The sequence below is a fragment of the Chryseobacterium cucumeris genome, from assembly GCF_001593385.1.
Taxonomy (GTDB): domain Bacteria; phylum Bacteroidota; class Bacteroidia; order Flavobacteriales; family Weeksellaceae; genus Chryseobacterium; species Chryseobacterium cucumeris.
Window position 1 is genome coordinate 634,386 of the sequence record NZ_LUVZ01000012.1, and the last position, 115,343, is coordinate 749,728.

119 protein-coding genes and 1 riboswitch (2 of these 120 cut by a window edge) are annotated in these 115,343 nt (G+C 36.3%); of the genes, 89 read left to right on the plus strand and 30 right to left on the minus strand.

What is annotated here, in order from left to right; genetic code table 11:
• The 3 genes from A1704_RS11740 to rmuC all read right to left on the minus strand — a co-directional run.
• Positions 1–594 carry the 5' portion of a CPBP family intramembrane glutamic endopeptidase gene (locus A1704_RS11740; RefSeq protein WP_062673545.1) on the minus strand. It extends 198 nt beyond the left edge of the window, so the window shows 594 of its 792 coding nt (coding positions 1–594); its start codon is at positions 592–594; its stop codon lies off the left edge, out of view.
• 90 nt (positions 595–684) lie between these two features.
• A complete protein-coding gene (locus A1704_RS11745; protein WP_062673547.1) occupies positions 685–1,524 on the minus strand; it encodes a LytTR family DNA-binding domain-containing protein in 840 nt (279 codons plus the stop codon).
• Between the two features lie 11 nt (positions 1,525–1,535).
• On the minus strand, positions 1,536–3,041 hold the full coding sequence (gene rmuC, locus A1704_RS11750; RefSeq protein WP_062673549.1) for a DNA recombination protein RmuC: 1,506 nt from the start codon (positions 3,039–3,041) through the stop codon (positions 1,536–1,538).
• Positions 3,042–3,261: 220 nt separating this feature from the next.
• Here rmuC and A1704_RS11755 point away from each other — a divergent pair, with 220 nt between their 5' ends.
• The 5 genes from A1704_RS11755 to A1704_RS11775 all read left to right on the plus strand — a co-directional run bounded on the left by A1704_RS11755 (position 3,262) and on the right by A1704_RS11775 (position 10,942).
• Complete coding sequence (locus A1704_RS11755) at positions 3,262–3,936, plus strand: response regulator transcription factor (RefSeq protein ID WP_062673551.1); 675 nt, start codon at positions 3,262–3,264, stop codon at positions 3,934–3,936.
• Positions 3,937–3,938: 2 nt separating this feature from the next.
• Positions 3,939–5,303, plus strand: coding sequence for a sensor histidine kinase (locus A1704_RS11760; protein WP_062673553.1), 1,365 nt, complete (start codon positions 3,939–3,941; stop codon positions 5,301–5,303).
• A 147-nt stretch (positions 5,304–5,450) separates the two neighbouring features.
• Positions 5,451–6,725 (plus strand): TolC family protein, encoded by a 1,275-nt coding sequence (locus A1704_RS11765; RefSeq protein WP_062673555.1) that lies wholly within the window; start codon positions 5,451–5,453, stop codon positions 6,723–6,725.
• 3 nt (positions 6,726–6,728) lie between these two features.
• Positions 6,729–7,844, plus strand: coding sequence for an efflux RND transporter periplasmic adaptor subunit (locus A1704_RS11770; protein ID WP_062673564.1), 1,116 nt, complete (start codon positions 6,729–6,731; stop codon positions 7,842–7,844).
• Positions 7,844–10,942: an efflux RND transporter permease subunit gene (locus A1704_RS11775; RefSeq protein WP_062673566.1), complete on the plus strand. Its 3,099-nt coding sequence runs from the start codon at positions 7,844–7,846 to the stop codon at positions 10,940–10,942. Before A1704_RS11770 ends, A1704_RS11775 begins: the two co-directional genes overlap by 1 nt.
• Before the next feature lie 59 nt (positions 10,943–11,001).
• Here the strand turns inward: A1704_RS11775 and A1704_RS11780 are convergent, their stop codons facing one another.
• Complete coding sequence (locus A1704_RS11780) at positions 11,002–11,757, minus strand: DUF5995 family protein (RefSeq protein WP_062673568.1); 756 nt, start codon at positions 11,755–11,757, stop codon at positions 11,002–11,004.
• Between the two features lie 72 nt (positions 11,758–11,829).
• Positions 11,830–12,084, minus strand: a complete 255-nt coding sequence (locus A1704_RS11785; protein ID WP_062673570.1) for a hypothetical protein — start codon at positions 12,082–12,084, stop codon at positions 11,830–11,832.
• A gap of 318 nt (positions 12,085–12,402) precedes the next feature.
• Between A1704_RS11785 and A1704_RS11790 the strand changes: the two genes are divergently transcribed.
• Both A1704_RS11790 and A1704_RS24470 read left to right on the plus strand, forming a co-directional pair.
• On the plus strand, positions 12,403–13,803 hold the full coding sequence (locus tag A1704_RS11790; protein WP_062673572.1) for an MAC/perforin domain-containing protein: 1,401 nt from the start codon (positions 12,403–12,405) through the stop codon (positions 13,801–13,803).
• Positions 13,804–13,993: 190 nt separating this feature from the next.
• Complete coding sequence (locus tag A1704_RS24470; RefSeq protein ID WP_157885768.1) at positions 13,994–14,161, plus strand: bacteriocin-like protein; 168 nt, start codon at positions 13,994–13,996, stop codon at positions 14,159–14,161.
• 33 nt (positions 14,162–14,194) lie between these two features.
• On the opposite strand, the gene A1704_RS11795 is transcribed toward A1704_RS24470, so the two are convergent.
• The 3 genes from A1704_RS11795 to A1704_RS11805 all read right to left on the minus strand — a co-directional run bounded on the left by A1704_RS11795 (position 14,195) and on the right by A1704_RS11805 (position 16,544).
• Positions 14,195–14,665, minus strand: coding sequence for a YciI family protein (locus tag A1704_RS11795; protein ID WP_062673573.1), 471 nt, complete (start codon positions 14,663–14,665; stop codon positions 14,195–14,197).
• A 127-nt stretch (positions 14,666–14,792) separates the two neighbouring features.
• On the minus strand, positions 14,793–15,971 hold the full coding sequence (pncB, locus tag A1704_RS11800; protein ID WP_062673575.1) for a nicotinate phosphoribosyltransferase: 1,179 nt from the start codon (positions 15,969–15,971) through the stop codon (positions 14,793–14,795).
• Positions 15,972–16,067: 96 nt separating this feature from the next.
• Positions 16,068–16,544 (minus strand): Dps family protein, encoded by a 477-nt coding sequence (locus A1704_RS11805; RefSeq protein ID WP_062673577.1) that lies wholly within the window; start codon positions 16,542–16,544, stop codon positions 16,068–16,070.
• 233 nt (positions 16,545–16,777) lie between these two features.
• Between A1704_RS11805 and A1704_RS11810 the strand changes: the two genes are divergently transcribed.
• From A1704_RS11810 to A1704_RS11850, 9 genes are all read left to right on the plus strand, one after another.
• Positions 16,778–17,908 carry a hypothetical protein gene (locus tag A1704_RS11810; RefSeq protein ID WP_062673580.1) on the plus strand — a complete coding sequence of 377 codons (1,131 nt, stop codon included), beginning with the start codon at positions 16,778–16,780 and terminating at the stop codon, positions 17,906–17,908.
• Between the two features lie 321 nt (positions 17,909–18,229).
• Complete coding sequence (gene rpsL / locus A1704_RS11815) at positions 18,230–18,643, plus strand: 30S ribosomal protein S12 (protein ID WP_002983146.1); 414 nt, start codon at positions 18,230–18,232, stop codon at positions 18,641–18,643.
• Between the two features lie 23 nt (positions 18,644–18,666).
• Positions 18,667–19,143 carry a 30S ribosomal protein S7 gene (rpsG, locus tag A1704_RS11820; protein ID WP_062673583.1) on the plus strand — a complete coding sequence of 159 codons (477 nt, stop codon included), beginning with the start codon at positions 18,667–18,669 and terminating at the stop codon, positions 19,141–19,143.
• Between the two features lie 6 nt (positions 19,144–19,149).
• On the plus strand, positions 19,150–21,267 hold the full coding sequence (gene fusA, locus A1704_RS11825) for an elongation factor G (RefSeq protein WP_062673585.1): 2,118 nt from the start codon (positions 19,150–19,152) through the stop codon (positions 21,265–21,267).
• 16 nt (positions 21,268–21,283) lie between these two features.
• Complete coding sequence (rpsJ, locus tag A1704_RS11830; RefSeq protein ID WP_002661363.1) at positions 21,284–21,589, plus strand: 30S ribosomal protein S10; 306 nt, start codon at positions 21,284–21,286, stop codon at positions 21,587–21,589.
• A gap of 320 nt (positions 21,590–21,909) precedes the next feature.
• On the plus strand, positions 21,910–24,081 hold the full coding sequence (locus tag A1704_RS11835; RefSeq protein WP_062673588.1) for a TonB-dependent siderophore receptor: 2,172 nt from the start codon (positions 21,910–21,912) through the stop codon (positions 24,079–24,081).
• A 10-nt stretch (positions 24,082–24,091) separates the two neighbouring features.
• Complete coding sequence (locus tag A1704_RS11840) at positions 24,092–24,379, plus strand: hypothetical protein (protein ID WP_062673589.1); 288 nt, start codon at positions 24,092–24,094, stop codon at positions 24,377–24,379.
• 126 nt (positions 24,380–24,505) lie between these two features.
• Positions 24,506–25,012 (plus strand): low affinity iron permease family protein, encoded by a 507-nt coding sequence (locus tag A1704_RS11845; protein ID WP_394361131.1) that lies wholly within the window; start codon positions 24,506–24,508, stop codon positions 25,010–25,012.
• 142 nt (positions 25,013–25,154) lie between these two features.
• Entirely contained in the window at positions 25,155–27,362 is a 2,208-nt protein-coding gene (locus A1704_RS11850) for a zinc-dependent metalloprotease (protein WP_062673591.1), read from the plus strand.
• Between the two features lie 58 nt (positions 27,363–27,420).
• On the opposite strand, the gene A1704_RS25120 is transcribed toward A1704_RS11850, so the two are convergent.
• The 7 genes from A1704_RS25120 to A1704_RS11885 all read right to left on the minus strand — a co-directional run bounded on the left by A1704_RS25120 (position 27,421) and on the right by A1704_RS11885 (position 36,697).
• On the minus strand, positions 27,421–30,141 hold the full coding sequence (locus A1704_RS25120) for a hypothetical protein (protein WP_062673593.1): 2,721 nt from the start codon (positions 30,139–30,141) through the stop codon (positions 27,421–27,423).
• A 77-nt stretch (positions 30,142–30,218) separates the two neighbouring features.
• Positions 30,219–31,196 (minus strand): hypothetical protein, encoded by a 978-nt coding sequence (locus A1704_RS11860; protein WP_062673595.1) that lies wholly within the window; start codon positions 31,194–31,196, stop codon positions 30,219–30,221.
• Positions 31,197–31,433: 237 nt separating this feature from the next.
• The gene (locus A1704_RS11865; RefSeq protein ID WP_062673596.1) at positions 31,434–31,856 is read right to left on the minus strand and encodes a hypothetical protein; all 423 of its coding nucleotides are present in this window, start codon (positions 31,854–31,856) and stop codon (positions 31,434–31,436) included.
• 162 nt (positions 31,857–32,018) lie between these two features.
• The gene (locus A1704_RS11870) at positions 32,019–32,831 is read right to left on the minus strand and encodes a hypothetical protein (protein ID WP_062673598.1); all 813 of its coding nucleotides are present in this window, start codon (positions 32,829–32,831) and stop codon (positions 32,019–32,021) included.
• Positions 32,832–32,836: 5 nt separating this feature from the next.
• Positions 32,837–33,568 carry an MIP/aquaporin family protein gene (locus A1704_RS11875; protein WP_062673601.1) on the minus strand — a complete coding sequence of 244 codons (732 nt, stop codon included), beginning with the start codon at positions 33,566–33,568 and terminating at the stop codon, positions 32,837–32,839.
• Between the two features lie 23 nt (positions 33,569–33,591).
• Positions 33,592–35,088 (minus strand): glycerol kinase GlpK, encoded by a 1,497-nt coding sequence (gene glpK / locus A1704_RS11880; RefSeq protein WP_062673603.1) that lies wholly within the window; start codon positions 35,086–35,088, stop codon positions 33,592–33,594.
• A 10-nt stretch (positions 35,089–35,098) separates the two neighbouring features.
• Positions 35,099–36,697, minus strand: coding sequence for a glycerol-3-phosphate dehydrogenase/oxidase (locus tag A1704_RS11885; protein WP_062673605.1), 1,599 nt, complete (start codon positions 36,695–36,697; stop codon positions 35,099–35,101).
• 116 nt (positions 36,698–36,813) lie between these two features.
• On the opposite strand from A1704_RS11885, the gene A1704_RS11890 reads away from it, so the two are divergent.
• The 29 genes from A1704_RS11890 to rplQ all read left to right on the plus strand — a co-directional run bounded on the left by A1704_RS11890 (position 36,814) and on the right by rplQ (position 51,635).
• Complete coding sequence (locus A1704_RS11890) at positions 36,814–37,578, plus strand: DeoR/GlpR family DNA-binding transcription regulator (RefSeq protein ID WP_062673607.1); 765 nt, start codon at positions 36,814–36,816, stop codon at positions 37,576–37,578.
• 249 nt (positions 37,579–37,827) lie between these two features.
• The gene (gene rplC / locus A1704_RS11895) at positions 37,828–38,454 is read left to right on the plus strand and encodes a 50S ribosomal protein L3 (RefSeq protein ID WP_002983195.1); all 627 of its coding nucleotides are present in this window, start codon (positions 37,828–37,830) and stop codon (positions 38,452–38,454) included.
• Positions 38,445–39,074, plus strand: a complete 630-nt coding sequence (gene rplD / locus A1704_RS11900) for a 50S ribosomal protein L4 (protein WP_034694672.1) — start codon at positions 38,445–38,447, stop codon at positions 39,072–39,074. The genes rplC and rplD overlap by 10 nt, the downstream gene beginning before the upstream one ends.
• A gap of 3 nt (positions 39,075–39,077) precedes the next feature.
• Positions 39,078–39,368, plus strand: a complete 291-nt coding sequence (rplW, locus tag A1704_RS11905; RefSeq protein ID WP_002983204.1) for a 50S ribosomal protein L23 — start codon at positions 39,078–39,080, stop codon at positions 39,366–39,368.
• Positions 39,369–39,390: 22 nt separating this feature from the next.
• Positions 39,391–40,212 (plus strand): 50S ribosomal protein L2, encoded by an 822-nt coding sequence (gene rplB / locus A1704_RS11910; RefSeq protein WP_027381305.1) that lies wholly within the window; start codon positions 39,391–39,393, stop codon positions 40,210–40,212.
• 2 nt (positions 40,213–40,214) lie between these two features.
• Positions 40,215–40,493, plus strand: coding sequence for a 30S ribosomal protein S19 (gene rpsS / locus A1704_RS11915; protein WP_002983209.1), 279 nt, complete (start codon positions 40,215–40,217; stop codon positions 40,491–40,493).
• 2 nt (positions 40,494–40,495) lie between these two features.
• The gene (gene rplV, locus A1704_RS11920; protein WP_002983214.1) at positions 40,496–40,894 is read left to right on the plus strand and encodes a 50S ribosomal protein L22; all 399 of its coding nucleotides are present in this window, start codon (positions 40,496–40,498) and stop codon (positions 40,892–40,894) included.
• Between the two features lie 7 nt (positions 40,895–40,901).
• Positions 40,902–41,651 (plus strand): 30S ribosomal protein S3, encoded by a 750-nt coding sequence (rpsC, locus tag A1704_RS11925; RefSeq protein WP_034694675.1) that lies wholly within the window; start codon positions 40,902–40,904, stop codon positions 41,649–41,651.
• A gap of 98 nt (positions 41,652–41,749) precedes the next feature.
• Positions 41,750–42,175: a 50S ribosomal protein L16 gene (gene rplP / locus A1704_RS11930; protein WP_034694677.1), complete on the plus strand. Its 426-nt coding sequence runs from the start codon at positions 41,750–41,752 to the stop codon at positions 42,173–42,175.
• Positions 42,176–42,187: 12 nt separating this feature from the next.
• On the plus strand, positions 42,188–42,373 hold the full coding sequence (gene rpmC, locus A1704_RS11935; protein ID WP_034694678.1) for a 50S ribosomal protein L29: 186 nt from the start codon (positions 42,188–42,190) through the stop codon (positions 42,371–42,373).
• Positions 42,374–42,385: 12 nt separating this feature from the next.
• Entirely contained in the window at positions 42,386–42,640 is a 255-nt protein-coding gene (gene rpsQ / locus A1704_RS11940) for a 30S ribosomal protein S17 (protein ID WP_027371715.1), read from the plus strand.
• Positions 42,641–42,642: 2 nt separating this feature from the next.
• Positions 42,643–43,011, plus strand: coding sequence for a 50S ribosomal protein L14 (gene rplN, locus A1704_RS11945; protein WP_002983226.1), 369 nt, complete (start codon positions 42,643–42,645; stop codon positions 43,009–43,011).
• 21 nt (positions 43,012–43,032) lie between these two features.
• Entirely contained in the window at positions 43,033–43,359 is a 327-nt protein-coding gene (gene rplX / locus A1704_RS11950; protein WP_029297774.1) for a 50S ribosomal protein L24, read from the plus strand.
• A gap of 13 nt (positions 43,360–43,372) precedes the next feature.
• Positions 43,373–43,924, plus strand: a complete 552-nt coding sequence (rplE, locus tag A1704_RS11955; protein WP_062673609.1) for a 50S ribosomal protein L5 — start codon at positions 43,373–43,375, stop codon at positions 43,922–43,924.
• A gap of 3 nt (positions 43,925–43,927) precedes the next feature.
• Positions 43,928–44,197 (plus strand): 30S ribosomal protein S14, encoded by a 270-nt coding sequence (gene rpsN, locus A1704_RS11960; RefSeq protein ID WP_002983233.1) that lies wholly within the window; start codon positions 43,928–43,930, stop codon positions 44,195–44,197.
• Positions 44,198–44,343: 146 nt separating this feature from the next.
• Positions 44,344–44,742, plus strand: a complete 399-nt coding sequence (gene rpsH / locus A1704_RS11965; protein ID WP_002983236.1) for a 30S ribosomal protein S8 — start codon at positions 44,344–44,346, stop codon at positions 44,740–44,742.
• 17 nt (positions 44,743–44,759) lie between these two features.
• Positions 44,760–45,305, plus strand: a complete 546-nt coding sequence (rplF, locus tag A1704_RS11970) for a 50S ribosomal protein L6 (RefSeq protein WP_034694687.1) — start codon at positions 44,760–44,762, stop codon at positions 45,303–45,305.
• A 15-nt stretch (positions 45,306–45,320) separates the two neighbouring features.
• Positions 45,321–45,674 (plus strand): 50S ribosomal protein L18, encoded by a 354-nt coding sequence (gene rplR / locus A1704_RS11975; RefSeq protein WP_034694689.1) that lies wholly within the window; start codon positions 45,321–45,323, stop codon positions 45,672–45,674.
• A gap of 19 nt (positions 45,675–45,693) precedes the next feature.
• Entirely contained in the window at positions 45,694–46,215 is a 522-nt protein-coding gene (gene rpsE / locus A1704_RS11980) for a 30S ribosomal protein S5 (protein WP_002983245.1), read from the plus strand.
• 11 nt (positions 46,216–46,226) lie between these two features.
• Positions 46,227–46,403: a 50S ribosomal protein L30 gene (rpmD, locus tag A1704_RS11985; protein WP_027371710.1), complete on the plus strand. Its 177-nt coding sequence runs from the start codon at positions 46,227–46,229 to the stop codon at positions 46,401–46,403.
• Between the two features lie 21 nt (positions 46,404–46,424).
• A complete protein-coding gene (gene rplO / locus A1704_RS11990; RefSeq protein ID WP_062673611.1) occupies positions 46,425–46,874 on the plus strand; it encodes a 50S ribosomal protein L15 in 450 nt (149 codons plus the stop codon).
• Between the two features lie 9 nt (positions 46,875–46,883).
• Positions 46,884–48,263 carry a preprotein translocase subunit SecY gene (gene secY / locus A1704_RS11995; RefSeq protein ID WP_062673613.1) on the plus strand — a complete coding sequence of 460 codons (1,380 nt, stop codon included), beginning with the start codon at positions 46,884–46,886 and terminating at the stop codon, positions 48,261–48,263.
• Positions 48,264–48,266: 3 nt separating this feature from the next.
• Positions 48,267–48,482, plus strand: coding sequence for a translation initiation factor IF-1 (infA, locus tag A1704_RS12000; protein WP_027381317.1), 216 nt, complete (start codon positions 48,267–48,269; stop codon positions 48,480–48,482).
• 64 nt (positions 48,483–48,546) lie between these two features.
• Complete coding sequence (gene rpmJ, locus A1704_RS24045) at positions 48,547–48,663, plus strand: 50S ribosomal protein L36 (RefSeq protein ID WP_007839480.1); 117 nt, start codon at positions 48,547–48,549, stop codon at positions 48,661–48,663.
• Between the two features lie 7 nt (positions 48,664–48,670).
• Positions 48,671–49,048 carry a 30S ribosomal protein S13 gene (gene rpsM / locus A1704_RS12005; protein WP_034694696.1) on the plus strand — a complete coding sequence of 126 codons (378 nt, stop codon included), beginning with the start codon at positions 48,671–48,673 and terminating at the stop codon, positions 49,046–49,048.
• A gap of 12 nt (positions 49,049–49,060) precedes the next feature.
• Entirely contained in the window at positions 49,061–49,450 is a 390-nt protein-coding gene (gene rpsK / locus A1704_RS12010; protein WP_034694697.1) for a 30S ribosomal protein S11, read from the plus strand.
• Positions 49,451–49,469: 19 nt separating this feature from the next.
• Positions 49,470–50,078, plus strand: coding sequence for a 30S ribosomal protein S4 (gene rpsD, locus A1704_RS12015; protein WP_062673615.1), 609 nt, complete (start codon positions 49,470–49,472; stop codon positions 50,076–50,078).
• Between the two features lie 33 nt (positions 50,079–50,111).
• On the plus strand, positions 50,112–51,107 hold the full coding sequence (locus A1704_RS12020; protein ID WP_062673617.1) for a DNA-directed RNA polymerase subunit alpha: 996 nt from the start codon (positions 50,112–50,114) through the stop codon (positions 51,105–51,107).
• A 6-nt stretch (positions 51,108–51,113) separates the two neighbouring features.
• Positions 51,114–51,635, plus strand: a complete 522-nt coding sequence (gene rplQ, locus A1704_RS12025; protein WP_062673619.1) for a 50S ribosomal protein L17 — start codon at positions 51,114–51,116, stop codon at positions 51,633–51,635.
• Positions 51,636–51,778: 143 nt separating this feature from the next.
• Here the strand turns inward: rplQ and A1704_RS12030 are convergent, their stop codons facing one another.
• Positions 51,779–52,213 carry a hypothetical protein gene (locus A1704_RS12030; protein ID WP_062673620.1) on the minus strand — a complete coding sequence of 145 codons (435 nt, stop codon included), beginning with the start codon at positions 52,211–52,213 and terminating at the stop codon, positions 51,779–51,781.
• A 569-nt stretch (positions 52,214–52,782) separates the two neighbouring features.
• On the opposite strand from A1704_RS12030, the gene A1704_RS12035 reads away from it, so the two are divergent.
• From A1704_RS12035 to A1704_RS12075, 8 genes are all read left to right on the plus strand, one after another.
• Positions 52,783–53,415, plus strand: coding sequence for a response regulator (locus tag A1704_RS12035; protein WP_062673622.1), 633 nt, complete (start codon positions 52,783–52,785; stop codon positions 53,413–53,415).
• 5 nt (positions 53,416–53,420) lie between these two features.
• Entirely contained in the window at positions 53,421–54,242 is an 822-nt protein-coding gene (locus tag A1704_RS12040; RefSeq protein WP_062673624.1) for a hypothetical protein, read from the plus strand.
• A gap of 596 nt (positions 54,243–54,838) precedes the next feature.
• Positions 54,839–55,627 (plus strand): sensor histidine kinase, encoded by a 789-nt coding sequence (locus tag A1704_RS12050; protein ID WP_062673629.1) that lies wholly within the window; start codon positions 54,839–54,841, stop codon positions 55,625–55,627.
• Between the two features lie 71 nt (positions 55,628–55,698).
• Complete coding sequence (locus A1704_RS12055; RefSeq protein ID WP_034694709.1) at positions 55,699–56,028, plus strand: hypothetical protein; 330 nt, start codon at positions 55,699–55,701, stop codon at positions 56,026–56,028.
• A 25-nt stretch (positions 56,029–56,053) separates the two neighbouring features.
• Positions 56,054–56,368 carry a hypothetical protein gene (locus A1704_RS12060; RefSeq protein ID WP_062673631.1) on the plus strand — a complete coding sequence of 105 codons (315 nt, stop codon included), beginning with the start codon at positions 56,054–56,056 and terminating at the stop codon, positions 56,366–56,368.
• 4 nt (positions 56,369–56,372) lie between these two features.
• Positions 56,373–57,518, plus strand: coding sequence for a hypothetical protein (locus tag A1704_RS12065; protein WP_131797505.1), 1,146 nt, complete (start codon positions 56,373–56,375; stop codon positions 57,516–57,518).
• A 223-nt stretch (positions 57,519–57,741) separates the two neighbouring features.
• Positions 57,742–59,034, plus strand: a complete 1,293-nt coding sequence (gene eno / locus A1704_RS12070; RefSeq protein ID WP_034694712.1) for a phosphopyruvate hydratase — start codon at positions 57,742–57,744, stop codon at positions 59,032–59,034.
• Positions 59,035–59,122: 88 nt separating this feature from the next.
• A complete protein-coding gene (locus A1704_RS12075; RefSeq protein WP_047427632.1) occupies positions 59,123–60,409 on the plus strand; it encodes a citrate synthase in 1,287 nt (428 codons plus the stop codon).
• 60 nt (positions 60,410–60,469) lie between these two features.
• Here the strand turns inward: A1704_RS12075 and A1704_RS12080 are convergent, their stop codons facing one another.
• The gene (locus A1704_RS12080) at positions 60,470–60,793 is read right to left on the minus strand and encodes a nuclear transport factor 2-like protein (RefSeq protein ID WP_062673635.1); all 324 of its coding nucleotides are present in this window, start codon (positions 60,791–60,793) and stop codon (positions 60,470–60,472) included.
• Between the two features lie 18 nt (positions 60,794–60,811).
• Positions 60,812–61,606, minus strand: a complete 795-nt coding sequence (locus A1704_RS12085) for an SDR family oxidoreductase (RefSeq protein ID WP_062673637.1) — start codon at positions 61,604–61,606, stop codon at positions 60,812–60,814.
• A gap of 121 nt (positions 61,607–61,727) precedes the next feature.
• Between A1704_RS12085 and A1704_RS12090 the strand changes: the two genes are divergently transcribed.
• Positions 61,728–62,114 carry a winged helix-turn-helix transcriptional regulator gene (locus A1704_RS12090; protein WP_062673639.1) on the plus strand — a complete coding sequence of 129 codons (387 nt, stop codon included), beginning with the start codon at positions 61,728–61,730 and terminating at the stop codon, positions 62,112–62,114.
• A gap of 89 nt (positions 62,115–62,203) precedes the next feature.
• Here A1704_RS12090 and A1704_RS24475 read toward each other — a convergent pair whose 3' ends face one another.
• Positions 62,204–62,368 (minus strand): hypothetical protein, encoded by a 165-nt coding sequence (locus tag A1704_RS24475; RefSeq protein ID WP_156121335.1) that lies wholly within the window; start codon positions 62,366–62,368, stop codon positions 62,204–62,206.
• Positions 62,369–62,658: 290 nt separating this feature from the next.
• Between A1704_RS24475 and A1704_RS12095 the strand changes: the two genes are divergently transcribed.
• The 11 genes from A1704_RS12095 to A1704_RS12145 all read left to right on the plus strand — a co-directional run bounded on the left by A1704_RS12095 (position 62,659) and on the right by A1704_RS12145 (position 73,214).
• Complete coding sequence (locus A1704_RS12095) at positions 62,659–63,573, plus strand: dimethylarginine dimethylaminohydrolase family protein (RefSeq protein WP_062673641.1); 915 nt, start codon at positions 62,659–62,661, stop codon at positions 63,571–63,573.
• Positions 63,574–63,679: 106 nt separating this feature from the next.
• Positions 63,680–64,087 carry a four helix bundle protein gene (locus A1704_RS12100; protein WP_062673643.1) on the plus strand — a complete coding sequence of 136 codons (408 nt, stop codon included), beginning with the start codon at positions 63,680–63,682 and terminating at the stop codon, positions 64,085–64,087.
• A gap of 55 nt (positions 64,088–64,142) precedes the next feature.
• Positions 64,143–65,066 carry a citrulline utilization hydrolase CtlX gene (gene ctlX, locus A1704_RS12105; RefSeq protein WP_062673645.1) on the plus strand — a complete coding sequence of 308 codons (924 nt, stop codon included), beginning with the start codon at positions 64,143–64,145 and terminating at the stop codon, positions 65,064–65,066.
• A gap of 21 nt (positions 65,067–65,087) precedes the next feature.
• Positions 65,088–65,447: an S-adenosylmethionine decarboxylase family protein gene (locus tag A1704_RS12110; RefSeq protein WP_062673647.1), complete on the plus strand. Its 360-nt coding sequence runs from the start codon at positions 65,088–65,090 to the stop codon at positions 65,445–65,447.
• A gap of 1 nt (position 65,448) precedes the next feature.
• On the plus strand, positions 65,449–66,915 hold the full coding sequence (locus tag A1704_RS12115; RefSeq protein ID WP_062673649.1) for a DUF4178 domain-containing protein: 1,467 nt from the start codon (positions 65,449–65,451) through the stop codon (positions 66,913–66,915).
• On the plus strand, positions 66,905–67,099 hold the full coding sequence (locus A1704_RS12120) for a hypothetical protein (RefSeq protein ID WP_062673651.1): 195 nt from the start codon (positions 66,905–66,907) through the stop codon (positions 67,097–67,099). Before A1704_RS12115 ends, A1704_RS12120 begins: the two co-directional genes overlap by 11 nt.
• 13 nt (positions 67,100–67,112) lie before the next feature.
• The gene (locus A1704_RS12125) at positions 67,113–67,328 is read left to right on the plus strand and encodes a DUF350 domain-containing protein (protein ID WP_062673653.1); all 216 of its coding nucleotides are present in this window, start codon (positions 67,113–67,115) and stop codon (positions 67,326–67,328) included.
• Positions 67,321–68,835 carry a polyamine aminopropyltransferase gene (locus A1704_RS12130; protein ID WP_062673655.1) on the plus strand — a complete coding sequence of 505 codons (1,515 nt, stop codon included), beginning with the start codon at positions 67,321–67,323 and terminating at the stop codon, positions 68,833–68,835. The genes A1704_RS12125 and A1704_RS12130 overlap by 8 nt, the downstream gene beginning before the upstream one ends.
• Before the next feature lie 37 nt (positions 68,836–68,872).
• Complete coding sequence (locus tag A1704_RS12135; RefSeq protein ID WP_238590611.1) at positions 68,873–70,402, plus strand: flavin monoamine oxidase family protein; 1,530 nt, start codon at positions 68,873–68,875, stop codon at positions 70,400–70,402.
• 4 nt (positions 70,403–70,406) lie between these two features.
• Positions 70,407–71,432: a hypothetical protein gene (locus A1704_RS12140; RefSeq protein WP_062673659.1), complete on the plus strand. Its 1,026-nt coding sequence runs from the start codon at positions 70,407–70,409 to the stop codon at positions 71,430–71,432.
• A gap of 27 nt (positions 71,433–71,459) precedes the next feature.
• Positions 71,460–73,214 carry a discoidin domain-containing protein gene (locus A1704_RS12145; protein ID WP_062673661.1) on the plus strand — a complete coding sequence of 585 codons (1,755 nt, stop codon included), beginning with the start codon at positions 71,460–71,462 and terminating at the stop codon, positions 73,212–73,214.
• Positions 73,215–73,262: 48 nt separating this feature from the next.
• Here the strand turns inward: A1704_RS12145 and A1704_RS12150 are convergent, their stop codons facing one another.
• The 6 genes from A1704_RS12150 to recJ form a co-directional block, all read right to left on the minus strand.
• Entirely contained in the window at positions 73,263–74,123 is an 861-nt protein-coding gene (locus tag A1704_RS12150) for an alpha/beta hydrolase (protein ID WP_062673662.1), read from the minus strand.
• Between the two features lie 80 nt (positions 74,124–74,203).
• Positions 74,204–76,462 carry a TonB-dependent receptor domain-containing protein gene (locus A1704_RS12155; protein ID WP_062673665.1) on the minus strand — a complete coding sequence of 753 codons (2,259 nt, stop codon included), beginning with the start codon at positions 76,460–76,462 and terminating at the stop codon, positions 74,204–74,206.
• Between the two features lie 44 nt (positions 76,463–76,506).
• A complete protein-coding gene (locus A1704_RS12160) occupies positions 76,507–78,768 on the minus strand; it encodes an outer membrane beta-barrel family protein (protein WP_062673667.1) in 2,262 nt (753 codons plus the stop codon).
• Between the two features lie 364 nt (positions 78,769–79,132).
• Entirely contained in the window at positions 79,133–79,471 is a 339-nt protein-coding gene (locus A1704_RS12165; RefSeq protein WP_062673669.1) for a DUF3817 domain-containing protein, read from the minus strand.
• Between the two features lie 83 nt (positions 79,472–79,554).
• Positions 79,555–80,139: a nicotinate (nicotinamide) nucleotide adenylyltransferase gene (gene nadD, locus A1704_RS12170; protein WP_062673671.1), complete on the minus strand. Its 585-nt coding sequence runs from the start codon at positions 80,137–80,139 to the stop codon at positions 79,555–79,557.
• 32 nt (positions 80,140–80,171) lie between these two features.
• Positions 80,172–81,884 (minus strand): single-stranded-DNA-specific exonuclease RecJ, encoded by a 1,713-nt coding sequence (gene recJ / locus A1704_RS12175; RefSeq protein WP_062673673.1) that lies wholly within the window; start codon positions 81,882–81,884, stop codon positions 80,172–80,174.
• A 343-nt stretch (positions 81,885–82,227) separates the two neighbouring features.
• Between recJ and A1704_RS12180 the strand changes: the two genes are divergently transcribed.
• A complete protein-coding gene (locus tag A1704_RS12180; RefSeq protein ID WP_062673676.1) occupies positions 82,228–83,040 on the plus strand; it encodes a M48 family metallopeptidase in 813 nt (270 codons plus the stop codon).
• An 81-nt stretch (positions 83,041–83,121) separates the two neighbouring features.
• Here the strand turns inward: A1704_RS12180 and A1704_RS12185 are convergent, their stop codons facing one another.
• Positions 83,122–84,744, minus strand: a complete 1,623-nt coding sequence (locus tag A1704_RS12185; RefSeq protein ID WP_034694751.1) for an ABC-F family ATP-binding cassette domain-containing protein — start codon at positions 84,742–84,744, stop codon at positions 83,122–83,124.
• Positions 84,745–84,865: 121 nt separating this feature from the next.
• Here A1704_RS12185 and smpB point away from each other — a divergent pair, with 121 nt between their 5' ends.
• From smpB to A1704_RS12210, 5 genes are all read left to right on the plus strand, one after another.
• Positions 84,866–85,324: an SsrA-binding protein SmpB gene (gene smpB / locus A1704_RS12190; RefSeq protein ID WP_034694839.1), complete on the plus strand. Its 459-nt coding sequence runs from the start codon at positions 84,866–84,868 to the stop codon at positions 85,322–85,324.
• A gap of 77 nt (positions 85,325–85,401) precedes the next feature.
• Positions 85,402–86,907 (plus strand): OmpA family protein, encoded by a 1,506-nt coding sequence (locus A1704_RS12195; protein WP_062673678.1) that lies wholly within the window; start codon positions 85,402–85,404, stop codon positions 86,905–86,907.
• A 95-nt stretch (positions 86,908–87,002) separates the two neighbouring features.
• The gene (locus tag A1704_RS12200) at positions 87,003–87,743 is read left to right on the plus strand and encodes a YebC/PmpR family DNA-binding transcriptional regulator (protein ID WP_034694756.1); all 741 of its coding nucleotides are present in this window, start codon (positions 87,003–87,005) and stop codon (positions 87,741–87,743) included.
• Positions 87,744–87,800: 57 nt separating this feature from the next.
• Entirely contained in the window at positions 87,801–88,625 is an 825-nt protein-coding gene (locus A1704_RS12205; RefSeq protein WP_062673680.1) for a UDP-2,3-diacylglucosamine diphosphatase, read from the plus strand.
• Positions 88,626–89,597 (plus strand): glycosyltransferase family protein, encoded by a 972-nt coding sequence (locus tag A1704_RS12210; protein WP_062673682.1) that lies wholly within the window; start codon positions 88,626–88,628, stop codon positions 89,595–89,597.
• Here A1704_RS12210 and A1704_RS12215 read toward each other — a convergent pair.
• Positions 89,586–89,876, minus strand: coding sequence for a GNAT family N-acetyltransferase (locus A1704_RS12215; protein ID WP_062673684.1), 291 nt, complete (start codon positions 89,874–89,876; stop codon positions 89,586–89,588). The two genes, A1704_RS12210 and A1704_RS12215, sit on opposite strands and share 12 nt — an antisense overlap.
• 156 nt (positions 89,877–90,032) lie before the next feature.
• Positions 90,033–90,782 (minus strand): RDD family protein, encoded by a 750-nt coding sequence (locus A1704_RS12220; protein ID WP_062673686.1) that lies wholly within the window; start codon positions 90,780–90,782, stop codon positions 90,033–90,035.
• Between the two features lie 28 nt (positions 90,783–90,810).
• Between A1704_RS12220 and A1704_RS12225 the strand changes: the two genes are divergently transcribed.
• From A1704_RS12225 to A1704_RS12260, 8 genes are all read left to right on the plus strand, one after another.
• Positions 90,811–91,794, plus strand: coding sequence for a stage II sporulation protein M (locus A1704_RS12225; RefSeq protein ID WP_062673688.1), 984 nt, complete (start codon positions 90,811–90,813; stop codon positions 91,792–91,794).
• Positions 91,778–92,740, plus strand: coding sequence for a DUF4013 domain-containing protein (locus A1704_RS12230; protein ID WP_062673691.1), 963 nt, complete (start codon positions 91,778–91,780; stop codon positions 92,738–92,740). Before A1704_RS12225 ends, A1704_RS12230 begins: the two co-directional genes overlap by 17 nt.
• Positions 92,741–92,745: 5 nt before the next feature.
• Positions 92,746–93,537 (plus strand): hypothetical protein, encoded by a 792-nt coding sequence (locus A1704_RS12235; protein WP_062673692.1) that lies wholly within the window; start codon positions 92,746–92,748, stop codon positions 93,535–93,537.
• Between the two features lie 11 nt (positions 93,538–93,548).
• Positions 93,549–94,706: a hypothetical protein gene (locus A1704_RS12240; protein ID WP_062673694.1), complete on the plus strand. Its 1,158-nt coding sequence runs from the start codon at positions 93,549–93,551 to the stop codon at positions 94,704–94,706.
• Between the two features lie 113 nt (positions 94,707–94,819).
• The gene (locus tag A1704_RS12245; protein ID WP_082798773.1) at positions 94,820–95,851 is read left to right on the plus strand and encodes an AAA family ATPase; all 1,032 of its coding nucleotides are present in this window, start codon (positions 94,820–94,822) and stop codon (positions 95,849–95,851) included.
• 67 nt (positions 95,852–95,918) lie between these two features.
• Positions 95,919–97,241 (plus strand): DUF58 domain-containing protein, encoded by a 1,323-nt coding sequence (locus tag A1704_RS12250; protein ID WP_062673696.1) that lies wholly within the window; start codon positions 95,919–95,921, stop codon positions 97,239–97,241.
• A gap of 29 nt (positions 97,242–97,270) precedes the next feature.
• Positions 97,271–98,209, plus strand: a complete 939-nt coding sequence (locus A1704_RS12255) for a proline dehydrogenase family protein (protein ID WP_062673699.1) — start codon at positions 97,271–97,273, stop codon at positions 98,207–98,209.
• A gap of 75 nt (positions 98,210–98,284) precedes the next feature.
• Entirely contained in the window at positions 98,285–98,704 is a 420-nt protein-coding gene (locus A1704_RS12260) for an OsmC family protein (RefSeq protein ID WP_062673700.1), read from the plus strand.
• 77 nt (positions 98,705–98,781) lie between these two features.
• Here the strand turns inward: A1704_RS12260 and A1704_RS12265 are convergent, their stop codons facing one another.
• Positions 98,782–101,397, minus strand: coding sequence for an MGH1-like glycoside hydrolase domain-containing protein (locus A1704_RS12265; protein WP_062673702.1), 2,616 nt, complete (start codon positions 101,395–101,397; stop codon positions 98,782–98,784).
• A gap of 188 nt (positions 101,398–101,585) precedes the next feature.
• Positions 101,586–101,692: riboswitch (SAM riboswitch) on the plus strand.
• 60 nt (positions 101,693–101,752) lie between these two features.
• Here A1704_RS12265 and A1704_RS12270 point away from each other — a divergent pair.
• From A1704_RS12270 to metF, 7 genes are all read left to right on the plus strand, one after another.
• Positions 101,753–102,691 carry an alpha/beta fold hydrolase gene (locus A1704_RS12270; protein ID WP_062673704.1) on the plus strand — a complete coding sequence of 313 codons (939 nt, stop codon included), beginning with the start codon at positions 101,753–101,755 and terminating at the stop codon, positions 102,689–102,691.
• A 5-nt stretch (positions 102,692–102,696) separates the two neighbouring features.
• A complete protein-coding gene (locus A1704_RS12275; RefSeq protein ID WP_062673706.1) occupies positions 102,697–104,235 on the plus strand; it encodes an ACT domain-containing protein in 1,539 nt (512 codons plus the stop codon).
• A 124-nt stretch (positions 104,236–104,359) separates the two neighbouring features.
• Positions 104,360–105,520 carry an O-succinylhomoserine sulfhydrylase gene (locus A1704_RS12280; RefSeq protein WP_062673708.1) on the plus strand — a complete coding sequence of 387 codons (1,161 nt, stop codon included), beginning with the start codon at positions 104,360–104,362 and terminating at the stop codon, positions 105,518–105,520.
• A gap of 37 nt (positions 105,521–105,557) precedes the next feature.
• On the plus strand, positions 105,558–106,568 hold the full coding sequence (locus A1704_RS12285) for a homocysteine S-methyltransferase family protein (RefSeq protein ID WP_062673710.1): 1,011 nt from the start codon (positions 105,558–105,560) through the stop codon (positions 106,566–106,568).
• Positions 106,569–106,650: 82 nt separating this feature from the next.
• The gene (locus A1704_RS12290; RefSeq protein WP_062673713.1) at positions 106,651–107,742 is read left to right on the plus strand and encodes a fatty acid desaturase family protein; all 1,092 of its coding nucleotides are present in this window, start codon (positions 106,651–106,653) and stop codon (positions 107,740–107,742) included.
• A gap of 1 nt (position 107,743) precedes the next feature.
• Positions 107,744–110,404, plus strand: coding sequence for a methionine synthase (gene metH, locus A1704_RS12295; RefSeq protein WP_062673715.1), 2,661 nt, complete (start codon positions 107,744–107,746; stop codon positions 110,402–110,404).
• Between the two features lie 7 nt (positions 110,405–110,411).
• Positions 110,412–111,371, plus strand: a complete 960-nt coding sequence (gene metF, locus A1704_RS12300; RefSeq protein ID WP_047422460.1) for a methylenetetrahydrofolate reductase [NAD(P)H] — start codon at positions 110,412–110,414, stop codon at positions 111,369–111,371.
• A 197-nt stretch (positions 111,372–111,568) separates the two neighbouring features.
• Here the strand turns inward: metF and A1704_RS12305 are convergent, their stop codons facing one another.
• Positions 111,569–112,720: a hypothetical protein gene (locus tag A1704_RS12305; protein WP_062673718.1), complete on the minus strand. Its 1,152-nt coding sequence runs from the start codon at positions 112,718–112,720 to the stop codon at positions 111,569–111,571.
• A gap of 101 nt (positions 112,721–112,821) precedes the next feature.
• Here A1704_RS12305 and folE point away from each other — a divergent pair, with 101 nt between their 5' ends.
• From folE to cysS, 3 genes are all read left to right on the plus strand, one after another.
• The gene (folE, locus tag A1704_RS12310; RefSeq protein WP_034694807.1) at positions 112,822–113,487 is read left to right on the plus strand and encodes a GTP cyclohydrolase I FolE; all 666 of its coding nucleotides are present in this window, start codon (positions 112,822–112,824) and stop codon (positions 113,485–113,487) included.
• Between the two features lie 6 nt (positions 113,488–113,493).
• Positions 113,494–113,925, plus strand: a complete 432-nt coding sequence (locus tag A1704_RS12315) for a DinB family protein (RefSeq protein ID WP_062673720.1) — start codon at positions 113,494–113,496, stop codon at positions 113,923–113,925.
• A 125-nt stretch (positions 113,926–114,050) separates the two neighbouring features.
• Positions 114,051–115,343, plus strand: the 5' portion of a protein-coding gene (cysS, locus tag A1704_RS12320) for a cysteine--tRNA ligase (protein ID WP_062673722.1). Its footprint extends 174 nt past the window's final position; the window shows 1,293 of its 1,467 coding nt (coding positions 1–1,293); the start codon lies at positions 114,051–114,053; its stop codon lies off the right edge, out of view.

The following is a 115,343-nucleotide window of genomic DNA, read 5'->3' on the forward strand; positions in this document are numbered from 1 at the left end:
AAGGAAAATGGCGGTCCATAAGTTATACTCTGATTCAAAATATGCCCAGGCAAAGAATATTGACCCTAAAAATGTAATGGTAAATATTTCGGCAAGTTCTATTAAGTTTTGGCTTTGATACAAATGTACCTGTGCAAAAAGTAAAGATCCTGATAATGCGGATGATAAAAATCCAAGTCGTGTAAATCTGTATAGTATTCCAATAAGAAAAGCCCTGAAAATAATCTCTTCAAAAAATGCTGATGAAAGAGTATTGATAAACAAAGATTCAAAATTTATTTTTGAGATTGGTTTAAAATGAATCAGGTATCCAATGAGCATAGGAGTAGTTCCTGTAAGTGCTAACACAAATCCTTTGATAATGGGTTTGTTTAATGAGAACAGATCAAGGATATTTCTTTGAGGTAACAGAATTTTTAACGTGACTATCAATGGAATTAATGTTACCGAATAAGCAATTATATGGGCTATTGCTTTACTGTGAAACAGATATTTTGAGAAAGTCTGTATGGTTTTAAAAAAGAGAGAATCGAAGAAATAATAGGCTGTAAACCCTAGAATAAAGATGGAAAAGAAGCGGATGTTTTTACTCATGTCTGTTAATTTTGAGCAAAAATGTAGCTTTAAATCAATGCTTTCAAGTTAATGTGATCAATGACAAAGAATAGTGACGAATGACAAAAATTATGAATGCTGCTGTTGCAATTGAGGAATAACTGAAGGAATAAAACTTCTTGAAACAGGAATTTCAAAATCGATTTCGGGAAGAACTAATTTATAACCCTGAGCATTTCCTTTGAGTTTCTTTACCTTTCCAAGATTGACAATATAAGAACGGTGGCATTTTTTGACAGAACTTGTTTCGATTTGTTGTAAAACATTGGTTAAACTTATTCTGATCAATGCTTTTTTTAAGCTGTTGTTTTCTAAAAAGTAAAATGTACAATAGTTTTCCATAGACTGAACGCAAAGAAAATCTTTTTTATTCATGACAAGCTCGGTATTCTGGGCTGATATTTTTAACAGATTTTGTCGTTGTGCAGGAGGCGAAACGGGAAGGTGTTGAGAAATGTCGTGGGCTTTCTTTTCATGAATAGTCTTTAAATAGATATACCGTGATAAAATATAGATGATAGAAATAGGAATTCCGATAGCCAAAGTATACAGGAACATATAAAAGTAATTGACTATATCCAGTTTTACATGGCTCAAGAATAATGAATTGTAAAAGTAGGATAGAATAGAACCCGTACATAGAATGAAAGTTATTTTTAAGAGTTCCGAACCAATATTCCAGTTGCTGAAACGGGAAGTTATAAGATTAGCCATTAAAAATGCAGTTCCAAAGATTATGCAATAGGGAAAAAGTAATACAAATTTATAGGGATGCTGAAAGTTTTCCGTACCAAAAGGCTGAAAAATAATCAGAAACAAATAAACAGCAGCTCCTGCTCCCAGTGAAGAAACAAAAATTTCTTTGAAAGATTCGGAATTGGGGTATGGATGTGCTGTAAATGAAAACATAAAATCCAGATTTAGCTTTCTGATGTTTCAATAAAATTGCCGTTGTCAATAAGACTTTGTGGCAGCTCTTTTTTATTTTTAATGCCTAATGATTTTAATTTCTGAGTCTGGATCACCAGGTTGTCATTTCCGGTATGAAGCTGTTTGTAGGCATCATTGAATACGTTTTTCGCCTGATCCAGATTTCTGCCTACTTTTTCCAGGTTTTCTACAAAACCTACGAATTTGTCATAAAGTCTGGCTCCTCGATCAGCAATTTCAATAGAATTTCGGTTTTGATATTCGCGTTTCCAAAGATCGGCAATCAGCTTAAGAGAAGTGATCAGATTGCTTGGATTAAGCAGAAGGATTCTTCTTTCATAGGCATAGTTCCAAAGGTTCTGGTCTGCCTGCATTGCCGCAATATAAGCCGGTTCACTCGGAATAAACATCATCACAAAATCCAGTGATTTACCGTAATCATCGTATGCTTTTTGACTGAGTTGATTAATATGGTTTTTGATAGATCCAAGGTGTTGGCTCAGTTTTATGGCGTAAACATCAGCATCATTTTCGTCAACCAATTCTGTGAAAGCAGTCAGAGATACTTTAGAATCAATGATGACATTTCTTTCATCCGGGTATTTTACAACAGCATCAGGACGCATTTTCTTTCCGGAGAATTCAGAAAATAAAGCTTTATTGTCTTCATCGCGCAATTCATGTTCGAGAAAATATTCTCTTCCTTTTACCAATCCTGATTTTTCAAGAATACTTTCCAGAATCATCTCGCCCCAGTTTCCCTGAGTTTTGCTTTCTCCTTTCAGGGCACGGGTTAGTTTTTTGGCATCTTCGGAAATCTGCTGGTTCAGTTCTGCCAGTTCTTTCACCTTTTCTGCAAGGGAGAAACGTTCTTTATTTTCCTTTTCGTAAGCTTCGTTGACTCTATTTTTTAAATCCGCGATTTTCTCCTGAAAAGGTTCAAGGATATTTTTTAAGTTATTTTGATTCAAGGTAGTAAACTTTTCAGTTTTTTCTTCTAAAATTTTATTGGCAAGATTTTCAAACTGAAGTTTAGAATCTTCCTGAATTTTAACAATTTCTTCTTTCTGGGTGTCAAGAGATTGTTGAAGACCTTCATTTTTGGCAGAAAGTTCAGAGTTTTTAGCATAAAGAGTCTGTTTTTCAAGAATGTGAGTTTCTATCTGAGAAGTCTGTCTCTGATTGATTTGTTTTAACTCCTGAAACTGAAGATTTAAGGATGAATATTCGGCAGAGATTTTAGAAAATTCATTTTTAAGGTCATCCAATAGATCCTGCTGCAGCATATTGGCTTCTTTCTCTTTACTGATGATTTGATTAAGCTCCTGAATTTTCTGGTTTGAATTTTCAAGATCAGATTGGGTTTTAATGGATAAAGTGTTCAGTACATCATAAGAACTTCTTGAAACCATTGATGATTTCAGTACAAAATATAGTATAACAGCGCCCAGTACACCACCGGCAATCAATCCAATAATTAAATATATCATCTCCATCTTCCAAAATTATGAAAAAAGGTCGGAAGCTGGAAGCGGGATGTTGGAAGTTCCTTTTGGACAGATAAGAACTGACTTTTTTTACAATTAAATTCAATGTTTTTTAAAGGGAAATAAAATGGAAACAATCGCTTTATAAAATTCCATTACCTCTCGCTTCCGGCCCCCAGCTTTCTTTCTGAATTAGAATACCTATATTTATGGGAAATTTCAGAGACTTATGAATATTTTGCTGGTAGAAGATGATCAAAGAATCAGTAATTTCCTGATAAAAGGCCTTTCCGAGGCTGGCTATAATACAACCCTGGCAGATTCCGGGGAAAAGGCACGCGAACTTCTTCATACCTATGATTTTGATATTATTTTAATGGACATCATGCTTCCCGGACTGGATGGAATGCAGCTTACTCAGATCATCAGATTTAAAGGAAACTATACTCCGATTTTGGTTTTAAGTGCCCTGAACAGTCCTGATGATAAAATCAAAATGCTTGATATGGGTGCTGATGATTATTTATCCAAACCCTTCCATTTTGAAGAATTGATTTCAAGGATTAAAGCTTTAACCAGAAGAAATAAAATGAGCTACCAAAAGGAGGATCAATATTTATCATGCGGAAATATTGTGATTGATACAGATCTTCATAAAGTAACTCAGAATGATAAGGAAATAGAATTTTCCCCTACGGAATACAAACTGTTTACTTTTCTGATGGAGAATAAAAATAAAGTGTTGAGCAGAACCCAGATTTTACATAAGGTATGGGGAATTGATTTCGATAATACAACGAATGTAGTGGATGTTTATATTTCCTATGTCCGTAATAAGATTGATGAGACAGAACAGAAAATTATTCATACCGTAAAAGGAACCGGATATTTGATCAAAGACTGAAGATGACGCTAAGAAGTAGATTTACCCTTATTTCAAGCCTCTCATTTGGCATCGTTTCTATCATCACATCTGCGGTGATATTTTTTGCCTATTATGACAGTACCAAGATTTTCTATTTTGAAAAGCTCAGAAATACGGCTCTTATCTCTGCTATTTATTATCTTGAAAAGGATGAACTCCCGAAAGACCGACATGCCCAGATTAAAAAAGAATACAACCATCTGATTCAGAATAACAGGGTAGCGGTTTATAATCAGAATAATGAAGTTACCTTTGGACATAACCTGAACGATAAGAATATAAAACTTTCCCATTTGCAGGCTGTCCGAAAAAACAAAGGAATACAGTTTATGTCTGATAATCAATTCTACTACGGAATTTTTTATCCTGATAACCAAGGTGACTTTGTGGTTTTTGTGAAGTCTTCCAACGATTCTTTCCAGTCGCAGATTCTGAGGCTTGCTATTATCATGCTTTCCGTATTGTTGATCGGGCTTCTCGCAATCTATTTTCTGAGCAGATACCTTTCTAAAGTAGTTTATAAACCTATCTCCAATGTAGTAGAACGGATCAATAAAGTAGAGTATAATAACATTTCTACGGCAATTATTACTTCTACCAATACCAATGACGAGATTGAAGATTTGATAAAGTCCTATAATAAACTGTTGGGCAGAATCTCTGAAAATGTACTCTTGCAGCAGAACTTTATCAATTATGTTTCCCATGAATTCAAAACACCTTTAGCAGCGATTTCTGGAAATCTGGAGGTGTTTGCCCAAAAAGACCGTACACCGGAAGAATACAGGGAAGTGGCTAAAGAGTCATTGGAAAATGTATATGAGATTGAAAATATTCTCAACAATCTTTTACTGATGTCCGGAATGACAAAGCTTGAGTCTTCTCACAAACCGATGAGAGTGGATGAACTGGTCTGGAAGATTTATGAGAAATTAGAACCCAAAGCAAAGGAAGGCCATTCATCCATTAAAATACAGCTTAAGGTAACGAAACCTGCTTTGCTGGAATTTCCCGGAAATGAAACTCTGCTGTATTTGGCATTATATAATATTGTAGAAAACGCGATCAAATATTCCTTTGATAAACCTGTAGTGATTACCTTATCAGAAAAGGGCAATCATTTATATATCGATGTCAGAGATGAAGGAAGAGGAATTCCGGCTGATGATCTTGTGAAAATATCTGAGACTTTCTACAGAGGAAAAAATGTAGATACTGTAAAAGGCAGCGGAATTGGTTTATCGCTTTCAAAAAGTATTTTTGACCATCATCATATAGTGATGAAAATTGATTCTATGGTCAATGTGGGAACCAATGTTCTCCTGGAATTTCCTTCCCATTCGTAATCGTGTTATTTGTGAAAAGATTTGTGTTTTTCGTGTTTTAAAAAAGTTCTAATCAAACTCTAATGTTGAACTAACCGAATTTTAATTTTCTTTACAATTCCCTCTAATCTTAGACAAATAGCTTTGTGGTCTTAAAATAAGAGACCCTTGAAGAAGCTATTTTTTACCCTATTTTATATTCATTGTTTCAGTTTCTTTTCAGCACAGATTTCAGATACCCTGAAAGTTGGAAGAAAGGAAGCTGAAACTATCTTTTTGGCTAAAAACCTTGACCTTATTGCTCAGAAGCTTGAAATTTCACAAGCAGAAGCAAGAGCTGTTCAGGCTAAATACTGGCCTAACCCTACATTGAGTATCAGTGAAGTCAATCTATGGAGAACTTATGACATAGAAGAACAGCCGGCATTGATCGGAAACTGGGGAAAAAATACTCAGATTTCTGCGGAAATAGAACAGGTGATTCAGACTGCGGGTAAAAGGCGAAAAAATATTGAGCTCCAGAAAATAGAAGTGGAAGGAGAGAAGTATGAGTTACAGGAAGTTTTACGTGAACTTAAAAAAACACTCAGAAATACCATTACCGAAATTCTTTATAATCAGGAACAGCAAAAAATCTATCAAGGGCAAATTACTTCCATTGAGAAATTAACGAAATCCTACAATAATCAATTAAACCTCGGGAATATCAGTAAAGCTGAATATGTCCGCTTAAAAGCACAGGAAATTGAATTCAAGAAGAAGCTGATTTCATTAAAACAGGAAATCGAAGATCAGCAGGTAGAGCTTAAAGCCTTATTGATGCTGCCTTCTCAATCTTACCTGGTGATAACAGATTCATTTGTGATGCCTGAAAAACAACTTTCTGAGTTGGAAGTGAGCCAATGGATAGACAAGGCAAAAGAAAACCGCCCCGATATTATGATCTCGAAAAATAAAGAGAAACATGCTGCAAAAAACCTGGAACTTCAAAATGCCATGAAAACTCCTGACGTTGCCGTTTCTATAGGATACGACCGTGGAGGAAATATCATGAAAGACTTTATAGGATTAGGGGTTTCGATGGATCTTCCCATTTTCGACCGTAATAAAGGGAATATCCAGGAAGCAAGGCTTGAGATTGAGAAAAGCAAACTGGAGACCCGTAAAAATGTACTGAAATCTGAGAATGAAATTGTCTCTGTTTTCAGAAATTATATCAGAACACAGCAGGTTTCAGAAGAGATTGATGGCAATTACGAATCTACTCTGGACGGCTTGTTAGTAAGCCACGAGAAAAATTTCAGACTAAGAAATATCAGTATGCTTGAGTATATGGATTTTCTGGATACCTACATCGGAAATAAAATGATCATCCTGGATACTAAAAAAGAATTGAACCAATACTACGAAAACCTGCAGTATGTTGTAGGACAAGATTTATAAGATATGAACAAAAATATTACTAAATACACCGCTGCAGCTTACCTGTCTGCCCTCATCATTTTTACAGGCTGTGCCGGAAAACAGGAAAATAAAGAAGCTGAAAAAAGTTATTGCATCAGCAAAGAACTTAAAAAAGATATTAAACTGGCCAAAGCAGAACTGCTTCCCATAGAAGAAAGTATTACGCTTACCGGGGAAGTGGAAAGCAATTCTGATAAAACGGTTCCTTTTGTAAGTCTTGTAGACGGAGTCGTGATGGATACCTATTTCTCACTTGGTGATTATGTAAAAAAAGGACAAACGTTGGCAAGCGTAAAGAGTACAGCTGTGAATGAAATGCAGGATGATACTCAAACTTTACAGGCTCAGCTGGCCGTTGCGAAAAGAAAGTTGTCTTCTGTAGAAGCCATGTATAAAGATGACATTGCCTCTCAGAAGGATTTGCAGGAAGCACGTTCCGAAGTAGCCATCTTGCAATCCAATATTTCTAAAACACAGAAAAATATGCAGCTCTATTCGGCAGGAGGAAGCACGATTCAGATAAAAGCTCCGGCAGATGGATATGTGATTTCAAAGAATATTTCCAAAGGAATGCCTGTTACTGCGGGAGGAGATCAACTGTTTACCATTTCCAATCTGGATAAGGTATGGGTAATGGCCAATGTGTATGCTACCAACATGAGGCATGTGTATGTGGATCAGCCGGTAGTGGTGAAAACGCTTGCTTATCCTGATGACAGTTTCTCCGGAAAGATCAATACGATTTCCCAGGTTTTCAATGAAAACGAAAGGGTACTCAAAGCCAAGATCATCATGGATAATAATGGAATGAAGCTGAGACCGGGAATGTCTGCAGATGTTGTATTGCCAGTTAATTCACAAAACAAAAGCGCACTGGCTATTCCAGCAAAGGCTTTAATCTTTGATAATAACCAAAGCTATGTAGTGGTTTACAAGAAAGACTGTGAACTGGAGATCAGACCCGTAACAGAGATTGCTTCCAACAGCCAGTATATTTATGTAGAAGGAAATTTAAAACCAGGTGAAAACGTCATTGCTTCCAACGGACTATTGATTTATGAGAACCTGAAAAACCAATTAAATAATTCCACGAAGTAATGCGAAAATTTGTACAGAATATAGTTTCCTTCTCATTAAAAAACTCACTGATTGTTCTTTTGGGAACTTTTCTTTTGCTGGCCGGAGGAATCTATTCCTATATGCATACACCTATTGAAGCATTTCCGGATGTTACCAATACAAGGGTACGAGTTATTACCCAATGGCCGGGGAGAAGTGCTGAGGAAATAGAAAAATTTGTCACATTACCCATTTCAAAGGAAATGAATGCCATCCCGAACAAAACTTCGGTGCGTTCAATTTCCTTGTTTGGACTATCTGTGGTGACGGTTATTTTTGATGATCATGTGAATGATTTTTATGCCCAGCAATATGCTTCCAATAAACTGGGAAATGTAGAGCTGCCTACCGGAGCAGAATATAGTATTGAGCCTCCTTCAGGAGCTACCGGTGAAATTTACAGATATATTATCAAGAGTAAACTGCCGATCAAAGAAGTAACCGCTATTCAGGATTGGGTAGTGGAAAGAGAATTGCTTGCCGTCCCTGGTGTGGCAGATGTGGTAAGCTTTGGTGGAGAAGAAAAAACCTATGAAATAAAAATTAATCCTACGGAATTACACAATTACGACCTTTCCCCCCTGGATGTGTATGAAGCGGTTTCGAAGAGTAATATCAATGTAGGAGGAGATGTAGTGGCAAAAGGTGATCAGGCTTATGTAGTGCGGGGGATCGGTCTTTTGGAGAAAAAAGAAGATATTGAGAATATTCAGATCGAGGTCAAAGGTTCTACCCCTATTTTGGTGAAACACGTAGCGGAAGTAAAAGTTTCTGCAAAACCTAGATTAGGGCAGGTAGGATACAACAAAGACAATGATGTTGTAGAAGGAATTGTGATCATGCTTCGAGGGGAAAACCCAAGTGAAGTCATTGCAAGACTGAAAGACAGAATAGAAGAACTGAATGGGGGAGAATTGCCAGGTGATGTTCAGATTGTTCCCATCATTGACCGTACAGAACTTGTAAATACAACGGTTCATACTGTGTCCAAAAACCTCATTGAAGGAGTTATTCTCGTTTCCATTATTGTATTCATTTTCCTTTACAACTGGAGAACTACCTTTATTGTAGCATCAGTTATTCCTCTGGCTTTCCTGTTTGCTATTATTATGTTGAAAATTCAGGGTCTCCCGGCCAACCTGATTTCCATGGGAGCACTGGACTTTGGGCTGCTTTTGGAAGGAACTCTGGTTATTGTCGAACACGTCTTTGTCGCCCTTGAACTTAAAGCGAAAAAGATTGGACTGCGGAGATTTAACAAAATTTCAAAACTGGGGATCATCAAGAAAAGCGCAGGAAGTGTAGCAAGTTATATTTTCTTTGCCCTGTTGATTCTGATCGTTGCGCTGATGCCGATTTTCTCTTTCCAGAAAGTTGAAGGAAAAATGTTCTCACCATTAGCATTTACTCTTGGGTATGCATTATTAGGATCATTGATTTTAAGTTTGACCTACGTTCCGGCAATGTGTAAACTGCTATTGACAAAAAATATTGAAGAGAAAGAAAACTTTATTTCAAAATTCTTCAGAGTTAATATCTACAGAATCTACGAGTTCAGTGACCGCCACAAAAAAGGATTCATTGTTGGTTTCGTTGCTTTGCTTGCCATGTGTGGATGGAGATTTTCCAATTATGGATCTGAGTTTTTGCCCAAACTGAATGAAGGTGCAATTTATGTAAGAGCGACCCTTCCCAACAGTGTCAATCTGGATGAATCTGTAAGGTTAACTAAAGAGATGAAGGAGATTCTCATGAAGTATGATGAAGTAAAATTTGTCATGACCCAGACAGGTCGTCCTAATGATGGAACCGATCCCACCGGGTTCTTTAATATTGAATTTAATATTCAGCTGAAGCCAGAAAATGAATGGAAGAAAAAAATATCCAAAGAAGAACTTCTTGAAGAAATGAGAATTTCCCTTGAGAAATTTCCGGGTATCAATTTTGGATTCAGCCAGCCTATACAGGATAACGTGGAAGAATATGTAGCAGGAGTAAAAGCTCCGTTGGTCATTAAAATTTTTGGAAATGACTTATTTGAGCTGGAAAATTACGCCAATAAAGTAGCTAATTCGATCAGAACAGTTCCGGGAATATCGGATGTGAATGTTTTCAAAAATATCGGACTTCCGGAATTGAGAATACAGCTTCACGATTCCAAAATGGCAAAATATGGTGTCTCCACAGCAGATGCACAGGCCGTTATCGAAATGACCATCGGAGGGCAGGCCGCTACCAAGTTTTATGAACAGGAGAGAATGTTTGACGTAATGCTCAGGTTTGAAAAAGATTACAGAGATACGCCTGAAAAAATGGGAAATATTTTGATCCCGACTCAGGACAATAAAAAAGTTCCGCTGAAAGAAATTGCAACCATTGATTATCATACCGGACCATCATTTATTTACCGTGAAGGAAACAGCAGATATATCGGAGTCGGATTTAATATTGAAGGACGCGATCTGGGAAGTACCATTAAAGAAGCCAAAGCGAAAGTAGATCAAGAAGTGAAGCTTCCGAAAAAGCATAAAATGACGTGGGCCGGAGAATTTGAAAGTAAAGAAAGAGCCGCAAAACAGCTGGCTATGGTAGTACCGATTTCTTTAGTTCTTATTCTGATGCTGTTGTACTTTAATTTCGGAAATATAAAAGATACGCTGATTTCATCCATTACACTCGCATTTGCATTTATCGGAGGATTCTTATCCCTTTGGTTTACGGGAACCATCTTCGGAATTTCAGCGGGAATCGGTTTCATTATCCTTTTTGGAGTCGCTACCATAGACGGTATCGTACTCATTGGAGTGATGAAAGAAAATCTGCAAAACAGAATGTCACTCAAAGAATCCATAGCTCAGGGAGTGAAAAGCAGAATACGTCCGGTGGTGATGATTGCCCTGATGGGATCTATGGGACTTCTTCCGGCAGCTATGTCAAACGGAATGGGATCAGAAATTCAGAAGCCTTTAGCCATTATGATTGTAGGTGGATTGATCGTCTGTATGCTGCTGTCATTTACAATTCTACCTATCATTTTCCATTATGCCTACCGTAAAAAGCATAAGGAAGCAATATAGTTTCTTTTATTTTGTTCATTATGAGGCCGGGATCCGTGAGGAAGATCCCGGCCTTTTTATTAGGAATTTTTTGTAGATTCTAAAATCTCAATATTTTTTACCACATCACTGCTTTCACATTTTTTTAATTCTTTTAAAAGAGCAGGAGTGAGGATCTTCGGATTCAGAATTTGGGTGGCAACTTTAGCGGCTGCGTAATCAACAATACCGATCACAGATTCTCTTAGGAAATTTGGAGTGTTGGAAGCGATAACTGCTGTTGCCCAGGAAGTATCTCTTGCTTTGGATATGGCAAAGTCAAGGACAGCATTATCTTTTCCATTAGAAAGTTTGTCCACAAGATCCACAGGATAACATATTTTGTTTAAAGAATCCTGTACGTTCTGATTAATGGAAGCAATGACAGTATTAATGTTCTCAAAATCCTTTTTCAAGGGGTTTATTTTCCGGTAAAGCATTATGGTGGCTGCAGAAATACCCAGATCCAGATTGATGTGTGCATTCATCCCAAGAAATATATGCTGTAATATCAAAAGATTCCTGTTTTTAGCAGCTTCAAAAGCGATGTACCATGAGTTGGTGCATCTTTCATTTTTACTGTAGCTTTCCCACGCCTGAAGATATCTTTGTGCAAACGCAATATCAAGCAATGTCATTCTGGGATTATCTTCAAATTTTTTCTGCTGAATTCCTTTCAGAACCTGTGCGGTCATGATTCTGTAGGTACAGGCAAAATATCCTGCCGGACTCTTGTTTTCTTTACACCAGATAATAATTTCATCCAGTTTTTTCAGAACATCCTCAATGGTTTTCATGATAGTTTTTTGTTATTTAAAGATACTAAAAAAGTGAGCCGGAAAGCTCACTTTATATATTGTTCATTCAGATTATGGGGTGATGATAACCGGATCGGTGATGATAATCGGATCTGGAAAAGGTTCAAGAATCAGTGGCTTGCACATGGCAGCCGGTTGGCAGGTTCCTCCCATGCATATAAAATTGGTCATAGTGGTAGTGCCGTCAGGACATCTGATCATGCCTTCACCATGGCATCCGCCCGGACATTCTGCCGGATACAGGGTTCCTCCAAATACATCTTTCAGTTCTGTTCTCGAAAGTTTTGTGATGCTTAATTTTTTCATGAGTTTAATTTTTAATTATGGTATTGGTTTGTTGTAACCCGCTCAACATTAATAGAGTGAGTTGAGTTGCTGATTAGCTAAAATAATTAAATTAATTCATTGATAAAAGTAATATGTTTTGAATTTTTCATTTTATTTCATAGGTAATCATTTGAAATAAAACAGATTGTGTTTTAAATGATGTGCTTATTTCTATATCAAGAGATATAAATTATTGTTGGTTTCTATTGTTAATTGTTTATTAATTCCCTTATTCATGATTTATGTCATTCTGGTTTTGAATGCAAAGAATTAAGTTTGTGCACTTAAAATAAAAATATGAAAAAACTAAGTTTCTTTTTTACCAGTATTGTTTTGCTGTTTTTAACATCTTGCTCTACTGAAGAATTTGAAAATTCTAACCAAAATGAAAACTCAAAAAAAAGCTCAGGGAGAAATTTTGCTAAATTTGCTGGTGATGGCGCTTATGATATCTTAGGATATGGTTATAACGCAACAGGAGAATATGCAAATTCGAACTCCTCAGGATATCAGGTAATTGATCTTGAAAAGTTCAAAAACGAACAGGCCGGAAGATTGATTACTGATAATGTCTTTTCTCAGGAATATCTTGAAGAATATGGTGAAAATGCAGAAGCGTATTCAAAAATGGTATCTACGAAAGTAGGAGCAACAGCAGGATTCTCTTTATTTAAAAAGCTCATTTCGGTTACTTTTAGTTCTTCTGTGAGCAACACGACGACCAATAAATTTGATGCTAAATATATTTATGGAAGCTATAACCTTTTAATTAAACAAAGAAGATTCAGATTTAATGCTACCCCTGCTTTACTATCAGATTATTTGACTCCGGAGTTTTCCAGTGATCTACAGAACAACAGCCCTGCACAGATTGTAAACGATTATGGAACCCATGTTGCGGTAGATATTTATACCGGTGCTAAGCTAGATGTAATGTTTCAATCCGAAACAACGAATCAAAGCCGTGAAAAAGCTGCCAGAGTAGGGGTTAAAGTAGGTGTAAAAAGTATTTTTGATGCCAATGTTGATAATGACGTAGATACTTCAGAATCCAATAAAAACTTTTCAAGAAAACTATCCTTTAAAACAAGAGGAGGAGATCCGTCTAAGAGTTTGGTAGGAGAGTTAAACCTTGATCAGGCGAATCCTAAAATTAATATTTCCAGCTGGCAGAACAGTTCAACACCAACGAATGCGGTATTGGTAGAATTTGGAAGCAATGGTTTGATACCTCTTTATGAATTTATTAAAGATCCAGTAAAGAAAGCTCAATTGAAAGCTTACATCGATCAATATTTAATCGATAATCAGGTGAAATTAGATTATACCAATACGGCAAACCTTGTCAATGGTAATTTTGTTAGAAATCCTGCGACCAACCAGATCTTTTTTATGTTTGAAAACAAACTGAGATATATCCAAAGCCCTATGACACTTTATGGATTATTTAATATTACCAGTGGTGAAATCGCTACTGTGAGCCCAAGCAATTTATCTACAGTGGAACGTGGAGCAGATTTAACACCTGATAATGATCTCAAACAGGATAATTATACCAATAAGATTTATATGAGAGAAGGTAATACTTTAAGATATATTCCAAATATTGGTATTTATAATAAATATAGATTTAATAACAATGCAGTTAAAAAAATAAATGGTACTAGTGGTTATACAATAGGTAGCGATATTTTTTAATTTAAAATTATAACTGTAAAAAGAGACTGTCACACCAGACAGTCTCTTTTTATTTCTCAAATGTTTGCGGATAATTATTTAAATGTAGGATTAAAAAATAAATTGTATATTTATTTCCAGGTAAAGAGAAATAATAAAGAGGAATCCGAAAATCTTCAAGAGTAGGAAATCAAATTAAACTAAATTAATCATGAAAAATTTAAAAAGCTTAAACAGAAAAGAGTTAAAGACTGTTTTAGGAGGTGCAGCATTAGCCTGTGAAGCACCTGTAGATGGGGGATGTCCGGCAGGGTACACATTCTGCAGCAACCCTTATTGCTGTTATCCACCAAGAAAACCATTTATCTGTTTCGATTAAAAAAAATCCCTCAACTGAGGGATTTCTTATTTATTAAGGATTTTCTTTTGCAATTTCATCATGATGTTTAAGATACAAAGGCAGCGCTGCAGAACCATACCAAGGGAAAATTTCATAGCTGAATACACCAGCCTGAACTGCAGGATCTGTTTTTACCCACTGCTCGGCTTCTTCCGTAGATTTGGTGTTGAAAATAAACATACCGCGGTAGTTTTCCTTATTCTTTTCAAGAAAAGGTCCGGCAACAACAATTTTGCCTTCATTGGCCAGTTTACCGATATTAGACATATGCCCTTTCATAAGTTCACCCATTTTAGCTTTGTCTTCAATTTTAGTAGTACCTGTTGTCAGCATAACAATCGTATAAGGTTTCATCCCATATTTGTCAGCTCCTAAAGAAGTGGCCAATACCTGATTATATTTAGATTTTTCTGCTTTCTTTTCCTGAGCAAAAGAAAATGCTGAAAGAAAGAGACCTGCAAGTAGTAGTATTCTTGATTTCATCTTGTTTTTATTTTGATAAATATAATAAATCCTCACAGATTTCCGAAAACTGAATTTCAAATGTCACTATGAAACAAAAAAACCTCGATGATTTCGAGGCTTATATCTAATTGTTCTGATGAGGTTACTAATTTTTTATTCTTAAAAATTCTTTCGCCAGTTCGATCATCTTTGGATCTCCGGTATATTTACCATGCTCATCGGAAAGTTTTACTGTAGGAATCCATTCTTTATTGGGGGCCTGTACACCAATAAGTTTCATTACAATATTCATGGGCTTCAATCCCACATCATTGGTAAGGTTGGTGCCGATTCCGAATGAGATACCAATTTTTCCTCTGCAATAATTGGTAATTTCCTCTACTTTTTCAAGATTTAATGCATCTGAAAAAATAATATATTTAAACATAGGATTGATCCCATTTCTTTGATAGTGGGCAATGGTTTTATCTGCAAATTCCAGAGCATCTCCACTGTCATGACGAACGCCATCGAAAAGCTTTGCAAATTTTTTGTCGAACTGCTGGAAAAATACATCTGTGGTATAAGTATCAGATAAAGCTACTCCAAGATCTCCCCTGTAAACATCTACCCAGTGTTCCAGCGCCAATTCATTGGCCATCTTGAATCCATATTCAGCTGCGTGGAACATAAACCACTCGTGAGCATGCGTTCCGATAGGTTTTACTCCATATTTCATGGCAAAATGAACGTTGGAACTTCCGATAAATGTAGATTCTTTTTTCTGGGTTAAAGCTTCCATTACAAGATTCTGTACCTTGTAAGAGTGTCTTCTTCTCGTTCCGAATTCTGCAAACGTTACTCCAAGTCTACCCAAGGAGTCAGCCTTTTCGATTGTTTTGCTCATCACCACATCGTTGGAATCTCTTTCCATGTGGTTCATCTCGTAATGCAGTTCACTGATCAATGCCAGCAGTGGAACTTCCCAAAGAATCGTTCTGTACCAAAGCCCTTCAACAATGACAGAAAGATCACCTCCTTCCTGATGGATTTTTACTTCAGAAGGATCATAGTGATAACCTTCTAAAAAATCAAGATAGGGCAAATCTATATAAGGACATGTTCTTGCCATGAACTTTTTTTCATCTTTTGTAAGTTTAAGTTCAGCCATTTTATTGACAGCTTCTCTTAAAGCAGCGTCAAACCCTTCCGGAAAGTGGTGTTTTCCCCTGTTGATAAATTCGTATTTTACGATAGAACTCGGGAATAGCTTTACCACAGCATTCTGCATGGTTATTTTATAGAAATCATTATCAAGGATAGAGTTTAATCTGACGTCGCTCATAATATGTGTAATTTTAACGCAAATATAAAAATAAAAAATAAAATCGCCTAAATGTAAGGCGATTTTTTTGAAATATTTCCATGCTTATGGATGGAGTTATTTTCCAAGATAAGAATTGTACATCCAAACTTCTTTCTCCTGCTCGGTGATATAGTCGCTCATCTGCGAATTTGTACCTTCGTCTCCTGCTTTATCTGTGATATCTAAAAGTTCTCTCTGCAGGTCAATTACTACTTTGAATGAACTTAGAATTTGCTCAACACTTTTGGTACCATCAGTTACTTCTTTGCTTTCCTTAATGGTTGCTACCTTTAAGTAATCTGAATAGTTATGTGCAGGTGTAGCTCCTAACGTAAGGATTCTTTCTGCAATCTCATCAATCTTTAAGACCAGGCTATTGTATAATTCCTCAAACTTTGGGTGAAGGGTGAAAAACTGATCACCTTTAATATTCCAGTGAGAACCTCTTGTGTTCTGGTAGAATACTGAATAGTTAGCTAATAGTACATTTAATTTTTCTGAGATGTTTTTACAATCGGCTTCTTTAAGACCGATAATACTTGCGTTTTTCATATGTATATATTTATTTTTAAAATGTGATACAATCACCACTTCGGTTCAGTAGAGTATGAAGCTTTTTTATGATGACTGATTTGTTTATCATTTGTATATCCCAAATTTACGAAATATCGTGCCGAACTCCACTGATTATTAATAGATCATAACTATAAGAAAGTTTTTAAATATAGTTTGGAAGTATTAATATTGTGTTTATCTAAAACAGACCTCAGAAATTATAGACTATTATGCTTTTTGATACCCTTATTAATATCCCTGAAAATAAAGAAAGATCGCTGGTGAAATATTTCAGTATTGGAATTGTACTGATTTATATTGGTGTTTTTATCGCATTATATCTGAAAGCTGAAGAACCATTTTCTGCCTGGACAATTTCTGACTGGCTGATCAATTATACAGATGGCGGTTTCAAAAGAAGAGGTCTTTTGGGAGATGTATTTTTTTATATACAGGATATGACGGGATTGAAATTACAATTTCAGATCTTTATTCTTCAGATCGTGGGGTTGTCGGGAATTCTGTACGGGACGTTTTTATACCTGAAAAAATATAAGGTTGATCTTTTTTATATGAGCATCATGGCCTCACCTTATATTCTTTTATTTCCTGCATTGACTGTGAGAAATGCCGGGAGAAGAGAAATCATATTGATTCTTATAATGCTGTGGTATTCTTTTTCAAAAAAATCTAAGCTTAATGATGCGCTATTATGGATTTTTTATATCATTTTTCTTTTCATACACGAGGCCGGATTTTTTTTCTTTCCCTTTTTATTATGGATTAATTATTCTAAATGGCAGAAAATTAATATTAAATACTTCCTGTCTATAACAGCCGCAGCGTTTACCAGTATTGGTATTATATACTTTTGGGGTGGAAATGTGAACGAAGGTGAAAGTTTGTCGATCCTGAAAAGCAGAGGAGTGGTTTTTCAGGAAGAGAATATTTTTGATCTGGAATATTATTTTGATTTTAACTATGTTATTCAGTATAAATTATCGTTTCTGGTTCATGCTATTGAGCTCCTTGTTATGATATTTCAAATGGGTCTCTATATTTATCTGTTTAAAAAAGAATCATTATATAATTACCTTTTCTGTAATATGATCTGCATTATTTGGGTTGCTCCTTTATATTATCTTGGAATAGACTGGATGAGATGGAATTATATTTACTCCACATTATTATTCGTTGTTTTTACATCGCTGTTAAAAACAAATGATGCTGAAGGTATATCATTCAATACTAACCCGATAAAATCTTCATATCTTATTTTTTCCGGTGTTTTTTATTTATTGGTTCTCCTGCATCTTCAGCATGATACCATGATTGAATGGATTCAAAACTATCTTATATAGAATTAAAATTGAAGGGTTCAACCATCATAAGTGTAGGAAGATTTTTAAATACATCGGATCCGATTTCCGGAATCTATTTTAAAGAAAAAAAATATTGAAAACTAGGAAACGATAGATTTCATAATTATTTAATACTCATTTTTTATACTGTAAAATCTATTTTTTTCCTGCTTGTTTTCCGCATGTATATTGTACTTCTATAATGATACTCATGAAATGTGTTTCATTTCGGATGTAAGTATTTGATTTTAATTTTTATATAAGTATTTGTAGATTAAAAAAATATTACTATTTTTGCACCCTAAAATAAAAAGCAATTAAATGCCTACTATTCAACAATTAGTAAGAAAAGGAAGAGCCACGCTTGCCAAGAAGAGCAAATCGGCTGCCCTAGATTCTTGTCCACAAAGACGTGGTGTATGTACGAGAGTATATACAACTACACCTAAGAAACCAAACTCTGCACTTAGAAAAGTTGCAAGGGTGAGACTTTCTAACGGTAAAGAAGTTAACGCCTATATCCCGGGCGAAGGACACAATCTTCAGGAGCACTCGATAGTATTGGTTAGAGGCGGAAGGGTGAAAGACCTACCGGGAGTACGTTACCACATCGTAAGAGGTGCATTAGACACAGCTGGTGTAAATGGAAGAACACAGAGAAGATCTAAGTACGGAGCTAAGAGACCTAAACCAGGACAAGCAGCTGCTGCTCCTGCAAAAGGAAAGAAAAAATAATCATTAAATAAGGTACAAAAGCAATGAGAAAGACAAAAGCGAAAAAAAGACCGTTGTTACCAGATCCGAAATTTAATGATCAATTGGTAACGAGATTCGTAAACAACTTAATGCTTGACGGTAAGAAGTCAATCGCATTCAAAATTTTCTATGATGCATTAGATATCGTAGAAACTAAAAAAGGAGATAACGAAAAAACTGCACTTGAAATCTGGAAAGATGCACTTACAAATGTAATGCCTCACGTAGAAGTACGTTCTAGAAGAGTAGGTGGAGCTAACTTCCAGATCCCTATGCCAATCAGAGCTGATAGAAAGATTTCTATGGCAATGAAATGGTTAATCAAGTATTCTAAAGCTAGAAATGATAAGTCTATGGCTTTGAAATTAGCTAACGAAGTTGTAGCTGCTTCAAGAGAAGAAGGTGCTGCTTTCAAAAAGAAATCTGATACTCACAAAATGGCGGAAGCTAACAAGGCTTTCTCACACTTCAAATTCTAATCTGAAATGGGAAGAGATCTTAAATTTACAAGAAATATTGGTATCGCTGCTCACATTGATGCAGGTAAGACTACCACTACAGAAAGGATTCTATTCTATACAGGGGTAAACCACAAAATTGGAGAGGTTCACGATGGTGCTTCTACAATGGACTGGATGGAGCAGGAAGCAGAAAGAGGTATTACTATTACTTCTGCAGCTACCACTTGTTCTTGGAACTTTCCAACAGATCAAGGAAAAGCTTTACCAGAAACTAAACCTTACCACTTCAACATCATTGATACACCGGGACACGTTGACTTCACAGTAGAGGTAAACAGATCTTTAAGAGTATTGGATGGATTGGTATTCTTATTTTCTGCAGTAGATGGAGTAGAGCCTCAGTCTGAAACAAACTGGAGACTTGCTGACAACTACAAAGTTGCAAGAATGGGATTCGTAAACAAAATGGACAGACAAGGTGCTGACTTCCTTAACGTGGTAAACCAGGTTAAAGAAATGTTAGGATCTAACGCAGTTCCAATCGTTTTACCAATCGGTGCTGAAGAAGATTTCAAAGGGGTTGTTGACTTAATTAAAAACAGAGCGATCATCTGGGATGAAGCAGGACAAGGAGCTACTTTCGAAGTAGTGCCAATTCCTGAAGATATGAAAGATGAAGTTCTTGAATATAGAGAAAAACTAGTAGAAGCTGTTTCTGAGTATGACGAAACTTTGATGGAGAAATTCTTCGAAGATCCGGATTCAATTACAGAAGAAGAAATCAATGCTGCATTGAGAGCTGCTACTATCGATTTATCTATTATCCCAATGACTTGTGGTTCTTCATTCAAGAATAAAGGAGTACAGTTTATGTTGGATGCAGTATGTAAATACTTGCCTTCTCCATTGGATAAAGATGATATCAAAGGTACTGATCCGAGAACAGACGCTGAAATTACAAGAAAACCATCTGTAGATGAGCCTTTCGCAGCTTTAGCATTTAAGATTGCTACTGACCCATTCGTGGGAAGATTAGCATTCTTCAGAGCTTACTCTGGAAGACTGGATGCTGGTTCTTATATCTTGAACTCTCGTTCAGGAGATAAAGAAAGAATCTCAAGAATCTATCAGATGCACGCTAACAAACAAAACCCGGTAGAATATATTGAAGCTGGTGATATTGGTGCAGCGGTAGGATTCAAATCTATCAAAACTGGTGATACGATGTGTGATGAGAAAAACCCAATCGTTCTTGAATCGATGGTTTTCCCTGATCCGGTAATCGGTATCGCTGTTGAGCCTAAAACTAAAGCTGACCAGGATAAAATGGGTAACGCTCTAGCTAAATTGGCTGAAGAAGATCCAACGTTTACTGTAAGAACTGACGAAGCTTCTGGACAAACGATCATCTCTGGTATGGGTGAGCTTCACTTAGATATCATTGTAGACCGTATGAAGAGAGAGTTCAAGGTTGAAGTAAACCAGGGACAACCTCAGGTAGAGTACAAAGAAAACTTAACAAAAGTTGCCAGCCACAGAGAAGTTTACAAAAAGCAATCTGGAGGTAAAGGTAAATTTGCTGACATTGTATTTGAACTAGGACCTGCAGACGAAGGTAAAGTTGGTTTAGAATTCATCAATGAGATCAAAGGTGGTAACGTTCCTAGAGAATTCGTTCCTGCAATTGAAAAAGGATTTAAAGCTGCAATGAAGAACGGTCCATTGGCTGGTTTCGAAGTTGAAGGTATTAAAGTTACTCTTAAAGATGGATCTTTCCACGCAGTGGATTCTGACGCTCTTTCTTTCGAAATGGCTGCTAAGCTAGGATTTAAAGAAGCTGGTAAAGCTGCTAAACCAGTAATTATGGAGCCTATTATGAAACTGGAAGTTGTAACTCCGGAAGAATATATGGGTAACATCATTGGTGACCTTAACAAGAGAAGAGGTACTATCAGTGGCCAGGAAGAGAAAAACGGAGCTGTTGTAATCAAAGGTTCTGTTCCACTTTCTGAAATGTTTGGATATGTAACAACTCTAAGAACACTTTCATCAGGAAGAGCTACTTCTTCTATGGAATTAGAGAAATACGCACCAACTCCACAAAACGTTGCTGAAGAAATCATAGCTAAAGCAAAAGGTTAATTTTTAAATTAAAGAAATGTCACAAAGAATCAGAATAAAACTAAAATCTTACGATTACAACTTGGTAGACAAGTCTGCTGAGAAAATCGTAAAAACGGTAAAGGCTACTGGTGCTGTTGTAAACGGTCCTATTCCATTACCAACGAATAAGAGAATCTTCACAGTGTTGAGATCTCCGCACGTAAACAAGAAAGCAAGAGAGCAGTTCCAACTTTCAGCTCACAAGAGACTAATGGATATCTACTCTTCTTCTTCTAAGACTGTTGATGCTCTAATGAAATTAGAACTTCCTTCAGGTGTAGACGTTGAAATTAAAGTGTGATAAATGCATACTTTGCAATGATTATACAATCCGTTCCTTTTCAGGGACGGATTTTTTTATAACTATGACTTTTAAAAAATTAATAGAAAAGCCGGTTTGTATTTTATCAAATCGGCTTTTTTTGCATTGTACTTTCTATAATGATAAAAGATCTTCTTGGGTTTTGTCTTAATAATACAGATAATCCATTTGGGGATCTTAAAGAGTCTGTGAACTAGGTTAATAATCTGATATTGGCCGGGCTTTTCATGGTGACATATGTCACACTGATTTGTTTATTTAGAATTAATAAAAATAATAATTTTGCAAAAAATTATCAGATGAATAAAGTAGTATCCTTTTCTCTGCTTGTATTGGGTGGGGTTTTCGTAAATGCACAGAAAGTTAACGATTCTATCAAAAAGTCGAAAGAAATTGATGAAGTAGAATTATTCGGTGAAAGAAAAAAGCAACCGCAAGGTTTGGAAGCAATCACAAGATTGCCTTTAAAAACCAGAGACCAGATTCAGAGTATTTCCGTAATCTCGCATAAAGTAATTGAAGACCTTGGAGGGCTGACGGTTACTGATGTAGCAAAGAATGTTCCGGGAGTAACTCAGTTCGGCAGCTATGGAGGGACCAGAGAAAGTATGTCTATCAGAGGATACAGAGGAGTACCCGTTTTAAAAAATGGAGTCCAGATGGATTCTGATTTCCGTACTGCAGGAATGCTTACCGATATGCAGGGAATAGAAAGTATTCAGATAATTAAAGGTTCTGCTGCCGTTACACAAGGAATAGGGGATGGTCTAGGCTCTGCAGGTGGAGTGATAAATGTGGTAACTAAAGTACCCAAATTTATCAACCAGACTAATGTAGGTTTCAGATATGGAAGCTGGGATTTCTATAGACCAACAGTCGATTTTCAGAGAGTACTAGATTCTCAGGGGAAAGTTGCAGTGAGACTAAATGCTGCTTACCAAAATAATAACAGCTTCAGAAGATTTATTAATACAGAACGTATTTATGTAAATCCATCTATTGCCATTCGTCCGGATGATAAAACGGAGATTGTAGTGGAAATGGATTATATGCATAACAATACAACACCAGATAGAGGAACTGTAAACCTTGCTAAAGGAGATACAGAAGCAATATACAGAATGCCAGGTAGAAAATTCCTTGGTTTTTCTACAGATAAAGCAAAGACTGAAACATTCAACTTTTCAACAACTGTTACACGAAAACTGACTGAAAAATTGAAGGTAAGAGCGGCTTATATGAGCTCATCCTATCAGACCGAAATTGTAGGTGCAGCCCTGGCACCTCTAAAGAGAGATAATCCGACAGAATTCCGTAACAGAACATTAACAAGATCTGACAGGGAAGATTTAAATAAGGTATTCCAATTTGATTTTATTGGTGCTGATGTAATGACAGGGTTCATGAAACATACTTTCCAGGTAGGTTTTGACTGGAAAGAATCTAACGTTACTACAACTTCATATAAAGCAAAAGATGTTGACCAGATCAATGTTCTGAATGAAATCAACAATATCCTGCCTGCCGGAGTTAATATAGACTTATCAACAGCTAATGCAATCAATACGGTAGCTCCTACTATGGGATTAATGGCACAGGATGTTATTACGTTCAACAAATATATAAAGGCTCATCTAGGAGTTCGTTATAGCAGACTCATCGGTTCGGATAAAGAAAAAGACTACGCATGGAACCCTTCATTGGGAATTATGATTTCTCCGATTGAAAATATGAACATCTTTGGTTCCTATACAAGTACTACAGCGTTGAGAAGTTCCAATAACGTATTGTTTACCGGTGGAACTGTTGGAGCTTCCACTACAAAACAATGGGAGGCTGGAATTAAGTCCGACTGGCTGAATGAAAGATTGAGATTTAATGTAACCGTTTTTGATATCAATACGGATAATTTATCATATGAACTTCTTGATGGTGGAAACCCTACAGGGAAATATGCACTTGCAGGTAACCTAAAAAGACAAGGTGTAGAAGTGGAGTTGATAGGTAAAATTCTTCCCAACCTACAGGTAATGACCGGATGGGCCTATGTAGATGCACAGTATAAAGACAGTCCTTCATTTGTGAACGGTTCAGCACCTATTAATACTCCTAAACATTCTGCTAATGCATGGTTGAATTATAAATTCGATAAGGGGATTCTTACAGGTCTTGACGTAGGAGCCGGAATTTATTTTGTTGGAGAAAGACCGGTAGATGATTATAAACAGAAATATACCAATACAGAAAACGGTCATGTGAACGGAACCCAGCCTGGAGAAAAACCTTTTTTCATGCCGCACTATACTACGGTAGATGCCCAAATAGGATATTCCTTCAAAAATGGATTAGGATTAAGAGGATTCTTCAATAATATTTTTGATTCCGTAGGATATAACTCTTATTTCAGAGGCGGATATATTGATCAGATCCAGCCAAGAAACTTTGCTGTACAGGTAAACTATAAATTCTAACACAAAAATTATGAAAATTAGCAGAACAGTATTCTTATTATTAATTGCCGTTGCCGGTTTAAGCTCATGTTCCGAAGAACATTTATCCGAAGAAGAACTGAAAACAGCAAGAGAAAATATAGAAAGACATTACACAAATCCCAGAAGTATATATTCATGGGGTAATATTTCTCCCTGGAAGGATCATTGGAATAATACATTTTATCCAAAACCATTTTCATCTGCTCAAATCGGAAAGAGTATGATAGCGGAAGAAAAACAAAACCTTGAAAACCGTTTTTCAGGAAAAATCAAATAATATATTTCAAACATTCATATCAATTTTAATTAGAAAACATTAAGACAGTACTATTGTCTTAATGTTTTTGTTTGTATTTATGATTCCTGATTCCTGTTAATTTTATACATTTAATCAATCTATAAAATGATCACCATGGAAAAAATGAACCATAGCTTTTTTGAGAAATTTTCAAACTGGGCTGTAAAATTTACAGGAAGTCCATATGCTTTTATAGGAGCCTTTATTATTGTAGTAATATGGGCAGTAACAGGACCTTTTTTTAATTATTCTGAAACCTGGCAGCTGGTAATCAACACCGGAACTACAATCATTACTTTTCTGATGGTATTCCTCATTCAGAAAGCTCAAAACAAAGACTCCAAAGCCATACAGATTAAACTCAATGAGCTTATTGCGGCTCACGAAAAAGCAAGCAATCGCATTGTGGATATTGAAGATCTTACAGAAGCAGAGCTGGATCAGCTCCATGTCTACTATGAAAAACTGGGTGAGCTGGCCAAAAAAGATGCGGATATCCATACGTCTCATTCCATTGATGCAGCACAGAGGAATCATGATTACAAATATGAGTTCTTTAAAAGAAAACATGAAGAATGGATACAGAAACAGGGACATAAAAAACAGAATTAAAAATTTTCTAAATATTTTTGAATATTATGGTTTTTTTTAATTCTCTTATTGGTGTTATTATGGATTTCAGTGGTTGTTTTTAATTTTTAATCTTGTTTTTAGTGTTTGTTTTAATAAATATTTACTTTTATTGAAAAAACATATGAAAGTAAAATTATTTTGTTTGCCGATATTCCTGTTAGCAATATCCGCGAATGCCCAATGGAGCAGAGGATTGCCTCAGCAGAAAATAATAAAAAAAAGTGATCATTCTGTTTATTACAAGCTTGATATTGACCAGATAAGAACACAGCTGCTAAGAGCTCCTAAAATAGGTGAAGGTTCTCCCATCACTATTAATATTCCAACTCTTGAAGGCAAAATTGAGAAATTTACAGTCAGTAGTTTTCCAGTAATGGATGAAACTTTGGCTAACAAATACCAGCTGGGATCCTATGTTGGAATTGGCGTTGATGATCCTACTAAATATATTAGATTCAGTGTTGCTCCCCATGATTTTCAGTCTATGATTATTGGTGCTGATGGTCAATATGAATTTATAGAACCTGCAACGTCTGATAAGTCTTATTATTCCGTACATGGAAAGACTAATAAAAGCGGACATGCATTTGCCTGCTCTACCAAAGAAGATAAAGAAGCTGTGGCTAATCTTGAAAAGCTTAAGAATTCTGGAGCAGCAGCAAAATCAAATAATAAAACCTTCCATACCTTAAGATTGGCCATGTCTGTTACAGGTGAGTATACTGCCTATTTTGGTGGTGTTGCTGGCGCACTGACACAGATCAATGCTACTTTATCAAGAGTAAACGGTGTATTTGAAAAAGAATTTAATCTTCATGTCAATGCAATTGATGCTCCTAACCTGATATTTACTAACGCAGCTACCGATCCTTACAGTGATTCCAGTCAGATGTGTAAATGGAATTATGAGCTGATGAATACATTGCATGGAGGAGCTTATGGGGTTACAGATGCTAATTTTGATATAGGTCACTTGTTCGGAGCTTCCGGAGGAGGTGGAAATGCAGGCTGTATAGGCTGTATAGGAAATAATGATACATCTACAACTATTAATCCTGATTGTGATAATTTACCTTCTCCAAATAACTACAAAGGAAGCGGTTTTACTTCCCCTGCGAATAGCATACCACAGGGTGATAACTTTGATATAGATTATGTAGCACACGAGATGGGACATCAGCTTGGAGATAACCATACTTTCAGCAGAGATGAAGGAACGGGTTCTAATACTTATGTAGAACCAGGTACAGGAAGTTCTATTATGGGATATGCGGGGCTTTGGGGAAGTATGTCTGTTCAGTCACATTCAGATGCCTATTTTCATAGTGTAAGTATTGATCAGGTACAGGCTAATCTTGCTGCGGTAACCGTTGATGTGGAAACACCAATCACCAATAATCCGCCGGTTGTAACGGCCATGAATACGACGTATACCATTCCGAAATCTACAGCATTCGTGCTGACTGCTTCGGCAACTGATCCAGATGGTGATGCTCTGACTTATTGCTGGGAACAGGTGAATTCAAGTAGCCTTTCCGGAGGGGTAACCAAAACCAATATCGGAAATACAAGTTCAGGAGCAAACTTTAGATCCTGGGCGCCTACCACAAGTCCTACCAGATATTTCCCTAAGCTGGCAACCGTATTGGGAGGAGCTGTAAAAAATACAACAGATTTTGAAGCTGCAAGTACGGTAGCAAGAACGACTAACTTCCGCGTGACAGTAAGAGATAACAAACCAGGAGGACAGGCTCAGACTGCTTATGCTACACAAACTGTTGTAGTAGGTTCTGCAGCGGCATTTACTGTAAACACAACATCATTGACACCTAATGTGAACTCTGCAATTGCATGGACTGTTTCCGGAACAACAGCTGCTCCATATAATGTAGCTAATGTAAAAATTGATTATACAGAAGACGCGGGAGCATCCTGGAATGTCCTTGCTGCATCAGTTCCGAATAGCGGATCGGCAAACGTTTTCATCCCTGCATCTTTAGCCGGAAAAACAATTCACTTGAGAGTTTCAGCAATCGGAAATGTTTTCTATGCCGTGAAGCAGGCTACCGTGTCCAGTCTACTGGCAGTTTCTGAAGGAGAAAATGTGAAATCTGTTAAAATCTATCCAAACCCTGTAGAAGATGTATTGAATGTGATGAATGTCTCTTCCAGTGCTTCTTATGAAATTTTTAATGCTCCAGGCCAGTTGATTGCAAAAGGAACAATAGGAGAAGGCAAAATTAATGTAAGAACTCTTGTGAAAGGAATCTACTTTATTACTATTACCAATAAAGAAGAAAAGAGTACCACTAAGTTTGTAAAAAAATAATCCGGTTAACAATCAAATAAAAACCTCTGATCACTCAGAGGTTTTTTTATGGTTTATACTATCTCATAAAATAGTTGAAATAACTACAGCTTCCCATTAAGTTCTTCGTCGTTTCAGTATCAGAATACTGAGCTTTCAACTGAGCAAAATAGGTTCTGTATTTCTGGTTTTTAAGGTTGTCCATTTCCTTTTGTCTGGCATCTTCTTTTTCAGACCATTTTGGATCAGAATAATCAAAGTCTTTTGGTGCTTTCGCTTCATACTGGTAATACTTGCCCTGTTCAGCACTTGCCATCTGGAATAAGATTCTTGCTTTTTCCTCTTTATTACTGGAAAGCTTAAGTGCTTTTTGATAATAGTTTATTGACAGGTCAAAATTATCAGGTTCAATATAAGAAGTATCAAGGAAGTTTTTGTAGTAATACTTGTAAGGATTCTTTCTGTCTGTATTCCAGAAATCATATTTACCTCCGTTGCTGTTGTCGATATCCATAACAAATAATTGACGATAATATCCTAAAATAGAAGTATTGTACAATAAGTTTCCGATAAGCTGATTGGCTTTTGCCGCTTTTTCACCCGTACCGTTTCCGATCTTTTTCAATTGAATCAATGCATCTGCCAGCTCAAGTTTGTCCATGCTTGTTTTGATGAAAGGGAAATCAGTATAGTTTTCTGCTTTCATACTTTCGGTGTCAGCACTTCCGAAACTTTCCCACACATTATGTCCGAATACGAGATTTGAAATATTTTTAAATCCATTATATTCTGAAGGAGAATATTGTTTTGGAGTCATGGTTTGCCCATTCTTTTCTGTCCATTCATAATTTTGTCTTGGAATACCCGCAAAACTTTTTGCTTTTTCATAATAAGCTTTTGCTTTTTCAAAATCGGCAAGTCTCATGGCTCTGTCTCCATAAATGGTATTGAAGAAGGCATCAATATTACCTACGCTGTCCATGTTTTTGGCGATGATCTGCTGTTCAAACTGTGTTTTATTTGGTTTTCTGTAAAACTCTTCCACACTTTTTACCAGGCTGGAATTCGGATTATACTGCAGATCCGAAAGCTTATTATTCATCAGGAATGATTTTCCATCCTCACCCTGAAGGAAGTAACGGTTCGCAATAACATCCTTAAGGAAATCTGCCGTTGAAGGCACTTCACCGTAATAATCGAATTGATCTGTAGTGGATGTATCTTTTTCTACCTTTTTCTCTACAAAGTATTCTGCATAGTCTTTCATCAGATGATCTTCATACTCTGCATCAATTTTAGGCTGGGAAACAATATCGTTCAGAACTTTCATTCTTTTGATCTCTTCCAGATATTCCGGATTGGTCGTTTTGATGTCGTTCAGTATTTCAGAACTTTGTTTATAGTCTTTCTTTAAAAACTTAAGATAAGCATCTGCAATCTGCCAGTACTCATCTTTAGACTTTTCTTTTGTTTTATCTGTGAATTTTTCAAGGCTGTCCAGGAAGTCCTGTGTTTTTTCGTCGTAGTAATAACCGGTTCTGTTATAGAATGGAATTCTGTCCGGATTGCTGAACAGCTCATCATCACTTTGGTCAGCTTTAGCATTATCCCCTGTTTTATCAGATTTGGAACCTCCGAAAAGATTTTTGAAGAACCTTACAATTTTCTGCCAGAAAGAAAGTTTTTCTTCTTTCACTTCAGTTTTGGTTGAATCTGCAGATGTATCTTTTGAGGTGTTATCCGTTGAATTTTCCTTTGTCGTTGCTTTTTGAGCATCTGAAGTGTAGTAATAGGTAGGCAGATAGCTTCTTTCAAGCTCGTTAATACTTCTGGCAGCCATTACCTTCAGAATCTCGGAATCTGGATCAATTTCATACATCTTTTCCATCATCGGAATAGGATTGTTGAAGTCCTCATATCCTAAAAGGAAGTAAGCCATATTCTTTTCTTCATTCGTGTTGGCTCTTTTCATGATATTGCTGAAAGAGGCCGTGTCTGAAAGTTTCATCGAAACAAATGCAGATTCCTTACGGTCTTTACTGTTCATGAATACCTGGAAGAAGTTCCAGTTGGCATCACTGTTCATTTCCAATCCCCGCTGTGCTCCTGCCAGCTGGTCCAAGGACATAAAGTACACCGTTCCTTTTAATTTGATAGGAGCAACATACGTTTTGAATGCCTGTACGGCAGAATCGTAATTTCTTGTATAATGATTAAGACGTACCAGCTGATATCCGTAACGCTGCTTGATTTCAGGATTTCTCGCTGCGTTGTACAAAGAGGTTAAAGCAGCGATGGTTTTATGATAATCAAGAGCAGTAGCATTTTTTCTGTTGGCATCCCTGTCGTAATAGAATGAGTTTTCACTTTCTATATAATTGATGCTCATATAAGGCTCAAGATATTTGGCTTCAATCAAATAATCAATACCTTCCTTATATTTCTGGTAAAATCCGGTGCGTAGCTTTTGTAAAAGAGGGTTGGTTGGGTTTCCGTTCTTTAAAGCATTCAGGTCGTTCATACTGATCTTATACACCAGATTCTGGGTTTCAGAATAGCTCAGCTGATTGTTAAAAAACTTTTTCCATGTTTCCACATTATCATCAGGAATCAATGCAGAATTATATCCTCCATAAAATCTGCTGGAGTAATTGTGCAGGAAAGGAAGGTAAGCCTTATCCTTGATGATAGTTTGCGTAAAAAGGTTGAAGTAATCATAATCAGGATCCGACCACGCGCAGGCGTCAGATTGTGTATAGAAAAGTGATACAACCGCAAGTGAAAGAATATACTTTTTCATAGGGTGTGCAGTGTTTTTTTAGTTTTAATATTGTATGATGGTAGTGTTCTGGCAAGTATGCCTCTATCTCCAGGAGATTAAAATTTCCGGTCTGACACAAATTTACTATCTAATTGATAATAAATGATATTAAAATGCGGGATTTTTTTCTGTAAAAACCCAATAACATCATTAAGCTGTTCTTCAGAGATTTCTTCTGCCTTTATTTTGAAACCTTTATTCAAATAGCTTCCGAAGTAGAATCCGTCTTTCATGACTTCAACTTCGTGATGTGAAATTTTTTTGAAACTGGAGTTTTCCAGATCTCTTTTCGATAAGGCATTAATAAGTCTGTGTTTTCCTAAATGATTGGTAACAATTCCCCATGAATAAATGGGAAGTGCCATCTCAATCTTTTTGATAGGATAGTCTTCCATCTTTAAAAGGTAGCTTTTCAGAATATTCACATCCAGAATAGAATTCTTATCAGATTTTTCCAGAGGTGAAGAAGTGGAGTAACACATCAGGTATACTTTTTCCGCGGGAGGAATTCCGGTCTGCTTTTTATCTTTCACCTGATGAAGACGAAGCGTACAGGTTATTTCTTTTCCGGAAATCCTTTTGAGCTCTTTCAGAAGTTTAAAATAGTCATTTCGTGTTCCCGCAGTCCAGTCGCAGTCAATTTGAATTTCGTTATTGGTTTTGAGATGATATTCTTCTGTTTTCTTTTGAATTAAAAGATGAATGCTTTCTGCCAGAAATCGGATCTCATCTGCAGAGATCCCCAGCAAGGTCTGATTGGTAATGAAAACCGTAGGAACAATCTGTTTGTCTGTCTGAAAACTCTGGCCCTTGGTAATCACTGCTACTGGCTGAAATTTTCCGTTTACTTTATCTACATCAAAGAATCTGGTGTATAAGTAAGGAACCGTAGCTTTATCCAATGCTTTCTTTTCTGTATTGTCAAGCTTCAGTTTGGTTTTCCAGTAATAGAAAGTGTAAGGATGATTCTCTTTCCTGTTGCATGATACAGTAAGAAAGAGGAGAAATAGAAATAAAATTTTAAAATGTTTCATTGGTGTAAATCACCCTTCAAAATTAAAGATATTTTGGCAGAATATAAACCGTAAAATCCCGGTGATTAAAGGTAATAAGCAAAAAATATTGTATTGATGTAGTATGATTTGTTCAAATGCAGTAGGTTGTATAACGATTCCCCTCCTCCGGAGGGGTGGCAAATTTGTAATTTGACGGGGTGGTTTTACACAACAAGAAAACCACCCCAAATGGAGTGGCTTTTTCTCTATATTGTACTACTTAAAAAATTCGCTTTCGCAGGTGCAGGTTTCTTTATTAACGCTCTCAGTTGATGAGCAGCAACCTTCAAGATTCTTAACATTTCCTTTTTCATCCGTAAGGTAAATTTTTTCTTTATCAAACTTTACGAAAAACGTTTCCTCATATTTTTTAAAGACCACTTTCATGACCTTATTAGGAGCATATTTCCCTGCATTGATTTCTTCCGTGGTTTCTTCTCCGCTGGCCTGATTCACCTGAACGTATCCAAAATGTACATCACCATTATTTTTGAGATCCAGATAATAATGAGGAGTACCTGTGCCGCTATATCCTTTCATGATATCAAAAGCTCTGTATCCGATAAAAGGAAGTTCTGTCTGCTGTGCCCACGTAAAAATACTGATGCACAGACTCATTATACTGAAAAACTTTTTCATAGATATTTTTTTCAAAAGTAAAGATTTTTAAGCAAAAACATTCACCGTAAAAACACGGTTGTTTAAAAGATGTGTTGTACAAAATCTCTTTCACTGAAAGTTTTTTATAACAATAAAGCCACTTCTTTTGGGAGTGGCTTTCTATAATGAGTTAAAATCAGATTAAAAAACGGTTGCCGCAAGCTGAATCCTTGCAAACTTATTCGATGGATTCCACATCGCCATCATGGATACCGGAAGGCTGTAATGATCAGTAATCTTAACCACTTTTCCGGCCTTCAAACCTACATTTACGATGTCAAAGCTGTTTTTGCCATTGCCATATAAGAACGTTTTATCATTGAGCGCAAACCCGGCTCCTACAAATGCATCCAGATTGACTTTCTGTCCCTTAATAACAGGATAGCTCGCCTGTACATAGGTAGAATATCTGTTCTTTTTGTAACTTCCATCAGCTTCCAGAATTACTTCTCCTGCATTGGCACCCCCATACAGCATGATATCAGCCTCAATATTGATCGGGAATGATGGTCCGAAAGTATAGTTGGTCCTTAAATCAATAATATGAGCAGTTCTTCTTTGTGAATAGCTGAAGATATCATCAGCAGCCACTGCAGTATTGATGTTTCGGGAGTTGTAAAGATCCCATAGCCCGATATAAAAACGTCCGTCAGAATATTGAATATAATAATTGATCTCTTTATAATGAGTGTTGTCTTTGTCATCCGCCAGTGCAGATGCTCCCCAGATTCCTACCTTCCATTTTTTCTCTGCATCCAGGGCATACGACAGATTTCCCATTACAACAGGTTTATCAGTAATGATAAGACCTCTCCATAAATGATTATTCTGAATGTTGGCTGTAAAATCAAGTCTTCCTTCTTTGGATTCCTTGGCTTCAGCACTTTCCTGTGAAAGTAGTTTTCCTGTTCCTAAAACAAGAAAGAAGATCCCTTTTAAGATTTTTCTCATCATGTGTTTTATTTTAAAAATCCATATAATATTGCTGCGATAATCGCTCCGGTAACCGGACCTACTACAGGAATCCACGCATAGCTCCAGTCACTGCTGCCTTTTACGGGCAAAATGGTATGCATAATTCTTGGGGCAAGATCTCTTGCCGGGTTAATGGCATAGCCTGTAGTTCCTCCCAGAGATAAACCAATTGCCCACACTACAAACGTAACGGGAATGGCTCCAATAGAACCTAATCCTACTTTAGCTGTTGGGTCTGCCTGTAAAGAAATACTTGGATCTGCAAAGTAGAAGACACAGAATACCAGTACAAACGTTCCGATGATCTCACTGATAAGATTGGAAGATGTTTTTCTGATGGCCGGACCTGTACTGAAACATGCCAGTTTTGCACCTTCATCTTCTGTAATGGCAAAATGATCTTTATGAAACAGCCACACTAAAAATGCACCCAGCATTCCTCCAATCATTTGGGCTGCAATATAAGAGGGAACCAGGTCCCACGAAAACTTTCCTGCTGTCGCAAGACCAATGGTTACAGCCGGATTCAGATGGGCCCCACTTATTGGCCCTGCAACGGTTACTCCCACAAATACGGCCAGTGCCCATGCGGTAGTAATAACAATCCATCCGGAATTATTTCCTTTCGTATCTTTTAAGACAACATTGGCTACAACACCGTTGCCTAACAATATAAGAAGCATCGTTCCGATAACTTCTGCAATAAATGGGGTCATATAAGTTTTTTTTGATGGGTGAATTAATCTTCTATCCAGCTTTGAGCGCTTTTTACCGCTTTCTTCCAGAAGTGGGTCATTTTATCCACTTGTTCTCTGTTTAATTGAGGGTGGAAGTCTTTGTCTACAATCCATTGCTCCTGGATTTCGTCAATACTTTTCCAGTATCCTACTGCAAGTCCTGCAAGGTAGGCTGCTCCAAGAGCGGTAGTTTCCAATGTCTTTGGTCTTGTTATTTTAAATCCAAATAAGTCAGACTGGATCTGCATCAGAAGATCACTTGCAGAAGCACCACCGTCTACTCTTAATTCAAGACTTGCTCTTCCTGAATCTGCTTCCATTGCTTTTACGATCTCATATACCTGAAATGCAATCCCTTCCAATGTTGCTCTTGCGATGTGTGCATCGGTAGTTCCTCTGGTAATTCCTACAATGGTTCCGCGGGCATACTGATCCCAGTAAGGCGCGCCAAGACCTGTCAGTGCAGGTACGAAGTAAACACCACCATTATCTGGTACAGAAGCTGCCAGTTTGTTTACCTCTTCAGAAGAACGTATAAGCTTAAGACCATCTCTTAGCCATTGAATAGCAGCGCCTCCTACGAATACACTTCCTTCCAGTGCATAATTTACTTCTCCATTGATCTTCCACGCTACAGTAGTGAGAAGATTGTTTTTAGAAGAAACGGCTTCTGTTCCTGTGTTCATTAATAAGAAGCATCCTGTTCCGTAAGTATTTTTCACCATTCCCGGAGTGGTACACATCTGCCCGAACAGGGCAGCCTGTTGGTCACCAGCAATACCTGCGATTGGAATTTTGGTAGAGAAAAGGGTAGTTGCTGTTTCTCCATATATTTCACTGCTTTGCTTTACTTCAGGAAGAATGTTTCTTGGAATGTCAAACAATTCTAATAAATCATTGTCCCATTCTAAAGTATGAATATTCAGAAGCATTGTTCTGCTGGCATTGGAAACGTCTGTAATAAACATTTTTCCGCGAGTCAGTTTCCATACAAGCCAGGTATCAACGGTTCCGAAACATAATTTTCCCTCTTCGGCTTTCTGTCTTGCTCCTTCTACATTATCAACAATCCATTTCAGCTTGGTCGCTGAAAAGTAAGCGTCCAGAACCAATCCTGTTTTTTCTTTGATGGTTTCTGCATGTCCCTGATCTTTCAGTTCGTCGCAGTATTTTGAAGTTCTTCGGTCCTGCCATACAATAGCATTGTAGATAGGTTCGCCGGTTTCCTTATCCCAAACAATGGTAGTTTCACGTTGGTTGGTAATCCCGATAGCGGCAACTTCCAATCCGGAGATTCCGGCTTTTGCAATAACTTCGGCTGCTACAGAGATCTGTGAAGACCAGATTTCGTTTGGATCGTGTTCTACCCAACCCGGAGTAGGAAATATTTGTCTGAAATCTTTTTGAGATACATATTCTATTTCTCCACTGTGATTGAAGAGAATCGCTCTGGAGGAAGTTGTTCCCTGGTCTAGAGCGAGAATTAGTTTTTCATTCATGTATATAATGCTAATTTAGGTTGATAACTTTAGGTGAATAAGGAGTCAGTAAATATCCTCTTGCCAGTTCAATGAATTCATTTTCCTGCTGCTGCGCCCATTCTTCAGAATATCCTTTTTCTTCAGCAATGATTCTTGCTACGTTATGAGCGCTGTCTATCGCTGCTCTGGCATCCAGGAAAAGCAGACGTACTCTTCTTGCCAGGATATCTTCAATGGTTTCTGCCATTTCAGCTCTTACGGCCCATACCACTTCTGCTACAGTAAAGGGATGATCAGGATGGATTTTTTGAGCATAGCGCGGATTACTTTCCTGTAATCTTTTGATAGCCGGAATATCAGATCCGTACACATACAGATGATTGGTTCTGTCTACCTGTTCTGGTTTTACATTTCCGTGGATGGACATATGCTCTGTTTTTGATGGGCTATTTCCCAATCTGTGAACTTTCATGGCTTCGTTTACAGTATCTTCTGCCATTTTACGGTAAGTAGTCCATTTTCCTCCGATAATAGAAACTAATCCGGATTCTGAAGTAATAACTTTATGGCTACGGGAAACTTCTTTGGTGCTTTTGCTTCCATCTTTAGGAGCGGCAAGCGGACGAAGACCTGCGAAAACTGATTTCACATCTTCACGGGTTGGTTTTTTAGCTAGATATTGTCTTGCTGTATTTAAAACAAAGCTGATTTCTTCTTCCAGTGCACGAGGCTCAAAGCTTTCATCCTTTAAAAGAGTATCGGTGGTTCCCACCAAGGCTCTGTCGTGCCACGGCACAACAAATAAAACCCTGCCGTCTGATGTTTTTGGAATCATGATGGCATCATCGCTTTTCAGGAAAGATTTATCCAGTACCAGGTGAATTCCCTGGCTTGGTACAACCAATTTACCATGCTTAGGGTTGTTCATATTAAGAATGTCATTCGTAAATACACCAGTGGCATTGATGACTACTTTACCATGGATCTGATATTGCTGTTTAGAAAACTGGTCTTCAGCAACTACGCCTACTACTTTATCAGAAGCATCTTTCAAAAGGTTGATTACTTTCACATAGTTAACAGCACTTCCTCCTTTTTCAATAATCGTCTGGGTAAGATTAATGGCAAGTCTGGCGTCGTCAAACTGTCCATCCTGGTAAACAACACCACTCATTAAGTGATTTTGTTCAATAGTAGGAAGCTTTTCAACGGTTTTCGCTTTGCTGATGTATTTCGTTTTACCCAAACTTAGTTTTCCCGCAAGGAAATCATAAACAGATAAACCTATCTTATAGTAGATTCCTCCCCACCAGGTATAGTTAGGAATAATAAAAGACTGATTTTTTACAATATGTGCTGCGTTCTTTGCTAAGAGTCCTCTTTCTTTTAATGCTTCTTTTACCAATCCGACATCTCCCTGAGCGAGATATCTAACTCCGCCGTGTACCAATTTGGTACTTCTGCTGGATGTTGCTTTTGCGAAGTCATGAGATTCAAGCAATAAAGTTTTGAATCCCCTGCTTACCGCATCTAATGCTGAACCTAAACCACTGGCTCCTCCTCCTATGACAATAAAGTCCCATTCTTTTACATTGGTTAACTTACTGAGTTCTTCGTTTCGTTTCATAAATGTTTCGTTTATGTTTCGTTTTCAAATATATAAATTAAAAATGAAAGCAAAAAGAAAATAAATGAAATTTTAAAATATCGGAAAAAATCGGTAATTTTGATGAAACGAATAAAATGGAAAAGCTATTACCAAGGCAGGATGAAATACTTAAAGAGCTGGATGAGAAAGGGCATGTACTTGTTCAGGATCTGTGCGAAAAGCTCAATGTTTCTTCAGTTACGATCCGAAAGGATCTGAATTATCTCGAAAGCCTGGGGCTTCTTTTCAGAAATCATGGAGGAGCAAGTAAGCAGGTAAGATATGCTTATGAAAAAAATGTAGGGGAGAAAGAAAGCATCAATGTGGAAGCAAAACAGGCTATTGCGAAAACTGCACTGTCATTGATTCAGGAAAATGACTGTATTATACTGGCGTCCGGAACAACCATGCATTATCTTGCGAGGATGCTGGTGAACTTTGGGCCGCTTACGGTATTGACATCTTCTTTACGGGTGGCGATTGAACTTTGCAATAATCCTAATATTAATATTATACAGCTGGGAGGTGAAGTGCGAAAAAGCTCTACTTCTATTGTAGGTTCTATTTCTGAAGGAATTCTAAAACAGTTTTCATGCAATAAACTTTTTCTGGGAGTGGACGGAATTGATCCGGAGTTCGGAATCAGTACTTCCAATGCAGCAGAAGCTCATCTGAATCAGATTATGATGGAGTGTGCAGATCAGACAGTAATTCTTGCGGATTCTTCCAAATTAAATAAGAAAGGATTCGGAAAGATTGCAGCCTTAGATCAGGTGGATTATCTTATTACGGATAGTGGTATTTGTGCTGAAGACAGGGCTGGACTGGAAGAAGTGGGAGTGAAGGTGATGGCTCAATAAGATCTTCATCCTAAATTCTTTTTAAAAATCAAAATAAATCTTTGGGGAATTGGTTCTGAATTTTTTCAAAATCATCTAATTGATTAAAAATCAAAATATTTTAGTCTAAATATTTGTCAGTTACAAAATTATTCATAAATTTGCACACTCATTTTAGGGGCGTAGTATGCCTATATCAAAAGTAGAAATTACTTCAGACTTCCGAAAAATGGTGATAAATAAAGGATAAATTTTATTATAATATAAACAATGTCAGGTATTATTGGTAAAAAAATCGGTATGACGTCTTTGTTTAACGAAGAAGGAAAAAACATTCCTTGTACAGTTATTCAAGCTGGTCCATGCTCGGTTTTACAGGTCAGAACCTTAGAAAAAGACGGTTATAAAGCTGTTCAGTTAGGTTTCGATGACAAGAGTGAGAAGAACGTTGGTAAAGCGTTAGCTGGTCATTTTAAAAAGGCTGGTTCTGCTCCTAAAGCTAAATTAGTAGAATTCTACAGAGAATTCGTTGATGAAGTAAAAGTAGGAGAAGAAGTAAAAGTTGATCTATTCGCTGAAGGTGAATATGTTGACGTAACAGGAACTTCAAAAGGTAAAGGCTTCCAGGGTGTTGTTAAGAGACACGGATTTGGAGGTGTAATGCAGGCAACTCATGGTCAGCACAACAGACTTAGAGCTCCAGGTTCTATCGGTGCTGGTTCAGACCCTTCAAGAGTATTCAAAGGGATGAGAATGGCTGGAAGAATGGGAGGTAAGCAGGTAACTGTTCAAAACCTTCAAGTGTTAAAAGTTGATCAAGAACAAAATCTTTTAGTAGTAAAAGGTGCTGTTCCGGGAGCTAAAAATTCTTATGTAATTATCAGAAAATGGAACTAGTAGTATTAAATACATCAGGAAAAGAGACCGGAAGAAAAGTAACTCTAGACGAAACAGTATTCGGAATTGAGCCAAATCAGCACGCGGTTTACTTAGAAGTTAAGCAGTATCTTGCTGCTCAAAGACAAGGTACTCATAAAGCAAAAGAAAGAAGCGAAATTACTGCTTCTACTAAAAAGCTTAAGAAGCAAAAAGGATCAGGATCTGCTAGATACGGTGATATCAAATCTCCAGTATTCAGAGGTGGAGGTAGAGTATTCGGACCAAAACCAAGAGACTACAGATTCAAATTGAACAAAGCTCTTAAGAGATTAGCTAAGAAATCTGTTTTATCTCAGAAAATGAGAGACAACAGCATTAAAGTTTTAGAAGATGTGAGCTTTGACGCTCCTAAGACTAAAGATTTCATCAATGTATTAAATGCATTGGAACTTAACGGTAAAAAATCTTTATTCGTTCTTCCTGAAGCTAATAAGAATGTGTATTTATCTTCAAGAAACTTACCTAAAACTAAAGTAATGAACTTCAACGAGATCAGTTCTTACGATTTAGTAAACGCTGGTGAGATCATTTTCTTCGAAGGTGCAGTTGAAAAATTCCAGGAAAATTTAAAGAAATAAATCATGTCAGTTATTATTAAACCAGTTATTTCAGAAAAGGCTAATTACCTTACAGATTTAAGAGGTTCTTATTCTTTCTTAGTGAATCCTAAGGCGAATAAAATCGAGATCAAAAAAGCTGTTGAAGCAGCTTACGGTGTAAAAGTAGCAGACGTTAACACAATGATTTATGCTCCGAAGGTTTCTTCAAAATACACTAAAAAAGGTCTTCAAGTAGGAAAGACAAATAAATTGAAAAAAGCGGTAATCAAACTTGCTGAAGGTGAGGTTATCGATATTTTTGCTGTAAATTAATTATTAATTATAAATAATAGTAATGTCTGTTAGAAAATTAAAACCTATCACCCCGGGACAGAGATTCAGAATTGTAAACAATTTTGAGGAAATTACTACCAACAAACCAGAGAAATCTCTAACAGTTGGTATTAAAAAGTCAGGTGGACGTAACCAAACAGGTAAAATGACCATGCGTTACACCGGAGGTGGACACAAAAAGAAATACAGAATTATTGACTTCAAAAGAAACAAAGCAAACGTTGAAGCAACTGTAAAATCTGTAGAATACGATCCAAACAGAACTGCATTTATCGCTTTATTAGAGTACGCAGACGGAGAGAAGAGATATATCATCGCTCCAAACGGTATCAAAGTTGATCAGAAAGTAGTATCAGGAGAAAGCGTTGAACCAAACGTAGGTAACGCAATGAAATTGAAAAATATTCCATTGGGTACTGTAATCTCTTGTGTTGAAATGAAGCCTGGACAAGGTGCAATTTTAGCAAGAAGTGCTGGTTCTTCAGCTCAATTAACTTCCAGAGATGGTAAATATGCAATCATCAAGTTACCTTCAGGAGAATCAAGAATGATCCTTACTGAATGTATGGCAATGATTGGTTCTGTTTCCAACTCAGATCACCAATTAACTGTATCAGGTAAGGCTGGTAGAAGCAGATGGTTAGGTAGAAGACCAAGAACAAGAGCGGTTGTAATGAACCCAGTAGATCACCCAATGGGTGGTGGTGAAGGACGTTCTTCAGGAGGTCACCCAAGATCTAGAAACGGTAAACCGGCTAAAGGTTACAAAACTAGAAAGAAAAACAAAGTGTCTAACCGTTACATCGTATCTAAAAGAAAATAATTATGGCAAGATCACTTAAAAAAGGACCGTTCATTCATCATACTTTAGATAAGAAGGTTCAGGCAAATATAGAGTCTGGTAAGAAGACAGTTATCAAAACTTGGTCTAGAGCATCTATGATCTCTCCGGACTTCGTAGGACAAACTATTGCTGTACACAACGGGAAATCTTTTATCCCTGTTTACGTTACAGAAAACATGGTTGGTCACAAGTTAGGCGAATTTTCTCCAACAAGATCTTTCAGAGGTCATGGTGGTAACAAAAACAAAGGAAGCAGATAATCATGGGATCAAGAAAACAAGATAGTTCAATCGCAAGAAAAGAAGCTAACAAAGACGTTGTAAAAGCTTCATTAAATAATTGCCCGTCTTCTCCAAGAAAAATGAGATTAGTTGCTGATATCATTAGAGGAGAGCAGGTAGACAAAGCACTTTATATCCTAAAATATTCTAAGAAGGATGCTTCTAACAAGTTAGAGAAATTACTTCTTTCTGCTATGGCTAACTGGCAAGTGAAAAACGAAGGTGCTGACATCGAGGAAGCAAACCTTATCGTTAAAGAAATATTTGTGGATAGTGCAAGACAATTGAAGAGACTAAGACCAGCTCCACAAGGTAGAGGGTATAGAATCAGAAAAAGATCTAACCACGTTACATTAATCTTAGGTAACAAAGAAAATTAATCAAGGTATGGGACAGAAGACAAATCCAATTGGTAACAGATTAGGTATCATCAGAGGATGGGATTCTAACTGGTTTGGTGGAAACGATTATGGAGACAGAATCGCTGAAGACTACAAAATCAGAAGATACCTTGAAGCTAGATTATCTAAAGGTGGTATTTCAAAAATTTATATTGAAAGAACTTTAAAATTAGTTACAGTAACTATTACTACTGCTAGACCGGGACTTATTATCGGTAAAGGAGGTCAGGAAGTTGATAAATTGAAAGAAGAGTTGAAGAAATTGACTGGTAAGGATATTCAAATCAACATTTTCGAAATCAAAAGACCTGAATTAGATGCTGTACTAGTTGCTGATAGTATTTCTAAGCAAATTGAAAACAGAATTTCTTACAGAAGAGCTGTTAAAATGGCAATGGCAAGTACTATGAGAATGGGTGCTGAAGGTATCAAAGTTCAAATCTCTGGTAGATTAAACGGAGCTGAAATGGCAAGATCAGAATCTTTCAAAGAAGGAAGAATTCCATTGTCAACTTTCAGAGCTGATATCGATTACCACTGGGCAGAAGCTCACACTACTTACGGTAGACTAGGGGTTAAAGTTTGGATCATGAAAGGTGAAGTTTACGGTAAAAGAGAACTTTCTCCACTAGTGGGACAACAGAAAAAAGGAGGTCAGTCAGACAGAGGAAACAGAGGAGGAGACAGAGACAACAGAAGACCTAGAAAAAACAACAACAATAACAATAATAATTAAAATTTTAGATTAGAAATTTTGAATTTTAAATTACCGTTACTTTTTTAAAATTAAAAAAAATCTAAAATCTAAAATCTAAAATCTAAAATTTAGAAATTATGTTACAACCAAAAAGAACCAAATTCCGTAGAGTTCACAAGATGAAGATGAAGGGGAATGCCCAGAGAGGTAGTCAACTTGCTTACGGAACTTTTGGGATCAAAGCAACGGAAGGAGCTTGGATCACTGCAAGACAGATTGAAGCGGCTCGTATCGCTGCGACGAGATATATGAAGAGAGAAGGTCAACTATGGATCAAAATCTTCCCAGATAAGCCAATTACTAAGAAACCAGCGGAAGTACGTATGGGTAAAGGTAAGGGTGCTGTTGAATATTGGGTAGCTGTAGTAAAACCAGGTAAAATTATGTTCGAAGTTGGAGGAGTTCCTTACGAAATTGCGAAAGAAGCTCTTAGACTTGCTGCACAAAAATTACCAGTAGTTACTAAATTCATCGTTGCTAACGATTTTGTTAAACCTCTATAATCTTTGAATACAATGAAAAATGCTGATATTAAAAATTTAAGCGCGGGTGATATTCAAGCTCAATTAACTGAAGCAAAAGCTCAATATTCTAAATTGAAATTGGCTCATGCAATCAGCCCAATTGAAAACCCGATTCAAATCAGAGATTTGAGAAAAACAATCGCAAGACTAAACACTGAGTTAACTAACAAACAATAATTTCATTTTACAATGGATAGAAATTTAAGAAAAGAAAGAATCGGAGTGGTTTCCAGCAATAAAATGGAAAAAACTATTGTTGTTAGTGAAACTACAAGAGTAAAGCACCCGATGTACGGTAAATTCGTTTTGAAAACGAAAAAATATACTGCACACGACGAGAACAACGAATGCACAGAAGGTGATACAGTTTTGATCCAAGAAACTAGACCTTTGAGCAAGAGCAAGAGATGGAGATTAGTAAGAATCATTGAAAAAGCTAAGTAATAATGTTACAAACAGAATCAAGATTAAAAGTTGCTGATAACACAGGTGCTAAAGAAGTACTAGTGATCAGAGTTCTGGGAGGAACCAGAAGAAGATATGCTTCAGTTGGTGATAAAATCGTTGTTACGATCAAGGATTCTACACCATCCGGAAATGCTAAAAAAGGTCAGGTATCTAAAGCTGTAGTAGTAAGAACTAAAAAAGCAGTAAGAAGAAAAGATGGTTCATACATCAAATTCGACGACAATGCTTGTGTATTACTAAACGCAGCGGGAGAAATGAGAGGAACGCGTGTTTTCGGACCAGTTGCTCGTGAGTTGAGAGACAAAGAATATATGAAAATCATTTCATTAGCTCCTGAAGTACTTTAATTTTAAAAATTTTTAAAAGAAATGTCAAAGTTAAAAATAAAAAGAGGAGATAACGTAATCATTACTACTGGTAAGAAAGATATCAAGGGTAAGACTGGTGAAGTTATTGAAGTGATCAAGAAAGAAGGTAGAGACCCAAGAGTAATCGTTGCAGGACTTAACATCGTTAAAAAACACGTTAAGCCTTCAGCTTCTAATCCTCAAGGAGGAATTACTGAGAAGGAAGCTTCTATTCATATCTCAAACGTAGCTTTAGTTGGTAAAGACGGAAAAGCTATCAAAGTAGGTTACAAAATCGAAGGAGATAAGAAAGTAAGAATCAACAAAAAAACGGGTGAAACTTTATAATTTTAAATAACACATGGAATATATAGCAAGACCCAAAAAAGCATATAAAGAGACAATTGTTCCTGCAATGATGGAAGAATTCGGGTATAAGTCAGTAATGCAAGTACCTAAATTAGAGAAAATCGTTGTATCACAAGGTTTAGGTGATGCTACTGCAGACAAGAAAATCATTGATTATGCTGTAGAAGAGCTTACAAATATCACTGGTCAAAAGGCTGTTGGTACAATCTCTAAAAAAGACGAAGCTGCTTTCAAATTGAGAAAAGGAATGCCGGTAGGTGCTAAAGTAACATTGAGAGCTGACAGAATGTATGAATTCTTAGACAGACTTACTGCTTCTGCTTTGCCTCGTATCAGAGATTTCTCTGGAATCAAAGCTGATGGTTTCGATGGTAGAGGTAACTACAACTTAGGTATTACTGAGCAGATTATCTTCCCTGAAATCGTAATTGACAAAGTGAAAAAAATCCAAGGGATGGACATCACTTTCGTTACTACTGCGAAAACAGATAAAGAAGCTAAAGCATTATTAACTCACTTCGGTTTACCATTTAAAAAGAACTAAGAAATGGCTAAAGAATCAATGAAAGCGCGTGAGCGCAAAAGAGAAGCACTAGTTGCTAAATACGCTGCTAAAAGACAAGCTCTTAAAGAAGCTGGTGATTACGAAGGACTTCAAAAATTGCCTAAAAATGCTTCTCCTGTAAGATTACACAACAGATGTAAACTAACAGGTAGACCAAGAGGATACATGAGAACGTTTGGTATTTCCAGAGTAACTTTCAGAGAAATGGCTAACAACGGTCTTATCCCAGGAGTAAGAAAAGCTAGCTGGTAATAATCACTAGATAAAAAATCGGAACAATTAAGTTGTTCAGATACTAAAGATAAAAATATCAGACTGAAGATTTCTGACGTCTGATATTTTACTCTTCAAGTCTTTGCAAAACTGATTGTTCTTTAACCAATAATTATAAAAGAAAAATGGTAACAGATCCAATTTCAGATTTCCTAACTAGAGTAAGGAACGCACAAAGCGCAGGCCACAAAGTGGTGGAAATTCCTGCATCGAAAATCAAAAAGGAGATTACTAAGATCTTATTTGATCAAGGGTATATCTTAAACTACAAGTTTGAAGATAACGCTGTTCAAGGAGTGATCAAAATCGCTTTAAAGTATGATAAGCAAACTAACAAACCGGCTATCAAGTCTATCCAAAGAGCTTCTAGACCAGGTTTGAGACAGTACAAAGGTTCAGCTGAGCTTCCAAGAGTACTAAACGGTTTGGGTATTTCTATCATCTCTACTTCTAAAGGAGTAATGACTGACAAGAAAGCTAGAGAAGAGAAAGTAGGCGGTGAAGTAATCTGCTATGTTTATTAATTTTTAATCAGAGGAAAATGTCAAGAATTGGTAAAGCAATTATAACAATTCCAGCTGGAGTTACAATCACTGAAAATAACGGTGTAGTAACTGTAAAAGGAGCTAAAGGAGAACTTTCTCAGGAGCTTACGGCAGGAATTACTATAGAACAGAAAGATGGTGAACTTAACGTAAACAGACCATCTGATTCTAAACAACACAAAGCACTTCACGGTCTATACAGAGCGTTAATCAACAACATGATTGTTGGTGTAAGTGCAGGTTTCGAAAAGAAACTTGAACTAGTAGGGGTAGGATATAGAGCTTCACACGCAGGTCAAAAACTTGAGTTAGCTTTAGGATTCTCTCACGGTATCGTATTAGAACTTCCAGGTGAAGTAAAAGTTGATACATTGACTGAAAAAGGTAAAAACCCAATTATTACTTTAACGTCTCACGACAACCAACTTCTAGGAATGGTAGCTGCAAAGATCCGTTCTTTCAGAAAGCCTGAGCCATACAAAGGAAAAGGTGTAAGATTCGTAGGAGAAATTGTTAGACGTAAAGCTGGTAAATCTGCTTAATAAATTATAAGTATTATGGCATTAAGTAAATTAGAAAAAAGAATAAGAATCAAAAGAAGAGTAAGAGGGAAAATCTCTGGATCTTCTGAATTGCCAAGATTATCTGTATACAAAAGTAATAAGGAAATTTACGCTCAGTTAATCGACGATAAAAATGGTAAAACTTTAGCATCAGCTTCTTCAAGAGAGAAAGGTGTAGACGCTAAAGGTACTAAGACTGAAGTTTCTGCTGCTGTTGGTAAAGCTATCGCTGCTAAAGCTATCGCTGCAGGAATCGAAAGTATTGTATTTGACAGAAACGGATTCGTTTACCACGGTAGAGTGAAAGCTCTAGCTGATGGTGCAAGAGAAGGTGGACTTAAATTCTAATCATTAAATTTCGGAAAATATGTTAGGACTAGATAATATAGAAAGAGTAAAACCGGGAGGATTAGAATTAAAAGATCGTCTCGTAGCTGTTAACAGAGTAACAAAAGTAACAAAAGGAGGTAGAGCTTTCGGATTTTCTGCTATTGTTGTAGTAGGTAACGAAGAAGGTGTTATCGGTTTCGGTTTAGGAAAATCTAAAGAGGTTGCTTCTGCAATTGCTAAAGCAGTTGAAGACGCTAAGAAAAACCTTGTGAAAGTTCCTGTAATGAACCATACTATCCCTCACCAAACTACTGCTAGATACGGTGGTGCAGATATCTTCTTAAGACCTGCTTCTCACGGTACAGGATTGATCGCCGGAGGTGCGGTAAGAGCGGTATTGGAATCTGCTGGTATTCACGATATCCTTTCAAAATCTAAAGGATCTTCTAACCCTCACAACGTAGTGAAAGCTACTTTCAAAGCGTTATTAGACATCAGAAGACCTGAAGAAATCGCTAGAATGAGAGGAATTTCTCTAAGTAAAGTGTTTAACGGTTAATAATTAAAGCAATGGCAACAATTAAAGTAAAGCAAGTAAGAAGCGCTATTGGTAGAACAAAAACCCAAAAGAGAACGCTTGAAGCATTAGGATTAAAAAAACTTCACCAAGTTGTAGAGCATGAAGCTACTCCTTCCATCTTAGGAATGATCGCTGCTGTAGGACACTTACTTGAAGTTCAAAAATAATTTTATAAAAGAGAAATTAAAATGAATTTAAATAACATAAAACCTGCTGCAGGATCTACTTTCAACTCAAAGAGAATTGGTAGAGGTCAAGGTAGCGGAAAAGGAGGTACTTCAACAAAAGGTCACAAAGGTCAGAAAGCGAGAGCTGGTTATTCTCAAAAAATCGGTTTCGAAGGTGGACAGATGCCTTTACAAAGAAGATTACCTAAATTCGGATTCAAAAACGTAAACAGAAAAGAGTTTAGAGGAATTAACCTTGATACTATTCAAACTTTAATCGAGAACAAATCCATCACTGGAGATATCACGAAAGAAGTTTTAGTAGCAAACGGGATAGTTTCTAAAAACGAATTAGTGAAAATTATGGGTAGAGGAGAATTGAAATCTGCGGTTTCAATCTCTGCTGACAAATTCACTAAATCTGCTGAAGAGCTTATTGCTAAAGCAGGTGGAAAAGCAATTACCTTATAATACTTACTAATGAAAGAATTTATACAAACACTTAAAAATATTTGGAGTCTTAAAGAACTTAGAGATAAAATTCTCTTTACTTTAGGTATTATCCTTGTGTATAGATTCGCATCTTATATCTCGCTTCCTGCGATTAACCTTGCAGAGGTGGGAGATCTCTTAGAGCATTATAAAAATCAAGGCGGTAACAAGCAAGGAGCAGGTCTCCTTGGCTTGCTTTCGTCGTTTACGGGGGGAGCTTTCAGCCACGCTTCCGTAATGGCGTTAGGAATCATGCCTTATATTTCTGCTTCTATTATTGTTCAGTTGATGGGGATGGCTATTCCTTATCTTCAGAAGCTTCAGAAAGATGGAGAGTCAGGTAGAAATACATTGAACCAAATTACAAGATGGTTAACGATTGGAGTTTGTCTGGTACAGGCACCTTCTTACTTAACTTCTATTACTCAATTATTCTTACCATATGCTCAGTTCCAGTCTGCATACTATGTAGAGCCAAATTCAATTATGTTCTGGTTACCAAGTATTGTTATTTTGGTTGCCGGTTCAGTATTTGCAATGTGGCTAGGTGAAAAGATTACCGATAAAGGAATCGGAAATGGTATCTCTATCCTTATTATGGTGGGGATCCTTTCAAGATTACCTGAGGCATTCGTACAGGAGATGGCCGTGCAGAACGGAAAAGGAGGAATGGGATCTATCATGATCCTTATTGAAGTATTATTCTGGATGTTGGTTGTTCTTTTAGCAGTAATCTTATCAGTAGCTGTTAGAAAAATTCCAATTCAGTATGTAAGCAGAGCTCAAGCAAGAGGAGGTGTAAACAGAAATCTTATGCAGGGAGCAAGACAATGGATTCCATTGAAAGTAAATGCTGCTGGTGTAATGCCGATTATCTTTGCTCAGGCATTGATGTTCGTACCAGGATTATTAACAAAATTCGATGAGTCTAATACTTTTCTTGCAGGTTTCAAGAATGTTTTTAGCTGGCAGTACAACGTATTGTTTGCGCTATTAATTATTATCTTCTCATTTTTCTATACTGCGATTACAATTCCGGTAAACCAGATGGCTGATGATTTGAAGAGAAATGGAGGTTTAGTACCAAAAGTAAGACCAGGAAAAGAGACCGCTGATTATTTAGATGATATTTTATCAAAAATTACCTTGCCAGGTGCAATATTTTTATCTATCTTTGCAATCCTTCCGGCAATTGTGCATGGAACCTTTGTTCAGACAGATGCGTTTGCCCTATTTTTTGGGGGAACGTCCCTATTAATTATGGTGGGTGTAATTTTAGATACAGTTCAACAGATTAATACATATCTGCTGAACCATCATTATGATGGCTTAATGCAGTCTAAATTATCAAGAACGACTGGATATTAATTTATGGCAAAACAAAAACATATTGAACAAGACGGCGTTATAACGGAAGCACTTTCGAACGCTCAGTTCCGTGTAGAACTAGAAAATGGGCATATTCTTATCGCTCATATTTCTGGTAAAATGAGAATGCATTATATTAAACTTTTACCTGGTGATAAGGTAAAACTAGAAATGTCTCCTTATGATTTATCAAAAGGGAGAATCACATTTAGATATTAAACAAACGCCAAATGGAATCTTTAGATCTCCATTTGGCTCTTGTTAAAAAATAAATACTATCAAAATGAAAGTAAGAGCATCAATTAAAAAAAGAAGCGCTGATTGCAAAATCGTACGCAGAAAAGGTGTACTGTTCGTAATCAACAAGAAGAACCCAAAATTTAAACAAAGACAAGGTTAATTAAATTATGGCGAGAATTGCAGGTATTGATTTACCAAAAAACAAAAGAGGAGTTATCGGTTTAACTTACATTTATGGTGTTGGAAGAAGTACTTCTTCTGAAATCCTTAAAGCTGCCGGTATCAGCGAAGACAAAAAAGTCAACGAATGGAATGACGATGAATTGGCTGCCATCAGAACTTATATCTTAGAAAACGTAAAAGTTGAAGGAGAATTAAGATCTGAAGTGCAATTGAACATCAAGAGATTGATGGACATAGGATGCCAACGAGGAATACGTCACAGACTTGGATTACCTTTAAGAGGCCAGAGAACGAAAAACAACTCTAGAACCAGAAAAGGAAAGAGAAAAACTGTTGCTAACAAGAAAAAAGCTAGTAAATAATCGTTAGGAATTATGGCAAAACAAACTAAAGTAGTTAAGAAGAGAAAAGTAAAAGTTGAAGCTATTGGAGAAGCACATATTCAGGCTTCTTTCAATAACATCATCATTTCTTTAACAAATAAAAACGGAGAGGTTATCTCTTGGGCTTCTGCCGGTAAAATGGGTTTCAGAGGTTCTAAAAAGAATACTCCATTTGCTGCTCAGATGGCAGCTGAAAATTGCTCTGCTGTAGCTCACGAAGCTGGTTTAAGAAGAGTAAAGGTGTTTGTGAAAGGTCCAGGTGCAGGTAGAGAATCTGCTATCAGATCTATTCACAATTCAGGAATTGAAGTTAGCGAAATCGTTGATGTGACTCCAATGCCACACAACGGATGTAGACCACCAAAAAGAAGAAGAGTTTAATTTTTAGAATTTACCCATTATGGCAAGATATATTGGACCTAAAACTAAGATTGCTAGAAAGTTTGGTGCTGCAATCTACGGAGATGATAAAAACTTCGAAAAGAGAAAAAACCAACCGCCAGGACAACACGGTCCTAACAAAAGAAGAGGTGCTAAGAAATCAGAATATGCAGTTCAGTTAGCTGAAAAACAAAAAGCTAAATATACTTACGGTATTTTAGAAAGACAGTTTGCTAACTTATTTGACAAAGCACACAGAAGTAAAGGTGTAACAGGGGAAGTTCTATTACAACTTTGTGAATCAAGATTGGATAACGTAGTATTCAGATTAGGTTTTGCTAAAACAAGATCTGGAGCTAGACAATTAGTTTCTCACAGACACATCACTGTGAACGGAGAGATTCTTAATATCCCTTCTTACTTGGTAAAAGCTGGTGATGTAATCGCTGTAAGAGAAAAGTCTAAGTCTCTTGAAGTTGTTACCAATGCATTGGCTTCTAAGTCAAACTATGAGTGGTTACAATTCAACGATGAGAAGAAAGAAGGTACCTTCATTTCTGCTCCTGAAAGAATCCAGATTCCGGAGGATATTAAGGAGAACCTTATCGTCGAACTTTACTCTAAATAATTTTTTAATCAAATTTTTGCTCAACCCAATAATATGGCAATTTTACAATTCATAAAACCCGATAAAGTAATTTTACTTAACTCTGATGAATTTAAAGGTCAATTTGAATTCAGACCTTTAGAACCAGGTTTCGGGCTTACAATCGGTAATGCTTTGAGAAGAGTGTTGCTTTCTTCTCTGGAAGGATACGCTATTTCATCTATCAAAATAGAAGGTGTAGAGCACGAATTTTCAACTATTCCAGGAGTAATCGAAGACGTTACCGAAATTATTCTTAACCTTAAGCAGGTAAGATTAAAAGCTGCAGCAGAAGGCCAGGCTAACGAGCAGGTTGTTGCTAAAGTTTCAGGTCAAACGGTTATTACTGCTGGTGATTTAGGAAAGTCTATCAACGGATTTGAGGTTCTGAACCCAGATTTAGTGATCTGCAACCTAAACAGTGATGTAACTTTCGAAATTACTTTCAATATTGAAAAAGGAAGAGGGTATGTTCCTTCTGAACAAAATAAGTCAAACAATGCTCCTATTGGAACTATTGCTATTGACTCTATTTTCACGCCGATCAAGAAAGTACAATACAGCATTGAAAATTATCGTGTAGAGCAAAAAACAGACTACGAAAAACTTGTATTAGATATAGAAACTGATGGGTCTATCAGCCCTCAGAATGCTTTAACTGAAGCTTCTAAGATATTAATTTATCACTTCATGTTATTCTCCGATGAGAGAATCACTCTTGAAACTGAAGCTGTAAAAGCATCTATCCAGTACGATGAAGAAACTCTTCACACAAGACAACTTCTTAAGTCTAAATTAGCAGATATGGATCTTTCTGTAAGAGCCCTTAACTGTCTAAAAGCAGCTGAAGTAGAAACTCTTGGAGAACTGGTTTCTTACAGTAAGTCTGATTTGATGAAATTCAGAAATTTTGGTAAAAAATCTTTGACAGAACTAGAAGAATTAGTGCATTCAAAAGGTCTTAACTTCGGTTTCGACGTTGCAAAATATAAGTTAGACGCTGATAAATAATTAATAATGAGACACGGTAAAAAATTCAATCACTTAGGAAGAACAGCTTCTCACAGAAGTGCTTTACTTTCTAATATGGCTTGTTCTCTAATTGAGCATAAAAGAATCAACACTACTGTAGCTAAAGCTAAAGCTTTAAGAGTATATGTTGAGCCTCTATTAACAAAAGCAAAAGAAGATACTACACACAACAGAAGAGTAGTATTCTCTTACCTTCAAAATAAATTTGCGGTTGCTGAATTATTCAGAACTGTAGCTCCTAAAATCGCTGAAAGAAACGGTGGTTATACAAGAATCATCAAGACAGGATTCAGACCAGGTGATGCTGCTGATACTGCTCTTATCGAACTAGTAGATTTCAACGAGCTTTACAACCCTAATGCTGAAGAGAAAAAAGCTACAAGAAGAAGCAGAAGATCAACTGCTACTACTAAAAAAGCTGAAGCAGTAGTTGCTGATGCTCCTGTAGTAGAAGAAAAAGTAGAAGAAGCTAAAGCTGATACTACTGAAGAAAAAACTGAAGAATAATATTCATTCAGATATATATAAAAACCATCCGAAAACGGATGGTTTTTTATTTCCATAATATACTTGGATTATCCAGGGTATGATGAAAAACATTGGTAAAGTACCCAAAAAATGTCCCTCAATTTTGAAGGACATTTTTTTATTTAAATCTTTGTTCTTTTCAGTTCAATAATATTATTCCCTTGTTCAAGGTGAAGACTATCTCCTTTTACCCTTGCCGTCATATCATCTTTTTTGTAAATCGTTTCATCCCCTTTGGTTTCCGATTTAGGTAACGTAAATGTTTTCTTATTGCTGGTAATGGCTACTGTACTTTCCTTCGGATCATTTTTAAATACAACTTTTACTAATGTTCCGTCTGTAGCTTTATAAACAAAATCGGTTTTCTCAATTTTCTTTCCGTTGATATCTACAGTCGAAGAACTTTGTGTCACCGAATCTATTTTTCCATTATGGTCTGTAACAACAGTTTCTGAACTGTCTGTTTTGATAACGATTTTATTTCCGCTTTCACTTTTTTTACAGCTGACTACAGTTAATGCAAGCAAAGCACTTAGTGCTAAAAGACTTTTTTTCATGATTATATTATTTGATATTCAATATGATTTTATAATTTAATTTTACAAAAATCATGCCTTACAATATGAGAAAATTTAACGATTATTCATGCATATTTCTATTGTTTTTCTCTTTGAATACTAGGCTTAGCAAAAAGAAAATTTTGAAATTAAAGAGAGGCAGCACTTCTTGTCAAATGAAAAAATTCCGGAATATAGTGGAATATTGTAGCAGGTCATCAGCAGATACTTTACATTCCTGCAATATGGCTTTAGAAAGGTAAGAACCTGATTCAGATCTTTGAGTGGATCAAATTCCATATTACAGTACGCCGAAATGATCCGTAGATTTTTAATCAGATTATGAAATAATTGTTAATTTTAAATGATTTGTTGTTGCTTATTTGTTTTTATTTTTAATTTATTGTGAAATGTTTAGCCGTATATTGTTTTTGGAATCAAAAATTGATTAAATTTAATAAAAACTAAAAGACTGAATTACAACTTCAAACTCAAACATTCATATTACACAAAGGTGTAATTGATTTCAAATTGTTTTCTGTTGAAATTTGCTTCAAACAAATAAAGTCATGAGCATTTCCATAGCCATAGTAGAAGACGAGAAAAACTACAACAATGCGTTGAAGAAGGTCATCGATTATCAGAAAGATATGAAAGTGATTGCTCAGTTCTTTGATGGTAATGATGCCATAACAAATCTACCCGATATTTCTCCTGACGTTGTGATGATGGATATCCAATTACAGGATATGCTGGGAATTGAAATCATAGAAAAATTACGAAAAGAAATGCCTAATACACAGTTTATCATGTGTACCAGCTTTGATGATGATGAAAAGATTTTTAATTCGTTAAAGGCAGGGGCCATGGGATATCTTGTAAAAGGAGAAAGCATGGATAAAATTCTTTCTTCCATCCGCGATGTATACAATGGCGGTGCACCTATGAGCTTTTCTATTGCAAGAAGGGTATTGAAACATTTCGAGAAAAAACTTCCGGAAATAAAAGGCTTTGATGAACTTACAGAACGCGAAAAGGAAATCCTTGAACTTCTTTCCCAGGGACTTCTCTACAAAGAGATTGCAGATCAGAAATTCATCAGCATTGATACCGTGAAAAAACACGTCGGAAATATCTACAGAAAACTCCACGTAAACAATAAGGTGGAGGCAGTCAATAAATTTAACAATTTTAAAAATTAGAAAACATGAATGAAAATCAAGATTTATTAAATTTAACGGGCAAGATCCATCAATTAGTAGACTATGGAATTATTAATACTGAAAAATTACAGGAAATACAATCATTTTGTAATCAGGAAATGGATAGACTACTTGCAGAAGAATTTATAGAAAGAGAATCCATAGATTGGAGCAAGTACATAATCTATGAACAAACTGAGTCTGATGGTGAGATTAATGCTGGATTAGCAACAGAAATGACAAATGCTTACCAGAGCATCCCTAATATTAAAGATATTTATAGAAATAAATTGCAAGTTTCTGGAGAAGTAGCAGCAGATTTATTTGGAAAAAATGCTAGGAATGTTAAAATTTTTTTAGGAGAACTTGATAATGGACTCATTTTTTTATTTGAGGATTTACTTCTCCAGAAATATTATATTATTAGTAATAAAATAATAAAAGAAGAAATATCTGCATATAATTTTGGTCGATATAAGGATGCATATGAAAATGGAGCATTAAAAAGAATATTGGATCCCTATATTCAACAATATATTCCAAATACGGTAAATACTGTTAGGTTTGCATTGTCAAGAGCTTTCTTTGCTAAACTTGAAAACCTAAAACCTAAATATCCTAATATTGTTATTTCTTTTCATCCGGCAATACATATTTCCGGGGATATTTTTGATGTGGAATTAGATGATGGAACTATTATTCAGGCTAGTTATGAGTATAGGCTTACATTCATAATGATATTGGGATATTATCAAGGTTCCAAATTTATTCCAATACCTGACATAGGTGCATATGATAGAAATGGTCTTTGTCCTCCTGGATGCTAAATGATTATTCTTGATCTAATATATTATATTGTAATCATTACAAATTTTACTGTTTCCATAATTGAAAAGAAATTGTGGAAGCAGTTATTTTGGTTTTATTTCGGAATTACAATCATAACAGAAATATTATTTACAACGAAAGCGGGTTTTATAACTGCAAGAATGTATAATTATCTGGATTTGTTCTGTATAATTTATTTTGGATACATCTACAATAAAGAGTTACATGATAACTATGTTATTAGAATAACCACAATTTTATTTTTTTTATTAGGAGGTATTTTTATTTTCATTTCCAAAACTAATTATTCGATTATTACTGGGTACCTATATTGTATTTTTTTATTTTTCATTTCTCTGTTTTGGTTTTATAAGAAAATATCAAGCAAAGATCAAACACAGGATATTTTGAATTTATGTTTTTTTTGGATTAGTTGTTCACTATTATTCTGGTCACTATTTTATATTTTCAGAATGTTTCCAATGTATTTCTTTAATAAAAAAGATCCTGGGTTTTTAAAAGAAATATCTAATGTGTTTAGTATAGTTAATATAATTACGTATTCATTATTCTTACGAGGCTTATTTTGTAGACAATGAAGAATCTTCCCTTAGAAATAAAGATAGTATATATAACTGCAATCATTGTAGTAATGCTGTTTGTATTATTTATTATCCTTGTTGTTCTTACATACAACCGAAAACAGCTCCTTTACCTTAAAGAACAACAACTCAAAGAATCCGAACACCAAAACCAGCTCCTTCAGAAAGAACTCGAAAAACAAAAAGTGCTGGAACAGGAGCGAGAGCGCATTTCCCACGATATGCATGATGACTTGGGAGCAGGAATATCTGCTCTGAAACTTCAGGCAGAATTTCTAAAACAGAAGGCTGAGAATGATGATCTGCAAAGTGATATCGATGAACTTCTGAAAACCTCTGAAGAAATGAACATCTCCATGAGAGAAATGCTGTGGAGCCTGAATTCAGGAAATGACACCTTGGGAAGCTTTATCGATTATGCCATCCTTTATACCGGAAACTTTTTGAAAAAAACAAAAATAATGGTGTATTCAGAATGTGAAGATATCATAGCAGAAACAGCAATCTCTACAGAAATGAGGCGTAATCTTTTTCTCTGCTTAAAAGAGGCTGTCAATAATGTATACAAACACAGTCAGGCAAATACTGTAAAACTTTCATTTTGGCAGGAAGAAAATAACTTCTTTATGAAAATTTCCGATAACGGAAACGGAATTCCCGATGGACAGAAAGAAGGTAATGGCCTTAGAAATATGAAACGAAGAATGAATGAACTATCTGGTGAATGTTCTATCATATCCGAAAACCCTGGAACCTGTATTGTGTTTAAAATAGTCCTATAAATAAATTACCCTTTTGTGTAATTGACTGGTCCTTTTTTTAGAGGGAAATTTGATAGATAAAATTAAAAGCCATGAAAACTCTTATTAACGACAGTATTGGAGATTTGGAAGCTGCTTTAAAAAACAACACTGATCTTCAGGAGAAGTTCAAAACCAATCCGATAGAAGCTATTAAAAATGTAGAAATAAAGAACCCGAAAGACACAGACTATTGGATTTACAGAATCATTGTACTTATGCTTGGATTGGCAGTCATAACCATTATAGCAGGACTTATCCTTATTGCTTACTGGAATGGTGGGGCTGCTAAAGATAATCAGTTGGTTACTATTTTTGCAACTATTTCTTCAGGTGCAATAGGTGCCTTAGCCGGACTTTTATCGCCTACACCGAGAAAATAATAAAAAACTTAAAATAAACAACATCATGAAAACTTTAACCTTGAAAGTGACTATTGAAGGAGGTTCTTCTCAATTAGGGATATATTATAAATTAGTTAAAAAAGAGCATGCTTCAAAACCTGTACAAAAAAAACATAGTTTTGAAGAAGTGTTTAATGATCTTAATGGTGATTACACATTGTACATAGGTGGGAGTAATGCTGATTCTGATAAAAGAAGAGCAATTATAAGTCTTGTTTTTGATGATAAGGAGATTACATTGGATAAGGATTTATCTTACGCAAATCCATCAATCCAAAAAGGCAAGCATATTTATGCTGAATATTATTTTAAAGCTTAAAACCATGAAAACAAACAGACTTTTATTACTTACTTTAATATTGACATTCTTCAATATATTGACACTTCATGGTCAGAATAATATTGATTTAAAGCAAAAGAGTAATATTGCCCTTAAAACTGTAAATAACAGCAAAACAGGTAACTGGAATGATGTTTTCACCAATTTTATGCAGCTTGCAGCCAAAAACCTTGCAGGTGATAATAAATCTTTTGAATACAAGACAACAATCTTTGCTATAAAAAGTGAGGTAGACAGTACATTGCTAATTGATGAAAACTATGTTAAAGAAAATTTTTCAAGAAATTTTCAAATAAATATGGGGCTGAAATTAGACAATGATTATAAATTCAAAGGATTTTCATATGGTTTTGATTGGGCTTTGATCAACAAAAGAGATCTAAGTGTAAATACATTAGTGAATGGTGAAACAGCAAAACTTTATGAGAAGTATTTTGAAATACTTACGAAATCAAGAGAAAGATATAATGCAGATTTAGACAAAAATAAAGATCCGGATAAATTAACAAAAATAAAGCAGATCCAAGAGGCGATAAGTAAGAATGCCGATGAATATATTATTCCACTTGATGAGTTTCCAAAAGATTTTATAAAATATCTGCCTTCTGATTATCAGGATACTAGGAAATACTTCGGTGAAGTGTATGCAAAAGAACTGGATTTTATTAAAAGAAAGCCATTATTGAAAATAGGTTTTAATAGTAACTTTCAAAAAAACGCAAAATTTTTAGATGAGTTTGATGCCAATTTGGTTTATCTGCAAGGATTGAAATCTAAGAAAGGGAGTAAATTGGAAATAGACTTCCGAAATCAGTTTAAAGCAAAAGATAGTATCACAACATCTGTGATCAAAAGAAAAGAATTTTCATCACAACTTGGTTTGAATATTTCAATTTGGGAAACTAAAGATAAATCCATTGTAGAGCTTAAACCTAATTTTGAATATAAAAGGATTGTTTCAGGATTGATGGATGAAGAAAAAAATGACCAATTCTTAGCCAATGCAGATCTTAGGATAAGAATTTTAAAAAACCTTTGGGTGCCATTGATTTTAAAATATGATATTAAAAACAATAATCTTTTTGGTTTCTTAAATGTCAGTTTTAATTTTGATGCAATGAAAGAATAGATTAAGAAAGAATAGAAATACAAAACTCATCTTAAAAATTGTAAGGTGAGTTTTTTTATTGCTATTTTCAAATTTTAACCTCCAATTCTTCACAAAGAATTTGTAGAATTATCATAATATAAATTAACTAAAATTTAACTCGGATTTATCTCAAAAAAATCCCGTGAAATACCCCTGAAAGTTAAATTTTGATTAAATTTGTCTAAACTAAAAAAAATAAAAAATGAGTGCAATTTCTTACATAGAAGCAAGACAGATTTTAGATTCCAGAGGAAATCCTACCATTGAAGTAGATGTATTTACAGAAAGCGGGGCAATGGGCCGTGCAGCTGTACCTTCAGGAGCATCTACAGGAGAACACGAAGCGGTAGAATTACGTGACGGTGGTTCAGAATATCAGGGGAAAGGAGTTCTGAAAGCTGTTGAAAATGTAAAAGAAGTAATTGCAGAGAATTTAGTTGGACAACCGGTTTTTGAACAAAACTATATCGATCAGATTATGATTGATCTTGACGGAACGCCTAACAAAGGAAATCTTGGTGCTAATGCTATTCTTGGTGTTTCTCTAGCGGTAGCCAGAGCTGCTGCTGCTGAATTGGGAATGCCTCTTTACAAATATGTTGGTGGAGTGAATGCCAATACACTTCCAGTTCCAATGATGAATGTAATTAACGGTGGTTCTCACTCAGATGCTCCTATCGCATTTCAGGAATTTATGATTATGCCGGTAAAAGCAGATTCTTTCTCTCACGCTTTGAGAAAAGGAACTGAAATTTTCCACAACCTAAAATCGATCCTTAAAGGAAGAGGTCTTTCTACAGCAGTAGGAGACGAAGGAGGTTTTGCTCCTACTTTCAACGGAACAGAAGATGCTTTGGATACATTACTTCAGGCGATCGAAAAAGCTGGATACAAGCCTGGTGACGACATCATGTTGGCATTAGACTGTGCCGCTTCAGAATTCTACAAAGACGGAACATACGATTACAGAAAATTCGAAGGAGACAAAGGCGCTCACAGATCAAGAGAAGAGCAGGTTTCTTACCTTGCAGAATTGGCTGCTAAATATCCGATTATCTCTATCGAAGATGGTATGCAGGAAGATGACTGGGAAGGATGGAAAATGCTTACAGATAAAATTGGTGACAGAGTACAGTTGGTAGGTGACGATTTATTCGTAACAAACGTAGACAGATTATCAAGAGGAGTAAAAGAAGGTATTGCCAACTCTATCCTTGTAAAGGTAAACCAGATCGGTTCGCTTTCTGAAACAATGGCTGCAGTACAAATGGCTCAGAATAATAAATTCACTTCAGTAATGTCTCACAGATCAGGAGAAACTGAAGATTCTACAATTGCTGATTTGGCGGTAGCAATGAACTGTGGACAGATCAAAACAGGTTCAGCGTCAAGATCAGATAGAATGGCAAAATACAACCAGCTATTGAGAATTGAAGAAGCTTTAGGTGAAACTGCAATTTTCCCAGGGTTGGAAGCTTTTAAAATCAAAAGATAATTAATCGAATTTATAAATAACGGCAAGCGAAATTTTTAGTTTGCCGTATTTTATGGAAAGTGGTATATTTAAAAAAAATAAATAAATAATGTCAGACAACAAAGTAATATTGAATTACGACGGTAATTCATATGAATATCCAATCGTGGATAGTACTATCGGAGACAGAGGGATTGATATTTCAAAATTAAGAGACCAGACAGGTTTAATCACTCTGGATTTAGGTTACAAAAATACAGGAGCTACTATTAGCGACATCACTTACTTAGACGGAGATAAAGGAGAATTATTCTACAGAGGTTATCCAATCGAGCAGATTGCTGAGAAATCTAACTTCACTGAAGTAATGTATCTTTTATTACATGGAGAATTACCTACTCAGGATCAGTTTACTTCATTCGACAACAATATTAAAAAATATAACTTCATCGCAGACGAAATGAAAAAAATCATTGATGTTTTTCCTCGTTCTGCTCACCCTATGGGAGTTTTATCTTCTTTAACTTCTGCATTGACAGCTTTCAACCCGAAAGCAGTGAACGTAAACTCTAAAGAAGAAATGGATCACGCAGCTGAGCTGATGATCGCTAAATTCTCTCATCTTTGTGCCTGGACTTACAGAAAAACTCAGGGCTTACCATTAAACCACGGTGATAACAACCTGAACTACGTAGAGAACTTCTACAAAATGGCATTCAGATTACCAAACGCTGATTTCGAAATCGATCCGGTAGTAGTAAATGCTTTAGATAAATTATTAATCCTTCACGCAGACCACGAACAAAACTGTTCTACTTCTACAGTAAGAATGGTAGGTTCTGCTCACACAGGTCTTTTTGCTTCTATCTCTGCTGGGGTATCTGCACTTTGGGGCCCACTTCACGGTGGTGCTAACCAGGCGGTAATCGAAATGCTTGAACTAATCGAAAAAGATGGTGGTGATGTATCTAAATATGTTGCTAAAGCTAAAGATAAGGCTGATAATTTCCGTCTAATGGGATTCGGACACAGAGTTTACAAAAACTTCGACCCAAGAGCGAAAATCATCAAGAAAGCTGCTGACGATATCCTTACTGCATTAGGTATTCAGGATAAAGCTCTTGACATTGCAATGCAGTTAGAAAGAGTTGCCCTTGAAGACGAGTACTTCGTAGAAAGAAAACTATATCCAAACGTAGACTTCTACTCAGGTATCATCTACAGAGCATTAGGAATTCCTACAGAAATGTTTACTGTAATGTTTGCGTTAGGAAGACTTCCAGGATGGATTTCTCAGTGGAAAGAAATGAGACTGAAAGGAGACCCGATTGGAAGACCAAGACAGGTGTACCAAGGTGCTCAGGAAAGAAACTACATCGACATCGCAAGCAGATAATATTTGCTTACAATATAAAAGAATCCCAAAGCTTGCTTTGGGATTCTTTATTTTTACAACTTATTCAGTAATAGCTAAAGCCGTAATAAGATCATTCTTCGTTCGGAAATGAAAATTCAGCATTACCGGACTTCCATCAAAAGAACCTGAAATGTTAATTCTTAAAACAGTTATATTATCATTCACCGAAAAATCTTTTAGCTCAAACAAGGTTTTGTATTCACTATTGGATTTTTCATTCCATTGTCTTATTTCTTCTTTTCCCGTGTATATTTTTCCTTCATCAAATACGGATGCCTGTTCAGAAAAACAGTTAGAGAAAGAAATACTGTCAAAAAGTTCCTGTGCCTTCAAGAATTCCTGTAAAATGTGAGGTAAGTTCATATTGTTATTTTTAAATGATTAAACAGTTGGAATAGTGCCGCCATCTATTACATATTCGGTTCCGGTTAGATATTGTGCCCGTGGAGAAACTAAAAACCCAACAAACTCTGCAATATCTTCTGGCTGGGCGGGTTTACCAATGGGAATTCCACCCAACGCATCCATGACACTTTGAGTAGCCTCTTCTATTGACGTTTTTGAACTTTCAGCAATACGTTCCATCATTCGGATGGCAGAAGAGGTCATGATCCAACCTGGAGAAACGGTAAGAACACGAATTCCCTTTGGAGAAACTTCTTTTGATAAACCTTTACTATAGTTGATCAGTCCGGCTTTGGCAGCAGCATACGGTAATGTAGAATCAAATAAAGGCAGCCTTCCCTGAATGGAGGCAATATGAATAATCACTCCCGTTTTTCGTTCCAGCATTTGCGGCAGAAACCCTCTGTCTAAACGAACGGGTGCCAATAAATTGGTCTGAATTGTATTTTCCCAGTCTTCATCACTCAAAACAGAGAAGCCGCCACCAGGCGTCTCTGAACCACCCAATGTATTAATTAAAATATCAAGCTTGCCAAAAGTAGACAGTACTTCTCTTACCAGCTTTTCAGTACCTTTTGCCAGGCTGAGATCTCCTGAAATAAAATGAAATTGATTATTCATCTCTTCAGGCTGATTTCTTGCAGTGACAATTACAGTAGCACCAGCAGTAAGTAATCTTTCGGCAATAGCTTTTCCGGTTCCTTTTGTTCCTCCGGTCACCAAAGCAATTTTACCTGATAATTCGTTGTTGAAATGAAATGATTCTGTCATGATTTCTTTTTTGTACAAATTTCAGGAGTATGACCGGCTCTTACAAGTACGGTCTTACGAATCACATAGTGATAAATTAATCCCCTATTGAGATCTCAGTTCATTGTGTTACATTTGTTTTATGTACGAAAGAAAAATCTTACCCAATCTGAATTGCGGTCTTGATCTGATTGCTGAAGTGCTCTATGGCAAATGGAAGATTCGTTTGCTGTGGTTTATCAATGAAGGATTTCAAAGGCCAAGTGAATTACAACGGAAAATTCCTGATGCTTCCCGCAGAGTATTGAATGTTCAGTTAAAAGAACTTGAAGAACATGATCTTGTCACTAAGAAAATTTATCCTGTTGTGCCGCCAAAAGTAGAATACAGGCTTACGGAATTCGGACAGACGTTGATTCCGGTAATTGCCACATTAGGGAAATGGGGTGATGATCATGAAGAACGCTTACGGATATTGATATTGAGAAGGCTTGAAAACTTGTCACAAAGTGAGAGAAACAATACCTGATATTAGCTTTTTTGATTTAACATCAGGTGAAAAAGTCTATACAATAGGAGAAGAAAACCTGCTTTCAAAAGCAGGTTTTCGTTTTTTTATTATGGACATTGGCATCTGTCACATGTCCAGATATAACAGTTTCCTGCATCATCCCATTCGCAGCATCTTCTGCCAGTGGAAATCGGAGCGCCTCCCATTACAGATTTTTGTTGATCTCTTCCTAATTTTTGTGCGTTTTTCAGCACCGGATTGTTTTTGTTCATGACTTTGATTTTTGGTGTTAATAGTTAAGTTTTATGATCTATAATTTCGCGAAAATTATATCACTAATATAGGAAATTAAATAATATAATTATCTATTTTTTTGTTCTTATGTAGATGGAAAATAGTAAGTTGTAGATGTTTTTGGGACTATTCACTGCAGTTGGCTGAACTGACAAGGAAATTTTGTTGAAGGGTGTTGATTTTAGAAATCAAATTTAATACATAAAATAATCCAAAAGTTTTACAGGTAGAGACCTTTACTTATATTTGTAGTATTGCATAAATCTTTATGAGACTAAATATTAAAAACGAAACGGGCAGGCTGAAGTCAGTAGTTTTAGGCCAGCCTAATTCATTGGGACCAGTTCCCACACTAGAGGAAAGTTATGACGCAAAGTCATACTACTCAATCGAACACAACATTTATCCTAAAGAAGAGGATATTATCAATGAAATGAACGCTTTTGAAGCGGTTTTAAAAAAGTATGATGTTGAAGTTCTGCGTCCTAGTATCATCAAAGACTACAATCAGGTTTTTTCAAGAGATGTAGCCTTTGTCATTGATGACAAGATGATCATTTCCAATGTGATTGCAGACAGAGCAGACGAACAGGAAGCCTACAAAAGTGTTTTTGAAAAAGTAGCATGGAGAAAAATTATTAATCTTCCCGAAACCGCGCATATTGAAGGCGGAGATGTAATTGTATGGAATGACTTTATTTTCATCGGAACCTGCTTCAGCGAAGATTACAGAAACTATAAAACGGCAAGAACCAACGAGTATGCCATAGAAATCTTAAAAGAATATTTTCCTAAGAAAAGAATTATCGATCTGGAATTGAAGAAAAACGATAAAGTTCCGTTTGAAGGGATTCTGCATCTGGATTGTACATTTAATCCTGTGGGAGAAGACAAATGTATCATTTATAAAAACGGCTTCGTAGACGAAAGTGATTACCGTTTAATCATCGATATTTTTGGAGAAGAAAACTGCTTCCACATCAATGATGAAGAAATGTTTGAAATGTTTCCGAATATTTTCTCTATTTCTCCTGATGTAGTAGTTTCAGACAAAGCATTCACAAGAATGAATGACCATTTAAGAAACGAGTGGGGAATGACCGTTGAAGAAATTCCTTACAGAGAAATTTCCAAAATGGGAGGTTTATTGAGATGCTCTACAATGCCGCTTGTGAGAGAATAATGGAGTGGGAGAGTTTTAGTGTTTAAGAGTGGAGGAGTTTTAGAGTCTGAGCGTTAGAGTGTTGGTGGGTTTGAATATTTGTTTAAATTTAAAAAAATATTTGGGTATGTCGACAATTAAATTTCATCAGGACTTAAAAGTTTATCAACAATCATTTGAAACAGCACAGTTGATTTATGAACTCTCAAAATCCTTTCCAAAAGAAGAACTTTACTCACTTACAGATCAGATAAGAAGATCATCAAGATCTGTAACGGCAAATATTAGTGAGGCTTGGGGGAAAAGAAAATATGAAAAATCCTTCATCGCTAAGCTTACAGATTCGGAGGGAGAAGCGAGAGAAACCCAAACATGGCTTCAGTTTGCCTTTGCCTGCCATTATATGAATGAAGAGCAATATAATAATTTGCACAACAAGTATAACCAAATAATAGGGATGTTAGTTAAAATGATGAGCCAGTCAGAAAAGTGGTGTTCATTTTCTTCGGTGAATAAAGAAGATAATAATTTGTAAAACGCTGTTCAGACTCTCAAACTCTTATACGCTAATACCCTCAAACTTATAAAAAATGCAGACAACAGATACCGTATTAATGATAGAACCGATTGCATTCGGTTACAACGCTGAGACAGCAAAAAATAATTATTTCCAGGTTGAGCAGACCGGTTCTGATATCCAGTCAAAAGCGTTGGCTGAGTTCAACACCTTTGTTGGAAAACTAAGAGAAAAAGGAATCAATGTGATCACCATAAAAGATACATTAGATCCCCATACTCCAGATTCTATATTCCCAAACAACTGGGTAAGCTTCCATAAAGATGGGAAGGTGGTTTTATATCCGATGTTCGCCTCCAACAGAAGAGTGGAAAGAAGAGAAGATATTATTGAAAGTATCCAGGAGCAGGGATTTGAAGTAGTTGAGGTGGATGACTGGTCTTTTTCTGAAACTCAGGGACATTTCCTGGAAGGAACAGGAAGCATGATTTTCGATCATGATAATAAAATTGCATATGGTTCTGTTTCTTTGAGACTGGATGAAAAACTGTTCAGAGAATTCTGTACCAAATACGGATTTGCTCCCGTTGTTTTCCATTCTTTCCAGACTGTAGGAACAGAAAGACTTCCTATCTATCATACCAATGTAATGATGTGTGTAGCAGACCGATTTGTGGTAATCTGCCTTGACTGTATCGATGATGAGCTGGAAAGAGAAAAAGTAGTGGAAACGATTAAAGGCTCAGGAAAAGAAATCATCGAAATTTCTGAAGAGCAGATGCAGCAGTTTGCAGGAAATATGCTTCAGGTTCAAAACAAAGAAGGCGAGAAGTTCCTGGTGATGAGCCAGACAGCCTATCAGTCTTTATCTTCAGAACAGGTAGCTGCTATTGAAAAATACTGCGAAATTATCTATTCAGACCTGAATACTATTGAAGTAAATGGTGGAGGAAGCGCAAGATGTATGCTTGCTGAGGTTTTTCTTCCAAAAAAATAATATATTTACCAAAAAAATTAATTGAACCCATTATCAAGTAAAGGTTTACATATTCTTCTGACTTTGGAAACAGAGTCAGAAGATTTGTTATTAGACAGCAAAGGTTTTCTGACGTTTACAGAAGATATTCTGAAAACTAAAGATGTAGAAATTGTAGGAGTAACCAATCATATTTTTGAAAATGAGAGTTTTACTTCTGCAGTAATCCTGAAAGAGTCTCACCTTTGTATCCACACGTGGCCGGAATTTAAACAGCTTACTTTTGATGTTTTCCTTTGTAATTATACGCAGGACAATACCAAAAAAGTAGAGCAGATTGCAGATGAAGTAGTTCAGTATTTTAAAGCTAATACCATTCAGAAACACAAAATTTACAGATAAAATGCACTATGTCTGCCCAGCATGCGAATCAGAAAATACATTAGATCTTAATTTTCCTATCGAGGAATATGTTTGTAAAACCTGCTCTCACCTCATTGATGTAGCAGGAAATAAAAAGATTAAACATTTGAAAGTACCTACAGAAAATGTTGTCTTGGATGTAGGACAGAAAGGAAATATTGATGGAGTAGAGTATACAGTCGTTGCAATTACTGTCAAAAAATACGGAAACAGTATTTTCTGGCGGGAGTATTCTTTAAAAGACAGCAAAGGAAATGATGCTTTCCTGAGTGAGAGTGATGGACATTGGGTTTTCCTGATCTCTATGCATCCTGATGATTTTAAAGGCAAAGATTCTAAATTACCTACCTATGCCGGGCGAACTTATCGCTGGTACGAAAATACTCCATGCACTATTTATGCTGCTGCCGGCTTTTTTGATGAACACATTGATTTCAGCGTTGCGACCTACAAGGAATATGTCAACGGAACCCGTATGATCTCTCAGGAAAAGAACGCTAAGAAAAGCCAGTATTTTTATGGAGTTCACATTTCAAAACATGATGTTAAAAGAGCTTTTAAAATAGCTCACATGCCGTATTATACAGGAGTCGGAATTGTCCAGCCTTATTATTTTGATATGAAACAGGCGGTGAACATTTTTTGCGTGGGCGCATTAATGATATGTCTGCTTCAGCTCTACGTGTATATCTCACGAACTAACGAAACTGTTTTTGCGGAGACCATCAATTTTGCTGATGTAAAAGACAAAGAAATGGTCAGCAAAAGTTTTACTCTTTCAGGAGGTTCTGCACCATTAAAAGTGAATGCATTTTCAGGTGTTGATAATTCCTGGGCTAATGTTCAGTTGAGTCTTGTGAATGAAAAGACTAACGAAATTGTCTATACCTCAAAAGATATCGAACAATATCATGGGTACGAAGATGGAGAAAGTTGGTCAGAAGGAAGTCAGTCTGAAGAATTTAACCTTTGTGGAGTAAGCTCGGGACAATATCACTTTCTTATTTCAGCAGAAAAGGAAGGATCTTTATTACCTGCATTTTCCGGTCTTCAGTCACTGGATTCAAGGATATTAATCTCCAGGGATAAATCAGGAACAGTAGAGGTAACCGATATCTATAAAGGGCAACCTATCACTTTCATAGACGGAAAGACTTTAGAAAAAGATACAACAGAATTAGGTAAACTGGTGAAAGCTTCCTTTGGAACTTCAAAAATAGATTCTCTTATCAATACAGAAGGGTTAAGACTCACTACAGATCCTATTTCAAACAATACCTATGTACAGCTTAAAGCGACCTGGCTTCCTGTTTCATTCTGGAACTTCGGATTCATTTTATTCATAATGATTGCGCTCTTTGTCGCCATGTGGATAGGAAAACATTTCTTTAATGTGAATAAATGGAAGAATAGTTCAAACACCCCTTATCCTGCAAATGATAACTAATATTACCAATTACATAAGACAAAACTGGATACTCTGCTTGATCGGAGGGTTTTTCATGACCTGGTTTGTATACCTTACCTATCAGGGAAATCAGGTCTGCGATTGTGCCAAAACAGAAACATACCGCGACGGAACTACAAGAAGTCATTCCAGAGTAGGATTCTACAGATACTATCACAAATAAAAATATAAAAACTATGGACAACATCAATTTCTTACCCATACTAAACTCGGTTCTTTACTCATTTTTAGGAATCGCTATTCTGCTGGTGTGCTATTTCGTTATTGAAAAGCTTACCCCGGAAAAAACATGGCATGAGATCGCTCAGAATAAAAATATAGCACTGGCTATTGTTTTCGGAGCATTTATCATCGGAATTTCAATGATTATAAGCGCGGCAATTCATGGATAAGAAGAGGATTCCTCTTGAGCTGCTTTTATTGTTTTCAGTATTCGTCATTGCTACATGTGGATTGATTTATGAGCTGGTGGCAGGAGCCCTGGCGAGCTATCTTTTAGGAGACTCTGTAAAGCAGTTTTCTTTCATTATCGGAGTGTATCTCTTTTCAATGGGAGTAGGTTCCTATCTTGCGAAATTCATCAAAGGAAATCTTATTGATAAATTCATTGAGATCGAAATCCTGGTGGGAATCGTAGGGGGAATCAGCTCTGTAGTGCTGTTTATTTTATTTAATACACTCGCACACTTTGAAAGCGTTTTATACCTTTTCGTCTTTTTCACGGGATGTCTCGTCGGAGTAGAAATTCCGCTTTTGATGAACATTTTGAAAGACAGAGTTCAGTTTAAAGATTTAGTTTCAAACGTCTTTGCGTTCGATTATATCGGAGCTTTATTGGCATCGATTCTTTTTCCATTGGTTTTGATTCCGAAATTAGGAATTGTAAAGACACCTTTGTTTTTTGGATTGATCAATATCTCTATTGCGATATTCCTGTGCTATTATCTTACAAAGGAATTATCAAAACCCCTTTCCCTCAAAGTAAAATCTATCGTGGCATTTGCATTCTTGCTGGGACTTTTCTTTTTTTCAGATACGATTCTGTCTTATTCTGAAGAAAAACTATATGGCGAAAATGTGGTTTATACTAAAAGTTCACCTTATCAAAGAATCGTTTTAACGAGGAATACGCACGAATTCCGTTTATATTTAAATAATAACTTACAGTTTTCTTCAACGGATGAATACCGTTACCATGAAGCTTTAGTACATCCTGCTATGTCGATGGCAAAAAACATTGATAATGTCCTGATTTTGGGAGGAGGTGACGGCTTCGCAGCCAGAGAAGTATTGAAATACAAAGACGTTAAAAAAGTAACCCTGGTGGATCTTGATGGTGAAATGACTCAGTTTTTCAAGACCAATGAAACCATGCGCAGGCTGAACCAGAATTCTTTTTCCAATCCAAAAGTAAAAATCATCAATAAAGACGCTTACATATGGGTAAAAGACAGTAAAAAGAAATTTGACGTTATCATCATAGACTTTCCTGATCCGTCCAATTATAGCTTAGGAAAACTCTATTCCCTGCAGTTTTATAAAGAACTGGAGAAGCTGACAACGCTTGATACGAAAATTGTGGTTCAGACCACATCTCCATATTTTGCTCCGAAATCTTTCTGGTGTATTGAGAAAACAATCAATCAGATTTTTCCTTTCACAGCAGCGTATCATACCTATGTTCCGTCTTTTGGAGAATGGGGATTTTCGATGGCTTCATTTGAGCCCGTCAACAACAGAGTTTACAGAAAGCTTCCCGGCTTAAAATACTATGATTATAACTTTTCACAGATGTCTTATTTTAATAAAGATATGAAAGTGAAAGATGTAGAAGTTAACCGTCTGGACAACCAGATATTAGTCCGTTATTTCGATGAAGAGTGGGGGAAAGTACAGTAGAAAGGATTTTCTTACAACTATATTTTTAGGTAGCCTTATGCTTCCCTTTTTGCAGTATTGCGGAAAGAAAGTAAAAGTTTTGCTGTTGAAAATTACCGGGACAAACCATGTTCTTGGTCACAAGTTATGGGCAAAAAATTTTCCACAGTTTTCAGAAGTTATCCACACAAAATATCTTATCGTGGGTGGTGGGATTTCCGGACTTTCTGCATGTAGATTTTTTAACCAGAATAATGAACAGGATTATCTTCTCCTTGAAATGGAAAACCATCTGGGAGGAAATTCTTCCAACGGACAGAATTCATTTTCAAAATTTCCTTTAGGCGCTCATTATTTACCGTTACCGAACAAAGAGAATACAGAAATCATCGACTTCCTGAAAGAATGTGAAATCTGCTTAGGAACAGAAGAAAACGGAGAACCCATCCTTGATGAATACCAAATGACTTTTCCACAACAGGAAAGACTGTTTTATAAAAATGCCTGGCAGAACGATATTGTTCCGCAAAGAGGAATTTCCGCACAGATCCAGCAAGAGCTTGTCCGCTTTTTTAAGCTGATGGATGAATTTCGTACAAAGAAAGACACGGAGGGAAAATATTGGTTTGCCATTCCGGTACATGATTCCAGCAAAGACGATGAGGTTGTAAAGCTTGAAAAAATCATTTTTAAAGACTGGCTCAAAGAAAATAACTTCTATTCGGAAGAACTTCTCTGGCTGCTGGATTATTCCTGCAGAGACGATTTCGGATTAGGAATAGACTACGTTTCAGCATGGGCAGGCATTCATTATTTTGCCGGAAGAAAAAACAACTGGAGCACGAAATATAAAGATCAGGTATTCACATGGCCGGAAGGAAATGCAAGACTGGCAAACCATTTTTCAAAATATACAGAGGGAAAACACATGCCAGAAAACTTAGTTTTTGATGTGAAAATCAATGATAGAGTTGAAGTATTGAGTTTTGATAATGCTCAAAAGAAAACTAAAAAGATCATTGCAGATAAAGTACTGTTTGCAACCCCGCAATTTGTGAATGAAAGAATTTTTAATCAAAAAAGAGCATCATCATTCCATTATGTGCCGTGGCTTTTAACAACGATTACGTTAAAGAATGAATTTGGAGGAGATGAAGAGCTGGCCTGGGATAATGTGATCTACGGGACTTCCGGATTGGGGTATATTTTTGACCAGCATCAGAATCTGAACCAGATTATAGGTGAAAAAGTAATTACCCACTATAAGAGTTTTTCAACTGCAGATTGCAAAAAAGCGAGGAAAAAGCTGTATGCCATGAAAGAATCTGAACTTAAAACTTTAGTTTTGGATGATTTGAAGAAAGCCCATCCATTGATAGAAGATTTCATTCTGGAAATGCAGTTTCATAAAATAGGACATGCAATGATTGCTCCGGTTCCCAATCAGATTTTTGGTGAAGAAACTCAAAAAGCGAAAGAGTCCATAGAAGTGAAAATTTTCTTTGCCCACTCTGATCTTTCCGGAATATCCATTTTTGAAGAAGCCTTTTATCAGGGAATCCGGACTGCAGGACAAATGATACAATGATACAATGAAACAGCCGTGGATACATAACGTAAAAACAGACTGGTGGTTTATTCTATCACCACCTTTCCTTGTATTGCTTGTTATTTTTCTTTTTCAGAAACAGATTCAGGGGCTGGAAAATCATTATTCCTTTTACACATGGCTTTTTCTGATCGTTTTTGTGGATGTAGCTCACGTATATTCTACGCTGTTCAAAACGTATTTCGTAAAGGGAGAAATACAGAAAAATAAATGGCTTTATCTCGGAATTCCTGCGGTAAGCTGGATTTTAGGGATTATCCTTTTTCAATTTGGAAGTCTTACATTCTGGTCGGTACTGGCATTGGTAGCCGTTTTTCATTTTATACGCCAGCAATATGGTTTTATGAGAATTTACGCCCGCTTTGAACCGAATAACTGGAGTAAAAGAATAGATGAGGTGGCTGTTTATTCTGCTACCATTTATCCGATGTTGTACTGGTTTAAAACTCCTCGTGCCTTTACGTGGTTTGTCGATAACGAATTTGACTGGCTTCAAAATCTTCCGGATTATATTCCGTTCATTACAATCATCTATTTTGCCATTCTGATCATCTGGATTATTAAAACTGTAATTGAAGCTTTTAAAACAAAGAATATTAACATTCCGAAAACAGCACTGATCACCGGAACTTTTCTTTCCTGGTATTTTGGGATTGTCTATTTTAACAATGATCTTTTGTTTACTTTTCTGAATGTGATTTCTCACGGAATTCCCTATATCGCATTGATCTACATCCGGGAAATACAACAAAAAGAAAATCATCAGCTGAACAGGATGCAGATTTTTAAATCTTTTTCAGGAATCTTTTTGTTTATAGGAGTTCTTTTAAGCTTTGCTTTCATGGAAGAATTTTTGTGGGAAACTCTGGTATGGAATGAACATTTTTCCTTGAATGTGATTATTTCAGAAAAATTATTACAGTTCCTTGTTCCGTTGTTAGTTGTTCCACAGCTTACCCATTATCTTCTGGATGGCTTTATTTGGAGAAAACCCAAAAAAGTTGCCTAACTTTGTCTTAATCTTTAAAATCTAAAAATGAGACAATATTTTCTGTCACTGGCAATTTTTCTAGGAATGATTGTAGGTGCTCAGCAGAAAACATTCTGCAATCCCATCAATATTGATTATGGGTATACTCCGTTTGAAGTTTTTTCAAAACAAGGGAAACATCGTGCCACAGCAGATCCGGTGATTGTTAATTTTAAAAATAAACTGTTTCTTTTTTCTACCAACCAGGAAGGATACTGGTACAGTGATGATATGCTGGACTGGAAGTTTGTGAAAAGGAAGTTTTTAAGAGATAATAAATACATCCATGATCTTAATGCTCCTGCGGTATGGGCAATGAAAGACACTCTATATGTATATGGTTCTACCTGGGAACAGGATTTTCCGATCTGGAAAAGTACAAACCCCACCAAGGATGATTGGAAAATTGCAGTGGATACTTTAAAAGTGGGAGCTTGGGATCCGGCGTTTCATTATGATGAAGATAAAAATAAACTCTATCTGTACTGGGGTTCAAGTAATGAATGGCCATTGCTGGGAACAGAGATGAAAGTAAAAAATCTTCAGTCTGAAGGTTTCGTTAAGCCCATTATTAAACTAAAACCTGAAGATCACGGCTGGGAACGCTTCGGAGAATACAATGACAACGTTTTTCTTCAGCCTTTTGTAGAAGGGGCATGGATGACAAAACACAACGGAAAATATTATATGCAGTATGGCGCTCCGGCAACAGAATTCAGTGGATACTCGGATGGAGTGTATGTGAGCAAAAGTCCTTTGGAAGGGTTCGAGTATCAACAACATAATCCATTCTCTTATAAACCGGGAGGTTTTGCCAGAGGAGCAGGCCATGGAGCTACGTTTGAGGACAATTACAAGAACTGGTGGCACGTTTCCACAATTTTTATTTCTACTAAAAATAATTTTGAAAGAAGGCTGGGAATATGGCCGGCCGGCTTTGATAAAGATGATGTGATGTACTGTAATACGGCATATGGCGATTATCCTACTTACCTTCCGCAATATGCACAGGGCAAAGATTTTACGAAAGGTCTTTTTGCCGGATGGATGCTGTTGAATTATAATAAACCGGTTCAGGTTTCATCTACTTTGGGAGGGTATCAGCCCAACTATGCTGTAGATGAAGATATCAAAACGTACTGGAGTGCCAAAACCGGAAATTCCGGAGAATGGTTTCAGACAGATCTGGGAGAAGTTTCTACCATCAATGCCATTCAGATCAATTATGCAGATCAGGATGCCGAGTTTATGGGGAAAACCTTTGGGAAAATGCATCAGTATAAAATCTATGGTTCCAATGACGGGAAAAAATGGAGTGTGATTGTGGATAAAAGCAAAAACACTAAAGATGTTCCTCACGATTATGTAGAACTTGAACAACCTGCAAAAGCCCGTTTCCTTAAAATGGAAAATCTGAAAATGCCAACAGGAAAATTTGCATTAAGCGGCTTCAGAGTGTTTGGAAAAGGAGCAGGAAAACAGCCTGCTAAAGTGGAAGGGTTTGTTCCTCTGAGAGCTGATCCAAAGAAATATGGTGAAAGAAGAAGTATCTGGATGAAATGGCAGCAAAACCCTGAAGCGGATGGCTATGTAATCTATTTTGGAAAGACTCCCGATAAATTGTATGGAAGTATTATGGTCTACGGAAAGAATGAGTATTTCTTTACAGGGGCAGACAGAACAGATGCATACTATTTCCAGATTGAAGCTTTTAATGCGAATGGCGTTTCTGAAAGAACGACTGTTGTAAAATCAGAATAGATCAAAGTAAAATATAAAAAATGACACGTTTTGAAAAATCAGGACGTGTTATTTTTTGTCTGTTTTCTTGAGAAATGTTTCTATTTTATTGATAAGAAATTGATCATTTGGGTGTTTATCCCAGTCCAGATGTCCGCCATTGAATGAATAAGACTCATGGAAGATATGTTTTTTATTTAAAACAGAATCTAAGATTTTCTCTTGTGAAGACGGGATAACACGATCCGAATTTCCATAGTAAGATAAAGTAGGAGGAGAGTTTTCATTGATCCATTTCACGGGGCTTGCGAAATCTATTCTGGAAGTTTCAGAATCCACTACACGAGGATCTACAAGTCTTCTTTCCACAAAGGAATATTCCTGATAGTTTTTAAAACCCGGATCTGAAAGGTCTGCAGGACCGACAATATTAATTACAGCTTTTACTTTTTTATCTGTATCCAATTTATAAGCATACAGCATGGATAAATGGGCTCCGGCACTGTTTCCCAATAATATCAAATTGGGACTGTACCCAAGCTTTTTTTCTAGGAAGGCGGAAACATATTTAATATCATTTATCTGATTGGGTAAGCCATAATGAGTTTCTGATGTCAGTCTGTAATTCATATTGACAAAAATATGATCAGGAAATTTCTGCATCATAGAGAGTGTGAAAAAGGTAAGCTGCGATTTATCTCCAACCCTCCAGCCTCCACCATGAATTATAATAAAAACATCCTTTTCTTTGTTTGTTCGTGTAGATGGAATATAAAGATCCATAACCTGCTCTGGATTGTTTCCATAGTGAATATTTTCCTCCTTATCAAAGTGGATATCTTTTCCCAGATTTATCTTTTTTTCTTTGCAAGCCGTCCACAGAAAAAGGAGGCTAAGGCAAATTAAAATAACTCGTATGTGTTTTTTCATAGCTATTAAATATAAAAAAATCCGCTGAAAAGAATCAGCGGATATCGTAAGAATAATTGAATATGAAGAAAGATAATTCTTTACCTGGTTCTGCTTTTAATAGCATCCGAAGCACCCTCGATATCTCTTACCTTTTTGATTTTCTGATTTCCGAAATTATAGGTAAGACTTACGATTAAACTTCTGTTGTAGCGGTTTTGGTGGACATAATTATAATTTCCGTTTTCCTGAAAGTCTTCAATTTTAACGATGTTGGTATTCAATACATCATTTACATTTACTGCAAACGTCCAGTCGTTCCACATTTTCTTAAGGCTAAGATCTAAACTCATCAGGTTTTTCAATGAACCAAGCTCAATCTGTTGCTTATCTACGAAGAAGTAATTAAGTCCGAAGAACCATGTTTTCTTTTTATCAAGACGAACGGTGTTGTTGGTTTGGATCAAAAGACTGGTAGAATTGGTTTTATTGGTGTATGTAATAAATTTTCCACTGGGCCCTTTTTCATCTTTGAATCTGTCTCCTGTTGTAGGATCAGTATCAAGGCTTCCATTGTTAATATTATGCTGTACACCGATATTGAAATTGGTTGTCCAGTATTGCTTGAAAAATGACTTTTGAATACCTACCATTGCGGACATTTCCTGTTTATTCCCAAAATTGGTTCTGATATATCTTAATGCCGGGTTTTCGCCTTCCTTTCCAGCCGGTGATACCGGATATCCCTGAAGTGGTACCTGCGTAATTACATCCTGAATGTAAGAATGGTTTAAAATCAGGAAATAGGAATTTTTGAACATATAAGTAAGCTCCTGATTATAGGTAGAAGATGCCTTTACGAACGGGTCATTCTGAGTATAATTATCATCTGTAAGAATGTTCCTTACCGGATTAAGTTCCCAGAAACTAGGTCTTCTCATTCTGCTGGAGAAGGAATAAGAGATATTGTTTTTATCATTAATTGCATAATTCAGACTTAGATAGGGAAGAAGGTTTTTATAATTTCTTTCAATTCTTCTAAGAGCTTCTGTGGGAGCGTTGTCAGAAGTTCCAAGACTGTTGGTGATCTCATATCGGGCACCTATTTTTCCGGAAAGTTTGTCGGAAATCTTTTTCTCAACGGTAAGATAAATTCCGTAGATGTTTTCATCATAGATAAAATGGTTGGGTCTTGAATCCGGAGCTTTTACAGGATTAAAAGAATATGTTATGTTTTTAGAATCGTTATCTGTCTTAGTCTTATTATAATTTCCGCCTATAGATACAGTCAGATCATTTTTAAACTTTTGATTATAATCTACCATTCCGGAGAAATTATTAATAATCTGAGGAAGATCCTGGAATACCTGTGTTTTTATTTTTCCTACTTTTCTGTTGATATCCGAAGCAAAGGTCTGGTTATCTGTGGACTGGAATCTTCTGTAGTTGAGGTAGGCTGCATTTACATTCAGTTTACTTCCCAATGAATCTGTTTTTAATTCATAATTTAAATTCACAGAATTGTTATAAGATCTTGAATCCTCCCGGTTTTTAGACCACGTATATTCCGTATTAGTTTTTTTTATGGTATTAAATAAATCTACCGTTGAATTATAACTTTTATTGGCCCATGTATTCCATGATAATGCGAGATTGCTTTTATCACTCAGTTGATAATCAATATTTAGATAACCACCGATGTTTTTATTCGGATCATCAACATCTCCTACGGATTCACTAGAAGTTTTGGCAGTACCATTTCTTAAAGTATAGGTCTGTGGTTCGATATTTTCACCCCCGCTAAGACTGGCACTTACTCCCAGTTTATTTTTTCTGTAGTTAGCCGAGAAACTCGCCTGACTCCCGTTATATTTATTGGTAGTGTTAGACATTCTCATATTTCCATTGAGACCATCACTCATTTTTTTCTTTAAAACGATATTGATGATTCCATCAGATGATTCTACCTGATACTCACTTCCCGGAACGGTAATCACTTCAATTTTCTGGATATTTTCTGCCGGAGTATTTTTCAGAAACTGAACTAAAGATTCAGCGTCCATATTGCTTTTTCTTCCGTTGATATAGATCAGGGCATTATTTTTCCCTGCTATTTTCAATGCTTTATCATCCGTTGAAGATAATAATGGGGTCTGCTTCAAAAGATCAAAAGTGGTATTTCCCTTTGCAACAGGAGATGCTGCTACATCATATACAAAACGATCACTTTGCTTTTTGAAAACCTGTTTTGTGATGGTAACTCCTTCTATGTTTTTTGTTTTTGCCGTATCAGCTTTCTTTTCCTGCGCAAATGCACAAGTACTGAATACAATGGCCATTGACAAAATTATACGTTTCATGTTGTTTTTATTTAAGAGTGGATTTAGTGTATAAGTTTTATAAATTAGGTTCTGGATTTCACAGCATCGTTAGCTGATTTCATTTCCCTTGCTTTTTTAAGTTTCTGATTCCCGAAATTATAAGTAACTCCGATGCTCATTAACCTTGGATAATTGAAGTTGGTGATATTATTATATTTTCCGTTAGGCTGTACTCCTTTAATACTGTAGAAGCTTTGATTGAATAAGTCACTCACTTCCGCTACAATCGTCCAGTCTCCAGCGATTTTTTTCAGACTGAGATCGAAGCTTTGTCTTGCACCTATCATTCCTCCTTCCATTGCAGTCTGGCTGGCAAAGAAGTAATTCACTCCCAGGAACCAGTCTTTTTTAGAAGAAAGTCTGATGATATTATTGAGGGTTGCAGACATATTGTAGTTTTTGACATCAATGATGTAAGGATCTACTACTTCAGTTTCTCCCGGAACGGGCATAGAAGTTGGGTCTTCAAATACTCCGCCTTTGTAGGTAACATAACCTAAAGTGACAGAATAGTTGGTTGTCCATATATCTTTAAACCAGGATTTGTTCATTCCAAGAGTTAGAGCAATCTCCCTGTTTTTTCCATAATTGGTTCTGATATATCTTAAGAATCTGGTAGTTTCCATAATCGGATTTCCTTTGATGTCCTTTATGATTTTCCCCTCAGAATCTTTTTTAGGAGCTGTTACAGTTCCTTGCAATGGAATCAGGTCTGAGGCTGCTGCATCCTCCACCATATTAAAACTAAGATTGGCATAGAATGCATTTTTGTACATATAATTGATTTCCTGATTATAGTATTTGGAAGCGAGTATAAATGGATTGTTCTGCGTATAATTGGTTGGAGTAAAGTAGGTTCTTGAAGGATTCAGTTCCCAGAATCTGGGTCTTCTGATTCTGCTGGAGAAAGTATAGCTCAGATTATGATCGGAATTGATGGCGTAATTTAAATTCAGATAAGGCAGAAGGTTGTTGTAATTTCTTTCAAATCCTGTTTTATCCACAATATCGCCTGTACTTCTGGTCATTTCGTAACGGGCTCCTATTTTTCCGGATATCTTCTCCGTTAATTTTCTTTCATAATTCAGATAAATCCCAAGTATATTTTCTTTATAAATGAAGTGATTGGTCTGGTTGGGATCGATAATAAATTCTCCCTTTATTAATTTATCCTGTTTGGTGTCGTTATCTGTATTGGTGTGGTTATAACTGATTCCCATTAACCATGTTGCTCCTTTAGCCGTTTTTTTCAGATAATCAATATTGGCAGCGTAGTTGTTGATGATTTGGGGTACTGCCTGATGTAATGCTGAATATTTGTTGATTGTATCATTCGTTAAAGGAAAACTTTCATTGAAACTTACTTTATCCCTGTTGAACCATAAGTAAGAAATGTTGGATGTAAGTTTACTTCCCAGAGAATCTGTTTTCATCTCATAATTCAAATTGAAAGAATGATTTCTTGTTTGTGCATCCTCGTTGTTGACAGTTCTGTTATTTAATACTCCGTTTTGCCAGTTGGTAATATCCAGTACAGAATTGAAACTTTTATTGTATCTCATGTTGTAGGAAAATCCAAGACTGTGTTTTTTATTGATTTCATAATCAACATTGAATCCTCCACCAAAATTTTTGTTAGGATCATCATTAAACCCAAAAGACTCATTTCTGAAAGTAGGATCACCGTTGGATAGCGTATATCTTTGTCTGTCTGTCCAGCTTCCCGTTCTGAAATTAGAATTACCGGACCATTTTCCCTGTCTGAAATTAAAAGAAGCTCCCGCATTAGGATTATTGTAATAAGCCTGCTCGTTCTGCATTTTCAACGTTCCGTTATAGCCGTTGTTTTTGCTTTTTTTCATGACAATATTGATGACTCCTTCTTTGGATTCAACCTGAAATTCACTTCCGGGAACTGTGATGACTTCTATTTTCTGGATATCCTCAGAAGGTGTGGACTTCAGCATTTCAATCAATGCCTCAGAATCCATATTGGTTTTTTTATTGTTGATATAAATGACTGCATCATTTTTTCCCAAAATCTTCAGCGTTTTTCCGTCTATGCTGGAAATCATCGGTGTTTGTTTCAAAAGATTAAAGGTGTTGGTTCCTTTAGCGATAGATGAAGAAGCTACATCGTATACCAAACGGTCACCCTGCTTTTTGAAAACCTGCTTCTTGAGATTCACTGCATCAATAGCATTGACTTTCAAACTATCTTTTTTCTGCTGGGCAGTGATAAGTCCACCGAAAAATAGTGCTACAATAAGAATTTGAGTCTTCATGATTATTCTTTTTTAATTAATAGCTTGTATGGTTTGTTATTTAACATTACAAAGATATATAATAAATTTAGTATTATGCAATACAAAGTACTTAAAAATATTTTTAAATCATTATAATCAATTGATTATCAATTAATAAAAATTTACATTAAAATATTGATTGCTTGACCTTTCTGTATAATAAGACAAATAAATGATGCAAAATGTTACATCAATGAAAGAAATTATGAGAAATTTTTAATTAATACCTGGAATTTATTCCCATTAGCTCCGGAGTTATGCTTCACACAAAGACATATGTGAATCGGGGTTGTAATAACTGTAAAAATAAAAAAGGACCGAAAAGGTCCTTTCATTATATTGTTTATTCTCTGTCGAATCGGGCGAGTTTTTTATCTACCCAAACCGTTGCAAAGGGGAAGAACGCAGATAATAGGGCAAAAACAAAATCTTCATCATCCCAATTATAAATTTTTCTGGCAGGAAGGCAGAGTAAAAGGTAAAGGGTAAAAAATAAGCCATGTAAACTACCAATAACACTGATGAAGATGATAGAGTATAAATTTTCATCATACCGGATCCAGATCATCGCAACACCATACAACAAAAGACATGAAATGGCCTCCGCAAGACAAATTTGCTTAAACCATCTGATGATTTTTTCCTGAGAATATTTTGAGAATATTTTTTCGATGAAGTCCATTTCTTAAATTATGAGGTGAGAGATAAAAGGTAAGAGTCTTTCTCTTGCTTTTAATTTTAGCCTCTCATTTCCACTATGCAAAATTACTTATAAAAACTACTACCATCCAAATATTCAAAAACTTCTGGTGGCAGCATAGGTCTTACATTTTTACCATCCTTTATCATATTACGGATTTCTGTAGCTGAAAGCTCTATTATGGGTGCTTTTACCAGAGAGATATTTTCATGCTGTAAATATTCGGAATCTTTTTTCTCACCTTCAAATACTCTTGGGTAAACAATAATATGATGATTTTTGATCAGGATATCAGCATTTTTCCATTTGTGAAGGCTTTTCAGATTATCTTCTCCCATGATCAGACTGAAAGAATAATCAGGATATTTTTCATGAAGATAAGTTAGCGTATCAATAGTGTAGCTTGGTTTCGGAAGAGAAAATTCCACATTGGAAGCTCTCATATTTGGATAGTTCTTTACCGCAAGTTGTACCATATCAAGCCTGTTATGGTCATTGAGTAAAGATTTTTTGTCTTTAAAAGGATTTTGAGGACTTACTACAAACCAAAGTTCATCCATATCAGAATTTTCCAGAATATAATTAGCCAGAATAAGATGCCCGATATGAATAGGATTGAATGATCCGAAAAATAAACCGATTTTTTTCATTTGTTCAGGTAGCAGATTATAGATACTAGTAATTAATCCCTGAATTTTACATCCTTGATATTAAGATAATGAGTGACATTGCCTTTCCAGTGATTTTCTTCCAGGGTAAAAGCAAGATCAAAGTTTTTATTTTTAAAATCGTCAACAAACTGTCCCAGCTTGAACCCGACACATTCAATATTTCGTCCTGTAGATTCCTGTTTGATATAAAACTTCAGATGATTATTATCTTTTCCCATTGTTTTTACATAGCCGGAAAGTTTCTGATCCGTTAGTGTAAAAATAGGTTTCATATTATGCGGTCCAAATGGAGCCAGTTTTCGGTGGAAATTGATAAACTCTCTGTTGATTTCATCTACTTTAATCTCTGTATCAATCGTAATAGAAGGTTCTTTCTGATGATCTTTGATTTTTTCCGAAACAATTCTTTCAAATTTTTCCTTGAAAGCATCAAATTTATCCTTCTCCATCGAAAGTCCGGCCGCAGCATGGTGTCCCCCGAATTTAAGGAAATATTCAGAACACATATCAAGAGCTTCGTGTACGTCAAAATCAGAAACAGATCTTGCGGAAGCTACCATTTCCCCGTTATTACCATCAGTAAAAACAAGTGTAGGTTTATAATACGTTTCAATAAGTCTTGACGCTACAATACCAATCACTCCTTTATTCCATTCCGGATGATAAACAATAGTAGTATGCTTGGTTTCCTGCTGGGATTCTATGATCTGATTCAGGGCAGAAAGAGTAGAGTTCATATCCAGCTCACGCCTTTCATCATTAAGGTTCATGATATCATTCACAATCTGATTGGCATGTTTCAGATTATCAGAAACCATAAGCTCTACAGCTGCTTTACCATGGGAAATTCTTCCGGCAGCATTAATTTTAGGAGCGATTTCAAAAACAATATTGGAAATTTCAAAATGAGAAAGCTTATCCTCAGGAATCAATAATCTTAAACCAAGATTTCTGGTCTTTCTGAGGGTTTTTAATCCCATTTTAGCCAGAACCCTGTTTTCTCCTGTCATCGAAACAATATCTGCAGCAATGGAGATTGCCAGAAGATCTGTCAGCTCAAATAATTCTGCTTCCGGTAATTTATAAATGGTATTAAGTCCCTGACAAAGTTTAAAACCAACGCCACATCCTGACAATTCCTTGAAAGGATATCTGCAGTCACTTCTTTTAGGATCAAGTACAGCCGCAGCATTAGGAATCTCTTCACCCGGAAGGTGATGGTCACAGATAATAAAATCGATGTCCAGATTACGGGCATAGTTGATCATATCAAGGGCTTTGATTCCACAGTCCAGAGCAATGATTAACGAAAAACCATTTTCTTTGGCGAAATCAATTCCTTCGGTGGAAATTCCATATCCTTCAGAATTTCTATCCGGAATATAATAATCCAGATATTTTTTCTCAACAATTTTGCTGAGATAAAGGTACATCAAAGCAACAGCTGTGGTTCCGTCCACATCATAGTCACCATATACCAATATTTTTTCTCCATTTTCAATGGCGGTGGCAATACGCTCTACAGCCTTTTGCATGTCTGCCATTAAAAACGGATTGTGTATATCGTTAAGGTTGGGTTTGAAGAATTCTCTGGCCTTTTGATAATTGTCAATTCCCCTTAGAACGAGGATTTTAGATTCAAAAGTACCAAAACCAAGTGACGAACTTAGTCTGTCAACAACTTCCTCATCGGGTTCAGGCTTGTAAATCCATTTTTGACTCATTTCACAAAAATAAGGAAAAAAGTTCTAAAAGCATCTTTAAAAATCAGCAAATTAGATTTTAAAATAGGTGGCATAAGAATGAGAAAATTGATACTTGTTAGTTAAATTGATCAGAATAATTATATTTTTTTTCATTTTAAAAATGATCTCTGTAGGAAAATTATATTCATTCAAACTATATGTATCACACGTTTCTATGATTGTTTTGTTTAAAATAAACGGTAAGAACTTTCGGGTTTCTTTCTAATAATAAAAAAATAACATTCAATGCGGATATTAGGAGAATTTTTGACTTAGTAATTGTTAAAAAATGTTATCTTCGTGCTCCAAATTTTAAATGACTATGAAAAAAATTATGCTAAGCCTTATGTCATTTGGGGCTATGTATTCGATCAATGCACAGAAGATTAACCTTGGAAAAGCTGCCGGGATGGTTTCAAATGGCGCAAAAGCCTTAACATTTACCAACGAAGATGCTATTAAATTATCCAAAGAATCAGTAGACTGGATGGATAAAAACAATCCTGTAGCAGGGCCTAAAGATCCATATACTGTGAGACTGAACAGGCTGTTTGGAAAACATAAATCTCAGGATGGTCTGAACCTGAATTATAAAGTTTATAAAGTAAAAGATATCAATGCATTTGCCTGTGCAGACGGAAGTGTACGCGTATTCTCTTCATTAATGGATATCATGACTGATAATGAATTGCTTGCTGTAATCGGACATGAAATTGGCCATGTAAAGAATCAGGATACCAAAGATGCTATGAAATCAGCCTATCTGAAGGCGGCTGCATTAGATGCTGCATCATCAGCTTCGTCAGCCGTAGCTACCCTTAATGAAAGCCAGGTAGGAAAGATGGCGAATGCCTTTTTAGATGCTTCGCACAGTAAAAAGCAGGAGTCTGAAGCAGATACTTATTCATATGACTTTATGAAAGCTAATAAATATGATGTAGTAGGTGCTTATACGGCTTTTAAAAAATTAGCTTTACTTTCAGAAGGAAGTACACAGACTAATTTTGAAAAAATGTTCAACTCTCATCCCGACAGCAACAAAAGAGCAGAATCTATCAAAAAGAAAGCAGAGAAAGAAGGTTTATGGAAAGATCCGGGAACTGTAGCGTTACCCACTGCTAAATTGACGAAATAATTATTTTATTTATTGTTTAAACGAAAATACCTCAAAGCATTGCTTTGAGGTATTTTTATATAAATTTTAATGCTGTTCTGATTAAGAATACATTTTTTCTCTTAATTCTTTTACCTTTTTATCAGCAAGGTATTCGTCATAAGTCATTTCTCTGTCAATGATTCCGGTAGGAGTCAGTTCAATGATTCTGTTACAGACTGTTGAAAGCATTTCGTGGTCATGAGATGCCAGTAAAAGATTTCCTTTGAAGTTAGATAAAGAGTTGTTCAAAGTTGTGATACTCTCAAGGTCTAAGTGGTTGGTAGGTTCATCCAATAAGAGAACATTAGCTTTCTGAAGCATCATTCTACTGAACATACATCTCATTTTTTCACCTCCGGAAAGTACTTTACAAGATTTCAAAGCCTCATCTCCTGAGAACAGCATTCTTCCTAAGAATCCTCTTACGAATTCTTCGTGACGCTCTTCATCGTTCTTTGTAAACTGTCTCAACCAGTCAACCAGGCTTAGGTCTTCCTGGAAGAAGTTGGTGTTGTCCAAAGGCATGTGAGACTGATTGGTAGTAACTCCCCATGCAACCGTACCTTTGTCCGCTTCAACATTTCCAGCCAGAATTTCGAAAAATTCTGTAATGGCTAAAGAGTTTTTGGAAAGTACAGCTACTTTATCTCCTTTTTTAAGATTTAAATCAACATTAGAGAATAATAATTCTCCGTCTTTTGTTTTCTCAAGACCTTTTACATCAAGGATCTGATCTCCTGCTTCTCTCTCCATTTCGAAAATAATAGCAGGATATCTTCTTGAAGAAGGTTTAATATCGTCAATATTTAATTTGTCGATCATTTTCTTTCTTGCAGTGGCCTGTTTTGCCTTAGCAACGTTAGAGCTGAAACGTGCAATGAAATCCTGAAGTTCTTTTTTCTTCTCTTCAGCTTTTTTATTGGCCTGAGCTCTTTGTCTTGTTGCCAATTGAGAAGCCTGGTACCAGAAAGAATAGTTACCTGTATATAGGTTAAGCTTAGAATAATCAAGGTCACCAATGTGGGTACAAACCGTATCAAGGAAGTGACGGTCGTGAGATACAACAATTACCGTGTTTTCATAATCAGCAAGGAAGTCTTCCAGCCATGAGATGGTGTCAATGTCAAGGTCGTTGGTAGGCTCATCCAGAATCAATACATCAGGGTTTCCGAAAAGTGCCTGAGCCAAAAGTACTTTTACTTTGTCTTTGTTCTCAAGTTCACTCATCAGCTGCCAGTGCATATCATCCGTAATTCCTACGTTAGAAAGCATCGTCTGAGCATCAGATTCGGCAGTCCAGCCACCCATCTCATCATAAATTACACCTAATTCTCCGGCTTTAATACCGTCTTCGTCAGAGAAATCTTCCTTTGCGTATAACGCATCCATTTCCTCTTTTATCTCAAATAATTTCTTATTACCTCTTAAAACAGCTTCAAGAACCGTAAATTGATCGTATGCAAAGTGATCCTGCTCCAAAACTGACATTCTTTTCCCTGGTTCCAGAGATACATGCCCTGTTGTAGGATCCTGCTTTCCTGTTAGTATTTTCAGGAATGTAGACTTTCCCGCACCGTTTGCTCCGATGATCCCGTAGCAGTTTCCTTTGGTAAACATAATATTTACCTCGTCAAAAAGAACTCTTTTCCCGAATTGTAAAGATAAGTTAGATACTGTTAACATATAGTTTTGTAAATTTGGCGCAAAAATACGAAAAGAATTTGGGTATTTTGTAATAATATAATAGTCAAGTTTTTAAATGTATGGTATTTTTTATATATTTCATTAACGAAATTTTAAAATGATGAAGATTGAGAAAACAGTTAGCATATTAAATAAGAGAGCCCGTTTTGAATATGAAATTCTCGAAGAATACGAAGCCGGAATGGTTTTGACGGGTACGGAAATAAAATCTTTACGTTCATCCAAAGCATCCATTACAGAATCCTTCTGTCAGTTTATTGATGGGGAATTGTACATCATCAACATGATGATTGATGAGTATAAATTGGGAACTTTTTACAATCATAAAACAAAAAGGGAACGGAAATTGCTCTTGCACAAAAAAGAATTACAAAAACTTGAAAAAAAGTTAAAGGATGCCGGGAACACCATAATACCTTTAAAATTATATATTACTGACCGAGGGAAAGCAAAGGTGCTGATAGCGCTTGGTAGAGGGAAAAAACTTTTCGATAAAAGAGAGGCGATAAAAGATAGAGAAAATAAACGGAACCTCGACAGAATATTAAAGAAAAGTTAAAAATCATTTGAAAAACTTTGTATATAAAGAAAAATTATATTTATTTTGCATTATCAATTATTTAATCATTTAATTCTATGAAAAATCTAAAATTAGGAATTTCAGCATTGGCGCTTACTGTTGCCTCTACTGTTTTCGCACAGACTACCAACAATCCGTGGTTAATCGGAGTTGGTGCTCATGCTGAAAACCACGTAGCAGCAAGAGGTAACTTCAGTAATACGTTCTCTGCTAACAATTTGACAAAAAGTATGTTCAATGTGAACAACTTTTCTATTACACCTCCACTATCTAAGTTAACAGTTGCTAGAAACGTTGGAAAAGGTTTAGTAATTGACTGGCAAACTTCTGTTGGAAATGTTGAAAACAAAAGATTCAACATGGGGAAAGAATTTTTCCTAATGACAGGTCTTGGTTTCCAGGCTCACGCTGCAGGTCTTTTATGGAACGAAGAATCTTGGTTTGATCCATATTTAAGAGTTGGTGCTAACTACTTAAGACATGATTATACAGCTCTTACTTTCCCTAGAACATCTGTTGACGCTAACGGTAACGCAATCGAAACTGTAACAAACGGTAAGGATGGTAACGAAAATGGTAAAGCTAATCACTTTACTGTAGCTACAGGTGCTGGTGCTAACTTCTGGGTAACTAAGAACTTCGGTCTTGGTATTCAGGGAGATTATGTATCAACTCCAGGTGATAAATCTACTGTTGCTAACTTCTGGCAAGCTTCTGCTTCTATCTTATTCAGATTTGGAAACAGAGATAGAGATAAGGATGGTATCCTAGATAAAGATGACCTTTGTCCAGATACTCCAGGTTTACCAGAATTCCAAGGATGTCCTGATACTGACGGTGACGGAGTTCCAGATAAAGACGATCAATGTCCAGAAGTGGCTGGTCCAGTTGAAAACAACGGATGCCCTTGGCCAGATACTGACGGTGACGGTGTAATCGATAAAGATGACGCTTGTCCTACAGTAGCAGGTCCTGCTGAAAACAACGGTTGTCCTTGGCCAGATACTGACGGTGATGGTATCTTAGATAAAGATGATGCTTGTCCTACTGTTCCAGGTCTTCCTGAATACAACGGATGTCCAGCTCCTAAGAAACCAACTGCTGTTGTTGCTACTGAAGCTCTTAAAGATATCTTATTTGATTTCAACAAAGCTACAATCAGACCTCAATCTAATGATAAATTAGACAGTGCTGCTAAGATTATCAAAGATGCTCCAGCTGAAAACTTCGTAGTAGTAGGTATGACAGATGCTAAAGGTGCTGCTGCTTACAACTTGAAACTTTCTAAACAAAGAGCTGCTGCTGTAGTAGGTGCTTTAGAAGCTAGAGGTGTTAACCCTGCAACATTGAAATCTATCGGTATCGGTTCTCAGGAAGCTACTGTTCCTGCAACTGCAAGTGATGCTGAAAGACAACAAGACAGAAAAGTTATCGTAAGAGCTATCTCAGGTGCTGAGTGGGATACTTACAAGAAAAATGACTTAACTGTAGCTAAACCAGCGAAAAAAGCTACTAAAAAAGCTCCAGCTAAGAAAAAAGCTGCTGCTAAAAAGAAAAAATAATTAATTTTTCTAAATAATGAATACCTCCAATTTGATTGGGGGTATTTTTTTTTTGTGGACTTTTGAGTAATTTTGTTGGAAATTTAAAAATTAAAATGGGAAGAGCATTTGAATATAGAAAAGCTTCTAAAATGGCCAGATGGGACAAGATGGCCAAAACATTCTCTAAAATTGGAAAAGATATTGCTTTAGCAGTGAAAGCTGGCGGAACAGATCCGGAATCCAATCCTGCATTGAGAAGATGTATCCAAAACGCAAAAGGGGCGAATATGCCTAAGGATAATGTTGAAAGAGCAATTAAGAAAGCAAGTGGTGCAGATGCAGAAAACTATGAAGAAATCACTTATGAAGGTTATGGGCAAGGTGGTGTTGCTTTTTTTGTAGAATGCACTACGAACAACACTACAAGAACTGTAGCTAATGTAAGAGCTGTTTTCAATAAGTTTGATGGTAACCTTGGGAAAAATGGTGAGCTGGCATTTATCTTCGACAGAAAAGGTATTTTCACAATAGATTTAGCCCAGATTAAAATGGATTGGGATGATTTCGAAATGGAAATGATTGATGGAGGTGCAGAAGATGTGGAAAAGGATGAGGAGGAAGTAATGATCACTACAGCTTTTGAAGATTTCGGTTCTCTATCTCACAAATTGGATGCGCTTGGAATTGAAGCAAAAAGTGCAGAACTTCAGAGAATTCCAAACAATACAAAAGAAGTAAATGCAGAACAGTTCAAGGCTAATATGAAAATGCTTGAGCGTTTCGAAGAAGATGATGACGTGCAAAACGTTTACCACAATATGGAAATCACAGAAGAGCTGATGAACTCTTTATAAAAAATAACATAGCATTCATATACAGTTAATTTTCAATTAGTTTCTTTGTACAAAACTATGAAAAGAAACGTTGAATTAGTTGTTATATCGGATGTTCATTTGGGAACTTATGGATGTAAGGCTAAAGAATTGTTGAGATACCTCAATTCTATCCACCCTAAAACATTAGTTTTAAACGGTGATATTATTGATATCTGGCAGTTTAAAAAGTCTTACTTCCCTAAACCTCATTTGAAGGTAATCAGAAAGGTTATTTCACTGGCTACCAAAAACACAGATGTTTATTACATTACAGGCAATCATGATGAAATGTTCCGTAAGTTCACAGATTTTGAGCTGGGAAAACTTAAAGTCTGTAATAAAATCTGTCTGAACATAGATCAGAAAAAAACCTGGATATTTCACGGTGATGTTTTCGATGCATCCGTCCAGCATTCCAAATGGATCGCCAAACTCGGCGGAAAAGGTTACGACCTCCTTATTATTATCAATAATGTTGTAAATTGGTTCTTAGAAAAAATGGGTAAAGAAAAATACTCGTTTTCCAAAAAGATCAAAAACAATGTGAAAAAAGCAGTAAAATATATCGGTGATTTTGAACTTACTGCTTCTGAGCTGGCCATTGACAATCATTATGATTATGTCGTTTGCGGACATATCCACCAACCGCAGATCCGTGAGGTTGTTAATAAAAAAGGATCCTGTACTTACCTGAATTCCGGTGACTGGATTGAAAATCTGTCCGCTTTAGAATATCATGATAAAGAATGGAAGATTTTTTATTACGATGAGCATAAGCATTTGCTGAAAGATGATGAAGCTGAAGAAATTCCGGACATGGATAATTCTGCTCTTTTAAAAATTGTAACCAACTTTTCCTAAATGAAGGTTTTGTATGCATTCCAGGGTACTGGAAACGGACATGTTGCCCGAGCACAGGAAATTATTCCTCTTCTCAAAAAACATGTGTCTGTTGATACCTTGATCAGTGGGCACCAGTCGCAATTAAAGGCTGATTTTAATATTAATTTTCAACATAGAGGTATTTCTCTTCTTTATAATAAAACAGGCGGTTTATCCTACCGAAAAACATTTACAGAAAATAAATTCTTTGAAGCTGTTAAAACCATCAGAGAACTGGAGCTGTCACAATATGATTTGATTATCAATGATTATGAACCTTTGACAGGTTGGGCTTCCAAACTGAAAAAATTTCCCATGATAGAACTCAGCCATCAGGCTTCCATGAGTTTTGTGGAAACACCCAAACCAGAAAAAAAAGATTTTCTGGGAGAAATGATTTTAAAATATTACGTTCCCAGCCAAAGAAAAATCGGTTTTCATTTTGAAAATTATCATCCGCAGATCAAAAAACCTGTAATCAGGAGAAAGATCAGAAATCTGAACCCTTATAAACAGGGATATTATCTGGTCTATCTTCCCAGTTTTGCAGATGAGAATATCATTAAGGTTTTAAGAAAAATTCCCGTGGAGTGGAAAGTGTTTTCAAAATACAGTAAAGTACAGGTCAAGGTAAAAAATGTGGAAGTATTTCCTATTGATGAAAGCCAGTATCTGAAATACTTTGAAGGCTGCGACGGAATTTTGTGCAATGCAGGTTTTGAAACTCCGGCAGAAGCATTATTTATGGATAAGAAACTATTTGTGATTCCCATCCACAATCAATATGAGCAGGAATGCAATGCATGTGCCCTTGACAAAATGGGAATCCGTAATTCCAAGGTTTTAAATCTTCAGGAAATTATGGAGTGGGTAGCGTCAGATCATCATCTCAGAGTAGATTATCCGGATGATATTGAAGACATCCTTCTTAATGAAGTTTTAATTCTTTAAAAAGATATCATCCACATCACTCATTCTCATCATTACAGATCTTGCATAGGAACAGTGCGGATATACTTTCCAGTTATTTTCTCTGGCAAATTTGATGGCTTCTTCCACTAAAAATTTTCCCATTCCTCTGCCTTCAAATTCGGGATGTACCAATACGAAAGAGATAATGAATTTATGGTCTTCCGGGAAAATAGTATAGGTAAGTCTTCCTACTTCTTTTGTTTCATTATTTAAAGTAAGAACACCGCCATTTCCGGATTTATTGTTTTCAAATTTCATGATTCAGGACTTTATTCTTCTATATACAAAAATTACACCGAGCTTTGCATAAGCAATAAGCAATAAGCAATAAGCAATAAGCAATAAGCAATAAGCAATAAATGTTTTTAAATTGATAACCATTCACTTGCGAAGCAAAATTGACCATAGATCTACCTAATTATCTTTCCCCGTATAATAGTTGTAGTCTTTGATAATCACATTGATAAACTGCCTTTCCGTCATTTTCGTAGGATCTATTTCCAGTTTCAGAATGCTTTTGATTTTTTCGGATAGTTTATTGATGATCTGGCGGTCATCTACTTTCAGAGCTTTGGTGTAATTATCTTTGATGATTCTCATATCATTATCACTCAAAGCAATTACCTGAGGGAAAGAAGGAACATAATTTTCATGGATATTCTCCAGAATTGTATGAGAAATATTAATGTTGTTTTTTAGAGAGATAACGGCCGTTCCGGAAGCAATGTCACCCAAACGCTGATTATTTTTAGAAACAATCATAGAAATAAGTCCTACTACTCCGGCAAATGAAACATCTACAATTCTGAAAACCCACCGGATCATATAATCTGCGAAACTAGCCTGATAACCGTCAATTTTCACTACTTTTATTTTCATGAGTTTTTTACCGGGAGTCTGACCTTCCATTAAACTTTCCAACACAAGAGGATAAATATAAACAGGAAAGGTAAGAACAAGATAGACAGCCCGTATCGACCAGCCGTCAAGACCATCCAGAAGATATCCCAAATCAAGAATATTGAAGAACAGATACAGGATAATAACCACGTAGGCAATTCTGATCAGGAGATCAATAATGAAGGCAAGCATCCTTTCTCCTACGCCTGCAATATTAAAATTAATATTTACATTTTGTGAGGTATTTATCGCAATTTGAGACATATTTTTTATTATTTTAGCCTTAATAATTATGAGAGAAGTTTATTTCATTAAACAAAATAAAGAAAAATGGTTGGGAATCGAACAGGTTATTCAAGGGAAAATAAAAAAAAATCCTGATGACCTGTCCTCATTGTATATAAACCTGATCAATGATCTTTCTTTTGCCCAGACTTATTATCCCAAAAGCAATACTACTGTTTATCTGAACCATTTATCTGCCCAGATTTTTCAGAAAATTTATAAAACAAAAAGAGTAGAGGAGAACAGGCTGGTTTACTTTTTCAAAACTGAAGTTCCGTTGCTGATGTATCAATACCGGAGATATCTGATGTATGCCTTTCTCTTTTTCATTTTGTTTACATCAATAGGAGTGCTTTCTGCCATTTATGATAAAGGCTTTGTGAATATTATACTAGGGGAAGGGTATGTGAATGAAACGATCGAAAATATTAAAAATAATAATGCCGTAGGCGTTTATCAGAGCGGAAGCACTTGGGGAAGCACCATCGGAATTATCTTTAATAATATTCAGGTTGGAGCAAAATTATATATTTACGGAATTGCCGGGGGAGTGGGAACATTGTTCGCATTGCTTTCGAATAGTGTGATGCTGGGAGCTTTTCAATATTTCTTCTATGATTACGGAGCATTGAAAGACAGTGCAAGAGGAATATGGCTTCACGGGGTTTTTGAAATTTTTGCCATGGTAGTAGAAGCGATGTGCGGATTGATTCTGGGCGCGTCTATTTTATTTCCAAGAACATTTTCAAGATTTAACTCGTTTAAAAAAGGATTTAAAGATTCATTTAAAATATTTTTAAGTACTGTCCCTTTCACTATTTGTGCAGGGATTATAGAAGGATATGTCACCAGACATGCATTGAAGATGCCTTTAATTTTAAACCTTATCATCATTTTTGGCTCACTTGCAATTATTGGATACTACTATTTTGTATATCCGTCTGTTGTTTACAAAAAAACTAATAAACACATCAATGATACAATTTTATAAAAAAAGAGATTTTGGAACTTTCATCAGTGACAGTTTCAATTTTTTCAAATTATACGGAAAGAATTATTTCAAAAACTATATTCTGATCAATGGCCTGCTTTTGATCTTAATGGTCACTGTGGTGATTTTCGGGTATAAAGAACTCTTTTCACAGATATTCGGATCTAATCTTGGCGGTGAAACGTATTATTTTGAACAGTATTTTTCAGAAAATTCCGGAATGCTGATCACAGTAGGATTACTGACTTTCCTGCTTTTCATGATCCTGATGATTGTCAATTATCTGTATCCTGTTTTTTATTTAAAAAGAATTGCACAGGGAGCAGAAAAAATAAAGACTGATGAAATTCTCGGCGACTTTAAAAACAATGCCGGAAGAATTGGAAAACTATGTCTGGGAATGATCTTTATCGTTACTCCGGCAATCTTATTTGTAGTAGGTTTTTCTTATATCCTGATTTTTATTATTATCGGATTGTTTTTGATCCTGCTTCTTTATCCAACGATATTTAATTTTACTACCTTTCTGATGTATGATTATTTTAATTCGGACAGAGGTTTCTGGGGAAGCTTGAGCTATGCTTTACGTTCTCAGTTTTCTTACCCGAATGGAAGTGAAAAATCACCATACTGGAAATATTGGGGATCTGCATTTGTGATGTTTATTATTATGTATATGATAACATCTATATTCACATTTATCCCTATGATGTTTTTTTACGGATCACTGCTTACCTCTACACCGGACGGAAATTTTGAACAGAATCCTTTTACCGGAACTGCCGGAATCATTTTTTTTGTATTCTATGGATTTTCTATGTTATTTTCATTTTTTCTTTCAAACCTGATGTATGTGAATGCAGGACTGATGTATTATGACAGCAGAACAGATCTTCACCAGAAAGTAGAATTGGCAGAAATAGATACGATTGGAATCAATGAATAGAATCAATGAATAAAATTATTTTTTTCATACTGCTTTTTTTCTCACTTGGGCTGGTTCATGCTCAGGATGATAATTCCGATTCTGATGATCTGGTAGATTCACTATACACCACCGGACATTACAGAAATATGCTGCGTGCGGATTCTGTGCTGATGAAAAATCCGGTATCGGAGAATGAGGTGTATCCGAAAACATTCAAAGAAAATATTCCGTCAAGATATAAAGGAAATGAATTTGACTATTCCGTATCAAAACCGAGAGAATCTTTCTTTCAAAAGCTGATGCGAAAAATCAATCAGATTATACAGAGTATTTTTGGAGAAACAGCGTTCACTAAATCGGCAGAGCTGACCACGATCATTATTCGTCTGTTTGCAATTATTCTTGTCGGTTTTCTGTTGTATTTTATTATTAAATATATCATGGGAAAAGACGGGAATTTTATTTTTGGTAAAAAAAATAAAAAACTGGATCTCAATGTACAGGAACTTCATGAGAATATCCATGAAATCAATTTCCCTGAAAGTATCGCGAAATTTGAACACGCAGGAGATTATCGTTCCGCAGTTCGGTATCAATTCCTGTTTGTTCTTAAAAAACTGAGTGACAAAAAACTGATCAACTGGAATCCGGAAAAAACCAATAAGGACTATGCCTCAGAGTTAAAAGCTCATCATCTGAAGGGTGACTTCTCCAATCTGTCTTATATTTTTGATTATGTATGGTATGGTGAATTCAGAATTGAAGAAGAGAGCTATCAGAAATTTAAAAATCAGTATCAGGCATTTAAACCATAACTATAGTAACCATGAACAAAACTTTCAAAACATATGCTGTAATTTTCATCATTGTGATGATTATTTTGGCGTTGCTTGAAGTTAACAAAAAAGAAACGACAGACTGGCGGAAGAATTTTGATATCAATGAGAAGTCTCCGTTTGGACTGTTTGTTTTTAATAATGAAGCGAAATATCTTTTTAAAAATAATCTTAAGAAGATTGAACAGGTTCCTTATGAATATTACAGCCAGCACAAAAAGGGAGCTCACAATATTGTAGTCATTGAAAATAACCTTGACGGTGAGTCATGGAAAAAAATTCTGTCTCAGATATCTGAAGGTTCGGATGCATTTCTGATGGTAACCCGCATGCCTAAAGAAATTTCTGATAGTATCGGATATTACGATTCTGAGATCTCTTTTGAAGAAGAAAATGTCCTGAAACTTACCGATAAAAAATTTCAGAATGATTTTATTAAATTAGATAAATTTCCATCGGGCAGAGGATTTTCCTTTATCAAACCTAAAGTGGAAGTACTGGGGAAAACAGTTGAGAAGAAGAATACAGATCAGGCCAATTTTATTAAAGTAAAGTTTGGTAAAGGATATATCTATGCTCATACAGAACCTCTTTTCCTGACGAATTATTATCTTCTGAAACCCGGCAATGTAAAATATGCACAGGATGTGTTTTCATATCTTCAGGATAGAGAAACCCTTTGGTTCGTATCCAACAAAAGTTCTGAATCACGCTTTTTCATGAGATTTATATTGTCAAATCCACCTTTAAAATATGCATGGTGGGTATTTTTAGGAGGACTTATTCTTTTTATCTTTTTTAATGCAAAAAGGAAACAGAGGATAGTTCCTGTAGAAGAGCCATTAAGAAATACTTCCCTGGATTTTGTGAAAAGCATTGGAAATCTGTATCTTCAGGAAGGCGATTTTCATGATATGATGGCCAAGAAGGCACAGTATTTTCTGAACAAAGTGAGAATGGATCTGTTGATAGATACTCAGAATTTAGATGAAGAGTTTGCAAAAAAATTACATCTGAAAACTGGTAAACCCTTAGAAATGATCAGTGAAGCAATAGTACTTATCAAAAAAGCCCAGGATCCTTACGCCAGTGTTATGAAGGAAGATCTTACAAGGATCAATAAGCTCCTTGATGAAATACTTAAATAATATAACAATAGAATAACCTAACCATATAACAGTTTTTCAATGCTAAAATGTCTGTTCGTTAGAACACATATAATTGTAGATAGTCATTGTTAAACTAGCAAATTAAAATTATTATGGAAAACTTTGATAACCCGAATATAGAAAACCAAAGCGCTATCAATCTTAACAAACAGGAAGAGCAATTTCAGTCGAGAATTGATATGATTGAACTTCGTGCGAGTTTAGAGAAAGTAAAATCTGAGATCGGAAAAGTAATTGTAGGACAGGAAAAAATGATTGAACATCTTTTGGCTGCATTACTTTCAAACGGACACGTGCTTATTGAAGGAGTTCCGGGAGTAGCAAAAACAATCACGGCAAAATTATTAGCCAGAACCATTGATGTAGGATTTAGCAGAATTCAGTTTACTCCGGATCTGATGCCTTCCGATATTTTGGGAACTTCTGTATTCAACGTGAAAAACTCAGAATTTGAATTTAAAAAAGGACCTATCTTTTCCAATTTCATACTGATTGATGAGATCAACAGATCGCCGGCAAAAACGCAGTCTGCCCTATTTGAAGTAATGGAAGAAAGGCAGATCACGATGGACGGTACACGGTATGCGATGGGTGAACCTTTCCTTGTTATCGCTACACAAAACCCTATTGAACATGAGGGAACGTACCGGCTTCCGGAAGCTCAGCTGGACCGTTTTCTATTCAAAATCAATGTAGGATATCCTAATCTTGAACAGGAAATTGCGATCATTAAAAATCAGCACGAAAGTAAAAAAGAAGATAAAACAGAAGGAATCAATCGTGTCATCAGTGCAGAGCAGTTGAAAAACTATCAGCATCTGGTAAAAGAAATCATTGTGGAAGCACAGCTGATGGAATATATTGCTAAGATTATCATCAATACCAGAGAAAATCAGTTCTTATATCTGGGGGCTTCTCCAAGAGCTTCACTCGCACTTCTGACAGCTTCCAAAGCGTTTGCTGCACTAAGAGGAAGAGATTTTGTAACCCCTGAAGATATTAAAGAGGCAAGCTATGCTGTTTTAAGGCACAGAGTAATCGTTTCTCCCGAAAGAGAAATGGAAGGTCTTAGCGCAGATGAAATTATCCGCCAGATTTTAGAAGGAATAGAAATACCGAGATAGGGTAGTAGAAAGAGGGGCTTGGATCATCATTCCTAAAACCTTTCATCTGCAACTTGCCGCCTAACCAATGAAAAACTTATACATCAATACACGTTTCTTTTTTACACTCATCGCAGTGGGGATCCTGTATGTCCTTGCATTTTTCTTTCCGGTGATGATGTGGGGAGCCCATCTTGCACTGTTGATCTGTTTTCTTGCAGCAATGGTAGATTTTCTGTTGCTGTTTAATCAAAAGAATGCCTTACAGGTTCAGAGAATTTTGCCTGAAAAATTGTCCAACGGAGATGAGAATTTTGTAAAAATCGATATTAAAAATAATTACAGCTTCACTATAGCCACTAAAATTATTGACGAAATTCCGTTTCAATTTCAAAAGAGAGATTTTCTGATTGAAAAGCAGATCGCTTCTGGAGGCAATACATTTTTTCAATACACATTAGAGCCTAAAGAAAGGGGAGAATATCATTTCGGAGGACTGAATGTGTATGCATCATCACCTTTGGGATTCATCTCAAAAAGATTTATTTTCCAGAAAGATGCTATGCTTCCTGCCTATCCCTCTTTTATTCATCTCCGAAAATATGAGCTGATGGCTATTCAGAGTGAATTTTTATTGGGTGGAATCAAGAAAGTCAGAAAGCTGGGACACACCATGGAGTTTGAGCAGATCAAAGAATATGTTCCCGGAGATGATATCAGAACGATCAACTGGAAAGCAACTTCCAAGACCAACAGACTCATGGTAAACCAGTTTCAGGATGAAAAATCACAGCGTATTTTTATGTTGATCGATAAAGGAAGAACCATGAAAATGCCGTTCAATGGATTAAGTTTACTGGATTATTCCATCAATGCAACCATGGCACTTTCTCATATTATTTTAAGAAAAGGAGACAGAGCGGGAATGATGACTTTTTCCAAGAAAGCTGAAAATAAAATTGCTGCCGATAATAAATCCGGACAGTTGAAGAAAATCTCTGAAGCGCTTTATAATATTAAAACCGATTTCTTCGAGAGTGATTTCAACCGTTTGTATCAGGATGTAAAATATTCCATCAATCAAAGAAGCTTAATTCTGCTTTTTACCAATTTTGAAACTCTTGACGGATTGAACCGACAGTTGAAATATCTTCGCGGAATTGCCAAAAATCACTTGCTGGTAGTGGTATTCTTCAAAAATTCAGAACTGCAGACGTTGATCAACAAAAATCCTGAAAATATGCAGGAAATTTATGATGAAATTATTGCTGAAAAATTTGAATTTGAAAAGAAACTGATCATCCAGGAACTTCGTAAATACGGAATTTATACCGTATATACCCTTCCGGAAAATTTGAATATCGATGTTATCAATAAATATCTGGAGATAAAAGCGAGAGGAATTTTATAAAATATTTTAAATACAAATCAAAAAATAAAATGGAACTAAAAGAAAAGGCAGGTGCGCTGTTGAAAATAGCTGCCTTAAATGAAGGTGCAAAAGAATATATTCTTAACAATCCTGAGCTCTTTAAACTCTTACTGAAAGCAGCTAAAAGATATATAGGAGGCGAAAAAATGGAAGAAGCTATTGCCACTGCTAAAAGAATTAATGATAAAGGACTTCCAACTTCACTAGAGTTTATGGGAGAAAGTACCCGTTCCGTGGAAGAATCAGAATCAGTAACTCAACATTTTTTTGATTTGATTAATAAAGTGAAAGAAGAGAATATCAATTCTATCATTTCTTTGGATTTATCACATATTGGTCTTGCAATTGATAATGATCTTGCTTATAATAATTTAATGTCATTAGCAGAATCAGCTTACAAAAAAGATATTGAAATAGTGATTAGTGCAGAGGGTATTGATAGAACTGATGATATTATTAATACCTTTTGTAAAATATCGCCTGATTTTCCAAATGTTGGAATTACCCTGCAGGCATATTTAAACCGTACTCCAAAAGACCTTGAACGGATATTGAATGAAACACAAGGGAAAATAAGAATTGTAAAAGGTGCTTTTGCTGTTCCTCCGGGACATGCTGTAGAGAGAGGAAAACATTTAGACGATTTATATATTAAATATATTGAAACTCTTTTCCTTAAAAACAGGAAATGTTCTGTTGCTACCCATCATAATATCGTTCAGAATAGAGTTAAAGAGCTCATTGAACAATATGATATTCCAAAATCTAAATATGAATTTGAAATGTTACTGGGAATACAGGAAGATCTGTTGAATGAAATCTATAAAGAAGGTTACCCGTGCAGACAGTATATTGTGTATGGTGATGAATGGTATCTGTACATGTGTAACCGCATTGCAGAAAATCCGGATAATCTTTTTCAGGCTATGGTTGATATCATGTCTTAGCCTGAGGTTTACTCCATAAAGTTTTTTATATTTGAATAAGAATATAAAAAGAAATCTGAAATATAAACCCATACAATGAAAATTACACTCAACAGAATAAACGACGATTTTTTATTTGAATGTACAAACTCACAAGGAAATTCTATCCTTTTAGATAATACTTCCCAGCCGGGAGCCAAAGGAGTTTCCCCAATGGAAAGTGTACTGATGGCTGTAGCAGGCTGCAGCGGAATTGATGTGGTGTCTATTCTGAAGAAGCAACGTCAGGAAATTAAAAGCTTTCAGGCAGAAGTAGAAGGCGAAAGAGTGCAGGTAGAAGATGCAAAACCTTTTAAATCGATTAACGTTAAGTTCCTTTTGGAAGGAGAAATTGATCCTAAAAAAGCATTAAAGGCTGCAGAACTTTCTTTTGAAAAATACTGCTCTGTATCAAAAACGTTAGAACCGAATGTAGAAATCGGATACGAAGTGTATGTGAACGGAGAAAAAATTTAATCTCTTACATAAAATAGTAAAAAGCCGGATGAAACATCCGGCTTTTATATTACTCATTACCAATTCCTCATTGCTTATTAAAAGGTGAGTCTTGGTTTTATCAGTTTTGCCACTGTAGCTGTCCATCCTGTTTGGTGGGAAGCACCCACACCACGGCCATTATCTCCATGAAAATATTCAAAAAATGTAATATAATCTCTGAAGTGTTCATCATAATTGAACTTTGGATTACCTCCGTTGAAAGCTCTTTGTCCATGTTCATCCTTTAAAAATAGAGAGCAAAGCCTTTTACTTATATTTTGAGCCACTTCATCAAGATTTCTTTTATCACCACTTCCTGTTGGGAATTCTACTTTCAGACTGTTTCCATAGTAATAATGGAAACGCTGAAGACTTTCCACAATCAGAAAATTGATTGGAAACCAAATTGGACCGCGCCAGTTACTGTTTCCGCCAAACATACGGCTGTCACTTTCTGCAGGTGTATAGTAGACTATATTTTCAGACCCATGTACAGAGAAGACAAAAGGATTTTCCTCATATACCTTAGACATGGCGCGGATTCCGTAAGAACTCAGGAATTCATTTTCATCAAGCATTCTGGTCAGAACCTTTGTCAGTCTGTTTTTGCGGAGGATACTCATAAGGTGTTTTCGGCCTTGTCCTTCCTCATCCCAGTGAGAAACCAGTTTGGTCAACTCCGGCTTGTTCTTTAAGATCCACTCCATTCGGGTTCTGAAATTCGGCATCTTTTCCAGTAAGCGGTGGTCAACAATCTCAACAGCAAACATAGGAATCAAACCCACAATACTTCTTAATTTTAAAGAAACACTGTCTCCATTTCCTAGCTGTAGGACATCATAGAAGAATCCGTCTTCTTCGTTCCAAAGCCCTTTCGTTCCTTCGCCCAGGTTTTCCATAGCTTCAGCGATATAAAGATAATGCTCAAAAAACTTGATGGCCATATCTTCATATACCTGATAATACTGGGCAAGCTCCATTGCTATACGCATCATATTCAATGCATACATGGCCATCCAGCTTGTTCCGTCTGCCTGTTCAAGATGCTGTCCGTCCTTTAGTTCCATATTCCGGTCAAAAGCTCCGATATTATCGAGACCAAGAAACCCTCCACCAAAGATATTTTTTCCGTTTTTATCCTTTCGGTTCACCCACCAGGTGAAATTAAGAAGCAGTTTCTGGAAAACTTTCTCTAAAAATAATAAATCCGGTTTTCCGTTAGCTTTTTCATCAATTTTGAAAACACGGAAGCATGACCAGGCGTGTACCGGCGGGTTAACGTCACTCATATTCCATTCATAGGCTGGAAGCTGTCCATTAGGATGCATGTACCATTCCTTAGTAAGGAGCAAAAGTTGTCCCTTGGCAAATTCCGCATCAATGATGGAAAACGGAACACAGTGAAATGCCAGATCCCATGTGGCATACCATGGATACTCCCATTTATCGGGCATAGAAATAATATCCTTATTATGGAGATGATTCCATTCCGTATTTCTTACATATTCGTTGAAATTTCTTGGGGCTTCAAAGTTGGGATCACCTTTCAGCCATTTTCCAATATTGTAATGATAGAACTGCTTATTCCAGAGAAGTCCTGCAAAAGCCTGTCTCTGAACATTTCTTTCATCTTCGTTAACGGTATCATTTTGAATTTCTTTATAAAATTCTTCAGCTTCAGCCTGTCGCGTATTGAATATTTCATCAAACTTTTCAAAAGGCTCATCAGCTTCAGCCGGGCATAATCTGAATTCAAAAACTTTGGATTCTCCGGCACCAATAAGCTCATCAATCAGAAAAGAAGCTTTTGTTCCTTTCTTTGCGGGATTAATCGTATTTGCCTGGTGGGTAATAAAATGATTGATACCATCTTTGAAATATGTATTTTCACCTGCAGGAACTCCATAAAGCTTAGAATTATTGGTTTCATTATCACAAAATACGCTTTGTGCATTGGTATTTCGGGAATAAAGTTTTTTAATGGAGATACTGTCGTGTCCAATATTGATACTTCCGTCATGAGAAGCATTAAGCTCTGCCTTATAGGTGTTGTATCCCCATTTCCAGTTATTTCTGAACCATGCTGTAGGTGCCACCACAATAGGTGCTTCATGCTGGCTTCGGTTACAGACCGTTACTCTGGCAAGAATATCATTGTGATCAGCCTTGCAATATTCAATGAAAATATCAAAATATTCATCATTATCGAAAATTCCGGTATCGAAAATTTCATATTCCGGTTCCTTTTTACTGCGTCTTCCGTTTTCTGCAACAAGGTCATCGTAAGGAAATTCATTGATCGGATATTTATACACCATTTTCATATAGCTATGAGTAGGTGTATTATCCAGATAATAAAAGATTTCTTTGATGTCTTCCCCATGATTTCCCTGAGGATTGCTCAACCCAAAGAATCGTTCCTTTACCATTTTGTCTTTCTTGTTCCAGAATGAAAAAGCAAAACACAAAAGCTGCTTTATATCAGAAATTCCGGCAATACCTTCTTCTCCCCATCGGTAGGCATAGCTTTCTGCATTATTATGGTTGGTAAAATTCCAGGCATTCCCGTTCGGGCTATAATCTTCGCGTACATTTCCCCACTGCCGGTTGCTTACATAAGGTCCCCAGTTTTTCCATTTGGTATCTTGTAATCTATCTTTTTCGGCGGTCATATCTCATCACTTTTCCATACGAAGTTAGTTTTTTTGAGAAGTAATTCCAATTTTTTTCATCTGAATAATTATTAATATACTCTTGGAATACTTGTATTTAAGGGCTTTTTTAAATATTAAAATAATTTTTTTTTGAAATTAAAAGAAAAGAACTACCTTTGCACCATTCGTTCATTCAAATATTGAAAATGTTATCAAGAAAGGTTGAGGGATTAGACCCTATGAAACCTTAGCAACCCTTTGCGCAAGCAAAGAAGGTGCTACGTTCTACCAAAGTATTTTGGACAGATAACTCACTGAAGTTCTTTTCAGCCATTTCCTGTGGCATTTTCAATTGTATTAAAATTTAATAGAATTGAAAACAGAACTAAACTATATTAATCTTACGTATCAAACTTATTCCCAAAAGGAATACCATATCCCGTTGAGCTATCAGCTCTTTGGGAAAGATCTGTTTACAGCCCCAGTTATCTTAATCAACCATGCTCTTACCGGAAATTCAAACGTATCCGGAGAAAAAGGCTGGTGGAAACAGCTGGTGGGAAAAAATCAGATTGTTGATACTGATCAATATACCGTTCTGTGCTTCAACATACCAGGAAACGGATATGACGATTTTTTAATTGAAGATTATGAAGACTTTACTCCTTCAGATATCGCAGCGATATTTTTGAAAGGACTTGAAGCGTTACATATCAAAAACTTATATGCCATTATAGGAGGCTCTCTGGGAGGAGGAATTGCCTGGGAAATGCTTTCCAAGCAGCCGGATCTTGCAGAAATATTTATTCCCATAGCCTGTGATTACAGAACACACGACTGGCTTCATGCACAGTGTCTGGTTCAGAAATTTTTATTAAATGATAAAGAAGAACCATTACAGAAAGCGAGAATTCATGCCATGTTGTGCTACAGAACACCGCAGTCGCTCAATGACAGATTTCAAAACCAATATAACCAGGCCAAACAACGCCTGGAATCAGAAGACTGGCTGGTTTATCATGGTAACGCACTAAACGAAAGGTTTAGTTTAAAGAGTTACAAACTGATGAATCATCTCTTGATGAATATAAATGCTGCTGATACAGCACTGGAGAACATACAGGCACGAATGCACATGATCTCCGTAGATACAGACTTATTCTTCCCGGCTTCTGAAATCCGAATGTGCTTTGAAAACTTAAAAGAGAAAAATAAGGATGTGTCTTATCACGAGATCCAATCTATACACGGCCATGATGCCTTCCTAATGGAATATCAACAATTAAATAATATCATTAAAAACATTTTATAGAAGTAATGAAAAATGCTAACGAAATAAAATTTTTGAAGAACAGATCAATCGTCAAATTTGAAGGAGAAGATTTCCTGGGAGAAATCGGTATTGACGGACGAATTTTTAAAGCGCTTACTTTAGCGCGTATCAGTGTAGGCGTAATCTCTCAGCAGGCTGTAGAGAACGGAATTTCTATTCTGGTGCATGAAAATGATGCAGAGAAAGCAGTGGCTTGTCTTATTGATGAATTCGAAGCAGAAAGAAAGTCAGGAAAAGTTTCCCAAATATATAGTATCAATAATGTTTCTGTGATTGGTTTTGTTGCAGAAGATTTCAATAAAGTTTTTGCAGAACTTGCCAGAAACAATGTTTTTCCATTGCTTTTGAACCAGGTAGCAGGAGAAAACAGAGTCAATATCGTAGTGACGTCTTCACAGGATGAAAAAACAAGAAACATCATAGAATCTGAAATTTTCAAAAAGCCAAAGACCGTTCATCTGGCCATTATTGGCCATGGAAACGTAGGGAAAACCTTGATAGAACAAGTACTTGAATCTGCAGAAGAGATTAAAAAACGTAAGAAAATAGACCTTAAAGTCGTTGCGGTAGCCAATTCAAAGAAAATTGCCTTCAACAAAAAAGGATTTGATGCCCATTGGAATGATGAGGTTTTAACAGCAGAGCATCCGTCAAACGTGGAAGAACTGATTAATTTCTCTAATGAAAATCAACTGGAGAACCTGATTGTTGTGGATAACACTGCAAGCAAGGATTTTGTTAAAAACTATCACGCTTTGGCAGAAAACGGGTTTGATCTGGTTTCTTCCAACAAAATTTTCAATACCCTTCCGATTGAAGAATACAGAAAACTAAGATATACGTTGAATAAAAACAACAGACGGTATTTGTATGAAACCAATGTAGGAGCTGGTTTACCGTTAATTGACACCATCAAGTTATTACACCTTTCAGGAGAAAATATCACAAGAATCAAAGGGGTATTCTCAGGAACACTGAGCTATGTTTTCAACAATTTTTCTTTAAGAGGTGATAAATTTTCAACCATCATCAATGAAGCTTTGGAAAAAGGATACACCGAACCGGATCCAAGAGAAGACCTTTCAGGAAATGATGTAGCAAGAAAATTATTGATTCTGGCAAGAGAATTAGACTTAATCAATGAATTTGATGATATCAGCATTCAAAATCTGGTTCCTGAAAATTTACTTGAAGTTTCAAAATCAGAATTCCTTTCAAGACTAGAGGAGCTTGACGAAGAATACCAGAAAATAAAAGAAAACCAGGAACCTGGACATGTATTGAGATATGTAGGTGATCTGCACGGAGATTTACAGAAAGATAAAGGTGAACTGGATGTAAAACTGGTTTCTGTTCCTGCAACTTCAGCATTGGGACAACTGAAAGGTTCAGACTCCATCTTTGAAATCTACACAGAAAGCTATGGAGAAAATCCAATCGTGATTATGGGAGCCGGAGCTGGTGCAAAGGTAACCGCAAGAGGAGTATTCGGAGATATTTTAAGAGTAAGTGAAACAAAATAATATTTAATGTAACAATCTAATAATGTACCAGTTTACCAATAATTGGTGTCGTTATTCTGAGCAAAGCGAAGATTTTAATTGGTACATTGTTAGACTGCTATTTTGGTAAATTAATTAAAACTATATGGAAAATTTTGAAACATCAGCAATAAGAACCCAGACGGAAAGAACTCAGTTTGATGAGCATTCTACGCCGCTCTATCTTACCTCCAGTTTTATATTTCAGGATGCGGAGGATATGAGAGCAAGCTTTGCAGAAGAAAAACCTAAAAATTTATACAGCCGTTTTTCCAATCCTAATGTAACAGAATTTACAGATAAGATCGCTAAAATGGAAGGTGCAGAAACAGGATATGCCTTTGCAACAGGAATGGCAGCCATCTATTCTACATTTGCAGCATTGCTAAACGCTGGAGATCATATTGTGAGCTGCCAGTCAGTATTCGGGTCTACCCACACTTTGTTTACCAAATATTTCCCGAAATGGAATATTGAAACCTCTTATTTCAAAGCAGAAGATGCCGCGAATGTGGAGCAATACATCAAACCTAATACAAAGATCTTATATCTTGAAACTCCTACCAATCCCGCTATTGAAATTCTCGATCTTGAGTTTTTCGGTCAGATCGCCAAAAAGCATAATCTTATATTTATTGTAGATAATTGTTTTGCAACACCTTACCTTCAGCAGCCTATCAAATATGGTGCAGATATTGTGGTACACTCAGCAACGAAACTGATTGACGGACAGGGGAGAGTTTTAGGAGGAATCGCAGTAGGAAAAGAAGACCTGATCAGAGAAATTTATCTTTTCGCAAGAAATACAGGTCCTGCATTGTCTCCTTTTAATGCCTGGGTATTATCAAAAAGTTTAGAAACATTGGCGATCCGTGTAGAAAAACACTGTGAGAATGCCTTGAAGGTAGCTGAGTTTTTAGAAAGTCATCCAAATGTTGAACTGGTAAAATATCCATTCCTGAAATCCCATCCTAGTTATGAAGTCGCCAAAAAGCAGATGAAACTCGGAGGAAATATTGTGGCGTTTGAAATAAAAGGGGGAATAGAAGGAGGAAGAAACTTTTTAGATAAGATACAAATGTGTTCATTGTCTGCTAATCTAGGTGATACAAGAACGATCGTTACGCATCCGGCTTCTACAACGCATTCCAAATTATCAGACGAAGAAAGAAATGAAGTAGGGATTACTGCAGGACTGGTACGTTGCTCAGTAGGATTGGAAAATGTAGAGGATATCATTGCAGATTTAAAACAAGCTTTGGATTAATTCAAATAGCAACTGGTTTTAGCCAAAATAGATTAAAATGAAAAATTCAGAACAATTATATAAAGCTTTATCCGAAAGAATTTTAATTCTTGACGGAGCGATGGGTACCATGCTTCAGAGATACAAATTCGAAGAAGAAGACTACCGTGGAGAGCGTTTTAAAGACTGGGAACATCCGGTAAAAGGAAATAATGACCTGCTTTCTCTGACACAGCCACAGGCGATTGAAGAAGTTCATAAGAAATATCTGGAAGCCGGAGCTGATATTATTGAAACCAATACATTTTCAGGAACTACCATTGCGATGGCAGATTACCACATGGAAGATCTGGTATACGACCTGAACTATGAGTCAGCAAAAATTGCCAGAAAAGCCTGTGATGAGTATACTGCGAAAAATCCAGACAAACCGAGATTTGTAGCAGGATCTATCGGACCTACAAACAGAACAGCAAGTTTAAGCCCTGATGTGAATGATCCGGGATACAGAGCCATCACTTTTGAAGAATTGAGAGTAGCTTACAAACAGCAGTGTGAAGCTTTGTTGGATGGGGGTTCAGACATCCTTCTGGTAGAAACCATCTTTGATACTTTGAATGCAAAAGCTGCTTTATTCGCTATTGATGAACTGCAGGACGAAAGAGGAATTGAGATCCCGATCATGGTTTCAGGGACCATTACCGATGCCTCCGGAAGAACTTTGAGCGGACAGACCGCAGAAGCTTTTCTGATCTCAGTTTCCCACCTGAATTTATTAAGTGTAGGTTTCAACTGTGCATTGGGAGCAGATCAGCTGACTCCTTATCTTGAAACACTGGCTCATAATTCAGAATTCTATGTTTCAGCATATCCGAATGCCGGTTTACCGAATGCTTTTGGAAAATATGACGAAACTCCGGAAGATATGGCAAGGCAGATCAAAGAATATGTAGAGAAAGGATTAATCAATATTATAGGAGGATGCTGTGGTACAACGCCTGAACATATTAAAGCGATTGCTGATCTGGTAGAAAAATATGAGCCAAGGAAATTGAAGAAATTTGTATGATTTGATAGATTTTTTTAATTAAAATCAAGAATAAAGGCTGAAATATTAATATTAACTTTAAGTAAACCACAAAGTTATAAATATGGAAAAGCCAATTTACTTAAAAGATTCCGAGGATGTCAGATTATTTAATGAGCTGAGAAAGAAAGTGAACCAAAGAGTAGAAGCCATTTCTGAAAACAGAGATATCTACATTCAGATCAAAGCAGTCATCCTGCCATTGGTCTATATTGGTTTATATTTTCTCGCTGTTCTTAATGCCGAAAAGCATTGGATCTATATTCTGAGTTTTGTTTTAATGGGAATCTCTCTGGTTTTAATTTATTTAAACTTAATCCACGAAGCGGCCCATAATAACATTTATAAGAGTAAAAGATTAAACGGGCTGGTTCTTCACATTTTTGATTTTGTAGGCGCCAATTCATATATCTGGAAAAAAAGACATATCGCAAGCCATCACGCCTATCCGAACGTAGATGGATGGGATACGGATATCGAACAGAGCGGACTGCTTTTAATTGTACCGTGGATTAAAGCGAAAGGAGTACAGAAGTATCAGGACAAGTTTTTCTTTTTAGTCTATCCGTTGTATTTGTTCAATTGGATGTTTATAAGAGACTTCAGAGACTTTTTTGATAAAGAAAGGGTGATTTTAAAAACCCAGGGAAAGATACCCACCATTGAAAAAGTAAAAATGATAAGCTATAAGCTGTTCTATTTCTTTTATCAGATTGTGGTTCCTGTAGTGTTCTTTAAAGTATCAATAGGATTGGCTTTAGGAGCGTGGTTTTTACAGGTGATATCAGCAAGTATTTTTGCATTGTTTGTTTTACTGCCTTTGCATCCGCTTCCTGATAATGCTTTTCCAAAATTAAATAAAGAGAATGGCCTGCCGTTTAGCTGGCTTCGCCACCAGCTGGAAGTAACCAATGATCTCAAAGAAAATAACTGGTTTGTAAGAAATGTGTTGGGAAATTTCAATTTTCACGTTGCTCACCATCTGTTTCCCAATTACAGTTATATGTATTATAATGAAATTACAGAGGAGATTGAAAAATTTGCTAAAGAACATGGTTTAGCATACAAAAGATTTCCGCTGATTACAGCTTTAAGTAAGCATAGGGATTTATTGAAGCAGAATGCCAATAATGCCTACTATATTTTAGAAGAATAAAATGAAGTATTTAAGATTATCAGGCCTCGAGCCTCTTATCATAACCCCGGAAAGTAATTTCATCAACGTTGGTGAAAGAACAAATGTTGCCGGATCCAAAAAGTTTTTAAGACTGATTAAAGAGGAGAAATTCTCTGAAGCCTTAGATATTGCCCGCCATCAGGTAGAAGGAGGTGCCCAGATTCTGGATGTTAACTTTGATGATGGGTTGATCGATGGAAAAGCATCGATGATCAAATTCCTGAACTTAATTGCCTCTGAACCGGATATTGCAAGAATCCCGATTATGGTAGATTCTTCCAAATGGGAGATCCTTGAAGCAGGTCTTCAGGTAGCTCAGGGAAAATGTGTCGTGAATTCCATCAGCTTAAAAGAAGGCGAGGAAGAATTTATCAAACATGCCAAGGCCATCAAAAGGTATGGTGCAGCTGTCATTGTAATGGCATTTGATGAGGTAGGACAGGCAGACAGTTTTGAACGAAGAATTGAAATTTCAAAACGTTCCTATGATATTTTGGTGAACCAGATTGGCTTCCCCGCAGAAGATATCATTTTCGACTTAAATATCTTTCCGGTAGCAACTGGAATGGATGAGCACAGAAGAAATGCCATCGATTTTATTGAAGCGACACGCTGGGTAAGACAAAACCTTCCTTACGCATCCGTGAGTGGAGGAGTGAGTAATGTTTCTTTCTCTTTCCGTGGAAATGATACGGTGAGAGAAGCCATGCACTCTGTATTCCTGTACCATGCGATTCAGGCAGGAATGAACATCGGTATCGTGAATCCGGCAATGCTGGAAGTGTATGACGAGATCAATAAAGAATTACTGGAGCTTGTAGAAGATGTCATCCTGGATAAAAGAGAAGATGCTACAGAAAGACTTCTCGACTATTCCGAAAAGCATAAATCAGTTAAGAAAGAAAAAACTGAAGACTTAGAATGGAGAAACAATCCATTGCAGGAAAGAATTACCCATGCTTTGGTAAAAGGAATAGACCGTTTTATTGAAGAAGATGTAGAAGAAGCAAGACAATTGGCAGAAAGACCGCTACATGTTATCGAAGTTAATCTGATGACCGGAATGGGAGTCGTAGGAGATTTATTCGGAAGCGGTAAAATGTTCCTTCCACAGGTTGTAAAATCCGCAAGGGTAATGAAAAAGGCAGTAGCTTATTTACAGCCTTTCATTGAAGCAGAAAAAGACGGAACAAAACCTGCTAACGGAAAAATCTTAATGGCAACGGTAAAAGGAGATGTTCATGATATCGGCAAAAACATTGTGAGTGTTGTTTTAGGTTGTAACAACTATGAAATTGTTGACCTTGGAGTAATGGTTCCTGCCGAAAAGATTATCCAGACTGCCATTGAAGAAAAAGTAGATGTTATTGGTTTAAGCGGACTGATTACTCCAAGTTTGGATGAAATGGTGTATATCGCTTCAGAATTAGAAAGACAAAATTTAGATTTTCCATTATTAATCGGTGGTGCTACAACTTCAAAAGCACATACCGCAGTGAAAATCGATTTAAAATATAAAAATGCCGTCGTTCATGTGAATGATGCTTCAAGAGCGGTAAACGTTGTAAGCTCATTGCTGGGTGACAGAAATAAAGAATATGTTTCGGATTTAAAGAACGACTACTCTGATTTCAGAGAAAAGTTTCTGAACAGACAGGTGGATAAAGATTATGTTTCCATTAAAGAAGCAAGGGAAAATCATTTTAAAATTGACTGGGAAAATGAAGAAATTTTCACACCGAATAATCTTGGGATAAAAGTAATCGAGAATCAGGATTTAAGAGAACTTCTTCCTTTCATCGACTGGTCTCCATTTTTCAGAAGCTGGGATCTTCATGGAAAATACCCGAATATCTTAGAAGATGAGGTTGTAGGAGTTCAGGCAAAAGAACTGTTCAAAGATGCTCAGGTTATTTTGAATAGAATTCTGGATGAGAAACTGTTAACCGCAAAAGCCATCTTCGGAATCTTTAAGGCCAATTCCAATGAATCCGATGATATTTTAATTTTTGATGAAAATAATAATGAGCAGGCAAAATTTTTAACTCTAAGACAGCAGGCTCAGAGATCAAAAGGCAAAGATTATCTGGCACTAAGTGATTTTATTGCTCCTCAAAGCTCTGGAAAAACCGATTATGTAGGTGCATTCTGTGTAACCACCGGATTTGGTACCGATGAACTGTCCACGGAATACGAAAAAGCCAATGATGATTATAATTCCATCATGGTAAAAGCTCTTGCAGACCGTTTTGCAGAAGCTTATGCAGAATTTTTGCACAAAAAAGTAAGAACAGAATATTGGGGATATGCCAATCAGGAAAACTTAAGCAATGAAGAATTGATTGCCGAAAAATATAAAGGAATTCGTCCCGCCCCAGGTTATCCGGCTTGCCCTGATCATTTGGAAAAGAAAACCATCTGGGATCTATTAAAAGTAGAAGAAAATACAGGCGTTTTCCTTACAGAAAGCCTTGCCATGTTCCCTACAGCATCTGTTTCCGGATATTATTTCGGAAGCCCGCATGCCAAATATTTCGGATTAGGAAAAATAACAGAAGACCAGCTTGAAGATTATGCAGCAAGAAGAGGTTGTAGCATCCAGGAAGCGAAAAAATGGTTGTCACCCAATTTAGCAGATTAACATTGACATGAAGATAACAGAACACATTAAAAACGCAAATGGAAAAACTTTATTCTCCTTAGAAGTTGTTCCGCCACAAAAGGGAATAGGTATTGAAGACCTTTATACCAATATAGATCCGTTGATGGAGTTCAAACCTCCTTTCATTGATGTGACCACATCCAGAGAAGAATACATTTATCTGGACAAAGGAAATGGTTTGATGGAGCGTCGTATTACAAGAATGCGCCCCGGAACACTGGGGATTTGTGCTGCCATCCAGCATAAATACAATGTTGATACAGTACCACATCTTCTTTGCGGAGGTTTTACAAAAGAAGAAACAGAATATCTGCTGGTAGACTGTATGTATCTTGGGATAGACAATGTAATGGCCTTAAGAGGTGACGCCATGAAAGGACATCAGTATTTTGAACCTACTCAGGGAGGACACGCCAGTGCAATGGATCTTGTCAACCAGATTAATGATCTGGGAAGGGGAAAATATCTTCATAACGAAGAACAGGTCAGTGATGAACTCAATAAATTCTGCATCGGAGTTGCCGGCTATCCGGAAAAACACATGGAAGCCCCTTCCATGAACTATGACCTTAAATGGCTGAAACAAAAAGTAGATGCCGGAGCAGATTATATCGTTACGCAGATGTTTTTTGACAATAAAAAGTATATTGAATTCGTTCAGAAAGCAAGAGAAATGGGAATAACGGTTCCAATTATTCCGGGAATCAAACCTATTGCCACTAAGAAACACTTGAAAATCCTGCCACAGGTATTCAAAATAGATCTTCCAGAAGAACTGATCAATGAGGTGGAAAATGCAAAAAATAATGAAGCGGTAAAACAGATCGGAATAGAATGGTCTATTGCTCAATGCAAAGAATTGTTGGATTTCGGAGTTCCTGTTCTGCACTTCTACTCAATGGGTAAGAGTGATAATATTAAAAAAGTAGCTGGTGAGCTATTCTAATAAAAGTACCAAAATGAAGGAACCCTGCTGTAAAAAGCAGGGTTTTTATTTTTTGAAATCTGATACAGAATTAATTTAAAAGATAAAATAAATAAAGCCGTAGGCTATACACCCGCTTAGAAAGAATCAACTTTGTTGATTCCATCTTTCCTCCCTTAAAAATAAACCTCCCACTTCCATCTTCCGTCATCCTTACTCTAAAGACCAGTATGTCTCTCAAACTCCTTACTCCTGTCAAATAAATATCGATAAGTAGCCAACTTTCGGGTAACCGTAGTTTCAAGAGCTTCTGCAATCTTAATCATTTTAGGATTAAAATCACCAATCCACTGAAGTTCCGTAATTGTAAAATCCGTATGTTTTCTTAAATGTTGAGTTCCTTCCCAGATCATATACCCGTCAATACCTTTCTTTTGCCATTCCGGGACAACACCGAAAACGAGACCCACCATTTTTTCATTCTTCTTAAAACGTTTTAACAACAAAAACTTGAGCTTTTGAAAAATCCCGAATTTCCCGTTCAGGTATTTAAACCACTGGTTGAGATCAGGAATATTGATCCACATCGCAATCGGTTTTCCGTTTTCGTATACAAACCAGGAGATATGCTCGTTGATGATAGGTTTCATGGTGTTGAACATCTTCAGAACTTTTGCTTCTTCCAGATGCTTTCCTTCTCCATGAGATGCCCATGCTTTATTATAAATCTCTGTAAAATCCTTTGCAAACTTCGGCAGATTATGCTTTTTCATAGGTTGGGCTGAGATCGCAGGGTTTCTTCTGTTCTTTTCATGTGCAATGGTAAAGATCCTCGAAACTTCTGCAAAAACAGGTCTGGTAAAACATAGCTGCTCAAAATAAATCTGAAACCCATAATTCTCAAAAAGATCTTTGTAATAAGGGAAGTTATAATTCATCCCAAACAAAGGTTCTATGAAACCTTCAATCAGCAGACCCCAGAATTTATCCCGTTCCCCCAAATTGATAGGTCCATCCATCGCCTCAATTCCTTTTTCCTGAAGCCAGTTTTTACAATGATCAAAAATAAAATTAGCCGTTTCCTGATCATTAATACAGTCGAAAAAACCCATTCCTCCCGTAGGCTGCTTTTGCTCATAACAGCTGTTTACAAAAACAGCTACTTTCCCAACGGTGCTGCCATTCTTTTTAAACAGAAACCTCTTACATTCTCCGTTTTTAAAGAATTTATTCTTGGCAGGATCAAAAATTTCCTCAATATGTTTATCTAAAGGGCGGATATAATTTTTGTCGTGTTCATAAAGGCGGGCCGGGAATTCCAGAAATTCCCTTTTATGGAGATGGTTTTGTACTTCTTCGACAATAATCATATGTTTTTTTATCAGAAATGGCTATAAAAGATAATGTTTTTCATCTTATTTGAAATAGAGAAAAAGATATTATCCGTATTTTTGCTGCAAATTAAATAAAAATGGTTGATTTTACTGATAACGACGATGATATTTTCACTGGAAAAGAACATACGCCTATAAGGGAAGATGCTTTTGATAAATCGCCACAGGAAAAAATTGAAAAAATTACTGAGCTTTTTGGCGAGATCATGGAAACGCTGGGAATGGATATGACAGATGATTCTCTGAAAGACTCTCCAAGACGTGTTGCCAAAATGTATGTGAACGAGATCTTCGGAGGACTTCTTCCTGAAAACAAACCAGGAATCTCCACTTTCTCCAACAAATACAAATACCGCCAGATGTTGGTAGAAAAGGATATCACCGTATATTCTTTCTGTGAACACCACTTTTTACCCATCATAGGAAGAGCGCATGTTGCTTATATTTCCAATGGAGAAGTAATCGGTCTTTCAAAAATTAACAGAATTGTAGATTACTACGCGAAAAGGCCACAGGTTCAGGAAAGACTTACCATGCAAATTGTAGATGCTTTGAAAGAAGCTTTGGGAACGAAAGATGTGGCATGTATCATTGATGCAAAACACCTTTGTGTAAACTGCAGAGGAATAAAAGATACGGCAAGTTCTACCATTACTGCAGAATTGAGTGGTATTTTCAGAACAAACCCTATTACAAGACAGGAGTTCTTACACTACGTAGGAAGCCATGCAAAACTGGATTAATAAACAATGAACTACCAGATTCTTAGAAATATTATCGATGCCGAGCTTCAGAGATTTCAAAATATCACTGAAGAAGAATGGTCATATAGAAGTTCTTCAGAAAAATGGTCCAAAAAAGAAATTATTGGCCATCTTTGTGACAGTGCTTTTACAAATATCCGTAGATTTGTTGTGACACAATATAAAGAGAACGAAAATATTGTATATGATCAGAATTTTTGGGTAAAAGCTCAGAACTATCAGAATGTTCCTACTTCAGATCTTATTGACCTGTGGAAATCTTTGAACTATCAGATTGTTCATATCGTAGAAAATATCCCTGACGAAGCATTACAGAGAACCTGTGATACGACCAAATCAGAACCACGGATCTATACATTGGAGTTTATTATCGATGATTACGTAGATCATCTGCAGCATCATTTAAAAGCGATTTAATTATGATAAAATTTAAAAAAGTTTCAGATAAGATCTTTATCACGACAATTATTTGTTGTGACAAAAGTAATTTTTAACTCAATTTTGAATCTTTAAAATCATTAAATCTTTTAACTTAAAAATAAATGCAATTAAAAATATATAACTCGCTTACAGCAGAAAAAGAAATATTCAAACCTATCTTAGAAGGAAACGTCGGAATGTACGTCTGCGGACCTACTGTGTACAGCAATGTACATTTAGGCAATGTAAGAACTTTCCTGTCTTTCGATTTTATCTACCGTACCCTGATGCATTTGGGATATAAAGTAAGATATGTAAGAAATATTACTGATGCAGGTCACCTTACCGATGATGGAAATGTTGATAACGACAGATTCGTAAAACAGACCAGACTTGAAAAACTGGAGCCTATGGAAATTGTACAGAAATACACCGTAGACTTCCACAAAGTCTTGGATATGTTCAACTTACTTCCTCCAAACATCGAACCTACTGCTACAGGACATATTGTAGAGCAGATCGAGTTAACTCAAAAACTAATTGAAAGAGGATTTGCTTACGAAAGCAACGGTTCAGTGTATTTTGATGTTTTGGAGTACAACAAAAGAGGGCTGAATTATGGTGAGCTTTCAAAACGTAACATAGAAGAGCTTTTCGCCAATACCAGAGACCTTGACGGACAGGGTGAAAAGAAAAACCCACAGGATTTTGCATTGTGGAAAAAAGCATCCCCAGCTCATATCATGAGATGGAATTCCCCTTGGGGAGAAGGTTTCCCGGGATGGCATCTTGAATGTACTGCAATGAGCACAAAATATCTTGGTGAGACATTCGATATCCATGGAGGAGGAATGGATCTTAAGTTTCCTCACCACGAATGTGAGATTGCACAAGGGAAAGCCTGCAACGATGCAGCTCCGGTAAATTATTGGATGCACGCCAATATGCTGACGATGAATTCTCAGCGTATGAGCAAATCTACAGGGAACTATATCCTTCCGATGCAGTTGGTTACAGGAGATAATGACTTCTTTGAAAAACCTTTCCATCCTTCAATTGTACGTTTCTGCTTCCTGCAGGCACACTACAGAAGCGTTCTGGATATTTCAAATGATGCCATGATAGCGAGTGAAAAAGGATTCATCAGATTAATGGAAGCAGTGAAAGTATTGAATTCTATTACCGCTGATGACACCAAACAATCCGGTTTCAGCCTAAAAGAATGGAAAAATAAAGCATATGAAGCGTTAACAGACGATTTCAATTCGCCAATCCTGATTGCTCACCTGTTTGAAGCAGTGAAATACATCTTTGCTTTGAATGATGGTAAGGAAACAATCTCAACAGATGATCTTGAAGATTTGAAAACTACACTCAATGCCTTTATCTTTGATGTTCTTGGACTCCAGACCGTA

Excerpts from the sequence above, each read along its gene's own strand:
- A1704_RS11745 (WP_062673547.1), bottom strand. The coding sequence starts at position 1,524 with ATGTTTTCATTTACAGCACATCCATACCCCAATTCCGAATCTTTCAAA.
- rmuC (WP_062673549.1), bottom strand. The coding sequence starts at position 3,041 with ATGGAGATGATATATTTAATTATTGGATTGATTGCCGGTGGTGTACTG.
- A1704_RS11755 (WP_062673551.1), top strand. The coding sequence starts at position 3,262 with ATGAATATTTTGCTGGTAGAAGATGATCAAAGAATCAGTAATTTCCTG.
- A1704_RS11760 (WP_062673553.1), top strand. The coding sequence starts at position 3,939 with ATGACGCTAAGAAGTAGATTTACCCTTATTTCAAGCCTCTCATTTGGC.
- A1704_RS11770 (WP_062673564.1), top strand. The coding sequence starts at position 6,729 with ATGAACAAAAATATTACTAAATACACCGCTGCAGCTTACCTGTCTGCC.
- A1704_RS11775 (WP_062673566.1), top strand. The coding sequence starts at position 7,844 with ATGCGAAAATTTGTACAGAATATAGTTTCCTTCTCATTAAAAAACTCA.
- A1704_RS11780 (WP_062673568.1), bottom strand. The coding sequence starts at position 11,757 with ATGAAAACCATTGAGGATGTTCTGAAAAAACTGGATGAAATTATTATC.
- A1704_RS11785 (WP_062673570.1), bottom strand. The coding sequence starts at position 12,084 with ATGAAAAAATTAAGCATCACAAAACTTTCGAGAACAGAACTGAAAGAT.
- A1704_RS11790 (WP_062673572.1), top strand. The coding sequence starts at position 12,403 with ATGAAAAAACTAAGTTTCTTTTTTACCAGTATTGTTTTGCTGTTTTTA.
- A1704_RS24470 (WP_157885768.1), top strand. The coding sequence starts at position 13,994 with ATGAAAAATTTAAAAAGCTTAAACAGAAAAGAGTTAAAGACTGTTTTA.
- A1704_RS11795 (WP_062673573.1), bottom strand. The coding sequence starts at position 14,665 with ATGAAATCAAGAATACTACTACTTGCAGGTCTCTTTCTTTCAGCATTT.
- pncB (WP_062673575.1), bottom strand. The coding sequence starts at position 15,971 with ATGAGCGACGTCAGATTAAACTCTATCCTTGATAATGATTTCTATAAA.
- A1704_RS11805 (WP_062673577.1), bottom strand. The coding sequence starts at position 16,544 with ATGAAAAACGCAAGTATTATCGGTCTTAAAGAAGCCGATTGTAAAAAC.
- A1704_RS11810 (WP_062673580.1), top strand. The coding sequence starts at position 16,778 with ATGCTTTTTGATACCCTTATTAATATCCCTGAAAATAAAGAAAGATCG.
- rpsL (WP_002983146.1), top strand. The coding sequence starts at position 18,230 with ATGCCTACTATTCAACAATTAGTAAGAAAAGGAAGAGCCACGCTTGCC.
- rpsG (WP_062673583.1), top strand. The coding sequence starts at position 18,667 with ATGAGAAAGACAAAAGCGAAAAAAAGACCGTTGTTACCAGATCCGAAA.
- fusA (WP_062673585.1), top strand. The coding sequence starts at position 19,150 with ATGGGAAGAGATCTTAAATTTACAAGAAATATTGGTATCGCTGCTCAC.
- rpsJ (WP_002661363.1), top strand. The coding sequence starts at position 21,284 with ATGTCACAAAGAATCAGAATAAAACTAAAATCTTACGATTACAACTTG.
- A1704_RS11835 (WP_062673588.1), top strand. The coding sequence starts at position 21,910 with ATGAATAAAGTAGTATCCTTTTCTCTGCTTGTATTGGGTGGGGTTTTC.
- A1704_RS11840 (WP_062673589.1), top strand. The coding sequence starts at position 24,092 with ATGAAAATTAGCAGAACAGTATTCTTATTATTAATTGCCGTTGCCGGT.
- A1704_RS11845 (WP_394361131.1), top strand. The coding sequence starts at position 24,506 with ATGATCACCATGGAAAAAATGAACCATAGCTTTTTTGAGAAATTTTCA.
- A1704_RS11850 (WP_062673591.1), top strand. The coding sequence starts at position 25,155 with ATGAAAGTAAAATTATTTTGTTTGCCGATATTCCTGTTAGCAATATCC.
- A1704_RS25120 (WP_062673593.1), bottom strand. The coding sequence starts at position 30,141 with ATGAAAAAGTATATTCTTTCACTTGCGGTTGTATCACTTTTCTATACA.
- A1704_RS11860 (WP_062673595.1), bottom strand. The coding sequence starts at position 31,196 with ATGAAACATTTTAAAATTTTATTTCTATTTCTCCTCTTTCTTACTGTA.
- A1704_RS11865 (WP_062673596.1), bottom strand. The coding sequence starts at position 31,856 with ATGAAAAAGTTTTTCAGTATAATGAGTCTGTGCATCAGTATTTTTACG.
- A1704_RS11870 (WP_062673598.1), bottom strand. The coding sequence starts at position 32,831 with ATGATGAGAAAAATCTTAAAAGGGATCTTCTTTCTTGTTTTAGGAACA.
- A1704_RS11875 (WP_062673601.1), bottom strand. The coding sequence starts at position 33,568 with ATGACCCCATTTATTGCAGAAGTTATCGGAACGATGCTTCTTATATTG.
- glpK (WP_062673603.1), bottom strand. The coding sequence starts at position 35,088 with ATGAATGAAAAACTAATTCTCGCTCTAGACCAGGGAACAACTTCCTCC.
- A1704_RS11885 (WP_062673605.1), bottom strand. The coding sequence starts at position 36,697 with ATGAAACGAAACGAAGAACTCAGTAAGTTAACCAATGTAAAAGAATGG.
- A1704_RS11890 (WP_062673607.1), top strand. The coding sequence starts at position 36,814 with ATGGAAAAGCTATTACCAAGGCAGGATGAAATACTTAAAGAGCTGGAT.
- rplC (WP_002983195.1), top strand. The coding sequence starts at position 37,828 with ATGTCAGGTATTATTGGTAAAAAAATCGGTATGACGTCTTTGTTTAAC.
- rplD (WP_034694672.1), top strand. The coding sequence starts at position 38,445 with ATGGAACTAGTAGTATTAAATACATCAGGAAAAGAGACCGGAAGAAAA.
- rplW (WP_002983204.1), top strand. The coding sequence starts at position 39,078 with ATGTCAGTTATTATTAAACCAGTTATTTCAGAAAAGGCTAATTACCTT.
- rplB (WP_027381305.1), top strand. The coding sequence starts at position 39,391 with ATGTCTGTTAGAAAATTAAAACCTATCACCCCGGGACAGAGATTCAGA.
- rpsS (WP_002983209.1), top strand. The coding sequence starts at position 40,215 with ATGGCAAGATCACTTAAAAAAGGACCGTTCATTCATCATACTTTAGAT.
- rplV (WP_002983214.1), top strand. The coding sequence starts at position 40,496 with ATGGGATCAAGAAAACAAGATAGTTCAATCGCAAGAAAAGAAGCTAAC.
- rpsC (WP_034694675.1), top strand. The coding sequence starts at position 40,902 with ATGGGACAGAAGACAAATCCAATTGGTAACAGATTAGGTATCATCAGA.
- rplP (WP_034694677.1), top strand. The coding sequence starts at position 41,750 with ATGTTACAACCAAAAAGAACCAAATTCCGTAGAGTTCACAAGATGAAG.
- rpmC (WP_034694678.1), top strand. The coding sequence starts at position 42,188 with ATGAAAAATGCTGATATTAAAAATTTAAGCGCGGGTGATATTCAAGCT.
- rpsQ (WP_027371715.1), top strand. The coding sequence starts at position 42,386 with ATGGATAGAAATTTAAGAAAAGAAAGAATCGGAGTGGTTTCCAGCAAT.
- rplN (WP_002983226.1), top strand. The coding sequence starts at position 42,643 with ATGTTACAAACAGAATCAAGATTAAAAGTTGCTGATAACACAGGTGCT.
- rplX (WP_029297774.1), top strand. The coding sequence starts at position 43,033 with ATGTCAAAGTTAAAAATAAAAAGAGGAGATAACGTAATCATTACTACT.
- rplE (WP_062673609.1), top strand. The coding sequence starts at position 43,373 with ATGGAATATATAGCAAGACCCAAAAAAGCATATAAAGAGACAATTGTT.
- rpsN (WP_002983233.1), top strand. The coding sequence starts at position 43,928 with ATGGCTAAAGAATCAATGAAAGCGCGTGAGCGCAAAAGAGAAGCACTA.
- rpsH (WP_002983236.1), top strand. The coding sequence starts at position 44,344 with ATGGTAACAGATCCAATTTCAGATTTCCTAACTAGAGTAAGGAACGCA.
- rplF (WP_034694687.1), top strand. The coding sequence starts at position 44,760 with ATGTCAAGAATTGGTAAAGCAATTATAACAATTCCAGCTGGAGTTACA.
- rplR (WP_034694689.1), top strand. The coding sequence starts at position 45,321 with ATGGCATTAAGTAAATTAGAAAAAAGAATAAGAATCAAAAGAAGAGTA.
- rpsE (WP_002983245.1), top strand. The coding sequence starts at position 45,694 with ATGTTAGGACTAGATAATATAGAAAGAGTAAAACCGGGAGGATTAGAA.
- rpmD (WP_027371710.1), top strand. The coding sequence starts at position 46,227 with ATGGCAACAATTAAAGTAAAGCAAGTAAGAAGCGCTATTGGTAGAACA.
- rplO (WP_062673611.1), top strand. The coding sequence starts at position 46,425 with ATGAATTTAAATAACATAAAACCTGCTGCAGGATCTACTTTCAACTCA.
- secY (WP_062673613.1), top strand. The coding sequence starts at position 46,884 with ATGAAAGAATTTATACAAACACTTAAAAATATTTGGAGTCTTAAAGAA.
- infA (WP_027381317.1), top strand. The coding sequence starts at position 48,267 with ATGGCAAAACAAAAACATATTGAACAAGACGGCGTTATAACGGAAGCA.
- rpmJ (WP_007839480.1), top strand. The coding sequence starts at position 48,547 with ATGAAAGTAAGAGCATCAATTAAAAAAAGAAGCGCTGATTGCAAAATC.
- rpsM (WP_034694696.1), top strand. The coding sequence starts at position 48,671 with ATGGCGAGAATTGCAGGTATTGATTTACCAAAAAACAAAAGAGGAGTT.
- rpsK (WP_034694697.1), top strand. The coding sequence starts at position 49,061 with ATGGCAAAACAAACTAAAGTAGTTAAGAAGAGAAAAGTAAAAGTTGAA.
- rpsD (WP_062673615.1), top strand. The coding sequence starts at position 49,470 with ATGGCAAGATATATTGGACCTAAAACTAAGATTGCTAGAAAGTTTGGT.
- A1704_RS12020 (WP_062673617.1), top strand. The coding sequence starts at position 50,112 with ATGGCAATTTTACAATTCATAAAACCCGATAAAGTAATTTTACTTAAC.
- rplQ (WP_062673619.1), top strand. The coding sequence starts at position 51,114 with ATGAGACACGGTAAAAAATTCAATCACTTAGGAAGAACAGCTTCTCAC.
- A1704_RS12030 (WP_062673620.1), bottom strand. The coding sequence starts at position 52,213 with ATGAAAAAAAGTCTTTTAGCACTAAGTGCTTTGCTTGCATTAACTGTA.
- A1704_RS12035 (WP_062673622.1), top strand. The coding sequence starts at position 52,783 with ATGAGCATTTCCATAGCCATAGTAGAAGACGAGAAAAACTACAACAAT.
- A1704_RS12040 (WP_062673624.1), top strand. The coding sequence starts at position 53,421 with ATGAATGAAAATCAAGATTTATTAAATTTAACGGGCAAGATCCATCAA.
- A1704_RS12050 (WP_062673629.1), top strand. The coding sequence starts at position 54,839 with ATGAAGAATCTTCCCTTAGAAATAAAGATAGTATATATAACTGCAATC.
- A1704_RS12055 (WP_034694709.1), top strand. The coding sequence starts at position 55,699 with ATGAAAACTCTTATTAACGACAGTATTGGAGATTTGGAAGCTGCTTTA.
- A1704_RS12060 (WP_062673631.1), top strand. The coding sequence starts at position 56,054 with ATGAAAACTTTAACCTTGAAAGTGACTATTGAAGGAGGTTCTTCTCAA.
- A1704_RS12065 (WP_131797505.1), top strand. The coding sequence starts at position 56,373 with ATGAAAACAAACAGACTTTTATTACTTACTTTAATATTGACATTCTTC.
- eno (WP_034694712.1), top strand. The coding sequence starts at position 57,742 with ATGAGTGCAATTTCTTACATAGAAGCAAGACAGATTTTAGATTCCAGA.
- A1704_RS12075 (WP_047427632.1), top strand. The coding sequence starts at position 59,123 with ATGTCAGACAACAAAGTAATATTGAATTACGACGGTAATTCATATGAA.
- A1704_RS12080 (WP_062673635.1), bottom strand. The coding sequence starts at position 60,793 with ATGAACTTACCTCACATTTTACAGGAATTCTTGAAGGCACAGGAACTT.
- A1704_RS12085 (WP_062673637.1), bottom strand. The coding sequence starts at position 61,606 with ATGACAGAATCATTTCATTTCAACAACGAATTATCAGGTAAAATTGCT.
- A1704_RS12090 (WP_062673639.1), top strand. The coding sequence starts at position 61,728 with ATGTACGAAAGAAAAATCTTACCCAATCTGAATTGCGGTCTTGATCTG.
- A1704_RS24475 (WP_156121335.1), bottom strand. The coding sequence starts at position 62,368 with ATGAACAAAAACAATCCGGTGCTGAAAAACGCACAAAAATTAGGAAGA.
- A1704_RS12095 (WP_062673641.1), top strand. The coding sequence starts at position 62,659 with ATGAGACTAAATATTAAAAACGAAACGGGCAGGCTGAAGTCAGTAGTT.
- A1704_RS12100 (WP_062673643.1), top strand. The coding sequence starts at position 63,680 with ATGTCGACAATTAAATTTCATCAGGACTTAAAAGTTTATCAACAATCA.
- ctlX (WP_062673645.1), top strand. The coding sequence starts at position 64,143 with ATGCAGACAACAGATACCGTATTAATGATAGAACCGATTGCATTCGGT.
- A1704_RS12115 (WP_062673649.1), top strand. The coding sequence starts at position 65,449 with ATGCACTATGTCTGCCCAGCATGCGAATCAGAAAATACATTAGATCTT.
- A1704_RS12120 (WP_062673651.1), top strand. The coding sequence starts at position 66,905 with ATGATAACTAATATTACCAATTACATAAGACAAAACTGGATACTCTGC.
- A1704_RS12125 (WP_062673653.1), top strand. The coding sequence starts at position 67,113 with ATGGACAACATCAATTTCTTACCCATACTAAACTCGGTTCTTTACTCA.
- A1704_RS12130 (WP_062673655.1), top strand. The coding sequence starts at position 67,321 with ATGGATAAGAAGAGGATTCCTCTTGAGCTGCTTTTATTGTTTTCAGTA.
- A1704_RS12135 (WP_238590611.1), top strand. The coding sequence starts at position 68,873 with ATGCTTCCCTTTTTGCAGTATTGCGGAAAGAAAGTAAAAGTTTTGCTG.
- A1704_RS12140 (WP_062673659.1), top strand. The coding sequence starts at position 70,407 with ATGAAACAGCCGTGGATACATAACGTAAAAACAGACTGGTGGTTTATT.
- A1704_RS12145 (WP_062673661.1), top strand. The coding sequence starts at position 71,460 with ATGAGACAATATTTTCTGTCACTGGCAATTTTTCTAGGAATGATTGTA.
- A1704_RS12150 (WP_062673662.1), bottom strand. The coding sequence starts at position 74,123 with ATGAAAAAACACATACGAGTTATTTTAATTTGCCTTAGCCTCCTTTTT.
- A1704_RS12155 (WP_062673665.1), bottom strand. The coding sequence starts at position 76,462 with ATGAAACGTATAATTTTGTCAATGGCCATTGTATTCAGTACTTGTGCA.
- A1704_RS12160 (WP_062673667.1), bottom strand. The coding sequence starts at position 78,768 with ATGAAGACTCAAATTCTTATTGTAGCACTATTTTTCGGTGGACTTATC.
- A1704_RS12165 (WP_062673669.1), bottom strand. The coding sequence starts at position 79,471 with ATGGACTTCATCGAAAAAATATTCTCAAAATATTCTCAGGAAAAAATC.
- nadD (WP_062673671.1), bottom strand. The coding sequence starts at position 80,139 with ATGAAAAAAATCGGTTTATTTTTCGGATCATTCAATCCTATTCATATC.
- recJ (WP_062673673.1), bottom strand. The coding sequence starts at position 81,884 with ATGAGTCAAAAATGGATTTACAAGCCTGAACCCGATGAGGAAGTTGTT.
- A1704_RS12180 (WP_062673676.1), top strand. The coding sequence starts at position 82,228 with ATGAAAAAAATTATGCTAAGCCTTATGTCATTTGGGGCTATGTATTCG.
- A1704_RS12185 (WP_034694751.1), bottom strand. The coding sequence starts at position 84,744 with ATGTTAACAGTATCTAACTTATCTTTACAATTCGGGAAAAGAGTTCTT.
- smpB (WP_034694839.1), top strand. The coding sequence starts at position 84,866 with ATGAAGATTGAGAAAACAGTTAGCATATTAAATAAGAGAGCCCGTTTT.
- A1704_RS12195 (WP_062673678.1), top strand. The coding sequence starts at position 85,402 with ATGAAAAATCTAAAATTAGGAATTTCAGCATTGGCGCTTACTGTTGCC.
- A1704_RS12200 (WP_034694756.1), top strand. The coding sequence starts at position 87,003 with ATGGGAAGAGCATTTGAATATAGAAAAGCTTCTAAAATGGCCAGATGG.
- A1704_RS12205 (WP_062673680.1), top strand. The coding sequence starts at position 87,801 with ATGAAAAGAAACGTTGAATTAGTTGTTATATCGGATGTTCATTTGGGA.
- A1704_RS12210 (WP_062673682.1), top strand. The coding sequence starts at position 88,626 with ATGAAGGTTTTGTATGCATTCCAGGGTACTGGAAACGGACATGTTGCC.
- A1704_RS12215 (WP_062673684.1), bottom strand. The coding sequence starts at position 89,876 with ATGAAATTTGAAAACAATAAATCCGGAAATGGCGGTGTTCTTACTTTA.
- A1704_RS12220 (WP_062673686.1), bottom strand. The coding sequence starts at position 90,782 with ATGTCTCAAATTGCGATAAATACCTCACAAAATGTAAATATTAATTTT.
- A1704_RS12225 (WP_062673688.1), top strand. The coding sequence starts at position 90,811 with ATGAGAGAAGTTTATTTCATTAAACAAAATAAAGAAAAATGGTTGGGA.
- A1704_RS12230 (WP_062673691.1), top strand. The coding sequence starts at position 91,778 with ATGATACAATTTTATAAAAAAAGAGATTTTGGAACTTTCATCAGTGAC.
- A1704_RS12235 (WP_062673692.1), top strand. The coding sequence starts at position 92,746 with ATGAATAAAATTATTTTTTTCATACTGCTTTTTTTCTCACTTGGGCTG.
- A1704_RS12240 (WP_062673694.1), top strand. The coding sequence starts at position 93,549 with ATGAACAAAACTTTCAAAACATATGCTGTAATTTTCATCATTGTGATG.
- A1704_RS12245 (WP_082798773.1), top strand. The coding sequence starts at position 94,820 with ATGGAAAACTTTGATAACCCGAATATAGAAAACCAAAGCGCTATCAAT.
- A1704_RS12250 (WP_062673696.1), top strand. The coding sequence starts at position 95,919 with ATGAAAAACTTATACATCAATACACGTTTCTTTTTTACACTCATCGCA.
- A1704_RS12255 (WP_062673699.1), top strand. The coding sequence starts at position 97,271 with ATGGAACTAAAAGAAAAGGCAGGTGCGCTGTTGAAAATAGCTGCCTTA.
- A1704_RS12260 (WP_062673700.1), top strand. The coding sequence starts at position 98,285 with ATGAAAATTACACTCAACAGAATAAACGACGATTTTTTATTTGAATGT.
- A1704_RS12265 (WP_062673702.1), bottom strand. The coding sequence starts at position 101,397 with ATGACCGCCGAAAAAGATAGATTACAAGATACCAAATGGAAAAACTGG.
- A1704_RS12275 (WP_062673706.1), top strand. The coding sequence starts at position 102,697 with ATGAAAAATGCTAACGAAATAAAATTTTTGAAGAACAGATCAATCGTC.
- A1704_RS12280 (WP_062673708.1), top strand. The coding sequence starts at position 104,360 with ATGGAAAATTTTGAAACATCAGCAATAAGAACCCAGACGGAAAGAACT.
- A1704_RS12285 (WP_062673710.1), top strand. The coding sequence starts at position 105,558 with ATGAAAAATTCAGAACAATTATATAAAGCTTTATCCGAAAGAATTTTA.
- A1704_RS12290 (WP_062673713.1), top strand. The coding sequence starts at position 106,651 with ATGGAAAAGCCAATTTACTTAAAAGATTCCGAGGATGTCAGATTATTT.
- metH (WP_062673715.1), top strand. The coding sequence starts at position 107,744 with ATGAAGTATTTAAGATTATCAGGCCTCGAGCCTCTTATCATAACCCCG.
- metF (WP_047422460.1), top strand. The coding sequence starts at position 110,412 with ATGAAGATAACAGAACACATTAAAAACGCAAATGGAAAAACTTTATTC.
- A1704_RS12305 (WP_062673718.1), bottom strand. The coding sequence starts at position 112,720 with ATGATTATTGTCGAAGAAGTACAAAACCATCTCCATAAAAGGGAATTT.
- folE (WP_034694807.1), top strand. The coding sequence starts at position 112,822 with ATGGTTGATTTTACTGATAACGACGATGATATTTTCACTGGAAAAGAA.
- A1704_RS12315 (WP_062673720.1), top strand. The coding sequence starts at position 113,494 with ATGAACTACCAGATTCTTAGAAATATTATCGATGCCGAGCTTCAGAGA.